At 72.4% G+C, this 114,291-nt stretch carries 98 protein-coding genes, 2 tRNA genes and 3 pseudogenes (1 of these 103 only partly in view); 35 read left to right on the plus strand and 68 right to left on the minus strand.

Annotation, left to right across the window (positions count from 1 at the left end; all coding sequences use genetic code 11):
• Window positions 1–759 precede the first annotated feature (759 nt).
• Complete coding sequence (locus RM590_RS09795) at window positions 760–2,214, plus strand: helix-turn-helix domain-containing protein (RefSeq protein WP_311704038.1); 1,455 nt, start codon at window positions 760–762, stop codon at window positions 2,212–2,214.
• 45 nt (window positions 2,215–2,259) lie between these two features.
• On the opposite strand, the gene RM590_RS09800 is transcribed toward RM590_RS09795, so the two are convergent.
• Window positions 2,260–2,631, minus strand: coding sequence for a hypothetical protein (locus RM590_RS09800; RefSeq protein ID WP_311704039.1), 372 nt, complete (start codon window positions 2,629–2,631; stop codon window positions 2,260–2,262).
• Window positions 2,632–3,105: 474 nt separating this feature from the next.
• Between RM590_RS09800 and RM590_RS09805 the strand changes: the two genes are divergently transcribed.
• The gene (locus tag RM590_RS09805) at window positions 3,106–3,765 is read left to right on the plus strand and encodes a hypothetical protein (RefSeq protein ID WP_311704040.1); all 660 of its coding nucleotides are present in this window, start codon (window positions 3,106–3,108) and stop codon (window positions 3,763–3,765) included.
• Window positions 3,766–3,832: 67 nt separating this feature from the next.
• Here RM590_RS09805 and RM590_RS36000 read toward each other — a convergent pair.
• Window positions 3,833–3,937 (minus strand): annotated as a pseudogene (locus tag RM590_RS36000) (IS5/IS1182 family transposase); the annotation flags it as partial.
• Between the two features lie 115 nt (window positions 3,938–4,052).
• On the opposite strand from RM590_RS36000, the gene RM590_RS09810 reads away from it, so the two are divergent.
• A complete protein-coding gene (locus RM590_RS09810) occupies window positions 4,053–4,706 on the plus strand; it encodes a YwqG family protein (RefSeq protein WP_311704041.1) in 654 nt (217 codons plus the stop codon).
• Between the two features lie 73 nt (window positions 4,707–4,779).
• Here the strand turns inward: RM590_RS09810 and RM590_RS09815 are convergent, their stop codons facing one another.
• Complete coding sequence (locus tag RM590_RS09815; RefSeq protein ID WP_311704042.1) at window positions 4,780–9,342, minus strand: FtsK/SpoIIIE domain-containing protein; 4,563 nt, start codon at window positions 9,340–9,342, stop codon at window positions 4,780–4,782.
• A gap of 316 nt (window positions 9,343–9,658) precedes the next feature.
• Between RM590_RS09815 and RM590_RS09820 the strand changes: the two genes are divergently transcribed.
• Window positions 9,659–9,955 (plus strand): WXG100 family type VII secretion target, encoded by a 297-nt coding sequence (locus RM590_RS09820; protein ID WP_311704043.1) that lies wholly within the window; start codon window positions 9,659–9,661, stop codon window positions 9,953–9,955.
• Window positions 9,956–10,125: 170 nt separating this feature from the next.
• Here the strand turns inward: RM590_RS09820 and RM590_RS09825 are convergent, their stop codons facing one another.
• From RM590_RS09825 to RM590_RS09835, 3 genes are all read right to left on the minus strand, one after another.
• Window positions 10,126–14,988 carry a DNA repair ATPase gene (locus tag RM590_RS09825; RefSeq protein WP_394813835.1) on the minus strand — a complete coding sequence of 1,621 codons (4,863 nt, stop codon included), beginning with the start codon at window positions 14,986–14,988 and terminating at the stop codon, window positions 10,126–10,128.
• Between the two features lie 46 nt (window positions 14,989–15,034).
• Complete coding sequence (locus RM590_RS09830) at window positions 15,035–17,074, minus strand: SPFH domain-containing protein (RefSeq protein ID WP_311704044.1); 2,040 nt, start codon at window positions 17,072–17,074, stop codon at window positions 15,035–15,037.
• 67 nt (window positions 17,075–17,141) lie between these two features.
• A complete protein-coding gene (locus RM590_RS09835) occupies window positions 17,142–17,774 on the minus strand; it encodes a hypothetical protein (RefSeq protein WP_311704045.1) in 633 nt (210 codons plus the stop codon).
• 173 nt (window positions 17,775–17,947) lie between these two features.
• On the opposite strand from RM590_RS09835, the gene RM590_RS09840 reads away from it, so the two are divergent.
• The 3 genes from RM590_RS09840 (at window position 17,948) to nhaA (ending at window position 21,476) form a co-directional block, all read left to right on the plus strand.
• Window positions 17,948–19,321 (plus strand): TrkH family potassium uptake protein, encoded by a 1,374-nt coding sequence (locus tag RM590_RS09840; protein ID WP_311704046.1) that lies wholly within the window; start codon window positions 17,948–17,950, stop codon window positions 19,319–19,321.
• A 2-nt stretch (window positions 19,322–19,323) separates the two neighbouring features.
• On the plus strand, window positions 19,324–20,049 hold the full coding sequence (locus RM590_RS09845) for a potassium channel family protein (protein ID WP_311704047.1): 726 nt from the start codon (window positions 19,324–19,326) through the stop codon (window positions 20,047–20,049).
• A 158-nt stretch (window positions 20,050–20,207) separates the two neighbouring features.
• Window positions 20,208–21,476: a Na+/H+ antiporter NhaA gene (nhaA, locus tag RM590_RS09850; protein ID WP_311704048.1), complete on the plus strand. Its 1,269-nt coding sequence runs from the start codon at window positions 20,208–20,210 to the stop codon at window positions 21,474–21,476.
• Here nhaA and RM590_RS09855 read toward each other — a convergent pair.
• The 6 genes from RM590_RS09855 to RM590_RS09880 all read right to left on the minus strand — a co-directional run bounded on the left by RM590_RS09855 (window position 21,449) and on the right by RM590_RS09880 (window position 26,812).
• Entirely contained in the window at window positions 21,449–22,516 is a 1,068-nt protein-coding gene (locus RM590_RS09855) for an ABC transporter ATP-binding protein (RefSeq protein WP_311704049.1), read from the minus strand. The genes nhaA and RM590_RS09855 overlap by 28 nt on opposite strands.
• On the minus strand, window positions 22,516–23,349 hold the full coding sequence (locus RM590_RS09860; RefSeq protein ID WP_311704050.1) for a carbohydrate ABC transporter permease: 834 nt from the start codon (window positions 23,347–23,349) through the stop codon (window positions 22,516–22,518). The genes RM590_RS09855 and RM590_RS09860 overlap by 1 nt, the downstream gene beginning before the upstream one ends.
• A complete protein-coding gene (locus tag RM590_RS09865; protein WP_311704051.1) occupies window positions 23,346–24,242 on the minus strand; it encodes a carbohydrate ABC transporter permease in 897 nt (298 codons plus the stop codon). The genes RM590_RS09860 and RM590_RS09865 overlap by 4 nt, the downstream gene beginning before the upstream one ends.
• Window positions 24,232–25,593, minus strand: a complete 1,362-nt coding sequence (locus RM590_RS09870; protein WP_311704052.1) for an extracellular solute-binding protein — start codon at window positions 25,591–25,593, stop codon at window positions 24,232–24,234. The genes RM590_RS09865 and RM590_RS09870 overlap by 11 nt, the downstream gene beginning before the upstream one ends.
• Before the next feature lie 121 nt (window positions 25,594–25,714).
• On the minus strand, window positions 25,715–26,212 hold the full coding sequence (locus RM590_RS09875; RefSeq protein WP_311704053.1) for a MarR family winged helix-turn-helix transcriptional regulator: 498 nt from the start codon (window positions 26,210–26,212) through the stop codon (window positions 25,715–25,717).
• A gap of 78 nt (window positions 26,213–26,290) precedes the next feature.
• The gene (locus RM590_RS09880) at window positions 26,291–26,812 is read right to left on the minus strand and encodes a MarR family winged helix-turn-helix transcriptional regulator (protein ID WP_311704054.1); all 522 of its coding nucleotides are present in this window, start codon (window positions 26,810–26,812) and stop codon (window positions 26,291–26,293) included.
• Window positions 26,813–26,939: 127 nt separating this feature from the next.
• Here RM590_RS09880 and RM590_RS09885 point away from each other — a divergent pair, with 127 nt between their 5' ends.
• Both RM590_RS09885 and RM590_RS09890 read left to right on the plus strand, forming a co-directional pair.
• Window positions 26,940–27,977, plus strand: a complete 1,038-nt coding sequence (locus tag RM590_RS09885) for an EamA family transporter (protein WP_311704055.1) — start codon at window positions 26,940–26,942, stop codon at window positions 27,975–27,977.
• 164 nt (window positions 27,978–28,141) lie between these two features.
• Window positions 28,142–29,362 (plus strand): RNA-guided endonuclease InsQ/TnpB family protein, encoded by a 1,221-nt coding sequence (locus RM590_RS09890; RefSeq protein WP_311704056.1) that lies wholly within the window; start codon window positions 28,142–28,144, stop codon window positions 29,360–29,362.
• 302 nt (window positions 29,363–29,664) lie between these two features.
• On the opposite strand, the gene RM590_RS09895 is transcribed toward RM590_RS09890, so the two are convergent.
• From RM590_RS09895 to RM590_RS09930, 8 genes are all read right to left on the minus strand, one after another.
• Complete coding sequence (locus RM590_RS09895) at window positions 29,665–30,159, minus strand: hypothetical protein (RefSeq protein ID WP_311704057.1); 495 nt, start codon at window positions 30,157–30,159, stop codon at window positions 29,665–29,667.
• Between the two features lie 294 nt (window positions 30,160–30,453).
• Window positions 30,454–30,525, minus strand: a tRNA-Cys gene (locus RM590_RS09900).
• Window positions 30,526–30,625: 100 nt separating this feature from the next.
• A complete protein-coding gene (locus RM590_RS09905; RefSeq protein ID WP_311704058.1) occupies window positions 30,626–31,363 on the minus strand; it encodes a GntR family transcriptional regulator in 738 nt (245 codons plus the stop codon).
• Between the two features lie 9 nt (window positions 31,364–31,372).
• Window positions 31,373–32,395: a Gfo/Idh/MocA family protein gene (locus tag RM590_RS09910; protein ID WP_311704059.1), complete on the minus strand. Its 1,023-nt coding sequence runs from the start codon at window positions 32,393–32,395 to the stop codon at window positions 31,373–31,375.
• Between the two features lie 46 nt (window positions 32,396–32,441).
• Entirely contained in the window at window positions 32,442–33,329 is an 888-nt protein-coding gene (locus tag RM590_RS09915; protein WP_311704060.1) for a sugar phosphate isomerase/epimerase family protein, read from the minus strand.
• Window positions 33,326–34,168 (minus strand): ATP-binding cassette domain-containing protein, encoded by an 843-nt coding sequence (locus RM590_RS09920; protein WP_394813836.1) that lies wholly within the window; start codon window positions 34,166–34,168, stop codon window positions 33,326–33,328. The genes RM590_RS09915 and RM590_RS09920 overlap by 4 nt, the downstream gene beginning before the upstream one ends.
• Window positions 34,165–35,211 (minus strand): ABC transporter permease, encoded by a 1,047-nt coding sequence (locus RM590_RS09925; RefSeq protein ID WP_311704062.1) that lies wholly within the window; start codon window positions 35,209–35,211, stop codon window positions 34,165–34,167. Before RM590_RS09925 ends, RM590_RS09920 begins: the two co-directional genes overlap by 4 nt.
• A complete protein-coding gene (locus tag RM590_RS09930) occupies window positions 35,208–36,209 on the minus strand; it encodes a substrate-binding domain-containing protein (protein ID WP_311704063.1) in 1,002 nt (333 codons plus the stop codon). The genes RM590_RS09925 and RM590_RS09930 overlap by 4 nt, the downstream gene beginning before the upstream one ends.
• Before the next feature lie 147 nt (window positions 36,210–36,356).
• Here RM590_RS09930 and iolC point away from each other — a divergent pair, with 147 nt between their 5' ends.
• From iolC to RM590_RS09955, 5 genes are all read left to right on the plus strand, one after another.
• Window positions 36,357–37,334, plus strand: a complete 978-nt coding sequence (gene iolC, locus RM590_RS09935) for a 5-dehydro-2-deoxygluconokinase (protein WP_311704064.1) — start codon at window positions 36,357–36,359, stop codon at window positions 37,332–37,334.
• Window positions 37,331–38,209 carry a Cgl0159 family (beta/alpha)8-fold protein gene (locus RM590_RS09940; protein ID WP_311704065.1) on the plus strand — a complete coding sequence of 293 codons (879 nt, stop codon included), beginning with the start codon at window positions 37,331–37,333 and terminating at the stop codon, window positions 38,207–38,209. The genes iolC and RM590_RS09940 overlap by 4 nt, the downstream gene beginning before the upstream one ends.
• Window positions 38,210–38,222: 13 nt before the next feature.
• Window positions 38,223–39,152, plus strand: coding sequence for a 5-deoxy-glucuronate isomerase (gene iolB, locus RM590_RS09945; RefSeq protein WP_311704066.1), 930 nt, complete (start codon window positions 38,223–38,225; stop codon window positions 39,150–39,152).
• Window positions 39,153–39,179: 27 nt separating this feature from the next.
• Window positions 39,180–41,060, plus strand: coding sequence for a 3D-(3,5/4)-trihydroxycyclohexane-1,2-dione acylhydrolase (decyclizing) (iolD, locus tag RM590_RS09950; RefSeq protein ID WP_311704067.1), 1,881 nt, complete (start codon window positions 39,180–39,182; stop codon window positions 41,058–41,060).
• Between the two features lie 73 nt (window positions 41,061–41,133).
• Window positions 41,134–42,630, plus strand: coding sequence for a CoA-acylating methylmalonate-semialdehyde dehydrogenase (locus RM590_RS09955; RefSeq protein WP_311704068.1), 1,497 nt, complete (start codon window positions 41,134–41,136; stop codon window positions 42,628–42,630).
• A 33-nt stretch (window positions 42,631–42,663) separates the two neighbouring features.
• On the opposite strand, the gene RM590_RS09960 is transcribed toward RM590_RS09955, so the two are convergent.
• Window positions 42,664–43,275 carry a DedA family protein gene (locus RM590_RS09960; RefSeq protein WP_311704069.1) on the minus strand — a complete coding sequence of 204 codons (612 nt, stop codon included), beginning with the start codon at window positions 43,273–43,275 and terminating at the stop codon, window positions 42,664–42,666.
• Window positions 43,276–43,456: 181 nt separating this feature from the next.
• On the opposite strand from RM590_RS09960, the gene RM590_RS09965 reads away from it, so the two are divergent.
• Entirely contained in the window at window positions 43,457–43,717 is a 261-nt protein-coding gene (locus tag RM590_RS09965) for a heavy-metal-associated domain-containing protein (RefSeq protein ID WP_311704070.1), read from the plus strand.
• Window positions 43,718–43,975: 258 nt separating this feature from the next.
• On the opposite strand, the gene RM590_RS09970 is transcribed toward RM590_RS09965, so the two are convergent.
• Complete coding sequence (locus tag RM590_RS09970; protein WP_394813837.1) at window positions 43,976–45,301, minus strand: citrate synthase; 1,326 nt, start codon at window positions 45,299–45,301, stop codon at window positions 43,976–43,978.
• Between the two features lie 126 nt (window positions 45,302–45,427).
• Entirely contained in the window at window positions 45,428–47,647 is a 2,220-nt protein-coding gene (gene recD2 / locus RM590_RS09975) for an SF1B family DNA helicase RecD2 (RefSeq protein ID WP_311704072.1), read from the minus strand.
• Window positions 47,648–47,979: 332 nt separating this feature from the next.
• Between recD2 and RM590_RS09980 the strand changes: the two genes are divergently transcribed.
• From RM590_RS09980 to RM590_RS10010, 7 genes are all read left to right on the plus strand, one after another.
• Window positions 47,980–49,998: a PEP/pyruvate-binding domain-containing protein gene (locus RM590_RS09980; RefSeq protein WP_311704073.1), complete on the plus strand. Its 2,019-nt coding sequence runs from the start codon at window positions 47,980–47,982 to the stop codon at window positions 49,996–49,998.
• On the plus strand, window positions 49,995–50,930 hold the full coding sequence (locus RM590_RS09985; RefSeq protein ID WP_311704074.1) for a hypothetical protein: 936 nt from the start codon (window positions 49,995–49,997) through the stop codon (window positions 50,928–50,930). The genes RM590_RS09980 and RM590_RS09985 overlap by 4 nt, the downstream gene beginning before the upstream one ends.
• A 72-nt stretch (window positions 50,931–51,002) precedes the next feature.
• Window positions 51,003–51,908 carry an ectoine/hydroxyectoine ABC transporter substrate-binding protein EhuB gene (ehuB, locus tag RM590_RS09990; RefSeq protein ID WP_311704075.1) on the plus strand — a complete coding sequence of 302 codons (906 nt, stop codon included), beginning with the start codon at window positions 51,003–51,005 and terminating at the stop codon, window positions 51,906–51,908.
• The gene (gene ehuC / locus RM590_RS09995) at window positions 51,908–52,654 is read left to right on the plus strand and encodes an ectoine/hydroxyectoine ABC transporter permease subunit EhuC (RefSeq protein ID WP_311704076.1); all 747 of its coding nucleotides are present in this window, start codon (window positions 51,908–51,910) and stop codon (window positions 52,652–52,654) included. The genes ehuB and ehuC overlap by 1 nt, the downstream gene beginning before the upstream one ends.
• Entirely contained in the window at window positions 52,651–53,304 is a 654-nt protein-coding gene (gene ehuD, locus RM590_RS10000; RefSeq protein WP_311704077.1) for an ectoine/hydroxyectoine ABC transporter permease subunit EhuD, read from the plus strand. Before ehuC ends, ehuD begins: the two co-directional genes overlap by 4 nt.
• Entirely contained in the window at window positions 53,288–54,103 is an 816-nt protein-coding gene (gene ehuA / locus RM590_RS10005) for an ectoine/hydroxyectoine ABC transporter ATP-binding protein EhuA (RefSeq protein ID WP_311704078.1), read from the plus strand. Before ehuD ends, ehuA begins: the two co-directional genes overlap by 17 nt.
• 172 nt (window positions 54,104–54,275) lie before the next feature.
• A complete protein-coding gene (locus RM590_RS10010) occupies window positions 54,276–55,034 on the plus strand; it encodes an IclR family transcriptional regulator (protein WP_311704079.1) in 759 nt (252 codons plus the stop codon).
• Between the two features lie 59 nt (window positions 55,035–55,093).
• Here the strand turns inward: RM590_RS10010 and RM590_RS10015 are convergent, their stop codons facing one another.
• The 5 genes and pseudogenes from RM590_RS10015 to RM590_RS10035 all read right to left on the minus strand — a co-directional run bounded on the left by RM590_RS10015 (window position 55,094) and on the right by RM590_RS10035 (window position 61,155).
• Window positions 55,094–55,408, minus strand: a complete 315-nt coding sequence (locus RM590_RS10015; RefSeq protein WP_311704080.1) for an antibiotic biosynthesis monooxygenase family protein — start codon at window positions 55,406–55,408, stop codon at window positions 55,094–55,096.
• Window positions 55,409–55,644: 236 nt separating this feature from the next.
• A complete protein-coding gene (locus tag RM590_RS10020; RefSeq protein ID WP_311704185.1) occupies window positions 55,645–56,121 on the minus strand; it encodes an NAD-dependent epimerase/dehydratase family protein in 477 nt (158 codons plus the stop codon).
• A gap of 61 nt (window positions 56,122–56,182) precedes the next feature.
• Window positions 56,183–57,019, minus strand: a pseudogene (locus tag RM590_RS10025) (DUF4185 domain-containing protein); the annotation flags it as partial.
• 100 nt (window positions 57,020–57,119) lie between these two features.
• Window positions 57,120–57,548 (minus strand): OsmC family protein, encoded by a 429-nt coding sequence (locus RM590_RS10030; RefSeq protein WP_311704081.1) that lies wholly within the window; start codon window positions 57,546–57,548, stop codon window positions 57,120–57,122.
• Window positions 57,549–58,038: 490 nt separating this feature from the next.
• On the minus strand, window positions 58,039–61,155 hold the full coding sequence (locus RM590_RS10035) for an AfsR/SARP family transcriptional regulator (protein ID WP_311704082.1): 3,117 nt from the start codon (window positions 61,153–61,155) through the stop codon (window positions 58,039–58,041).
• 310 nt (window positions 61,156–61,465) lie between these two features.
• Here RM590_RS10035 and RM590_RS10040 point away from each other — a divergent pair, with 310 nt between their 5' ends.
• Window positions 61,466–62,722, plus strand: coding sequence for a hypothetical protein (locus RM590_RS10040; RefSeq protein WP_311704083.1), 1,257 nt, complete (start codon window positions 61,466–61,468; stop codon window positions 62,720–62,722).
• Window positions 62,719–63,261, plus strand: coding sequence for a hypothetical protein (locus tag RM590_RS10045; RefSeq protein ID WP_311704084.1), 543 nt, complete (start codon window positions 62,719–62,721; stop codon window positions 63,259–63,261). Before RM590_RS10040 ends, RM590_RS10045 begins: the two co-directional genes overlap by 4 nt.
• Here RM590_RS10045 and RM590_RS10050 read toward each other — a convergent pair.
• The 3 genes from RM590_RS10050 to RM590_RS10060 all read right to left on the minus strand — a co-directional run bounded on the left by RM590_RS10050 (window position 63,258) and on the right by RM590_RS10060 (window position 66,999).
• Window positions 63,258–65,405, minus strand: coding sequence for an ATP-binding protein (locus tag RM590_RS10050; protein WP_311704085.1), 2,148 nt, complete (start codon window positions 65,403–65,405; stop codon window positions 63,258–63,260). The two genes, RM590_RS10045 and RM590_RS10050, sit on opposite strands and share 4 nt — an antisense overlap.
• Before the next feature lie 183 nt (window positions 65,406–65,588).
• Window positions 65,589–65,673, minus strand: a tRNA-Leu gene (locus RM590_RS10055).
• 33 nt (window positions 65,674–65,706) lie between these two features.
• Complete coding sequence (locus RM590_RS10060; protein WP_394813838.1) at window positions 65,707–66,999, minus strand: DUF445 domain-containing protein; 1,293 nt, start codon at window positions 66,997–66,999, stop codon at window positions 65,707–65,709.
• 77 nt (window positions 67,000–67,076) lie between these two features.
• Here RM590_RS10060 and RM590_RS10065 point away from each other — a divergent pair, with 77 nt between their 5' ends.
• Window positions 67,077–68,384, plus strand: coding sequence for an SGNH/GDSL hydrolase family protein (locus RM590_RS10065; RefSeq protein WP_311704186.1), 1,308 nt, complete (start codon window positions 67,077–67,079; stop codon window positions 68,382–68,384).
• Between the two features lie 139 nt (window positions 68,385–68,523).
• Window positions 68,524–70,887 (plus strand): transglycosylase domain-containing protein, encoded by a 2,364-nt coding sequence (locus tag RM590_RS10070; protein ID WP_394813839.1) that lies wholly within the window; start codon window positions 68,524–68,526, stop codon window positions 70,885–70,887.
• Here RM590_RS10070 and RM590_RS10075 read toward each other — a convergent pair.
• Together RM590_RS10075 and RM590_RS10080 are read right to left on the minus strand one after the other, a co-directional pair.
• Complete coding sequence (locus RM590_RS10075) at window positions 70,884–71,186, minus strand: GroES family chaperonin (RefSeq protein ID WP_311704188.1); 303 nt, start codon at window positions 71,184–71,186, stop codon at window positions 70,884–70,886. The genes RM590_RS10070 and RM590_RS10075 overlap by 4 nt on opposite strands.
• Before the next feature lie 97 nt (window positions 71,187–71,283).
• Complete coding sequence (locus tag RM590_RS10080) at window positions 71,284–71,607, minus strand: DUF3618 domain-containing protein (protein WP_311704087.1); 324 nt, start codon at window positions 71,605–71,607, stop codon at window positions 71,284–71,286.
• A 121-nt stretch (window positions 71,608–71,728) separates the two neighbouring features.
• Here RM590_RS10080 and bcp point away from each other — a divergent pair, with 121 nt between their 5' ends.
• The 4 genes from bcp to RM590_RS10100 all read left to right on the plus strand — a co-directional run bounded on the left by bcp (window position 71,729) and on the right by RM590_RS10100 (window position 74,511).
• Window positions 71,729–72,196, plus strand: coding sequence for a thioredoxin-dependent thiol peroxidase (gene bcp, locus RM590_RS10085; RefSeq protein WP_311704088.1), 468 nt, complete (start codon window positions 71,729–71,731; stop codon window positions 72,194–72,196).
• Between the two features lie 14 nt (window positions 72,197–72,210).
• A complete protein-coding gene (locus RM590_RS10090; RefSeq protein ID WP_311704089.1) occupies window positions 72,211–72,990 on the plus strand; it encodes an HAD-IIA family hydrolase in 780 nt (259 codons plus the stop codon).
• A 118-nt stretch (window positions 72,991–73,108) separates the two neighbouring features.
• Entirely contained in the window at window positions 73,109–73,837 is a 729-nt protein-coding gene (locus tag RM590_RS10095; protein ID WP_311704090.1) for a hypothetical protein, read from the plus strand.
• Window positions 73,837–74,511 carry a class F sortase gene (locus tag RM590_RS10100; protein WP_311704189.1) on the plus strand — a complete coding sequence of 225 codons (675 nt, stop codon included), beginning with the start codon at window positions 73,837–73,839 and terminating at the stop codon, window positions 74,509–74,511. Before RM590_RS10095 ends, RM590_RS10100 begins: the two co-directional genes overlap by 1 nt.
• Here RM590_RS10100 and rdgB read toward each other — a convergent pair.
• The 17 genes from rdgB to clpS all read right to left on the minus strand — a co-directional run bounded on the left by rdgB (window position 74,495) and on the right by clpS (window position 89,482).
• On the minus strand, window positions 74,495–75,109 hold the full coding sequence (gene rdgB, locus RM590_RS10105) for an RdgB/HAM1 family non-canonical purine NTP pyrophosphatase (RefSeq protein WP_311704091.1): 615 nt from the start codon (window positions 75,107–75,109) through the stop codon (window positions 74,495–74,497). The two genes, RM590_RS10100 and rdgB, sit on opposite strands and share 17 nt — an antisense overlap.
• A 55-nt stretch (window positions 75,110–75,164) precedes the next feature.
• Window positions 75,165–77,288, minus strand: coding sequence for a beta-galactosidase (locus RM590_RS10110; RefSeq protein ID WP_311704092.1), 2,124 nt, complete (start codon window positions 77,286–77,288; stop codon window positions 75,165–75,167).
• A gap of 17 nt (window positions 77,289–77,305) precedes the next feature.
• The gene (locus RM590_RS10115) at window positions 77,306–78,169 is read right to left on the minus strand and encodes a carbohydrate ABC transporter permease (protein WP_311704093.1); all 864 of its coding nucleotides are present in this window, start codon (window positions 78,167–78,169) and stop codon (window positions 77,306–77,308) included.
• Entirely contained in the window at window positions 78,166–79,062 is an 897-nt protein-coding gene (locus RM590_RS10120) for a carbohydrate ABC transporter permease (protein ID WP_311704094.1), read from the minus strand. Before RM590_RS10120 ends, RM590_RS10115 begins: the two co-directional genes overlap by 4 nt.
• 10 nt (window positions 79,063–79,072) lie before the next feature.
• Window positions 79,073–80,437, minus strand: coding sequence for an ABC transporter substrate-binding protein (locus RM590_RS10125; protein ID WP_311704095.1), 1,365 nt, complete (start codon window positions 80,435–80,437; stop codon window positions 79,073–79,075).
• The gene (locus RM590_RS10130) at window positions 80,434–81,507 is read right to left on the minus strand and encodes a LacI family DNA-binding transcriptional regulator (protein WP_311704096.1); all 1,074 of its coding nucleotides are present in this window, start codon (window positions 81,505–81,507) and stop codon (window positions 80,434–80,436) included. Before RM590_RS10130 ends, RM590_RS10125 begins: the two co-directional genes overlap by 4 nt.
• A gap of 142 nt (window positions 81,508–81,649) precedes the next feature.
• Complete coding sequence (locus RM590_RS10135) at window positions 81,650–82,021, minus strand: hypothetical protein (RefSeq protein ID WP_311704097.1); 372 nt, start codon at window positions 82,019–82,021, stop codon at window positions 81,650–81,652.
• Between the two features lie 28 nt (window positions 82,022–82,049).
• Window positions 82,050–82,778: a ribonuclease PH gene (gene rph, locus RM590_RS10140; RefSeq protein ID WP_311704098.1), complete on the minus strand. Its 729-nt coding sequence runs from the start codon at window positions 82,776–82,778 to the stop codon at window positions 82,050–82,052.
• 32 nt (window positions 82,779–82,810) lie between these two features.
• Window positions 82,811–83,566, minus strand: coding sequence for an MBL fold metallo-hydrolase (locus RM590_RS10145; protein WP_311704099.1), 756 nt, complete (start codon window positions 83,564–83,566; stop codon window positions 82,811–82,813).
• Window positions 83,567–83,735: 169 nt separating this feature from the next.
• Window positions 83,736–84,932, minus strand: a complete 1,197-nt coding sequence (gene rodA, locus RM590_RS10150) for a rod shape-determining protein RodA (protein ID WP_311704100.1) — start codon at window positions 84,930–84,932, stop codon at window positions 83,736–83,738.
• Between the two features lie 89 nt (window positions 84,933–85,021).
• Entirely contained in the window at window positions 85,022–85,972 is a 951-nt protein-coding gene (locus RM590_RS10155) for a PLP-dependent cysteine synthase family protein (protein ID WP_311704101.1), read from the minus strand.
• Window positions 85,972–86,250: a MoaD/ThiS family protein gene (locus tag RM590_RS10160; RefSeq protein WP_311704102.1), complete on the minus strand. Its 279-nt coding sequence runs from the start codon at window positions 86,248–86,250 to the stop codon at window positions 85,972–85,974. The genes RM590_RS10155 and RM590_RS10160 overlap by 1 nt, the downstream gene beginning before the upstream one ends.
• 55 nt (window positions 86,251–86,305) lie before the next feature.
• Window positions 86,306–86,416, minus strand: coding sequence for a putative leader peptide (locus tag RM590_RS10165; protein ID WP_311704103.1), 111 nt, complete (start codon window positions 86,414–86,416; stop codon window positions 86,306–86,308).
• 65 nt (window positions 86,417–86,481) lie between these two features.
• A complete protein-coding gene (locus RM590_RS10170) occupies window positions 86,482–86,904 on the minus strand; it encodes a M67 family metallopeptidase (protein ID WP_311704104.1) in 423 nt (140 codons plus the stop codon).
• A 28-nt stretch (window positions 86,905–86,932) separates the two neighbouring features.
• The gene (locus RM590_RS10175) at window positions 86,933–88,507 is read right to left on the minus strand and encodes an alanine/glycine:cation symporter family protein (protein ID WP_311704105.1); all 1,575 of its coding nucleotides are present in this window, start codon (window positions 88,505–88,507) and stop codon (window positions 86,933–86,935) included.
• Window positions 88,508–88,562: 55 nt separating this feature from the next.
• Entirely contained in the window at window positions 88,563–89,171 is a 609-nt protein-coding gene (locus RM590_RS10180) for a DUF2017 domain-containing protein (RefSeq protein ID WP_311704106.1), read from the minus strand.
• A complete protein-coding gene (gene clpS / locus RM590_RS10185) occupies window positions 89,171–89,482 on the minus strand; it encodes an ATP-dependent Clp protease adapter ClpS (protein ID WP_311704108.1) in 312 nt (103 codons plus the stop codon). The genes RM590_RS10180 and clpS overlap by 1 nt, the downstream gene beginning before the upstream one ends.
• A gap of 116 nt (window positions 89,483–89,598) precedes the next feature.
• Between clpS and RM590_RS10190 the strand changes: the two genes are divergently transcribed.
• Window positions 89,599–90,939, plus strand: a complete 1,341-nt coding sequence (locus tag RM590_RS10190) for a nicotinate phosphoribosyltransferase (RefSeq protein ID WP_311704190.1) — start codon at window positions 89,599–89,601, stop codon at window positions 90,937–90,939.
• Window positions 90,940–90,990: 51 nt separating this feature from the next.
• Entirely contained in the window at window positions 90,991–91,581 is a 591-nt protein-coding gene (locus RM590_RS10195; protein ID WP_311704110.1) for an isochorismatase family protein, read from the plus strand.
• A gap of 17 nt (window positions 91,582–91,598) precedes the next feature.
• On the opposite strand, the gene RM590_RS10200 is transcribed toward RM590_RS10195, so the two are convergent.
• Together RM590_RS10200 and RM590_RS10205 are read right to left on the minus strand one after the other, a co-directional pair.
• Window positions 91,599–91,913, minus strand: coding sequence for a hypothetical protein (locus RM590_RS10200; RefSeq protein ID WP_311704111.1), 315 nt, complete (start codon window positions 91,911–91,913; stop codon window positions 91,599–91,601).
• A 173-nt stretch (window positions 91,914–92,086) separates the two neighbouring features.
• Window positions 92,087–94,429, minus strand: a complete 2,343-nt coding sequence (locus tag RM590_RS10205) for an immune inhibitor A domain-containing protein (protein WP_311704112.1) — start codon at window positions 94,427–94,429, stop codon at window positions 92,087–92,089.
• Window positions 94,430–94,744: 315 nt separating this feature from the next.
• Here RM590_RS10205 and RM590_RS10210 point away from each other — a divergent pair, with 315 nt between their 5' ends.
• Window positions 94,745–94,990 (plus strand): hypothetical protein, encoded by a 246-nt coding sequence (locus tag RM590_RS10210; protein WP_311704113.1) that lies wholly within the window; start codon window positions 94,745–94,747, stop codon window positions 94,988–94,990.
• Window positions 94,991–95,012: 22 nt separating this feature from the next.
• Here the strand turns inward: RM590_RS10210 and RM590_RS10215 are convergent, their stop codons facing one another.
• The 3 genes from RM590_RS10215 to RM590_RS10225 all read right to left on the minus strand — a co-directional run bounded on the left by RM590_RS10215 (window position 95,013) and on the right by RM590_RS10225 (window position 97,925).
• A complete protein-coding gene (locus tag RM590_RS10215; RefSeq protein WP_311704114.1) occupies window positions 95,013–95,612 on the minus strand; it encodes an RDD family protein in 600 nt (199 codons plus the stop codon).
• 76 nt (window positions 95,613–95,688) lie between these two features.
• Window positions 95,689–97,272: an RDD family protein gene (locus RM590_RS10220; RefSeq protein WP_311704115.1), complete on the minus strand. Its 1,584-nt coding sequence runs from the start codon at window positions 97,270–97,272 to the stop codon at window positions 95,689–95,691.
• 101 nt (window positions 97,273–97,373) lie between these two features.
• Window positions 97,374–97,925: a GNAT family N-acetyltransferase gene (locus RM590_RS10225; RefSeq protein ID WP_311704116.1), complete on the minus strand. Its 552-nt coding sequence runs from the start codon at window positions 97,923–97,925 to the stop codon at window positions 97,374–97,376.
• A gap of 136 nt (window positions 97,926–98,061) precedes the next feature.
• Between RM590_RS10225 and RM590_RS10230 the strand changes: the two genes are divergently transcribed.
• Window positions 98,062–98,499 carry an SsgA family sporulation/cell division regulator gene (locus tag RM590_RS10230; RefSeq protein WP_311704117.1) on the plus strand — a complete coding sequence of 146 codons (438 nt, stop codon included), beginning with the start codon at window positions 98,062–98,064 and terminating at the stop codon, window positions 98,497–98,499.
• On the opposite strand, the gene RM590_RS10235 is transcribed toward RM590_RS10230, so the two are convergent.
• The 10 genes and pseudogenes from RM590_RS10235 to RM590_RS10280 form a co-directional block, all read right to left on the minus strand.
• Window positions 98,449–98,964, minus strand: coding sequence for an Lrp/AsnC family transcriptional regulator (locus RM590_RS10235; protein ID WP_311704118.1), 516 nt, complete (start codon window positions 98,962–98,964; stop codon window positions 98,449–98,451). The genes RM590_RS10230 and RM590_RS10235 overlap by 51 nt on opposite strands.
• A 304-nt stretch (window positions 98,965–99,268) precedes the next feature.
• A complete protein-coding gene (locus tag RM590_RS10240) occupies window positions 99,269–100,105 on the minus strand; it encodes a S16 family serine protease (protein WP_311704119.1) in 837 nt (278 codons plus the stop codon).
• A 9-nt stretch (window positions 100,106–100,114) separates the two neighbouring features.
• Entirely contained in the window at window positions 100,115–100,759 is a 645-nt protein-coding gene (locus RM590_RS10245; protein WP_311704120.1) for an IclR family transcriptional regulator, read from the minus strand.
• Window positions 100,760–101,052: 293 nt separating this feature from the next.
• The gene (locus RM590_RS10250) at window positions 101,053–102,852 is read right to left on the minus strand and encodes a DEAD/DEAH box helicase (RefSeq protein WP_311704121.1); all 1,800 of its coding nucleotides are present in this window, start codon (window positions 102,850–102,852) and stop codon (window positions 101,053–101,055) included.
• A gap of 73 nt (window positions 102,853–102,925) precedes the next feature.
• Window positions 102,926–104,428, minus strand: a complete 1,503-nt coding sequence (locus RM590_RS10255) for an MFS transporter (protein ID WP_311704122.1) — start codon at window positions 104,426–104,428, stop codon at window positions 102,926–102,928.
• 87 nt (window positions 104,429–104,515) lie between these two features.
• Window positions 104,516–106,834: a xanthine dehydrogenase family protein molybdopterin-binding subunit gene (locus RM590_RS10260; protein ID WP_311704123.1), complete on the minus strand. Its 2,319-nt coding sequence runs from the start codon at window positions 106,832–106,834 to the stop codon at window positions 104,516–104,518.
• Window positions 106,834–107,871 (minus strand): annotated as a pseudogene (locus RM590_RS10265) (2Fe-2S iron-sulfur cluster-binding protein); the annotation flags it as partial. The gene RM590_RS10260 and the pseudogene RM590_RS10265, both read right to left, overlap by 1 nt.
• Window positions 107,872–108,047: 176 nt before the next feature.
• Complete coding sequence (locus RM590_RS10270; protein ID WP_311704125.1) at window positions 108,048–108,950, minus strand: FAD binding domain-containing protein; 903 nt, start codon at window positions 108,948–108,950, stop codon at window positions 108,048–108,050.
• Window positions 108,951–109,186: 236 nt separating this feature from the next.
• Window positions 109,187–109,474 carry a DUF3039 domain-containing protein gene (locus RM590_RS10275; protein WP_311704126.1) on the minus strand — a complete coding sequence of 96 codons (288 nt, stop codon included), beginning with the start codon at window positions 109,472–109,474 and terminating at the stop codon, window positions 109,187–109,189.
• Between the two features lie 11 nt (window positions 109,475–109,485).
• Complete coding sequence (locus tag RM590_RS10280) at window positions 109,486–110,043, minus strand: YqgE/AlgH family protein (RefSeq protein ID WP_311704127.1); 558 nt, start codon at window positions 110,041–110,043, stop codon at window positions 109,486–109,488.
• A gap of 130 nt (window positions 110,044–110,173) precedes the next feature.
• On the opposite strand from RM590_RS10280, the gene murA reads away from it, so the two are divergent.
• Complete coding sequence (murA, locus tag RM590_RS10285; protein WP_311704128.1) at window positions 110,174–111,493, plus strand: UDP-N-acetylglucosamine 1-carboxyvinyltransferase; 1,320 nt, start codon at window positions 110,174–110,176, stop codon at window positions 111,491–111,493.
• Between the two features lie 317 nt (window positions 111,494–111,810).
• Here the strand turns inward: murA and RM590_RS10290 are convergent, their stop codons facing one another.
• The 3 genes from RM590_RS10290 to RM590_RS10300 all read right to left on the minus strand — a co-directional run.
• Window positions 111,811–112,092, minus strand: coding sequence for an HU family DNA-binding protein (locus tag RM590_RS10290; protein ID WP_311704129.1), 282 nt, complete (start codon window positions 112,090–112,092; stop codon window positions 111,811–111,813).
• 267 nt (window positions 112,093–112,359) lie between these two features.
• On the minus strand, window positions 112,360–113,796 hold the full coding sequence (locus tag RM590_RS10295; RefSeq protein WP_311704130.1) for an NAD-dependent malic enzyme: 1,437 nt from the start codon (window positions 113,794–113,796) through the stop codon (window positions 112,360–112,362).
• 276 nt (window positions 113,797–114,072) lie between these two features.
• Window positions 114,073–114,291: the final stretch of a HelD family protein gene (locus RM590_RS10300; protein ID WP_311704191.1), read on the minus strand. Its footprint extends 2,070 nt past the window's final position; the window shows 219 of its 2,289 coding nt (coding positions 2,071–2,289); its start codon lies off the right edge, out of view — the gene reads right to left on this strand; it ends in the stop codon at window positions 114,073–114,075.

The raw sequence follows: 114,291 nt of genomic DNA on the forward strand, positions 1-114,291 counted from the left end.
GCAGGACCCACAGGTGATGGCCGGCCCGTGCGGGCGACGGCGGGGGGGTGAGGGAAGTCGGCGATGTCCGGCCCGGTCGGTGGCACTCCGCGTCGCTGGCAATACCGGAGCGCCACCGGTTCCCGCGCGGCCGAAAAGCACGGGGACTCATCCCTGGCCAAGCGGGCGGGGCCACGCGTCCACCTCGTCGCCTGCCCTGTCCCGCCCGGACGTGGCCGTCTTCCCCGTAGACGCCGTCAATGACGCCCCGGCCTGCGACGCGGGCTCGGGCGGGCGTGTGGCCTCTTCGCACGCCAGGCTCAACACACGCCCTATGTCACACGGTTCGTCGCGGGTGCACGTCCCGCACTCCTCCAAGTGGTATCGATGCGCGGCCTGTAGCTGTTCAACGTCCGCCTGGCGGGGGTAGGCGGACACCTCCCGCTGAAGATCCTCGGGAAGTGCCTGCCACTCCTTGCCCCCGCCGACCGGGCGGAGCATGGCGAACGGCCCGCCCTGGCCCATGTAGATGCCGACGCGATCTTTGGCCGTATCTCTTATGAGCATGCCCACGTTCGGGTGACCATGACTCGCCTTGCTCACGGCTGCCTGCCCCTCTCAGCTATCAAGTGGTCGGACCGCTCGTATCGGTCGCGGGGGTTCTGTCGTTCCTCTGGGGGAACTATCGAATCTCGTCAGCACCGCACGGGCAGGAGCCCGACGAGGGGCCTGACGGGAAGCCAGAACGGTCTCCTCCGGGGGGCGGAGAGGGGGCCAGCGATGAACGAGCGGCAGGAGTTCGGGCTATACCTCGCCCGGCTGCGCCGGGCAGCAGGCATGAGTCAGCGCGACCTCGCCGAGCGGCTGTGCCAGCTCTCCCATACGGACAGCGTCACTCGGAACGAGATCAGCCGGTGGGAGACCGGCAAACGCTTCCCGGAGGTGTGGCTGCCGGTCATCGCCGTGGCGTTAGACGTGCCCCTGCCCGACCTGAAACGCGCTGCCGCCGCCGCACGGTGGCCCGCGCCATGCCCTTCCTCCGTTCCAGGCAGCCTCGGTGCGCAGCCGGACGGCTCCCATGCTGGACGGCCCTCTACGGCGCGTGTCTTCGACGATGTCTCCGGTTACCGTGGTTCCACGCCCCAACAAGTCACCGGTTCGCTGACCCCGGGTACGGACCCGGATCCACAGCGCCTCTGGGAGACGCCCCCTGGCCCAACGGAGCACGACAATGGAGACGATCCGATGAAGCGCCGTTCGCTCCTGCACGGCGCTCTTGCCGCCGGTATGACCGGTCCAGCCATCGCAGCCCTAACCGCCGCGCGCAATGATCTCGACTTGGCTCTCTGCGATAAGGCATCGGCAGGTCTGGCATTTTGGGAGTCCACAGCCGAGCGTCACGGGCACGGATACAACGGGAACCCACCCGCGCATGTCTTGTCAGATTTGGTCGCGGACCTAACGGAACTCAGGCCGCTGCTAGCTACTTCCCAGACCATCGCCGCCCGAACTCAACTATGCCGGATCATCTCCCGCATGGCGGGCATGGCAGCCATCGTTCTGCACGATCTCGGCGAGCACCGAGAAAGCACCCGCTGGTTCCACAGCGCAGAGCGGGCAGCCGAAGAAAGCGCCGACGACGATGTGCGCTCCTGGGTGCTGGCCAGGGAAGCAATGGTTCCGTTGAACTTCGGAGCCCCGGCATTCGCAGCCGCTCTCGCCGAACGCTCCCGTGCCCTGTCACACGGTCGGCCGTCTGCAGCGGGAGCACTGGCCTGTGCCGTGGCAGCCCGTGCCTACGCGGCCAGCGGCAACCGGGACCAGGCCTTGACCGCCGTTGGCGAAGCCGAACAGATAGTGATGCGGCTCTCCCCCGACCAGCGTGCCCACACATGGTTCGGATACCCCGAGCAGAAGCATCATGTTCACCTCTCACAGGCACTTACTCTCCTGGGAGAAACACGACGTGCATACGAACAACAGGAGCGCGCCCTCGCTCTCTCCAAGAGCCCAAGTGTGATGACACGCGCCTTGGTCGCCATTGACCGCGCCTCCTGCCTCGCCACCGACGGAGAATGGGACGAGGCCGCTCGTGTCGCAGCAGAGGCATTCGGCCAGTTGCCCCCCTCCTACCGCAAGGGCTTGACGCATGCCCGTGCGCAGACCGTATACCAATCCGTTCGAATGGTCCCGGCAGGCGAGCAACTTCGAGAAGTCCTTCAAACTGCCGTATAACGAGCTCGTGCACGAACTCGTAAAGGTCGTCGCGAATGCCTCGATCTATGGTTTGCCCGCTGCGTGAAGTCCCCGGGTCAGGCGCGCGAGGCGTTCGGGGATCCCGCGTACGGTCAGGCTCTTCCGCAGGAGTTCGAGGTCCGCACCGTGCGTGCGGAGGTGGTCCAGCAGGTGGTGGTACCGGTCGGGGCGGTCGCGGAGGAACTCCGTGGTCAGCCGCAGCTCCAGGCTCACGCAGTCGATGCGGTGACCGTCGCAGTCGACGGTGACGTAGTGCTGCCAGGGGCCGGGGCCCTTGCTCTCCCATCCGTCCTCGTCGCAGTCCTGTTCCAGTGTGCTGAAGCTGAACCCGACGCCGTCGAGGCTGTAACAGGCGTAGTACAGCCGGGACACCTCGATCCATCGCGGCGCGGCCACGCACGGCAGATACGCCAGCGCCGGGCGAAGAGCAGGTCCACATGGCCCACCGGGAGGTCGACGCCGTGCAAGCACGCCGCTGCGGTACCGACAAGCCGGTACCGCAGCCGAGGAACAACCGGCCCGATCAGGTCGAAGCCCTTGCCCAGCACCGCTGCAATTCATACCGGTCGCGCAGCGGCCGGGTCTCGATCACATCCATGGGCGACAGAATGCCCGCCAGGTCCGACAATGCCCGCTGCCGACAAGGCGCACACTCGCCCAAGCCTACGGGGAATTTGGCCAAGAGCCGCGCAGGTAATTCGGTGATCGATCCCTGATCTCCTTTACGACGGACCCGGAGGTCGCCCGCAACTTCGCCAATGGCGGGCAGATTTACCAGGCACAGGTGTCGCCAGGCGACGTCGTCTCCCAGAACATCGACGGAGCAGGGGAAGCCGAGGTTCTTGTGCGCAACATGATCGAGGTGACCCCATGGAATGGCTGAACCTGCCCCTGGCCGACTGGTCCGTCCGCTATTACCCCCGCGGAGCACGCGTCTCAGGGGCTGAGTCCGTCGCACGTCTCGTGCCCGAAGAGGATGAACTACTGGCCGATCACGAAAGGCTGCGACGCATCGTCGTCCGGTTCTTTCCCGGGCGCCCGGCTCAGATGCTCTATCTCCACTGGTCGAACGGAGCGGATCTGAACGCGCTCGATCAGAGCGTGGCCGCCGGAGCCGCCGGCAAGGAGGAATTCTCCGGAGCACTGCCGGCCCAGGCGACCAGCATCCGGTGTCAGGCGTGCGGTGCCTCGTCCCGCGTGGTGATGGCCACGCCCGGAACGCCGTTCTTCGACGACGAGACGGAGCGGCTGCGGACGCACCGGTACATCGAGAAGTGCCCGAACTGCGATGTGCGATGGACAGTCAATGTCCTGGAGATCGTGCCCACCGGCGGAACACGAATCAGGCGTGAGCAGGCGACGGGCGGGCTGAGATCCCCCTCCTGCGCCATGAGGACGACGGTGACCACAAGCACCGTCCCACACAACGACGGAGCGGGCGCCCCCAACCGGGGGAGCCCGCTCCGTCGTTCAGTCGTCTCCGTCAGGGAGCCGGTGTCGTCACCGCGAAGGGGGTGCCGTCGCCAGTAACAGCGCCCGCGATGGCTGGTCGATAGTTCCACAGCGCGCTGCCACCTGCCTCCGCCGGCGGCTCTCCGCCAAAGCCCGCCCGGACACACCGGTCGCCGGCAAGGGCGAGAAGAGCCTGACGAGCGGCGGTCAGACGCCGCCACCGGGTCCCACTCTCCCTCGCCGCGCGGCGAGAAGTCCGGTCGGGCACCCCCGGGTGCCACTGGACAAGGGGCGGGCCCGGCTGTCGGTGGCGGGCGATAACTTGTGCGGCAGCACAGCAGGTCAGACGACAACGGGGGATCCCTATGCGGTACCGCTTCACGTCCTACCACCCGGCGAGTGACGCCGAGGCAGCCGTCACGGACGGCACCAGGCTGGGCGGCCAGCCGCACTGGCTGGCGGAGCCGCAGTGGCCGGTCAACCCGTATGAGAACGAGCTCGCCTCGTTCATGGGGCAGTTCCGGGTGGCGGCGGCGGACGGGGACCGGATGGTGTACCTGTTCGACATCGGGTTCTCGGGTGAACACGCCACCGTCGTCCAGCCGGGCGGGCGGGTCACTGAGTCCTTCGAGACACGGGCGGCGGCCACCGGGCCGACCGACCTGGACCGGGTCCACCTGCTCCGGGTGGCGGAGGAGGTCGACTTCTCCGATGTCGAGCGGGAGTTGGAGCCGGCCGAGGACGAGGACGAGGACGACCGGGAGGAGCGGCTGGAGGAGCTGCTACGAGAGCGCCAGAAAGACGCCGCGGGCAGCATCCGGATGAACCAGCTCGGCGGCCCCGATGTGCTGCCGGTCTGGTTGCAGGGCGACGACCTGCCGGGCGAGGGCTGGCAGCTCGTCGCCCAGCTCGACTCCTGCCAACTGCCGTTCGAGGTCAACTTCGGTGACACCGGGGTCGGTTACCTGTTCCTCTCGCCGGACGGCAAGAACGCCGAGTTCTTCTTCCAGAGCTGCTGAGGGCATTCGGCGCCGAACGCGACGGGCGCCCCGCCGGAGCGGGGCGCCCGTTCTGCCGTGGGCCGGTGAGACCTCAGGGAGCCGGCGTCGTCACCGTGAAGGGGGTGCCGTCGCCCAGGTGGAGGATCGCCCGGCCGGGGGTCGGCTGTTCGCTGGCCGCGCTGCGCGGCAGCTTCGCGCCGATCAGTTCGCCGTGGCGGTGGGTGGAGGGCGACAGCAGCACGCCGCGGCGTGCCTTCTTCGCGTCCACCTGCCAGCCGGAGAAGCCGCCGCAGATGTCGCCCTCGTCGCCGCCCAGGATCAGGTAGCGGCCGAGTTCGGTGCCCTTCGTGATGATGTTCTTCAGCTCGTCACCGCCGTCGCAGCGCCGCAGGTCCTCGCCGTCGTCGATCAGGAAGACGATCGGGTTCTCCGGCGACGAGGTGCCCATCGCCTCGCGGACCTCCGCCTCGGTGATGTCGTCGCCGGTGAAGACCTGGACCACGCCCGGCTGGCCGGCCAGTTCGCGCAGCGGCGAGGGGCGGGGGGCCGCGATGACCACCCGGACGCCCTGGGCCAGGTAGGACCGGGCCAGCATCGTCAGCACCGTGGAACGGCCGGACTTGGCCGGGCCCGCGACGATGAACGCCGGGGTGCCCTGGCCCAGGTCGGGGCCGTAGCCCATCAGTTCGTCGCCGCCGACGCCGATGAGGCCCCACAGGCGGGACTCCGACGCCTCCGGGTCGCGCATCTCCCAGGCGTCGGCGAACGTGAGCCGGCTGGGCAGGACGTCGACGCGGAACGGCCGCTTGGCGCGCGGGACCGCCTGGTCGCGCTGGGTGGCCCAGTCGCCGATGGCGGTCAGCGCCGCCGCCTGCGCCTGGCCCGACAGCTCCTCGGCGAGCACCGCGACCTGGATCTCGGTGAGCACCTGGTTGCGGAACATGCGGCCGTCGGCGATCTCCTCCGGCACCTTGCGGGCCGGCATGCCGATGTTGGAGTAGTCGCTGCGGTCCGACAGGCGCAGCGTGTAGCGCTCCTCGGTCAGCGCGGAGATCCGGCCGGAGAGCACCGAGCGGTCGCCGGTGATGACGAGGTGGATGCCGACGCTGGCGCCCTCGCGGAGGATGACGTACAGCTCGTCGGTCAGCGCGCCGTGGTCGATCTCGCCCAGGGTGCTGACCCAGCCCTCCCAGCGGTCGAGCAGCACGACGATGTGCGGCAGCCGGTCATCGGGGGCGGCAGCGGCCCGCTGCTCGCCGATGTCGGCCAGCGCGCTCTCGCCCAGCACCTCCTGGCGCCGGTCCAGCTCCTGGCGCAGCCGGCGGATGAGGCGCCGCACGCGCTCGGTCTGGTTGCGGTTGACGATCGCGCCGCAGTTGGGCAGCTTGGCCAGCGCGTTGAGCGCGCCGTTGCCGCAGTCGATGCCGTAGATGTGCACATCGGCCGTGGAGTGGATCCAGGACAGCGAGCCGGCCATGGTGCGCAGCAACTGGGAGCGGCCGCTGCGGGCCGCGCCGCCGACGATCATGTGGCCGAAGGTCTTGAAGTCGATCGAGACCGACCGCCGCGCCTGCTGCTCCGGCAGGTCCTCGACGCCCCAGGGGGCGGCGGGCAGTTGACCGAGCGGAACGGGGTGCTCCAGGTCGCGCAGCAGCACCTGCTCCGGCAGCGCGGGCAGCCAGGGGCTGTGCTGCTTGGCGAAGCCGAGCTGCCGGTCGGCCTCGATGATGGAGTCGACCAGGACCTTGAGGTCGGTGATCTCCTCCTCCTCGGACTTGGCCCCCTTCGGGCGCTTGAGCTGGGCGCGGCCCAGGTCGTTCCAGTCGATGCGGGCGGTCCAGGGCCGGGCGACGGTCGGGTCGACGGCGCCGGGCCGCCGGCCGCCGACGCGGCCGGACTGGAACGGCACCAGGGAGGAGGCGCCGAGCCGGACGAACGCGCGGCCGGGCGTGGACTTGGCGATGAGGCCGGCGTCGGGCGCGTTGATGACGTCGGACGACTCGCTGGCGTCGGTCACGCGCAGCGCGATGCGGAGGTTGGTGTTGGCGCGGATCTCCGGGGAGACCACGCCGCTGGGGCGCTGGGTGGCCAGCAGCAGGTGGATGCCGAGGGACCGGCCTCGCTGGGCGATGTTGACCAGGCCCTTAACGAAGTCGGGCAGTTCGCGGACCATCGAGGCGAACTCGTCGATGACGATCAGCAGTCGGGGCATCGACTGGAGCCGTCCCGGCTGGCGGCGCATCAGGTCCTGGTAGTCCTCGATGTCCTTGGCGCCGACCTCGGCCAGGATGTGCTCGCGGCGCGTGAGCTCGGCGCCGAGGGAGGCGAGGGCGCGTTCCACGAGGTGGTTGTCGAGGTCGGTGACCATGCCGACGGTGTGCGGGAGTTGCACACAGTCCTTGAACGCCGAGCCGCCCTTGTAGTCGACGAGGACAAACGTCATGTTCTCGGGGGTGTTGGCCACCGCGAGCGAGGCGACGATCGTCTGGAGCAGCTCCGACTTACCGGAACCGGTGGTACCGGCGATCAGGCCGTGCGGGCCGTCGCGGCGCATGTCGATGGCGAACGCGCCGTCGTAGGACTCGCCGATCACGGCCTCGGTGGACTGGCCGCCGAGCCGCCAGCGGGCGGCGATCGCGCCCGGGGACGGCGGCTCCATCTCGATGACGTCGAGCAGGCGGCTGGACGACGGCAGCGCCGCGTCCTCGGACTCACCGCTGATGTCGCGGATCGGGGAGAGCGAACGGGACAGCAGCTCCGCCCACTCGGGCCGGACCCAGTCGGGGCGGACGCCCCGGATGCGCCAGGCGCCGGTCTGCTCGACGCGCAGCCGGTCGGCGATGACGGTCTGGGCGCCGCCGGCGGCCATCTGGCCCGCGCCGGGGACGGCGAGGAAGGTGTGGAAGCCGGTGGCGTAGCCGGGGTTGCGGGCGGCGCCGCCGTGTGCGCCGGCGCGCTCCGGGTTGGGCTCGGCGATGACGACGGCCTGGCACTCGCCGGGCAGGAAGCGCTCCTCGTCGTCGAGGCAGAGGGCGTAGATGGAGGAGGCCGGTCCCTCGCGGAGCAGGCGGATCACGCCGGGCAGCGAGCGGATGCGGCGGGAGCCGTCGAAGACGACGACGATGTCGGGGTCCTTGAACGTCGCCTTCTGCGCGCGGGCCTCCTTGGCGGCCTTCTGGCGGGCGTCGAGGAGCTGGGTGAGCTCGGCGATGCGGGCGCCGATGGTCTCGGCGTCGTTGCCCACGAGGGCGTTGATCTCGTGCTCGGCGGAGGGCCGGGAGTGCGGCAGCCAGCGCATCCAGTCCCAACTGTACTGGCCGGAGCCGTCGGTGAGCAGGAAGAACTGGACGTCGACCGGGCTCTCCAGCACGGCGATCTGGGCCACGGCCCAGCGGGCGAGGGCCCGGGCGGTGTCGCCCTGGCCGGCGAAGCCGATGACACCGAGGTTGCCTAGCGGCAGGGTGACGGGAGCGTCGGCGATCTTCCAGAACACCTGCCGCTTGTGCTCGTCCTGCTCGGGGTCGGTCAGCACGACCTCGGAGTCGAGCTCCGCGGTGCCGACGCGGATGAGCAGGTGGTCGTCGTCGGTGCGGCGGCGCTCCCACAGCCGGGTGCGCGGGCCGGTGGCCTGAGTGAGAACGGTGGCCGGGTCGGGCGCGGCGTGGCGGCGGGCGAACCGTTCGGCGATGAGCGCGTCCCGGGCGTCCTTCTCGATCCGGGTCTTGCGCTCGTGGTACTCCTCGACCTTCTTGGCGTGGGATATGCGGCCCCGCTTCTTGTCCATGAAGTAGTTGGACAACATCATGACGGGGCTCATGAAGGCCATCGCCAGGAACAGATAGCGGCCGGTGATGGTCACCATGACCACGGCGCCGACGAGGGGCAGGAGCGCCATCAGCCAGGGCAGCGGGCGCCGTTCGCGCTCGCCGGGCGGCTTGGGCAGGATGAACGCGGTCTGCCGCTCGGGCGGCAGCAGGCGGGGCGGCCGGTTGAAGTCGAGGCCGCCGCCGTCCTCGGAGACCTTCAGCGCCGCGTCCGGCGGGAAGTACGGAGTCAGTTCGAAGAGGGAGTCGCCGACGGCGAGCTGCTTGCCGAGCTTCCAGTCGGCGCGGTCGCCCTCGGTGTGGGTGAACGGCTCACCGTCGAGATACGGCTGCATCTCGCTGTAGACGGTGACCTTGCAGGTGCCGTCGGCGGCGACGCGGAGCGTCAGCGCGCGCTCGGGCAGCGAGCCGTCGTCGATGCGGATGTGGTTCTGCTGGCCGGTGCCGATCTCGACGCGGCCGACGCCCAGCCGGTGCACGGCGCCGGCGCCCGGGCCGCCCACGACGCGGAACTCGACGATGCCGCTGGGCTCGCCGGGCCAGCAGCCGCTGGGGTTGTGCAGGCTGACCACGCTGCCCTCGCGCAGCGGGGACTGGGCCAGGGTGAGACTGGGGTCCACGTACTCGCCGGTCACGAAGAGGTGCGGGGAGACCGGCGCCTCTCCGCCGTAGCCCTGGCCGGCCATGGCGGCCTGCTGGCTGTACTGGCTGCCGACGAGGCCGGCGAACTCGTGGGCGAGGTCGCCGATTTGTGTCTCGGGGGCGGCGTCGATCACCGTGTCGGCACTGTGACCCCCGACCGGGTCGACGATTGTCAGGGTCAGGCGCACGCTCATCCTCCCGTTGGCACACCGCAATGTTCTTCGCTGGACATGACCATAATCGCATCTTGCGTGAGTGTGACAACGGGTGCTGGGCAGCGGCTCGGACGTTCCCGGAAAGTCGTTGCAACCACCCGGTGGGAACTGGCGTCCTTGGTGTCACCGAGGTTCACGGGACGCCCACTTGACCGGGGGTATCGTCTTGTGTTCAGCGGACGTAGTCTGAGTGGTCGTGGCCCCCAGCCGGAGCACCCAGGCCACGCACCACCATCCGGAATGAAAGCGGGGGGACCGGCCCTCCGCCCCACCGAGGAGGGGATCCGTCATGGCCGACATCCAAGTGACATATGACCAGATGCGAGAGGCCGGCGACCGGCTCATCTCCGAGTACGAGACCATGGACGCGAAGCTGGAGGAGCTTCAGTCCTACATCGATGGTCTGGTGTCGGACGGGTACGTGACCTCCAGGTCCTCGCGTGCCTTCGACGAGTCGTACCGGGAGTTCACCCAGGGTGCCAAGAAGGTCCTCGAGGGCCTCCAGGGCATGGGCCAGTTCCTGAAGACGGCCGCCGACGCCATGGAGGAGACGGACACCGGCCTGGAGTCCGCCATCCGGGGCTGACCCCTCGCATTCGCCGAAGGGCGGTGCCGGCGCGCGCGAACCATCGCGCGCCCGGCGCCGCCCTTCCGGCGTTTCATGGCAATCCGGGCGCCGGAGCGCCGGGAAAGCCCCGGATTCTCCACGTAAGGATATGGCGAAGATTTGGTGCGGGGCCGGCCGCCGGGGCCGCCTCACCGGCGGCGGCCGGCGAGCCAGGCGCGTTTGATCTCGGCCCAGCGCGCGGCCTGCTCGGTCGTGAGCCGGCCGCGCAACTCGGCGAGTTTCAGGAGATTCGCCTCGGCGGCGGTCGTCAGGGTCTGGGCCTCGGCCAGGTAGTGGTCGTCGATGACGGCTTCGAGTTCGGCATCGTTCATCACCGGGGAGACGCGTTCGGCGAGCTTGTTGGTGTCGCGGTAGGAGCCCTGGAGGCGGAACGGCGGCTCGGTGCGGGTGACATCGTCCTGGCCGGCGGAGGCGATGTAGGCGGCGTTGACGGCGAGGGTGGTGCGCCGGACGCGCAGCAGCTTTCCGAGGACGGCCAGGATCTGGTCGAGTTCGGCGGGGGCGTAGGGGTGGCGCAGCCGGTCGGCGGTGGCGGTGGGGTCGCCCTCGGCGAGGCGGACCAGCAGGTCGGTGTCGGCGGGGTCGCGGGCGGCGAGCGAAGCGAGGACGGGGTGCGAGGTGAGGGCGTTCTCGATGTGGCTGAGGGCGAACAGGTCCTCGCGGCCGGTGAGGACGTCGCCGAGGTTCCAGACGTCGGCGCGGTTGGCGAGCATGTCGGGCAGGGCGAAGCGGGTGCCGGACTCGGTGAACGGGTTGCCCGCCATGGAGACGGCGAAGCGCTTGCCGCGCAGGTCGTGGGTGACGGGCTCGCCGTTCCCGGTGCGGACGCCGTCGACGCGGCGCTGGGCGTCGCACAGCGGGATGAAGCGCTGGAGCAGTTCGGGCGAGGTGTGCTGGATGTCGTCGAGGTGGAGTAGGACGTTGTTGCCCATCTCCAGCGCGAAGTTGATCTTCTCGACCTCGCGGCGGGCGGCGGCGTCGGGCGCGGCGGCCGGGTCCAGCGAGGTGGTGCCGTGGCCGAGCGCGGGGCCGTCGACCTTGACGAAGACAAGGCCGAGCCGGGCGGCGACGTATTCCATCAGCGTGGTCTTCCCGTAGCCGGGCGGGGACAGCAGGAGTAGCAGGCCCTGGCTGTCGGTGCGGCGGGTGGTGCCGGCGGCGCCGAGCTGTTTGGCGAAGTTGTCGCCGACGAGCGGCAGATAGACCTCGTCGAGGAGGCGGTTGCGGACGAAGGCGGGCATGACGCGGGGGCGGAACGCGGCCAGCCGCAGGCGTTCGCGTTCGGCGTCCAGGAGGGCGTTGCGGCGCCGGGTGTACGCGCGGTGGGCGGGCACGCGAACTGCGCGGAACTCGGTGGTGCGGGTGAGGAACTCGTCGAGCCGGATGGTCAGTTCGCCGTCGGTGAGCCGGGGGTGGGTGCCCAGCAGGCCGGTGGCGGTGGCGGTCAGGGGTGCGTCGAGGGGCCGGTGGTCCAGGACGCCGGCGCACAGGTCGAGGGCGACGGCCTCGGGCAGGTCGGTGGTGTCGCGGCCGGTGGCCTCGGCGAACGCGCCGAGCCAGGCGTGCAGGAGCTCGTGGCGGGCGGCGAGGTCGCCGCCGAGGGCGGCCGTCTCCTGGGCCAGCTCCTTGACGCCGGTGGGTCCGAGGGCGGCCCGGAAGTCGTCGAGCAGGGCGCGGGCGGCGGCGCCGGCGGCGAATACCGGGCCTCCGTGGGCCAGTTCCTCGACGAGGTAGTCGCCGACGGCGGGGGTGACCGGCCGGGGCAGCGTGCCGCCGCCACCGGCCTCGGCGGCGGTGGTGAGGAACTCGTCGGCGGCCTCGGTGAGTTCGGCCGCGAGGGCGGCGGTGGCACCGGGGTCGGCGTGGTCGCCGCCGAACGTGGCGCGGGCGCGGGCGAGTGAGACGGCCCGGGTGGTCCAGGCGGCGCGCCGGGCGGGGCCGGTGCCGTGCGCCCACAGGAGCTGGGCGGCAGCACGGGCCGCGGGCGGGAAGCGGAGCGGGCCGGCGCCGCGCGCCAGGCGCAGCAGCGCGGTGAGTATGGCGGTGGCGTCGGCGTCGTGGACGCCGCGGTCGTAGCCCTCGTCGTGGGCGGACTCGGCGGCGCGGCGGACGAGTTCGGCGATCCGGGCCGGGTCGGCGGGGGCGGCGGGGTCGTCGCCGGCGAGCGCGGTGGGCAGCACGGTGGCGGCGAGGTGTTCGGCGCGGTAGACGTCGGGCGACTCGGACGGCAGCGGCTGGTCGCGGAAGGCGCGGGCGGCGGCGAGTTCGGGGTCGTGGACGGGGGCGCGGTAGTCGGTGCCGGTGATGGCGAACGCGAGTCCGGCGCCGTCGGGGATCAGCGTGAGGTCGAGTGGCTGCCGAGTCACGGAGAAGTGGTGGCGGCCCAGCCGGACGGTGCCGTCCGGGGCGAACATCTCGGCGCGGTCGCGCAGCGCGCGGCCGGCCTCCTGGCGGGCGGCGGCCAGCCGGCCGTCGAGCTCGTCGGCGGGTACGGTCTCGCCGATGCGGCGCAGTTCGGCGGCGGTGGCGCGGACGCGGGCGACCAGGGGGTCGGCGGCGAAGTAGGCGTTGACGGCGTCCTGGGTGTCGAGGTCGGCCAGGGAGGTGGCGCGGCGGGTGACGGTGGCCAGCAGCCGGTCGGCGGAGGCGGCCAGCCGCCGGGCGTGGTGGGCGCGTTCGTCGAGCCCGGCCTGCTTGCGGGCGGCGAAGGTCTCGTGGATCTCCTCGCGCCGCCGGGTGAGTTGGTCGAGGAAGTCGTCGGTGGTGCCGAAGCGCGCGGTGAGGCTCTCCAGGTGGAGGAGGAGCCGGCCGAGGTGTTCGTCGCACTCCTCGGGGGTGGAGGCGGCGGCGAGGGAGGCGACGACGGCCTGGCCGAGGAGCGCCAGTTCGGCGACGAACTCGGCGCGGCCCTCGCTCTCGCCCAGCTCGCGGCGGCGGCCGTCGAGGATCGCGCGGGCGCGGTTGACGGCGCCCATGACCTCGCCGATGCGGGTGAGGAGGGCGGTGCGGACGGTGGCGTCGGCGATGTCGAGGCCGCCGATGACGTCGGTGACGGTGCGCAGGGCCTCGGCCTGTCCGTCGATCTCGGCGGCCAGCGGCTCGGCGTGCGCCACGCTGTCCACGGCGGCGGCGCGTTCGGCCAGGCGCGCGACGGCGGCGTGGGTGTCGTCGAACGCCTCGGGGCGGGAGAGGAACGCGACGGCGCGGCGGCCGGTGGCGGTCAGGGCCTCGGCCAGCCGGCCGGCGATGGCGTCGATGGCGTCCGTGTCGGCGTGCCGCAGGCCGCGCAGCGTCTCGGCGTGGCCCTGGGCACGGCGCAGTTCGGTGAGGAGCGCGACCCAGTCGTCGGCGGTCCGGTGGGCCTCGCCGCGGGCGCGGCGCAGCAGGGCGGTGACGTCGGCGTCGGCCTGGGCGACGGCGTCCGCGGCCTGCCGGCGCAGCCCGCGGACGCGTTCGTACTCGTCGATGACCTGGGTGGCGGTGGCGCGCAGGGTGGCGACGGGTTCGTGCAGGGCGGCGGCGCCGGCCATGCGCAGCCAGGGGTGCTGGTCGGTGAGCCGGTCGCAGGCGGCGACGACGGCCTCGAAGACGGCGGTGTCGGGTTCGAGGTCGGTGGCGAGCCGGGCGACGGTGAACGCGTCGGAGATGCCGCGCACCAGCTCGGCGTTGCCGATGCGGGCCAGCGGCCCGGCGGCTGGCGGCTGGGCGGCGGCGTGCGCCTCGGAGACGAACGGGGTGCGCCAGAGCTGCACGGGGTGGACGCGGGCGGGCTCGCTGGTCTCGGCGCGGCCCAGGGCGAGGGTGCCGTCGTCGAAGAGGGCGAAGCCGTACGCGGTGAGCGGGGCGGCGACCTCCTTTCGGATGAGGTTGTAGGGGAGCAGCAGGGCCCGGCCGCCGGCCGGGTCGCGGAAGACGTACAGCAGGTCCTCGCCGTTGGGCGAGCGGATGACGCCGTCCCGGGCCAGGCCCCGGGTGTCGGTGTCGAAGGTGCGGGCGGCCGAGCCGGCGGGGGCGGCGGCCAGGTAGTAGCCGCCGGGGAAGATGAGGCCCTGGTCGTCGGGGAGGGCGTGGCACGCCTGCCCGATGGCGTCGATGCGGACGACTTCCCCGGTGCGGGTGTTGTGGACGAGGTGGCGGGGCGCGGCCTCGTTGTAGGGGAGGACGCGCAGCAGGATCAGAGGGCCGACGCGGGCGTGCGCGACCTGCGCGTCGGCGAGCGACTGGAGGGGCTCCTCGACCGGCTCGCGGTGGATGCCGTCGGGGGTGGTGGTGTCGTTCTCGGTCTTGATGGCGAGGAAGCCGCCGACGGTGCTGACGTAGAGCGTGTCCTGGACGGCGATATGGGGGTGGGTGCCGGTGACGTGGTGCTCGCGGCCGGCGGGCACCCAGGTGATGTCCTCGGGCGCGGGCCGCAGATGGTCGCGTTCGCCCTTGGCGTCGAGGTATTCGGGGCGGCCGTCGGGGTGCAGGCGCCAGCGCAGGACGCGGATGTCGGTGGCCGCCTCGCCGGTGGCGAACACGGCCAGCAGCAGCCCGCCGGTGACACGCAGCCGGCGCAGCCGGGCCTGCCGGAAGTAGCGGTAGAGGTCGACCAGGTCGCGGGTGAACGCGGGGTCGTCCAGCAGCCCCGGCACCGCGTCGGGCGGTGCCGGGGTCAGGGTGTCGCCGGTTCTGTGGTGGAGGGTGAGCGTGTCCGGGCCGGTGAGCGGGTGGTGGCCGGCGAGCAGGGCGCCGCCGACCTGCACCAGGTCGGCGGGTGTGGCCGGCTCCTCGGTGCGCAGCCGGTCGGTGGCGACGAGTTCGAGGTCGCTGCCGCCGAACGTCTCGACGCGGCGGGCGTTGAGCGCCCGGGCGCGGTCGGCGAGGTCGCGCGCGGCGGCCGTCATCCGGTCGCGCAAGACCTCGTAACTGCCGCTGTCAAGGCTTGTCCCGGCCAGATCCGCCGGGTCACCGGCCCTCGTCGCGCCGGTCGATTCAGTGGTGTCGGTCACGTCGCTCGTTCCCCCCAGCCCGGTATCCGCTCGTTGTGAAACGCCGCTACTTGTGCAGCGAGACGGAATTGGTGCCGCTGCCCGCGCCGCTCAGCTCGGTCAGCCGCAGGTCGCCCAGCCCCTGCGCGGTGACCGTCTCCAGCAGGCTGCCGAGCTGGCCGCCCCGGTCGCCGCCGCGGGCGATCAGCGAGGTGAGCAGCCCGGCGACGGTGAGGTCGCGCAGGCCGCCCGTGCCCAGCCCGCCGAGCAGCGCGGCGAGGTCCTTGGTGAAGGTGGAGCCGTTCTTGTCCAGCCAGGGCCCGGCCATGGTCCGGACGTGCTCGGAGCGTTCGACGAAGGCGTCCACGCCCTTGCCCGCGGAGATCGCGCCGACCAGCCGGTCGAAGAAGACGGAGTCGCCGCCGACGATGTCGATGCGGGCGTTCTCCAGGCCCGCGCCGACGACCGCGGCCTGTGCCTCGGCGATCTGCCGCTGGACGTCGATGCCGGCGATCCGGATCTCCTTCTCGGCCTCCAGGCGCAGCCGGTACTCCTCGTGGTCGCGGCTCGCGGCGTCCAGGGCGGCCATGGCGCCGGCCTTCTCCTGGATACCGGTGGCCTCGGCCGTCATCTTCTCCCGCAGCGCCTCGGCCTCGGCCAGGCCCATCTCCTTGGTGGCCTCGGCCTCGGCGTGCCGGGTGCGGGCGATGGCGTCGGCCATCCGCTCCTGGACCTCGGCCTCGGCCAGGCCCTCGGCGGCGACGTCGGCGCGCTTGCCCTCGGCGAGGCGGATGGCGGCCTGCGCGTCGAGGTCGGCGGCCTTGCGGCGGGCCTCGGCCAGGGTCAGGGCCTCGCGGGCCTTGTGCTCGGCGGCGGCCTCCGCGGCCTCGGCGGCCTTGATGTCCTTGACCAGCCGCTCCTGGGCCTCGGCCTCGGCGGCGATGATCACGGCCTGCCGGCCGCGCTCGGCCTCCTCGACGGTGCGCAGCTTCTTGATCTCCTCCTCCTGCTGCGCGACGGTCTTCTCCACCGCGATGCGCTCCCGGACGACGTCGGCTATCTCGCGCTTCTCGCCCTCGACCTCCTTGTCCTTGGCGATACTGCGCAGCTCGGTCTCGCGGTCGCGCGCGATGACTTCGAGCAGCCGGTCCTTCTCGATGCGCTCCTTCTCGACGGCGACGACGCGGTCGCGGTTGAGGCGGGCGACGACGATCTCGCGTTCGCGGTTCTCGTTCTGGACGCCGAGCTGTTCCTCGGTCTTGATGTGGGCGGTCTGGGAACGCAGCCGCTCCTCGGCCTGGATGCGGGCGGTCTCGGCCTCCTCGCGGGCGCGGGTGGTCTCGATCTCGCGCTGCTGCTTGATCTCGGCGTCGGCCTGGCGGCGTTCGAGTTCGAGCACGGCCTCCCGGGCGTCGACGTTCTGCCGGGTGATCTCCTTCTCCTCGCTGCGCCGGAACTCGTTGGTGCGGACGTTCTGCGCGGCGGTCAGCTCGGTGATCTTGCGGATGCCCTGGGCGTCGAGGATGTTGTTCTTGTCGAGGTGCGAAAGCGGAGTCTGCTCCAGGTAGTCGATGGCCGCGTCCTCCAGGCTGTAGCCGTTGAGGTCGGTGCCGATGACGGCGATGATCCGGTCGCGGAACTCCTCGCGCTTGGTGTAGAGGTCGGCGAAGTCGAGCTGCTTGCCGACGGTCTTGAGCGCCTCGGAGAACTTCGCGTTGAACAGCTCCTGGAGCGTGGCCCGGTCGCTGGCGCGCTGCGTTCCGATGGCCTGGGCGACCTTGATGACGTCGGAGACGGTCTTGTTGACCCGGACGAAGAACGAGATGCGGATGTCGGCCCGGATGTTGTCGCGGCAGATCAGGCCCTCCTTGCCGGTGCGGCCGATCTCGATGGCCTTGACCGAGATGTCCATCGTCTCGGCCTTGTGGAGCACGGGCAGCACCACGGCACCGGTGAAGGTCACGTCGACCTTGCGGACCTTGGAGATGATGAGCGCCTTGCCCTGCTCCACCTTGCGGAAGAGCCGGCTGAGGATGAACAGGACGGCGATGAGGATGATCAGCAGCGCGGCGATGAGCACGCCGAGGCTGGCGCCTATGGTGTCCATGACGGAATGAGGCCCCCCTCGTGAAGGTCACGGTCGTGTGGCGTGGACGGCAGGTGAAAGGACGCTGTCAGGTGAGCGCCCGGTTCTCCCCGGGGCCCAAGTCCCCGGAATCGTAGGGCGCCACCCAGAAGTACGCGCCGTCGGACTCGTAGCCGAAGATCAGCGCGCGCCGCCCGGCGGTGAGCTCGGCGGCCTCCGGGCCCTCGGCCCGGACCTGGATGATCGAGGTGCCGCCGTCGTCGGCGGTGATCTCTGCCTGGCCGAAGTCGTGGGCCACCCGGCCGGTGCGGATGACGCACACCCGGCCCACGAAGTCCTGGTGGTAGACGCCCTGCTCGGCGGGGAACGCGCGCCGCAGCGGCAGCACCACGAGCCGGGCGCCGCACCAGCCGCCCAGCAGGGCGGCCGGCAGTGCGGCGGCGCGCTGCCAGCCGGCGTCGAGCAGTTCGGTGCCGGTCATCGCGACGAACCACCCGACCGCGATCACCAGCGACACCGGGATTGCGGCGGGCACGCCGCCGAGGCCGGCCAGGGCCAGCGCGCCCGCGACGCCGCCGGGCTCCCCCGGCTCGGCGGTGTCGGCGACGGAGGCGCCCACCCCGAAGAGGATGGAGAAGATCCAATAGAGCAGGACGACGGCGAGCGGAAGGGTGAAGACCACCGCGGGAAACTGCGCAGCGGTCGTGAAGAACTCTCTCATGCCCCACCCCTGGTGAACACGCCGGCCGTCGTAGTACCTCACGCGCCGCCGGGCCCGTTGGTTCCGGCGCACCGACATGACGTGCCAGGACCGCGTTAAGAAACCCCTGCTCGGCACCATGACCGCGTTAGGGTGACCCGGTTGTCGGCCCCCCGCACGGAACGGCGAACGACGTGGCGCACCTCCCCGCACCGCTGCGCCGGATGGTGTTCCACACCCACCCGGCGCGCATGGTGGCCATTGCCTTCGGCATCACCGTGGTCATCGGCACCACCCTGCTGGCGCTGCCCGTCGCCACGACGGACGGCACGTCGGCTCCGTTGCTGACCGCTCTGTTCACCGCCACCTCGGCGGTGTGCGTGACGGGCCTGGTCGTGGTGGACACCGGCACGTACTGGTCCGGGTTCGGCGAGGGCGTGATCCTGGCCCTGATCCAGGTCGGCGGTTTCGGGATCATGGCGCTGGCGTCGCTGCTCGCGCTGCTGATGGCGGGCAAGCTGCGGCTGCGGATGACGCTGAGCCTCCAGGCCGAGACGAAGAGCAGCGGCATCGGCGACGTGCGGTCCGTGCTGCGCCGGGTTGCGCTGATCACCCTGACGGTGGAGGCGGTCACCGCCACAATCCTGACCCTGCGGCTGTTCCTCGGGCGCGGCGAGCCGTTCGACCGGTCGCTGTACTACGGGGTCTTCCACGCGGTGTCGGCGTTCAACAACGCGGGGTTCGGCCTGTACGCGGACAGTCTCGTCGGCTACGCCGAGGACCCGTGGGTGATGCTGCCGGTCGCCGGAGCGGTGATCCTGGGCGGCATCGGCTTCCCGGTGATCATCGAGCTGCTGCGGCACCGCTCGCGGCGCCGGACCACCGGGCGGGTGGGCTGGTCGCTGCATCTGAAGCTCACCCTCCTCACCACGGCCGTGCTGCTGGTCGCGGGCACCGCGATGACCCTGCTGCTGGAGTGGTCCAACCGGGGCACACTCGGCCCGCTGGGCGTGGGCGGGAAGGCGCTCGGCGCGTTCTTCCACTCCGCGATGAGCCGCACCGCCGGGTTCAACGCCACCGACATCGCCGCGATGGAGCCCGCGACGCTGCTGGGCACCTGTGCGCTGATGTTCATCGGCGGCGGCAGCGGGGGCACCGCGGGCGGCATCAAGGTCACCACGTTCGCGGTGCTGGGCGTGGCGATTCTGGCGGAGGTGCGCGGAGAGCCCTCCTCCGGCATCTTCGGGCGCAAGCTCGCCCCGCATGTGCTGCGGCAGGCCCTCACGGTGGCGCTGCTGGGCGTCGGCCTGGTGATGGCCTCCAGCATCGCGCTGCTGGCGATGGTCGACGCGCGCGCCGACCTCGTGCTGTTCGAGACGGTGTCGGCCTTCGGCACGGTGGGCCTGTCGGCGGGCCTCACCTATGACCTCCCGGCGGCGGCCGAGCTGATCCTGATCATGCTGATGTTCATCGGCAGGGTCGGGCCGATCACCCTGGTCTCCGCGCTCGCGCTGCGCGAGAGGCGGCGCCGTTACCAGCTTCCCGAAGAACGACCCATCATTGGATAGCGATGAATACCTACCTGCACTCGCTGCGCCGGCGGCGCGGCAAACGGCTGGCGCACACCTACGCCCAGCAGCACACCGGGGACCAGCGGGTCGCCGTCATCGGCCTGGGCCGCTTCGGGAGCTCGCTGGCCGGGGAGCTGATGCGGCGCGGCTGGGAGGTGCTCGGCGTGGACGAGGACGAGCGCCTGGTGCAGCGGCACAGCGAGACGCTCACCCATGTCGCGGTGGCCGACTGCACCGACATCGAGGTGCTGCGGCAGCTCGGCGTGCACGAGTTCCCCAGCGTGGTCGTGGCCATCGGCACGGACATCGAGGCCAGCATCCTGGTGACCTCCAACCTCCTGGACGACTCGGTCCCCAACATCTGGGCCAAGGCGATCAGCCGCCAGCACGGCAAGATCCTGGAGCGGCTGGGCGCCCACCACGTGGTGCTGCCCGAGCACGAGATGGGTGAGCGGGTGGCCCACCTGGTGACCGGGCGGATGCTGGACTTCATCGAGTTCGACGACGACTACGCGCTGGTCAAGACGGTCGCCCCGGAGGTGGCCACCGGCGTTCCGCTGGGCGTGAGCGCGGTGCGCACCAAGCACGGCGTGACGGTCGTCGGCATCAAGCGGCCGGGCCAGGACTTCACACACGCGACCGCCGAGACCGTGGTGGCGCCGGGCGACGTGATCATCGTGACCGGGCGGACCGAGGCGGTGGAGGCGTTCACCGAGCTGAGCTGATGCGCGCGAGGGGCCCGGGGAAGGCGGTCTGAACAAACGACCGGTTTGCGGGTACGGTGTTAAGAGGGCGTAAGCGTGTACCCGCGCGATGCCCCTGGTGCGCCGGGAAGTCTGGTCGGCAACGTACGTCTATGTCTGTTTCCGACCGAAAGGCCGCCATGACGCAGCCCCCCGCCCTGCCGCCGTTCCGCGCCGCCCGGGACTCCCACGCCGAAGAGGAGCGCGACCGCCGGTCGCTCGCGGAGTTCCTGCGGCTGGAGGTCTCCGGCGGGCTGATGCTGCTGATCGCGGCGGCCCTCGCCCTCGGGCTGGCCAACTCCCCGCTCGCCGAGGACTACTTCTCGCTGCGCGACCACCACCTCGACATCCCCGCCCTGGGCCTGGAGCTGTCGGTCGGCCACTGGGCGTCCGACGGGCTGCTGGCGATCTTCTTCTTCATCGCCGGCATCGAGCTGAAACGTGAGCTGGTGGTCGGCGAGCTGCGCCGCCCGGCCGCCGCCGTCCTGCCGGTCGTAGCCGCCGTCGGCGGCATGGTCGTGCCCGCGCTGATCTATGTGGCCGTCGCGGTGGCCGGCGACGGGGACACCGGTGGCTGGGCGGTGCCGATGGCCACGGACATCGCGTTCGCGCTGGGTGTGCTGGCCGTTGTCGGCCGCCATCTGCCCAGCGCGCTGCGCACGTTCCTGCTCACCCTGGCGATCGTGGACGACCTGATCGCGATCATCGTCATCGCGATCTTCTTCACCTCCGACCTGAATCTGCTCGCGCTGCTCGGCGCGCTGGCGGGCCTGGCCCTCTTCTACGTGCTGCACCGCCGCGGCGTCACCGGCTGGTACATCTATGTGCCGCTCGCCCTGCTGATCTGGGGCCTGATGTACAACAGCGGCGTGCACGCCACCATCGCGGGCGTGGCGATCGGCATGCTGCTGCGCACCACCGCCGGGCCGCTGGAGAAGCAGTCGCCGGCCGAGCGTGTCGAGCACCTGGTCCACCCGTACTCCGCGGGGCTCGCGGTGCCGCTGTTCGCGCTGTTCGCCGCCGGGGTGGAGGTGTCCCCGGACACCTTCGGCGACATGGTGACCGAGCCGGAGGCGCTGGGCGTGGTGCTCGGCCTGTTCGCCGGGAAGGTCATCGGCGTCTTCGGCGCGACGTTCCTGGCGGCCCGTTTCACCAAGGCGCGGCTGAACCCGGCGCTGACCTGGCCGGACATGTTCGGCGCGGCGATGCTCGCGGGCATCGGCTTCACCGTGTCGCTGCTGATCGCCGAGCTGGCCTTCACCGGCGTGCCGCACCTGGAGGAGCACGTGAAGGTCGCCGTGCTGATCGGCTCGCTGCTGTCCGCGGTGTGCGCGGGTGTGCTGCTGACGCTGCGCGGCCGGGTGCACCGGGCCGCCGCCGTTCAGGACACCAGCTCGCCGTCCCGGTAGAGCAGCACGCGGTCCGGCCGGGGCGTGGCGAAGCCCGTGGTGCCCAGCGGCACCTCGGTGTCCTCGTCGACGACGACCTGCACGGGCCCGGCCGGGCCGTCCAGGGTGACCAGTTGGGCGCTGCCCAGGTTCTCCACGACGGTGACGCGGCCGGTCAGCGCGCCGTCGGCCGCCTTGGTGCCCCAGCCCAGGTACTCCGGCCGCACGCCGTAGACCACCTTCTCGCCCTCGGTGACGCCGCCGGTGCCCGGGCCGCCGGGCACCGGCACGCCGCCCACGGCGACCCGGCCGTCGCCGCGCACGACGCCGTCCAGCAGGTTCATGGGGGTGGAGCCGATGAACGAGGCGACGAACGTGTTGGCGGGGCGGGTGAACACCTCGGCCGGCGTGCCGACCTGGCGCACCCGCCCGTCCTCCAGGACGGCGATCCGGTCGGCCAGCGCCAGCGCCTCCGCCTGGTCGTGGGTGACGAAGACGCAGGTGACCTTCAGCTCCCGCTGGAGCCGCTTGAGGAACGTCCGCGCCTCCAGCCGCATGCGCGCGTCCAGGTTGGACAGCGGCTCGTCCAGCAGGAACGCGCGGGGGTGGCAGGCCATCGCCCGGGCCAGCGCGACCCGTTGCTGCTGCCCGCCGGAGAGCTGGCCGGGGCGGCGCGCCAGGAAGCCGTCCAGCCCCAGCGCGGCGGCGGTCTCGGCCGCCTTCGCGCGCCGCTCGCCGCCGGGCACCTTCTTGATGCGCAACGGGTAGGCGATGTTGTCGGAGACGGACATGTGCGGGAAGAGCGCATAGTCCTGGAAGACCATCGCGATGTCCCGCCGCCCCGGCGGCAGCTCCGTGACGTCCGCCCCGCCGATGCGCACCGCGCCGCCGGTGGCCTCCTCCAGCCCGGCGATGGTGCGCAGCAGGGTGGTCTTGCCGCAGCCGGAGGGGCCGAGCAGGGCGAAGAACTCCCCGTCGGCGATGGCCAGATCCACGGCGTCCAGCGCCTTGACGCCGCCCGGGTAGAGCTTGGAGAGCCGGGTCAGTTCGATCGCTGCCATCAGTGCTTGATCCCTCCGTGGAACCGGAAGCCGTACCGGGAGGAGACGAACAGGAACATCACCACGACCGGCAGGGAGTACAGCAGGGAGAAGGTGGAGATCAGCGCGAGGTCGGGCTGTCCGCCCTCGGTGTAGAACGTGTACATCACGACCGCCGCCGGGGACTTCTCCGGCGAGCGCAGCAGCAGGAACGGGATCAGGAAGTTCCCCCAGACCTGCGCCACCGACCACACGCCGACGGTGGCCAGGCCGGGCCGGATCAGCGGGATCACCAGGTGCCGCACGATCTGGAACGGTGAGGCGCCGAAGACGCGGGCGGACTCCTCGTAGGAGCGCGGGGTGGTGTCGGTGAAGTCCTTCAGGATGAAGATGGCGCTGGGCAGCAGCCCGCCGGACAGGACGAGGATGACGCCCAGTTGGGAGTCGATGAGCTTCAGCTCGTACGCCAGGTTGAACAGCGGGACCATCGCGGCGGTGCCGGTGACGATGGAGGACAGCAGCAGCAGCGCGTACAGCAGCCCGTCGCGCCCGGGCAGCCGCACCCGGCTGAGCGCGTACGCGGCGAACGCGGCCAGCGCCACGACGATGCCGCCGGTGCCGGCCGCCAGCAGCACCGAATTCCGCAGCGAACGCAGGGCGTTGTCGTTGTCCAGCAGCTCCCGGAAGTTGTCCAGGGTGAACTGGGGCAGCGCGGCGGCGGTGGCGGGCTCCCGGTCGAACGGCGCGAACGCCAGCCACAGCAGCGGCAGCGCGAAGAAGCCCAGCAGCAGACAGACGAAGGTGTAGCGGACGATGACGCGAACGGCGGCCCCCACGCCGGTCGTTGGGGTCATGGCAGCGTCACCTCCGGCCGCTCCCGGCGCGCGCGCAGCAGCCGCACGTACACCAGGGCGATCACCAGATTGACCAGCAGCATGAGCACCGACAGGGCGGCGCCGTAACCGAGTTCGCCGCCGAAGAGCGCCGTCTTGTAGATGAAGACGGGCATGATCTCCGTCTCGTCGCCGGGGCCGCCGTTGGTCAGCAGGAACGGGGTGAAGTCATTGAACGTCCACAGGCTGATCAGCAGCAGATTGGTGAGGACGTGCCCGCGGATCGCGGGGAACACCACGTCCCGCAACTGCTGCCAGCCGGAGGCCCCGGCCAGCCGGGCGGTCTCCAGTTGCGTCGGCGACACGGTGCCCAGCGCGGCGGCGTAGAGCATCATCGAGAACGCGGTGCCGCGCCAGATGTTGAAGACGATGATCGAGGCCATCGGGTGCTCCACCAGCCAGGCGGTGCCCCCGGTGCCCAGCAGCGCGTTGAGCGTGCCGTCGTCCCGGTCCAGCAGGGCGATCCACAGGAACGCCACCACCGAGCCGGGCAGGATCCAGGCCAGCAGCACCAGCGCCTCGACGAGGCGGCGCAGCAGGCCGGTGCGCTCGCGCAGCAGCCAGGCGATGGCGAAGCCGAGGACGGCCTGCCCGAGGACGGCGGACCCGACGACGAACTGGAGCGTCAGCCCCAGCGAGTGGGTGAAACTCTCCTCGTCCAGGGCCCGTTCGACGTTGTCCAGGCCGACGAACTGCGGGTCGGCCGCGGCCAGCCCGGTCAGCCGGTAGTCGGTCATGCCGAGGTAGAGGGTCCACAGGGCGGGGAAGACCAGGAAGCCTGCGATCAGCAGCAGCGCCGGCGCGACGAACGCCGCGGCCCGCCCCCGCCCGAGCCCCGCGGCGTCAGCCGGCACCGCCCGCGACCTCCCCGAGTCCCTCCGCGTAGTCGGCCGCGGCCTCCTCCGGGCTGCTGTCGCCGGCGGCGACGGCGGCCGTGGCCTCCTGCAACAGCACGGACACCTGCGGGTATTCGGCCAGCGGCGGCCGGAAGGTGGTCAGCGGCAGCACCTCCTCGGCGATGAATGACAGCAGCGGATCGCCCGCCAGCACCTGGTCGTTGACATCGGTGCGCGCGGTGATCCGGGCGTCGCCCTCCACGGCGGCGGTGATGGCCTCGGCGGAGTTCATGAACGTCAGCAGCTCGTACGCCACATCGGCGTGGTCGCTCGCCGGGTTCACCACGCGGACGCTGCCGCCCGACATGCTGACGAAGTCCTGGCCGCCGACGCCCGCCCCGGGCTCGGCGGCCGGGATCAGCGCCCAGCCGACGGCCTCGTCGCGGTTGTCCATGGGGGCGGTGCCGCCGTCGGGGTTGATGACGCTGCGCCAGAAGTAGTCGCCCTCCACCAGGATGCCGATCTCCCCGGCGGCGAACCGCTCGAACGACTTGTCCCGGCCCTGCGCCTCCTCCTGGAGCACCGGATCGCCCAGCCCGCCGCCGTAGATCTCCTCGTAGAACGCGAGGGCTTCGGTGAGGCCGGCGCTCGCGCCCGTCCACTCCTCGCCGTCGTGGATCTCCTCGCCGGCGCCCGCCAGCAGCGGCAACAGCCCCTGCATGGTGGTGGCTTCGCCCATCGCGGTGCCCGCGTTGAGCTGGATGGGCGTCACGCCGTCGAGTCCGGCGAGCGCCTCGGCGGCCTCGGTGATCTCCGCCCAGCTCGTCGGCTGCCAGTCGGCGGGCAGCCCGGCCTCGGCGAACAACTCCTTGTTGTAGAAGAGCACGCGCCCGTCGGTGCCCCACGGGATCCCGTACAACTGGTCCTCGAACGCGGCCAGTTGCTGCACGGCCTCGGGGATCTGCGACCAGCCGTCCCAGTCGGTGTCCGGCAGCGGCTCGATGTACCCGGCCTGGGCGAACTCCCCCACCCAGATGCCGTCCAGCGTCAGGATGTCCGGTCCGGCGCCGGCCTGGAGGTCGAGCGCCAGCCGGGTCTTGAACTGCTCGTCGTCGACGCCGCTGGGCTCGAAGGAGACGTCGACCTCAACGCCCCGGTCACGCTGCTCCGCCTCGAAGGCGGGGATGACCCACTCCTCGATCCACTCGGCCTCCTCGGTGTTCTTTCCGCCGGTCGCCGCGTTGGCGGAGATCGTCAGCTCGATCGCGCCGCCGTCCCCGTCGGAACCGGACCCCCCGCACGCCGCGAGGACGAGTCCCGTTCCCACGGCTCCGGCCAGCGCCGTGGCACGCCTGGTGAGCTCCCGCATCAGCCATCTCCTCGTTGAGACGATGCAGGACAGTTACCCGAGGAGCGGACAGTCGTAAAGCCCTGCGACCGGATCGGCGCCGGAACGGGCTTCGGCCCAACTCCCCGGTGCGGCCGGGGAGTCAGCAGCGGCGGAGGGTGGCGCCGACCGCGCGCAGCGCCTCGGTGGCCCGCGCCACCAGCTCCGGCGGCAGGCCGGCGAACAGCTTCTCCTGGGCCGCGGCCTCGGCCAGCACGGCCCGCTCGGCGAGCGCCCGGCCGCCGTCCGTCAGCTCGATCAGCGCGCCGCGCCCGTCGCCCGGGGCCTCCAGGCGGCGCACCAGGCAGCGGGCGCCCAGCCGGTTGATGATGTTGCTCGTGCCGCCGCTGGACAGCAGCACGGCGCCGCTGAGCTCGTTGGGCCGCAGGCGGTAGGGCGGGCCGATGCGGCGCAGCGTCACCAGCACGTCGAACTCGGCCGGGGTGAGGTCGAACGCCGGCAGCTCGCGCCGGGTGACCGCCGCCATCTCGGCCGCGAGCGACATGACGCGCTTGACCAACTCCGTTGCCGGGCCGAGCGCCTCGGGGAGCTCGGCCTTCCATGACGCGATCAGCTCATCCACCTGGTCACTGTCACCCACGCGCTTAGCGTAAGAGCGGCTCCGGAAGAGCCGAAAGCCCCCCGCTTTGCAAATCTTTGACGATTGATCGGAATCGGGTCAGCGGCCCCCCAGGTGCGTGTCGCCCAGCGCGATGAGCAGGCGGCGCAGCGCCGTGTCCAGGGCCCGCCGGTCCCCCTCACCGAGGGCGGCCAGCATGCGCTCCTCGTTGGCGATGTGCACGACGACGACGCGGTCGATCAGCTCCAGGCCGGCCGGGGTGAGCCGGACCCGCACGGCGCGGCGGTCGCCGAGGTCCGGGCGGCGCTCGATGAGGCCCTTGCGCTCCAGCTTGTCCAGCCGGTTGGTGATGGCGCCGGAGGTGACCATCGCGGACTTCAGCAGCCCGCCGGGGGTCAGCTCGTACGGGGCGCCGGACCGGCGCAGGGTGGCGAGCACGTCGAACTCCGGCTGCTCCAGGTCGAATTGGGCGAACACGGACTTCATTCCCCTGGCCAGCAGATGGGACGCGCGGTTGATCCGGCCGACCAGGGCCATGGCGTCCAGGCCCCCCAGATCGGGGCGCTCGCGCGCCCACTGCCCGCGCAGCTCGTCGACGGCGTCGGTCTCGCCCGTGCCCATGCGCACCCCTCCGGCCATTCGCCTCGAGATTCGTCTCAACATTCAGATACTTGACGTTCTCGGGATTCTACCCGCACACTTGTCTCAACATTGAGAAGACCAGCACTGAGATAGCGAGGGCTGAGAGATGTCCGAGTCCAGCGTGTTCGCGCGCCCCTGGGCGACCGCCGCGCTCGCCGCCGTCGGCCCGGCCACCTGGGGCACGACGTATGTGACGACCACCGAGCTGCTGCCGCCCGACCGCCCGTTGCTGGCCGCCGCGCTGCGCGCCCTGCCCGCCGGGCTGCTGCTGATGGCCGTCACCCGGCGGCTGCCCCGGGGCGCGTGGTGGTGGCGCGCCGCCGTCCTCGGCCTGCTCAACTTCGGGGCGTTCTTCCCGCTGCTCTTCTACGGCGCCTACCACCTGCCGGGCGGCGTCGCCGCCACGATCGGCGCGGTGAGCCCGCTGCTGGTGGCGGCGTTCGGCATCGGCGTGCTCAAGGTGCGGCCGTCGGCGGCCACGCTGCTGGCCGGGCTGGTGGGCCTGGCCGGGGTTGCGCTGCTGGTGCTGCGGGGCGGCGCGTCGATGGATCCCGGCGGGGTGGCGGCGATGCTGCTGGCCACCGCGCTGATGGCGTTCGCCGTGGTCCTGGCCAAGCGCTGGGGGCGGCCGGCGGGCGTCTCGCTGCTGACGCTCACCGGCTGGCAGTTGACGGCCGGCGGGCTGGTGCTCGCCCCGCTGGCGCTCGCCGCCGAGGGCCCGCCGCCCGCGCTCGGCCCGGGCCACCTCGTGGGCTACGCGTATCTCGGACTGGTGGGCACCGCCCTGGCCTACGCGCTGTGGTTCCGCGGCATAGAGCGGCTGCCGGCCTCGTCGGTGGCGTTCCTCGGCCTGACCAACCCGATCGTGGCCACGCTGGCCGGGCTGCTGGTGCTGGGCCAGACACTGGGCGGCTGGCAGGTGGCCGGGCTGGTGCTGGTGCTGGCCGGTGTCCTCGGCGGCCAGGTCGCCGGCCTCCGGCAGCGCCCGGCCACTGCCGCGGCACTCCCCCGCCCCCGCCCCCGGGACCGGCGACCGGTGGCGGGCGGCCCGGGCGGGATTCCGGTCCGCAACGGGCAGCGGGAGATAGCCTGTTCGACCGATGGCGACCATGGCCGTGACCGGCCACCAGCGTCTTGTCAGTGAGTACCGGCCTCCTGTCAGACCGGCGGAAAATGGGTTCTTAAGACTGCTCCCACAGTGATGATTCTTCGTGGTGACGCTGCGGATGGGGCTGACCCGCTCTGACAGTGTCTGCCCGCGCGGACATCCATACCCTCAGCCATAACCAACGTACGTAGGGTGTTCGCATGCAGCTTCGTTACCAGTACCGCGTCACTCTGACGCCCGGCCAGCGCATCAGCGCGGCCAGGGTGTTCGGGTGCCGACGCGTGGTCTGGAACGATGCCCTGGCCCGGCAGAAGTCGGTGAAGGCATCGAACAAGCTGCTGGGTAACCCCAAGAACCGGCTCGCCCAAGGCCCATACCAGTACGTGCCGAAGAATGCGGACTTGTCCAGGACGCTGATCACGCAGGCGAAGAGGACCGCTGAGCGGGCGTTCTTGACCCACTGCCCGGTCGGTGTGATGCAGCAAACCCTGCGGGACCTGGACGCCGCGTGGAGGGCGCACGAGGACTCCAAGACGGGCAAGCGCAAGGGCCCCAGGGTCGGGCCTCCGCGCTTCAAGTCTAAGCGGGACAGCCGACAGTCGGCCCGCTACACCCGATCCGACCGGTTCGCGATCCTCGACAACGGGCGCCTGCGCCTACCGAAGATCGGGGATGCGCGGGTGAAGTGGACCAGGGATCTTCCCTCCGGCCCGACATCGGCGACGCTGATCAAGGATCGGTCCGGCCGGTACTTCGTCAGCTTCGTCGTGGAGACCGACCCCGCCAATGACGCACTTCCGCCCGTGGACGGTGACCAGGGCATCGACCTGGGCCTGACCCGCTTCGCGGTCCTCGCCGATGGGTCACACATCGCCAGTCCGAAGTACCTGCGCCGGGCGGAGACGAAGCTGAAGAAGCGGCAGCGGGAGCTGTCACGCAAGCAGAAGGGATCGAACAACCGGGAGAAGGCCCGCCTCCGGGTCGCCCGCGCGCATGCCAGGGTCGCCGACAGCCGTCGCAACTTCCATCACCAGTGGTCCCACAAGCTGACGAGCGAGAACCAAGCCGTCTTCACCGAGACCCTGAACGTCCGTGGACTGGCGCGAACCCGGCTGGCCAAGAGCGTGCACGATGCGGGATGGGCACAGTTCCTGATGTTCTGTGAGTACAAGGCGATCCGGCGCGGCCGATCCTTCGCAAAGGTCGCCCGCAATTTCCCGAGTTCCCAGACATGTTCCGCCTGCGGCTTCCGCGACGGCCCCAAGCCGCTGCACGTGCGCACCTGGACCTGCCCGGACTGCGCAACACGGCATGACCGGGACTGGAACGCTGGACGGAACGTCCGCCTCGAAGGCCGCCGCATCCTCACAGCCGAAACGACAGAACCACCCACCTCCGGACGGGAGGCCCGACGCCGGTAACGGCGGCGGTAAACGCCTGCGGAGCGCGCATAAGACCAGGCAGCAGCCCGGCAGCACGCACAACCCCCACCCCGCGTGGGGAGGAAACAGGAACCCACCCGGAGCCGGTAGCCCTGATACAACGGGACCACCAGCAGACGGAGAATCCCCGGTGCTTCAACGCGGGGAGGGGGACGTCAAATGAATCTGACGGACGCGACGACGGCGCCGCCGAGGCCGTCGTCCGGGCCCGGACGACGGGCCTACTGTCCACGTGATCCGGCCGCCGGGAGTAGCCCGGCGCGCCGCCCGACCCGTCCTCGTCAGCAGGCGTCGAAGACCCAGGTGTCGCCCTGGAGGCGCCAGGGCTGCCCCGCCAGCCGTTCGTCGAACTCCGGCACTCCCACGGTGTAGGTGACGCGGGCGAGTTCGCCCTCCATCTGCTCCACCACGAAGCTCTCGACGGCGAGCCCGCCATGGTCCGCGGCGGCCTGGTCGAGCTGTTCGGCGTAGGCCTCCAGCTCGATCGCGCCCTGGCAGCGTTCGGAGATGAGGCCATAGGCGGTCTCCGCGTCCGGGGCGAAGAACGCCTCGGTGTAGGCGCGTACGGACTCCTCCAGCGCGGCGGCGGCCTCCGGGTCGATGTCGGCGGCGGGCGGCTGGTCCCGCGTGGACTGCTCGGGCGGAGCGGACTCCTCGGATTCCTCCCCGTCGTCCCCGGAGTCGTCGGAGCAGCCGGCGGCCATGAGGGCGAGCAGGGCCGCGGCCGTGAGGGCCGTCAGGGCGCGCGGAAGGCGCGGGCGGATGCGCTGTGACATGAGCACAGCGTGACACGGAAGGGGCGTGTGGGGGCAGGGGCGCGGGCGCCCGGCCCGGGGCCGTCCCGACCGTGCACCGTGCACGCTTCGGTCCCGGAATTGGGCGCCGTGCACTTTGGCCGGTCCCCGTCGCGCGCCTTACCTTCTCCGTCTGGGGACGAGGCTGAAGCAGTACGGAAGGAAGGAATGGGCAATGCGCATGCCGCAATCGACCACCGAACGGCTCGTTTCCCGGCCCGGGCCGGCCGCGTTCTCCGACATCAACGTGACCAGGTCGCGGTGAGCGGTGACTTGAGGCCGTGACCGGAATCGAACCGGCGTAACTCGCTTTGCAGGCAAGCCCCTCAACCACTCGGGCACACGGCCGCTGCGCCACCGACTCTGCCGCCCGCCCGGGGACCGGTCAACGGATCCGGGCCATCCGCAACACGACTGCCGACCGGCGTTCATGCCCGTTCATGTGGGTTCATGAACGGATCAAAAGCTGGAGTTCGAAGGTGTAGCGGGAGGCCCGGTAAAGGTGGGTGCCGTACTCGACCGGGCGGCCCGAGTCGTCGAACGCGGTGCGATGCATGCTCAGCAGCGGGGCGCCCGGCGACTCGTCCAGGAGCTCGGCCTCCCCGGGGGTGGCGGCCCGGGCGCCGATGGACTGCCGGGCGCTGTGCAGGGTCGTGCCGGCCGCGCGCATCAGCCGGTACAGGCCGGTGGCCTCCAGGTCGGCCCGGGCCGGCGGCCGGCGGCCGGCCGGCAGGTAGTTGCGCAGATAGGCCAGCGGGGCGCCATGGGTGAGCCGGAGCCGTTCGATCCGGTGGACCTCGGTGCCCTCCGCGACCCCGAGGGCACCGGCGACCTCGGCCGGGGCCGGCACCGCCGTGATGTCCAGGACGCGGGTCGCCGGGCGCTGCCCGGCGGCCGCCAAGTCGTCGTAGAGACTGCTCAGTTCCAGGGGCCGCCGGACCTGGCTGTGCACCACCTGGGTGCCGACGCCGCGCCGGCGCACCAGCAGGCCCTTGTCCACCAGCGCCTGGATGGCCTGCCGCACCGTGGGCCGGGACAGCCCGAGGCGGCCGGCCAGGTCTATCTCGTTGACCAGGAGGGTGCCGGGCAGCAACTCGCCGTGCTCGATGGCCGCTTCGAGCTGCTGGGAGAGCTGGAAGTACAGCGGCACCGGGCTGGTGCGGTCGATGCTGAACTTCACGTCCATCGGTTCAACCTATCGTTCCGGGTACTTGGGCCGTTCGATCATCTCCACGGCCACCCGGCGGCCGGTCCGCTGGGCCTCGATGCCCGCCTCGCAGGCGGCCACTGCGGCGTAACCGTCCCAGACGCCGGGCCCGGTGACCTCGCCGCGGCGCGCGGCGTCGGCCCACTCCTGCACCTCGCGGTCGTAGGCGGCGGCGAAACGCTCGATGTAGTCGGGCGCGATCCGGCCGCCCCACCGGCCGTCCGCGCTGGTCACCAGGGCGTGTTCGTCCCCGATGCGGGCGGTGCCGCGCTCGCAGACGGCCTCGGCCTGCACCTGGTAGCCGAAGCCGGTGTTGAGGAAGATCTCGACGTCCACCAGGACGCCGCCCTCGGTCTCGAAGATGACCAGTTGCGGGTCGCTCAGCCCCTCGCGGGCCAGGGAGCTGGGCGCCGGGCGCAGCACGCGGACGGCCGCGATCTCCTCGCCCAGCAGCCAGCGGGCCGCGTCGAACTCGTGGGAGACCGAGTCGCTGATCATCATCTCGTTGGTGAAGTACGGGTGGACCGAGAGGTTGCGGTGCCGGCAGTGCAGGAGCAGCGGGCGGCCCAGTTCGCGGTCCCGCAGCAGCCGGGCGAGCTGGCGGTACTCGGCGTCGTAGCGGCGCATGAAGCCGACTTGAACGCGGCGGTGGCCGAGCTTCCGTTCGGCTTCCAGCACGCGCAGGGCGCCGGCGGTGTCCGGCGTCAGCGGCTTCTCGCACAGCACCGGCAGGTCCCGGTCGAGGGCGGCGAGCAGCGTCTCCTCGTGGGCGGGGCCCGGGGAGGCGATGAGAACGGCGTCCACGCCGGGCGCGCCCATGGCCGCGTCCGGGTCGGTGTGCGCGGTGCAGCCGGCGATTCCGGCGGCGGCGCTCTCGGCGCGTTCGCGGTCGGTGTCGGCGACGGCGGCGACGCGGGCGCCGCTGATCACCCGGTCGATCCGCCGGACATGATCTGCGCCCATCTTCCCGATGCCGATGACGGCCACGCCGAGTTGGGCCTGCGTGGTCATGGTGCCTTCTTTCTCGTTGGCGCGGTTCCTTGCGGGCCGCTCGCTGTCAGGCTCCGCAGGACGCCAGGAAACGGCGGGTGCGGCTCGCGATGGGCAGCGGCTGGTCGGGGGGACAGGGGTACATGTCCTGTTCGACGATGGCGAACAGCTCGACGCCCAGGCCCCGGGCGGCGTCCAGGACGGGCGGCAGTTCGGGCACGCCGTTCGGCGGTTCGCACATGACGCCGCGCCGGACGGCCGGGCCGAACGGGATCCGCTGGGCGACCACGTCGGCCAGGATCCGGGGGTCGACCTGCTTGAGGTGCAGATAGCCGATGCGTTCGCCGTAGGTCTCGATCAGCCGGACGCTGTCGCCGCCGCAGTACGCGTAGTGCCCGGTGTCCAGGCAGAGGCTGACGATGTCGCCGTCGGTGGCGTTCAGGAAGCGGGTGACGCTCTCCTCGTCGTGCAGGTGGGTGTCGGCGTGCGGGTGGACGACCATGCGCAGCCCGAACTCCTCGCGCAGCCGGTGGCCGAGCCGTTCCATGCCGCTGACCAGGTTCGCGAACTGCTGGGGCCCCAGCCGCCCCGGCTCCAGCTCCTCGCCGCTGACCGGGTCGCGCCAGAACTCGGGGATGACGACGAGGTGTCCGGCGCCCATGGCGCGGGTGAGGGCGGCGACGTCGGCGACCTGCGCCCAGGTGGCGTCCCAGACGGCCGGCCCCCGGTGCAGCGCGGTGAACACGGTGCCCGCGGACACCCGGAGCTCGCGGCGGGCCAGTTCGTCGCCCAGCCGCGCGGGGTCGGTGGGCAGATAGCCGTAGGGGCCCAGCTCGATCCAGGAGTAGCCGGCCTCGGCGACCTCGTCGAGGAACCGGTGCCAGGGGGTCTGGCGCGGGTCGTCGGGGAACCACACGCCCCAGGAATCGGGGGCCGAGCCAACGCGGATGGTCATCGTTCCGTACCGTCCTCTCCGGGGAGCGCCTTGGTGTCCACGCCCGCGGTGCGGGCCAGTTCGTGCTTGAGCGCGGTGAGTTCGGCGCCGCCGGCCATGTGCAGCGTCAGGTCTTCCAGGGTCACGTCGGCGCGGGCCGCGCTCAGCTCGACGGTGCCGAGCCGCAGCACGGTGAAGTGGTCGCCGACCAGGTAGGCGTGGTGCGGGTTGTGGGTGATGAAGACGACGCCGAGGCCGCGTTCCCGGGCGGCGGCGATGTACTTGAGGACGACGCCGGACTGTTTGACGCCCAGCGCCGCGGTGGGCTCGTCCAGGATCAGCACCCGGGCGCCGAAGTGGACGGCGCGGGCGATGGCCACGGACTGCCGCTGGCCGCCGGAGAGCGAGCCGACGGGCTGGTCGAGATCGTCCAGCTCGATGCCCATCGCGCGCAGTTCGGCGTCGGCGACGGCCTTCATCCGGGCGATGTCCAGGCGCTGGAACGGCCCGCGTCCACGGGTGAGTTCGGAGCCGAGGAAGAAGTTCCGCCAGACGGGCATCAGGGTGACGGTGGCCAGGTCCTGGTAGACGGCGGCTATGCCGCGGCCCAGTGCCTCGCGGGGCGACGACAGCCGCACGGGCTCGCCGTCGATGCGCAGTTCGCCCTCGGTGTGCCGGTGCACCCCCGAAATGATCTTGATGAGGGTGGACTTGCCGGCGCCGTTGTCGCCGAGGACGCAACTGACCTCGGCTGGGCGGACGTCGAGGTCGACGCCGTGCAGGGCGCGGATGTTGCCGTAGGTCTTGCCGACGCCGGTGAGCCGGACAAGGGGGGTCGCGGTCGCGGGCACGCTCGTCACCTCCGGGTGGCCTGCTTGCGGACGTACAGGTTCAGCAGCGTGGCGAGCAGCAGCATCGCGCCGAGGAAGAACATGAACCAGTCCGGGTCCCAGTCGGCGTAGACGATGCCCTGCTGGACCATGCCGAACAGGAACGCGCCGATGAAGGGCCCGGCGATCGAGCCGTAGCCGCCGGTGAGCAGGCAGCCGCCGATCACCGCGGCGGCGATGTAGAGCAGCTCGCGGCCGACTCCCTCGCCGGACTGGACCGTGTTGAACGCGAAGAGCTGGTGCATGCCGACGAACCAGGCCGCGAAGCCGACCAGCGTGAACAGGCTGATCTTGACGAACGCCACCGGCACCCCGACCGCCCGCGCGCTCTCCGGCCCGCCGCCCGCCGCGAAGATCCAGTTGCCGTACTTGGTGCGCAGCAGCACCCAGGTGGCCAGGACGGCGAAGCCCGCCCACCACAGCACGGTGACGCGGATGGTGGTGTCGCCGACGCTGATCGTGGAGGCGAAGACGTCCCGCGCCTGCTCGAAACCGTCCATGTCGCGGATCGAGTCGGTCGCGACATTGCCCGTAATGGCCTTGGTGAGCGCCAGATTGAGACCTTGAAGCATCAGGAACGTGCCCAGCGTGACCAGGAAGCTGGGCAGTCTGGTCACCACGAGCAGGATGCCGTTGAACGCGCCGATGGCCAGCGACAGCACGAGCGCGACGAGCACGCCGGACCACACGTTCAGCGTGAACTGGAACGCGACCATGCTGGCGGTCAGCGCCGAGGAGGTCACGGCGACGCCGGCCGACAGGTCGAACTCGCCGCCGATCATCAGCAGCGCCACCGCCAGCCCGACGATGCCCAGCGTGGAGGACTGGTAGAGCACGGTGGACAGCGAGTCCAACTGCCGGAAGGTGGGCGCGACGGCGTAGAAGAGCACGTAGACGGCGAGCGCGCCGATCAGCGTCCCCGTCTCGGGCCGGGCCAGGACGCGGCGCGACAGCGAACGGCGCGGGCTCGCCGGGCGGGGCGGCGCCCCGGCGGTGTCGGTGGCGGCGCTCATCGGGTGCCGTTCCGGGCGAACTCGGCGACGGTATCGATGTTCTCCTGGTCGACGAACGCCGGTCCGGTCAGGACCGGTTCGGCGCCGCCGCCGCTGAAGTTCCCGTTGTTGTGGTAGAGCCAGAGCGCGTCAATGGCCAAGTACCCCTGGAGATATGGCTGTTGGTCCACCGCGAACTGCACCTGCCCCTCCTCGATGGCCGGCACGATCTCGGTGTTGAGGTCGAACGTGGCGATCGCGGCGTCGCTGCCCGCGTCGGCCACGGAGTCCACCGCGGTCAGGGCGAACGGGGCGCCGAGCGCCACCACGTAGTCGATGGAGTCGTCCTGCCGCAGCTTGGCCTCGATGGTGGAGCGCACCGAGGGCATGTCGGCGCCCTCGACGTACAGGATCTCGGTCTCGCCCTCGAACGTGGCGGCCACGCCCGCGCAGCGCGCCTCGTGGCCGACGTTGCCCTGCTCGTGGATGACGCAGATGTTGTGCCGCGCGCCGAGTTCGTTGAGCCGTTCGCCGAACGCCTCACCCGCGACCGTCTCGTCCTGGCCGAAGAACGACAGCAGGTCCATGTCCTGCCAGGCGTCCATCCCGGAGTTGATGCCGACGACCGGGATGCCCGCCTCCCGGGCCTGCCGGACGGCGCCGGAGAGCCCCTCGGGACTGGCCATCGAGATGGCTATGCCGTCCACGTCCTGATCGATGGCGTTCTGGATCAGATTGGCCTGCCCGGCGACGCTGGGGTCGCTGGAGTAGATCAGTTCCGCGTTGCTCTTGTCCGCCCCGGCCTCCGCGCCCTTGCGGACGGTGTCCCAGAACGTGTCGCCGGGCGCCCCGTGCGTGATGAGCGCGACCTCCATCCGGGGAGTGTCGGCCCGGCCCGCGGCGGCCTCCTCGGCTTCCTCCTGGGCCCGCTTGCCGCCCGAGTCGCTGGAACAGCCGGCCATGAGCAGGACCCCCGTGGCGCAAAAGGCCGCGAGAGCGGAGCGGTTGAGGCGGTTCATCCTCCGGTACCTCACTTCGGTGTGAGAGCGGTGTGAGAGCTGGGCCCGATCCTGTCCCGCAGCAAACTCCCGGTCGGCTGAGCATGTCAATAGTTTGTCAGGACAATATATTGACAGGTGCTCCCGCCCGGCCTACACCTGGGTGGTATGGCCGGACCGTTGGACCTCATCACCATGGGACGTATCGGCGTTGACATCTACCCGCTCCAGACCGGCGTACCACTGCCCCGCGTCGAGACGTTCGGCAAGTTCCTCGGCGGCTCCCCCACCAACGTGGCCGTCGCCGCGGCCCGGCTCGGCCGCGCCACGGCCGTCATCACCCGCACCGGGCGCGACCCGTTCGGCGAGTACTGCCATCAGGCGCTGCGCGAGTTCGGCGTGGACGACCGGTGGGTCACGGACGTCGACGCGTACCCCACGCCCGTGACGTTCTGCGAGATCTTCCCGCCGGACGACTTCCCGCTGTACTTCTACCGGCTGCCCAAGGCGCCCGATCTGGTCATCCACCCGCACGAGTTGGACCTGCCGGCCATCACCGCCGCACGGGTGTTCTGGATGACCGGCACCGGGCTGTGCGCCGAGCCCAGCCGCACCGCGACGCTCACCGCGCTGGCCGCGCGCGCCGCCGGCGGCCGGGACGGACAGGTGGCCACCGTCTTCGACCTGGACTGGCGGCCGATGTTCTGGCCCGGCGGCGACCCGGCCGCCGCCCGCCCGTTCTACCGCGCCGCCCTCGCCCACGCCACCGTCGCGGTGGGGAACGTGGCCGAGTGCGGGGTCGCCACCGGCGAGCGGGAGCCGCGCGCCTGCGCCGAGGCGCTGCTCGCCGCCGGGGTGGAGCTGGCCGTGGTCAAGCGGGGCCCGGCGGGCGTGCTGGCGATGCGCCGGGACGGCACCACCACCGAGGTCGAGCCGCACGACGTGGAGGTGGTCAACGGCCTGGGCGCGGGCGACGCGTTCGGCGGCGCGCTGTGCCACGGGCTGCTGGCCGGCTGGCCGCCGGAGCGGCTGACGCGCTTCGCGAACGCGGCCGGCGCGCTGGTCGCGGGCCGGCTCGCCTGCTCCGCCGCGATGCCGTACGCCGCCGAGGTGGACGCGCTGCTGGCCGCCGAGGCGACAGAGTGAACATCCGCGCGGTCGAACTCGCCGCGGTGCGCGCCCGGCACCCCGAGGCGATCGCCGAGGCCGCGGCCCGGCGCGCCCGCCGTCCGCTGCTGGGCGACCGCGGGCGGCTGCTGATCGTCGCCGCCGACCACCCGGCGCGCGGCGCGCTCGCCGTCGGCGGCCACCGGCTCGCCATGGCCGACCGCCTGGACCTGCTGGAACGGCTCACCCTCGCGCTGTCCCGGCCCGGCGTGGACGGGGTGCTGGCCACCGCGGACATCCTGGACGACCTGCTGCTGCTGGGCGCCCTGGAGGAGAAGGTCGTCGTCGGCTCGATGAACCGGGGCGGGCTGGCGGGCGCCGCGTTCGAGCTCGACGACCGGTTCACCGGCCACCGCCCCGAGGACATCGAACGGCTCCGCTTCGACGCCGGCAAGCTGCTGCTGCGCATCGACTACGCCGACACCGGCTCGCTGTCCACCCTGCACGCCACCGCCCGCGCCATCGACGAGATGGCCCGCCGTCAACTGCCCGTCTTCGTCGAGCCGTTCATCTGCCGGAGGGTGGACGGGAAAGTGACCAGCGACCTGAGCGCCGAGGCGGTGGCCACCTCGCTGGCCATAGCGTCCGGGCTCGGCGGCACCTCCGCCTACACCTGGCTGAAGGTGCCGGTCACCGCGGACCCGGCCGCCATGGCCCGGGTGATGGCGGCCTCGACGCTGCCGGCCGTGCTGCTCGGCGGCGAGGTGCGCGGCGACCAGGAGGCCACCTTCGCCAAGTGGCGCGCGGCGCTGCGCCTGCCGACCGTGCAGGGGCTCGTCGTGGGCCGCTCGCTGCTCTACCCCCCGGACGGCGACGTGGCCCGGGCCGTGGACACCGCCGTAGGACTGCTTTAGAGGATGTGACCCGTTGACCAGCCGAACCACGCGCCCCGCCCGAGCGGCGCGCCGTCATCTGCCCGCCGGGTCGGCCGCCGCCGGCCCGTACACCCTGGACATCTCGCCCGCGTCCGCCGGCTGGGGGTTCTCCTCGCTGCGGGTGCTGCCGCTGGCCCCCGGCGGCGAGCACACGTTCGCCACCGGGGACAGCGAGTGGATCGTGCTGCCCCTGGCCGGCTCCTGCGCCGTGGCCGCGGAGGGCGAGACGTTCACCCTGCGCGGCCGGCCGTCCGTCTTCGCCGGGATCAGCGACTTCGCCTACGTGCCGCGCGACGCCGAGGTGACCGTCGCCTCCCGCGGCGGCGGCCGGTTCGCCCTGGCCGGCGCCCGCTGCGGGGACCGCCTGCCCGCCCGGTACGGGCCCGCCGAGCAGGTGCGGGTCGAACTGCGCGGCGCGGGCGCCTGCTCCCGGCAGGTCAACAACTTCGCCGCCGCCGACGCCTTCGAGGCCGGCCGGCTGATCGCGGTCGAGGTCCTCACCCCCGGCGGCAACTGGTCCTCCTACCCGCCGCACAAGCACGACGAGGACCTGCCGGGCGAGGAGTCGCTGCTGGAGGAGATCTACTACTACGAGATCGCCGGCGCCCCGGCCCACCCGGCGGCCGAGGGCGTCGGGTACCAGCGCGTCACGCCGTCCGGGCACGGCACCGGCACCGACGTGCTGGCCGAGGTCCGCACCGGCGACGCGGTGCTCATCCCGGACGGCTGGCACGGCCCGTCCATCGCCGCGCCGGGGCACGACATGTACTACCTCAACGTGATGGCCGGCCCCGGCGCCGACCGCGCCTGGCTGATCAGCGACCACCCCGACCACGCCTGGATCAGAGGCAGTTGGGCGGACCAGCCGACCGACCCCCGGCTGCCGCTGTACGGCGCCCCGCCGGTCGGCCCCCGGCCCTGACAACACTCCATGTCCCAGGAGGGGTTCGTGCACACCACCCACCATCTGACCGTGGCGCAGGCCCTGGTGCGCTTCCTGGCCCGGCAGTACACCGAACGCGACGGGCGGAAGCAGCGCCTCATCGACTCCTGCTGGGGGATCTTCGGGCACGGCAACGTCGCCGGGATCGGCCAGGCGCTGGTCGAGCACGGCACCGGCCCCGACGCCGAACTCCCCTTCCACCAGGGCCGGAACGAGCAGGCCATGGTGCACGCGGCGGTCGGCTTCGCCCGGCAGCGCAACCGGCTCGCCGCCCAGGCCGTCACCACCTCCATCGGCCCGGGCGCCACCAACCTGGTCACCGGCGCCGCGCTCGCCACCATCAACCGGCTGCCGGTGCTGCTGCTGCCGGGCGACACGTTCGCCACCCGGCCCGCCGACCCCGTTCTCCAGCAGCTCGAACACCCGGGCGCGGGCGACATCTCCGTGAACGACACGCTGCGGCCGGTCAGCCGGTGGTTCGACCGGATCACCCGGCCGGAGGCGCTGGTGCCCGCCGCGCTGGGCGCCATGCGGGTGCTCGCCGACCCGGTGGAGACCGGCGCGGTCACCCTCGCGCTGCCGCAGGACGTGCAGGCGGAGGCGTACGACTGGCCGGCCGCGTTCTTCGCGCCGCGCGTGTGGCGCGTGCCGCGGCCCGCGCCGGACGCCGCCGCGCTCGCCGCCGTCGCCGAGGCGGTGCGGGCCGCCGCGCGCCCGCTGCTGATCGCGGGCGGCGGGGTGCACCACAGCGAGGCGGACGACGCGCTGCGCGCGCTGGCCGACGCCACCGGCATCCCGGTGGCCACCACACAGGCGGGCAAGGGCGCGCTGCGCCACGACCACCCCTGCGAGGTCGGCGGGATCGGCCACACCGGCACGGCCGTCGCGAACGAACTGGCCCGCCGCGCCGACCTGGTGATCGGCGTGGGCACCCGCTGGACGGACTTCACCACCGCCTCCGGCACGCTGTTCGCCGAGCCGGGCGTGCGATTCGTCGGCCTCACCATCGCCCCCGCCGACGCGCACAAGATGGGCGCGCTGCCGCTGGTGGCCGACGCCCGCGCCGGTCTGGAGGCGCTGACGGCGGCCCTGGCGGGCCACCGGGTGGACCCGGCGTACGCCGCCGAGTACGCGGCGGGCCGGGAGCGTTGGGCCAAGGTGACCGCCGCCGCGTTCACCCCGCGCGACGACGGTGACCGGCCCACCCAGACCCAGGTGATCGGCGCGCTGGACGCGGTCGTCGGCGACGAGGACATCGTCATCAACGCGGCGGGCTCGCTCCCCGGCGACCTGCACAAGCTGTGGCGGGCCCGGTCGCCGCGCCAGTACCACCTTGAATATGGCTATTCCTGTATGGGGTACGAGATCCCCGCGGCCATCGGCGTCCACTTGGCCGAGCCCGGCCGCCCGGTGTGGGCGCTGGTCGGGGACGGCACCTATCTGATGATGCCGACCGAGCTGGTCACCGCGGTGCAGGAGGGTGCCCCGATCAAGCTGGTACTCGTCCAGAACCACGGCTACGCCTCGATCGGCGGGCTGTCGGAGGCCACCGGCGCCGAACGGTTCGGCACCGCCTACCGGTTCCGGGCGCCGGACGGGTCCTACACCGGCGACCCGCTGCCCGTGGACCTGGCCGCCAACGCCGCCTCGCTGGGCGTCACGGTGCTGCGCGCGGAGACCTGCGGCGAGCTGCGCGCCGCGCTGGCCACCGCGCGCGCGGAAACCGGGCCGGTCTGCGTCTATGTCGAGACCGATCCGGCGACCACCGCTCCGCCCGCCGAGGCGTGGTGGGACGTGCCGGTGGCGGCGACCGCCGCCCGCCCGGCGGCTGCGCGTGCCCGCGCGGATTACGAGCGGCACTCCGCCGCCCGCCGCCGGCACCTGTGAGAGAAGGGGCACCCATGGCAGTGACATCGGCGGCAGCGGCATCAGCGCGGCGGCGGCAGGGGAAGGGACCGGCATGAGGACCATCGGGCACTTCATCGACAACAAGCCCGTGGCGGGCGCCTCCGGCCGGTTCGGCCCGGTGTGGGACCCGGCCACCGGCGAACAGGCCGGCCGCGTCGCGCTGGCCTCGCCGGAGGAGGTGGACCGGGCGGTCGCCGCGGCGGCCGGGGCGGCGCCGGCCTGGCGGACGGCGTCCCTGGCGCGGCGCGCGGCGCTGCTGTTCCGCTACCGCGAACTGCTGGTGGCGCACCGGGCCGAGCTGGCCGGGCTGATCACCGCCGAGCACGGGAAGGTGCACGCGGACGCGCTGGGCGAGGTGGCTCGCGGCCTGGAGATCGTCGAACTGGCCTGCGCCATCCCGGAGAAGCTGAAGGGCGAGCTGTCCACCGAGGTCTCCACCGGGGTGGATGTGGCCTCAATCCGGCAGCCGCTGGGCGTGGTCGCCGGAATCACCCCGTTCAACTTCCCGGCGATGGTGCCGCTGTGGATGTTCCCGGTGGCGGTGGCCTGCGGGAACACGTTTGTGCTCAAGCCCAGCGAGAAGGACCCCTCGGCCGCGCTGAAGCTGGCCGAACTGGCCGCCGAGGCCGGCTTCCCGGACGGCGTGCTGAACGTCGTCAACGGCGACAAGCCGACCGTGGACCGGCTGTTGGCACACCCCGAGGTCACGGCGGTCAGCTTCGTCGGCTCCACGCCGGTGGCCCGCGCGATCCAGCGGGGTGCCGTCGAGCACGGCAAGCGCGTCCAGGCGCTGGGCGGCGCCAAGAACCACATGCTGGTGCTGCCCGACGCCGATCTCGACCTGGCGGCGGACAGCGCGATCAGCGCCGCCTACGGCTCGGCCGGCGAGCGCTGCATGGCCGTCTCGGTGGTCGTGACGGTGGGCGAGGCGACGGGCGACGCGCTGGTGGCGCGGCTGGCCGAGCGCGCGGCCGGGGTGCGGGTGGGCCCGGGCGGCGATCCGGCCTCGGAGATGGGCCCGTTGATCACCGGGGAGCACCGGAACCGGGTCGCGGGCTATGTGCGCGGCGCGGCCGGGCAGGGCGCGGAGGTGGTGGTGGACGGCACCGGGTACACGGTGCCGGGCCATGAGGGGGGCTTCTTCCTGGGCGTCTCGCTGCTGGACCGGGTCACGCCGGAGATGGACGCCTACCGCGACGAGATCTTCGGCCCGGTGCTCTGCGTGGTGCGGGCGGAGACCTACGAGGAGGCGGTGACGCTCATCAACGCCTCGCGCTGGGGCAACGGTTCGGCGGTCTTCACCCGGGACGGCGGCGCGGCGCGGCGTTTCCAACTGGAGGTGGAGGCCGGGATGGTGGGCGTGAACGTGCCGATTCCGGTGCCGGTGGGCTACCACTCCTTCGGCGGCTGGAAGGAGTCGCTGTTCGGCGATCACCACATCTACGGCAACGACGGGGTGCGGTTCTACACGCGCGGGAAGGTGATCACCACGCGCTGGCCGGACCCGGCGGACGGCGGGGTCAACCTCGGGTTCCCGCAGCACCGCTGACGTTCAAGCGGACGTTTCCATCGGAGAGTTCAGTCAAGCCGCCGTCTCGCCGTCCGCGGGTCTTTCGGGGCCGGCGGGCGGCAGCGCGACGGCGGGCGACGGGCGGCGTCCGAGGCGGCTGAGCGCCTGCGCCAGGGCGGCGACCACCAGCGAGACGCCGGAGCCAATGAATATCGAGGACCAGGTGTTGTCCAGCGCGGAGCCGCCCCAGTAGCCGAGGCCGACGCTGTAGGAGGCCCAGACCACCTCGGCTATGCCCGCGCCCAGCAGGTAACGCCGGGCGCCGTAGCGGGCGATGGCGGCGGTGAGTCCGCCGATGAGCCGGCCGCTGGGGATGAACCGCACCCCGATGACGAACGGCAGGCCGTGCGCGTGCATCCGGTCCGCCGTCCAGGTCAGCGCGGCCTTGCGGCGGGTGGTGCGGGACAGCCAGCGCGTGGCCCGGCCCTCGGCCAGCCGGCCGATGCCGTAGACCGCCGCGTCGCCCGCGACGGCGCTGCCGGCGACGACCAACAGGACGAGCACCAGGCTGAGTTCACCGGCCTCGGCGAGCGCCCCGGCGGAGGCGATCAGGGCCGCGTTGGGGACCAGGGGCGGTGCGGTGGTCAGCGCGAGCAAGGCGTACATCCACAGTCCGCCGTCCATGCCGGTATCCATTCGTCTCCGCGGGTCTCCCCGGTGCCCAACCCAACCTGTAAGTCAAAGCTGACACGTTGACGACTCAACCCGAAAGGCCGCCCGAAGCATTCCCGGGAAGGCACCGGGTCTCCCCTAAGGGCCTGCGTTTCGGACCCCCGAGAGACCGGGCTCCATACCCCCAAGGGGTATGATGACGGGAGAGAGCAACCGGCACCACAGAAACGAGGCATGCCCCATGAGCACCACCACGTACAAGGTCTCCGGGATGACCTGCGGCCACTGCGAGGGCGCGGTCCGCGCCGAGATCGGCGCGCTGCCCGGGGTGACCGAGGTGACGGCCGCGGCCGGCACCGGGCTGGTCACGGTCACCGCCGAGGCGCCGCCGGACGACGACGCCGTGCGCGCGGCGGTGGACGAGGCGGGCTACGAACTCATCGGCCGCGCCTGAGCGTTCCGGACACCAAGCAACGGCAGCAAGCCCGGGCAATGACCGCAAGTCCGGGCAGCGGAAAAGCGCCCCGGCGACGGGTCCCCCCACAGGGCCCGGCGCGGGGCGCTTCCTGCCGTCCGCCCAGAGCGTCCCCCCACGGGACCCCGGCCGACGGCCGTCGGCGTGGATCCAGCCGAATCCGCGCCAACGTCGACCGGTTAGACCCGCGACTCCGGCAAAAGTTGCACGCTCTTTGATGTGACCTGCGTCACACTCTCAGCGCTGCTCCACGGGCAGGTAATCACGCTCGACCACGCCGGTGTAGATCTGCCGCGGACGGCCGATGCGCGTGCTCGGGTCGGTGATCATCTCGTGCCACTGGGCGATCCAGCCGGGCAGCCGGCCGAGCGCGAACAGCACGGTGAACATGCTGGTCGGGAAGCCCATGGCCCGGTAGATCAGGCCGGTGTAGAAGTCGACGTTCGGGTAGAGGTTGCGCGAGACGAAGTAGTCGTCGCTCAGGGCGTGTTCCTCCAGACGCAGGGCGATGTCCAGCAGCTCGTCGGACTTGCCCAGCGCGGAGAGGACGTCGTGCGCCGCCGCCTTGATGATCTTCGCCCGGGGGTCGAAGCTCTTGTAGACGCGGTGTCCGAAGCCCATGAGCCGGACGCCCTGCTCCTTGTTCTTCACCTTGCGGATGAAGGCGTCCACGTCGCCGCCCGACGCCTGGATGCCCTCCAGCATCTCCAGCACGGCCGCGTTGGCGCCGCCGTGCAGCGGCCCCCACAGAGCGTTGATACCGGCCGAGATGGAGACGAAGAGGTTGGCCTGGGAGGAGCCGACGATCCGCACGGTGGACGCGGAACAGTTCTGCTCGTGGTCCGCGTGCAGGATGAGCAGCTTGTCCAGCGCGCCGGCGACCACCGGGTCGACGTCGTACTCCGCGGCGGGGACCGAGAAGGTCATCCGCAGGAAGTTCTCCACGTAGCCCAGGTCGTTGCGCGGATAGACGATCGGGTGGCCGATCGCCTTCTTGTAGGCGTAGGCCGCGATGGTCGGGAGCTTGGCCAGCAGCCGGATCGTGGAGATGTGCCGCTGCCGCTCGTCGAACGGGTTGTGGCTGTCCTGGTAGAACGTCGACAGCGCGCTGACCACCGACGTCAGCATCGCCATCGGATGGGCGTCCGTCGGGAAGCCGTCGAAGAAGCGCTTGACGTCCTCGTGCAGGAGCGTGTGCTGGGTGATCTCGTCGCGGAAGCCCGCGAGCTCGTCCACGGTCGGCAGCTCACCGTTGATGAGCAGGTACGCCGTCTCCAGGAACGTGCCGCGCTCCGCGAGCTGTTCGATGGGGTAACCCCGGTAGCGGAGGATGCCCTTCTCGCCGTCGAGGTAGGTAATGGCCGATTTGCACGCGGCGGTGTTGCCGTAACCGGAATCCAGGGTCACCAGACCGGTCTGGGCCCGCAGCTTGCCGATGTCGAAGCCGCGGTCGCCGACCGTGCTCTCCACCAGCCCGTAGCGGTACTCCTCGTCGCCGTACCGCACTACTACTGCATTGTCTGCATTGTCGCCGTAGCGGTTTTCGCTCACGTCATCCCTCACCGACGTTGTGCCTCTTCTTCGAGGTGCCCTGACTCCCTCCACTGTCCCCCATCCGGCGCCAAGATGTGCACTCGGGGTCGACTATTGACCCAAAATCTGGCACGCGGTGCCGCCGAATTCCGTACATCACGGAACTATCGCCCCGGCCAGCCGGGCGTCCAGCGCCGTGCACCGCCGGCCCGCCGAGGCGCTGCGGACCGCCTGACCCAGCGCGCGACGCGAACCGACGAGCACCACAAGGCGCTTGGCACGTGTCACGGCCGTGTACAACAGGTTGCGCTGGAGCATCATCCAGGCACTCATCGTCACGGGAACGACCACGCAGGGATACTCGCTGCCCTGCGAGCGGTGGATGGTGACGGCGTAGGCGTGGGCCAGCTCGTCCAGCTCCGCGAAGTCGTAGGGAACCTCCTCGTCCTCGTCGGTCAGCACGGTCAGCCGCTGATCGTCCAGGTCCAGGCCGGTAACGACGCCGACCGTTCCGTTAAAGACGCCATTGGCGCCCTTCTCATAATTGTTACGGATCTGAGTGACTTTGTCGCCAACACGGAAAACGCGACCGCCGAAGCGCTTCTCCGGCAGCCCGGGCCTGGCCGGGGTGACGGCCTGCTGGAGCAGGCCGTTCAGCACGCCGGCGCCCGCCGGCCCGCGGTGCATCGGAGTGAGCACCTGAATGTCCCGGCGCGGATCGAGACCGAACTTGGCCGGAATACGCCGGGCCGCGACATCGACCGTGAGCTTTCCGGCCTCCTCCGTGTCGTCCTCCACGAAGAGGAAGAAGTCCGACAGACCCGAGGTGAGCGGCGGCGTGCCCGCGTTGATCCGGTGCGCGTTGGTCACCACGCCCGACTGCTGCGCCTGCCGGAAGATCTTGGTCAGCCGCACCGCGGGCACCGGCCCGCCGGGGGCCAGCAGGTCCCGCAGCACCTCGCCCGCGCCCACCGACGGCAACTGGTCCACGTCCCCCACCAGCAGCAGGTGCGCCCCCGGCGGCACGGCCTTGACCAGCTTGTTCGCCAGGAGGAGGTCCAGCATCGACGCCTCGTCCACCACGACCAGATCCGCGTCCAGCGGCCGGTCCCGGTCATAGGCGGCGTCCCCGCCCGGCTTGAGCTCCAGCAGGCGGTGCACGGTGGACGCCTCGGCCCCGGTCAGCTCCGCCAGCCGCTTGGCCGCCCGGCCCGTCGGCGCGGCCAGCAGCACCTTGGCACGCTTGGCCCGCGCCAGCTCCACCACCGACCGCACGGTGAACGACTTCCCGCAGCCCGGCCCGCCGGTCAGCACCGCCACCTTCTCCGTCAGCGCCAGCCGGACCGCCGCCTCCTGCTCCGGAGCGAGCGACGCGCCGGTCCGCCCGGCCAGCCAGGTCAGCGCCTTGTCCCAGTCCACCTCGGTGAACGCCGCCAGCCGGTCCTCCGCGCTGCCCAGCAGCCGGCGCACCTGCCCGGTCAGCGACAGCTCGGCCCGGTGGAACGGCACCAGGTAGACCGCCGTCACCTTCTCCGGTCCGCCCTCCGGGTCGGGCACCGGCTCGCGCACCACGCCCTCCGGCTCCTCGGCCAGCTCGCCCAGGCACTCGATGACCAGCCCGGTGTCCACCTGGAGCAGCTTGACCGCGTCGGAGATCAGCCGCTCCTCGGGCAGATAGCAGTGCCCCTGGTCGGTGGCCTGGGACAGCGCGTACCGCAGCCCGGCCTTGACCCGGTCCGGGCTGTCCTCCGGGATGCCGACCGCGCGCGCGATCCGGTCCGCCGTCAGGAACCCGATGCCCCACACGTCGGCGGCCAGCCGGTAGGGCTGGTTCTTCACGACGGAGATCGAGGCGTCGCCGTACTTCTTGTAGATCCGGACCGCGATGGAGGTGGACACCTCCACCCCCTGGAGGAAGACCATGACCTCCTTGATGGCCTTCTGCTCCTCCCAGGCCGCCGCGATCAGCGCCGTCCGCTTGGGCCCGAGCCCGGGCACGGCGATCAGCTTCTTCGGGTCGTCCTCGATGACGTCCAGCGTCTCGGTCCCGAAGTGGTCCACGATGCGCTCGGCCGTCTTCGGGCCGATGCCCTTGATCAGCCCTGACCCCAGATAGCGGCGGATGCCCTGCACGGTGGCCGGCAGGACGGTGGTGTAGTTCTCCACGGTGAACTGGCGGCCGTAGCTGGGGTGCGAGCCCCAACGGCCCGTCATCCGCAGCGACTCCCCCACCTGCGCGCCGAGCAGCGCGCCGACGACCGTCAGCAACTCCCCGCCGCCGCGCCCGGTGTCCACGCGGGCGACGGTGTAGCCGTTCTCCTCGTTGGCGTAGGTGATGCGTTCGAGGACGCCCTCGACCACCGCGCTCTGTGACATGCCCCGACGGTAGCGCCGGCCACCGACAGCACCGAACGGGCCCGCCCCCGCGGCGACCGGCGCCGGAGAAGTCCGAAGGGCCTGACCCCCCGTCAGGCCCTTCGCTCCCCTCCACCGAGTACGACCCGCGACACAGCGGATTGGTTGCACGACGGTGTGCGTTCAGTCACATGCATATGCATAAGGCCGGTGACGGGCGGCAACCGCCGGGCCGGTCCTGGCCGTAACCCGCCGGTGGATTTTGCGACACATCCCGTTTTGCTGTCAGGTACCCGCGGTTTCCCGGCGTCCTTCTCCAGGGCCGCGGGATCGCGGTATCGCAGGAGGCGACGATGACCATCACCGACATCGAAGTCAACGACGACGGTCCGCACAGCACATTCGCGGGCGTCGCCCTCGCGCTGAACGACCCGCGCGCCGCGCGCGCGGAGCTGACCGGCGGCAAGGCCGCCGCCCTCGCCCGGGCCGCCGCGGCCGGACTGCCCGTGCTGCCCGGCTTCGTGGTGCTGCCGCCGGGCTCCGGCCGGCCCGGCGGCGATCTGCGGGCCGCCTGGCGGGAGTTGAGCGGCGACGGCGCCACGCCGCTGGCCGTCCGCTCGTCCTCGGCCGCCGAGGACACCGCGGAGTCCTCCATGGCCGGCCGGTTCACCACCGTGCTCGACGTGCGCGGCTGGGCCGCGTTCACCGAGGCGCTGCACACCGTGCGGGCCTCCGGCGACGAGTCGATGGCCGTGCTGGTCCAGCCCATGGTCAACTCCCGGGCGGGCGGCGTGCTGTTCGGCGCGGACCCGGTCGCCGGGCGCACCGACCGGATGCTGCTGAGCGCCGTGCCCGGCGGGCCGGACGGCCTCGTCGGCGGCGTCCGGCAGGGCACGGACCTGCGCCTCACCCGGCACGGCCGGCCCGACGGCCGCATACCCGCCGGCCCCGAGCCGCCGTTGCTGTCGCCGGCCGAGCTGCGCCGGCTGGCCGCGCTGGCGCGCCGGGCCCGGCGGGTGTTCGGCGCGCCGCAGGACATCGAGTTCGGCTTCGCCGAACACACCGGCCGGCTCTGGCTGTTCCAGTCCCGGCCCATCACCGCGATGGCGCCCCGCCCACCGCGCGGCGCCCGGCTGCTCGGCCCCGGCCCGGTGGCCGAGACGCTGCCCGGGGTGCTGTGGCCGCTGGAGGAGGACCTGTGGGTGGTGCCCATGGCGCACGGCCTGGCCACCGCCCTCGACCTGGGCGGCGCCGCGTCCCGCCGGACGCTGCGCGCCGTGCCCGTGGTGACCACCGTCGGTGGGCGGGCCGTCGCCGATCTGGCGCTGCTGGGCGCGGGGCCGCCCCGGCGCCGCGTGGCCGCCCTGCTCAACCCGGTGCCGCCGCTGCGTCAACTGGCCGCGGCCTGGCGCGTCGGCCGGCTGCGCGTCGCCCTGCCCGGGCTCGCCACCGCGCTGGCCGCCGAGGTGGACCGGCGGCTCACCGAGGCGCCGCCGCCCGCCGGGCTGACCGGGGCCGAGCTGGTCGCCGCGCTGCGCTGGAGCCGCGCCACGCTGGTCGCGTTGCACGCCCAAGAGGCGCTGGCCGGCGCCCTGTTGCCGCCGGAGAGCCGGTCGGGCGCGGCGGTCGCGCTGGCGGCGCTGCACCACGGCCGGGCCGAGGGGCTGACCGACGACGAGGTGGTGGCCGCCCGGCCCGAGGTGCTGGCACTGGTGCCGCCGAGCCTGACCGGCCCCCGGCGGCTGCCGGCCGACGCCGCACCCGGCACGGGTGCGGGCCCCGGCGCGCTGGGCCCGCGCGAGGCGCTGCGGCTGCGGGTGCGCTGGGTGCAGGAGTTCCAGGTGGCACTGGTCGCCGAGGTGGCCGCGCGGCGCGGCGGCCCGGAGCGGGTGGCGCTGCTGCGCTGGCCGGAGCTGATCGCCGTCGCGGAGGGCGGGCCGCTGCCGGCCGACCTGGGGCGGCGGCGGCCGCCCGCCGAGGGGCCCCCGCTGCCGGACGCGTTCCGGCTGGCCGAGGGCGGCGTGGTCGTCGCCCGGGGCGGCCACGCGGCGGGCGCCGCGCAGGGCGTCTCCGGCGGCCAGGTGTCCGGCACCGCCTGGGACGGCACCGGGGAGCCGCCCGCCGACGCCGTGCTCGTCGTCCGCCATCTCGACCCGGCGCTCGCCCCGCTGCTGCCCGCGCTGACCGGGCTGGTCGCCCAGACCGGCAGCCCGCTGTCCCATCTCGCCGTGCTGGCCCGGGAGGCGCGGCTCGCGGTGGTGACCGGCGCCGCGGACGCCTGCGACCGTTTCCCGCCGGGCACGCCGCTGCTGGTCGACGGCGCCACCGGCGAGGTCGCCGTCCGCGCGGAGGCCGGGGAGGTGCGGCCATGAGGTCCGCACGGCTGGCCGCGTACCTCTTCGGCGGCGCCGCCGCGCTGGGCGCCGCGGCCTATCTGGTCATCTACCTGTACCGCTGGCAGTGGCAGCGGACGATCATGAGCGGCGTGCTGCTCCTGATCGTCGAGGTGCTGCTGCTCGGCCTGGCCGTGCTGGACCGCGTCGGGCGGCTGGAGCGCCGCCTGGCCGAGGGCGACCGGCGCCAGGAGGAGATCCTGGAGCAGCTTCGCGCGGCCGAGCGCGACCAGCGCCCGGGGCCAGGCGGCCCGCGTTTCGCCTGGCTGACCCGGGACCTGGACCGCGACCGGGGCCGCACGTTCGTCTTCGTCCCGGTCCTGATGGTCGCGGGCGTGGCGCTGTCCGGGCTGGCCTGGGTGGTGGAACGCATCGCCCGCGTCACGGTCACCCCGGCCGGCCGCCGCCGGCTCGCCGGCCGGCTGGCGCCGCTCGCCGCCCCGCCGGGCGGCCCCTCGGCCGCCGTGCCCGACCTGCCGGCGCGGCCGGCGGTGGGCGGCGGGCCGCGCGGCGGCCGGGCGGCGCGCGCCGGCGCACTGGTGGTGGCCGCGGCGCTGTGCGCCGGGCTGTTCGCCGGGCTGTCCGCGCTGACCGAGACGGAGCCGCCACGGCGCGGCGACGAGACCGCGACCTCGCTCCTGTTCACGGTCGACGGCAACGGGATCGGCGCCACCCGCGCCGCGCTGGCCGCCGAGCAGGTGTGGGAGCGCTGCCGGGACGCCACGTCCCTGGCGCTGCTCCAGGCCGGGCTGACGCCGCTGGACGACGGCCTGTACGCGGCGGTCATCCATCCGTCACTGAGCGATCACGACGAGCTGCGGCTGCGCGGCTGTCTGGAGGACGCCGGCATCGACCGTGTCCAATTGCACATCCTCGGCACCGGCTCCATCAACGCGGCTGATTCGCGTTAGGTGGCGCCGGCCCGCCGGCGGATGCCGTGAAGGACCCGCATACATCGGATGAGTCTGGGTAGCCGCGCGCCCATGGCTCCACCAGAGAGAGAAAATTCGACATACACACGAAGAGCGGGAGGGATCAGCCGCCGGTCGCTCCTGGCCGGGGCTGCGGCTCTTGGCGCGCTCGGCGCGGCCGGATGCAGCAGGGTCGCGGCCGAGGGCAAGGTGGAAGGCGGCGATCTGCTGGAGCGGCTGCGGGACAGCGGCAGCGTGAAGATCGGCATCGCGAACGAGCCCCCCTTCGGCTTCATCAACGACGACGGCGAGCCCACGGGCGAGGCGCCCGAAATCGCCAAGGTGATCTTCAAGCGGCTGGGTGTGGATGATGTCACTCCGGTTCCGGTCGATTTCAGCGCGCTGATTCCGGGGCTCAAGGCCCGGCAGTTCGACGTGGTGTCCGCCGGAATGTTCATCAACCCCACCCGGTGCGCCCAGGTGCTGTTCGCCGACCCCGACTACCTGATGCAGGACGCGTTCATCGTGCCCAAGGGCAACCCGAACAACATCCAGAACTACGAGGACGTGGCCGCGCAGGGCCTGCGGCTGGCCACCGGCCAGGCGTACGCGGAGATCGAGTACGCCGAGGCCGCGGGCATCGACAACCTGCTGATCCTCCCCGACCAGGTGGCCGGCCTCGAAGCCGTCGCACAGGGCCGGGCGGACGCGTTCGCCGGGACGAATGTCACGGTCAAGGGCGCCGTCGAGGGCAGCGGCCGCGTCGAGGCCACCGAGCCGTTCCAGCCGATGCTGGACGGCGAACCGGCCTATGGCGCGGGCGGCTTCGCGTTCCGGCTCACGGAGCGGAACCTGCGGGACGCGTTCAACGAGGAACTGCACCGCCTCAAGGACAGCGGGGAACTCCTGGACATCGTCGCTCCCTTCGGTTTCACCGAAGCGGAGATGACGGACCTGACGGCCGAGGAGCTTTGCTGATGATGACCGAGGGAATGTTCAGCAATTACTTCCTGCCGGGCATCTGGATCACCATTCAGGTCACCGTGTTCAGCGCGCTGCTCGGCGTGGTCGTGGCGTTCGTCATCGGAACGCTGCGCACCTCGCGGCTGTGGATCGTCCGCTTTCTCTCGGGCGTCTACTTCGAGCTCTTCCGGGGCATGTCGTCGCTGGTCCTGATGTTCTGGCTGGTGTTCTCGGTGCCGCTCATCCTGCAATGGCAGTTCGTGCCGATGTACGCGGGTGTGCTGGCGCTGGGCCTCACCTATGGCGCCTATGGTTCGGAGGTCGTGCGCGGCGCGCTGGCCGCGGTGCCGCCCGCCCAGCGCGAGGCGGGGATCGCACTGGGCTTCACCCGCTTCCAGCGACTGCGGCGGATCGAGATCCCACAGGCGTGGCCCGAGATGGTGCCGCCGTTCAACAACCTGCTGATCGAGCTGCTCAAGGGCACCGCGCTGGTGTCCACCATCACCGTCGCGGACATGACCTACGCCGGCAACCTCGTCCGCATCGGCAGCAACGAGAGCGCCCCGATCTACACGCTGCTGCTGGTCCTGTACTTCGTCTTCGCGTTCATCCTCACCCGCGGCATGCGCGTGCTGGAACGGCACGCCAAGGCGGGCGTCGGCCAGGCGCCGCCGCGCAAGGGGCTGTGGTCGCGGCTGTCGCTGCGCGAGAGCGCCGGTGAGGGCTCGGGGGCGCTGACCGCGGGAGGTGCGGCCCGGTGAACTGGGACTGGAACGTCGTCGACGACTTCATGCCGCGCTTCTGGGACGGGGTGGTCGTCACCCTCCAGGCACTGGCGCTCGGCAGCCTGATCGCCTTCACCCTGGGCCTGGTCTGGGCCATCGCGCAGCGCTCCCGCTACGCGGTGATCCGCTGGCCGGTGAACGCGATCACCGAGTTCATCCGCAACACCCCGTTGCTGGTGCAGCTCTTCTTCCTCTACTACGTGGTGCCCGAGTGGGGTCCGTCGATGTCGTCGCTGACGACCGGCATCATCGGGCTCGGCCTGCACTACTCGACGTACACCGCCGAGGTGTACCGGGCCGGAATCGGCGGCGTGCCGGCCGGCCAGTGGGAGGCGGCCACCGCGCTGAGCCTGCCCCGCACCCGGACCTGGACCGCGGTGATCCTGCCGCAGGCCGTCCGCCGGGTGGTCCCCGCCCTGGGGAACTACGTCATCGCGATGCTGAAGGACTCCCCGATGATCGCCATCATCGGGGCACTGGAGATGTTCGGAGAGGCCGAGGGCTTCAGCAACGAGACGTTCACCACCGAGGCGTACACGATCGTCGGCCTCGCCTTCATCGTCATCGCCTACCCGGCCTCACTGCTGATTCGCCTTCTGGAGCGTCGTCTTGCCCTCACCAGCTGATACCCCGAGAGACACCCCCGCGACCCGGGCCAACGGCTCGGAACTGGTCCGCTTCGACAAGGTCACCAAGCGCTTCGGCGGCGTGACCGTCCTGGACCAGCTCGACTTCTCCGTCTCCACGGGGAAGCACGTCACCCTGATCGGCCCGTCCGGATCGGGCAAGACCACGATCCTGCGGCTGCTGATGACCCTGGTGCGGCCCGACGAGGGCACCATCAAGGTGGACGGCGACTACCTCACGCACGAGGAGCGCGGCGGCAAGCTGGTCAAGGCCGGCGAGAAGCACGTCCGCGAGGTCCGCAAGAAGATCGGCATGGTCTTCCAGCAGTTCAACCTCTTCCCCAACATGAAGGTGCTGCGCAACGTCACCGAGGCGCCCGTGCACGTGCTGGGGATGCCGAAGGACGAGGCGGAGCAGCGGGCCCGGGAGCTGATCGAACTCGTGGGGCTGTCCGAGCACTTGGACAAGTACCCCAGCCAGCTCTCCGGCGGCCAGCAGCAACGGGTCGCCATCGCCCGCGCGTTGGCCATGCGCCCGCAGGTGCTGCTGCTGGACGAGGTGACCTCCGCGCTGGACCCGGAGCTGGTCGCCGGGGTGCTGGACGTGCTGCGCGACATCGCGCACACCACGGACATCACCATGCTGGTGGTCACCCACGAGATGTCCTTCGCGCGCGACATCTCCGATGCCGTGCTGATGTTCGACCAGGGAAAGATCGTGGAATCCGGGACGCCGGACAAGATGTTCAGCGAGCCCGAGCACGATCGCACCCGCGAGTTCCTGAGCACGGTGCTCTGAGCCGGTGCCCCTCTTCGGGGACGCCGGGGCAGCCGGGGCCGCGCGCCGCTTCCGGCGCGCGGCCCCGGCGCGTTCCGCGTCGATTCACACCAACCGCTACGCCCGGACGGCCGTTCGTCGCTAGGCTGATGACCATCCGCTCCCGCGAGGACGCGAGCAGGAGGAGGACCAAGTGGCGACCACGTCCGGACGGACCGCCCCGTTCCAGTCCGCACGCCAGGCCCTGCGGCTGCTGGAGGCGATCGCCGGCCATCCCGACGGGCTGACCGAGGAGGAGCTGGCGCGCCGCGCGGGCCTGCCGCCCGTGCTGCTGCCGCCCCTGCTGAAGATGCTGTGCCGCGACGGCTACCTCAGGCGGCTGTCCGACGGCGGCTACGCGGCCGGCGAGACGCTGATCCTGCTCGGCGCGGGCGGCGACCGGCGCGCGATCCGGCAGGAGAAGCTCCAGCAGGCGCTCGACGCGCTGCGCGATTCCCTGGGCGCCGCCGTCTATCTGGCCCGGTACACCGACGGCGAGCTGGAGGTGGCGCTCACCTCCGACACCCCGCAGACGCCGCAGGTCAACGAGTGGGTGGACTTCCGTTCCGCCGCGCATGCCACCGCGATCGGCAAGTGCCTGCTCAGCCAGCTCGACCACGAGGGGCGGCAGGACCACCTCTCCCGGCACAAGGCCGCCCGGCTCACCTCCCGCACCATCACCGACCAGCGGGCGCTGCTCAGCGCGCTGGACCGGCAGCCGCCCACCATGCCGGTGCTGGATCTCCAGGAGTACGCGGTCGGCACGCTGTGCGCGGCGGTCCCGCTGACGGCCGGCGCGTCCGTCGGCTGCCTGGCGCTGTCGCTCCCGGTCGGCCAGGCGCACCGGCTGCGCCGCGCGGCCGAGGCGCTGAACCGCCAGGCCGCGCCGACGCTGCTGTCCCTGTCGCTGTGAAGTGCCGTCGTTGTAAGTGTCGTCGTTGTGCAGTGTCGTCGTTGTGAGGGGCCCCCGGCTCAGCCGGCCTTGGGGCCGGCCTGCTGGACCACCTCGAACGACCACAGCGTGGCCCCGGACGCCGCGGGCCGCCCGCCGCCGCCCTGATGTGCCTCGCGCATGGGCCCGTTCAGCCAGTTCTGGAAGTCCTCCTCGCTGCGCCAGCGCGTGTACACGAGATAGGTGTCGGTGCCCTCGACCGGCCGCAGCAGCTCGAACCACTCGAAGCCGTCCTGGCTCTCCACCACCCCGGCCCGCGCGCTGAAGCGCTTCTCCAGGGTCTCCCGCTGCTCCTCGGGAACGGTCAGCACGTTGATCTTCACGACGCTCGCCATGCGGCCCATCGTAGGTCCCCGGCCGGGCGGGCCGGGGGCGCTGGGTCACTCACCGCCGAAGCCCGTCGCCCAGGTCGGCCGCCCGGGGCGCCAACCCCGTTCCCGGGCCAGCGCGTTGACCGCCCCGCGCGCCCAGGCCGGGCCGCCCGCGCCGGGCGCGGGGGCGGGCACCCCCAGCGCCTTCGCCAGGACCGGCAGCCAGTCGCGGGCCCGCGCGGGCTCGTCGTCCACGATGTTCACCGGGCCGGACGGCCAGTCCAGGGCGGCGACGGCGGCGCTCGCCGCGTCGTCGACGTGGAGGAACGAGCTGACCGCGTCGTTCGCCTCGACGCTCCCCAGGAAACGCGCCGCCGGATCGCCGGCCAGCGCAGCAGCACCGCCGTGCCGAGCTCGGCCGCGGTCTCCTCCAGCGCCCGCACCCCGTCGACCACTCGGGACCGGGGATGCGCCGCGCCGGTGTCGAGCGGCACAGTCTCGTCGGCCGGGCCGTCCCCGGGGGCGTAGGCCCAACTGATGGACGCCGCCACGATCCGGGCCACGCCCGCCGCCCGCGCCGCGTCCACCAGGTGGCGGGTGCCCTCGTGGCGCAGCCGGTTGTTGGCGGCGCCGTCCGCGTGCCCGAGGTCGGTGAGCTGGTGGATGACCGCGTCCGGCGCCGTCTCGGCCATGGCCCGGCGCAGCCCGGCCGCGTCGCACGCGTCGACCCGGATCAGGGTGGCGCGGTGGGCGGTAGAGGTTGGAGGTGGGAGTGTCCATGACGATGCCGTCGATGCGGTAGTCGCCCTCGTTGAACCAGGTCAGGATCCACTTGCCGCCCAGCGGCCGCAGGCACAGCTCGCCGAAGCGGCCCTCCAGGATCGGGGTGGGCGGGTTGCCCCAGGCCCAGACCCCCTCTCGCCAGCCCCAGGGCTCGTACGCGGCGAGGTCGGTGATGCGGTCGGAGCGGACGCGGTGCAGGATGATCGGCTTGTCCCGCTGGAAGCCGGTCGAACAGACGTACACGAAGCCGTCGTTGCCCTCGCCCCAGGTCAGCAACTGGAACATCCCGCCGTGCAGGTCGGAGGGGAACTTCGCGCCGGTGTGCTGCCAGGTCGCGCCCGAGTCGGTGGACCGCCAGATCTCGGTCCAGACGACGTTCCCCAGGCCCTTGTTGACCATGACGTGCAGATAGATGGTGTTGCCGATGGTGATCACGTCGGACGGCAGCACCGTGGAGAAGACCGGGTTGTCGTGCTCGTAGTACCAGAACTGCTCGGCGGCGGCGCCGCCCACCGCCCCGGACCACGTCACGCCCGCGTTCAGATCGGTCGTGGTCGAGTACAGCCCCACCGGCGAACGCCACCGGCCCGGCCCGACGGCAGCGCCCTCGAAGGTGTCGCCGAACACGAACAGCAGCCGGCCGTCCGGCGTCCGGACGGGAATGCCGAGGTCCGTGGCCTCCATGCGGAAACGCGTGGTCAGCCCAGGACCGGTGAGGTCACGGATCTTGTTCACCTGAAGCGCGGCGGCCGACGCGTCCCGGCCGGTGCCGAGCGCCAGTCCGCCGCCGAGGGCGGCCCCGGCCGTCCCCCTGAGAAACGCCGAGCGAGTCATCGCCTTGCCTGTGCCCATGCGCACCAGCACAGTGGAGCCGCGCCCGGAGGGTCAACAACTTTCGGCCACCGGTTGAACGTCCCGGCCCCGCCGCCGGACGGGGCCGGAACGCGCGCCGTCAGGCGAGGAGCTCGGCCTCGAGGGTGATCGGGGCACCGGCCAGCGCCTTGCTCACCGGGCAGTTCTCCTTGGCGTTCTGCGCCGCCGTCTGGAAGTCCTCGGCGGACAGCCCCGGCACCCGCGCCTTGACGCTGAGCACGATGCCGGTGATGCCCTGCCCCGGCTGGAAGGTGACGCTGGCCTGGGTCTGCACCGTCTCCGGCGGCGTGCCGGCACCGGCGAGCCCGTGCGAGAGGGCCATCGAGAAGCAGGAGGAGTGCGCGGCGGCGATGAGCTCCTCCGGGCTGGTCCGCCCGTTCGGCTCCTCGGCCCGGGAGGGCCAGCTCACGTCGAACTTCCCAACCCCGGACGAGTCCAGGGAAACGGTGCCGGCGCCCTCCATCAGGGAGCCTTCCCAGTTCGTCGTCGCGATGCGTGTGGTTGCCATGGTCGATCCTCCTGGAGGAACCGGAGAAGCAGGTCACGAATGGGTGGTACGGGTACACGCTATCGCTGCCGCCCCCCGCCCGGGGCACCACCCGCCCCCGGCCCTCGGGGCATTGACGTGCCGCAACCGTTTCTTCAGGGGGACTTCAGCGCGCCGTTGGCCGGCGTCGCCCAGCGGCGGGCACAGACTGGCGGCATATGCCAAAGCCCCATGCACGGCAGGACATATGTGCCATAACCCCGAACTGGGGGCGCGAGGCGTCCCCCGCGCGCCCCAGTGGCACACCGGGGCCCCAAGATCCAACTACACTCGCCACTCCGTTACACCAGGCAATTTGTAGTAACAGGAGACGCCGTGCTCACGCACCACCGCATCACCACCCCGGTCCCCCACTTCTCCCGCTCGAACGCCGGCCAGCACGTGGCGGCGCAGGACAGCCAGCGGATCTGGATGTGGATAATCGGGCGGTGATGAACCGCCGGCCCGGCTCTCAGGACACGTCCACCGCCGGGCCGGCGAGCCGTCGTTCCACGGCCGCCGCCTCCTCGGTGGCGCCCAGCCGCCGGTAGAGGTCCAAGGCGCGCAGTCCGTGGTCCCGGGCCGCGTCCGCGCCGCGGATGCGCAGCAGCACTTGGTGCACCCCGTCCAGGGCGCGTGCCCGCCCGTCCGTCACGTTGATCCGCTCGGCGATCTCCAGCGCCTCCTGATACGCGTCGAGAGCGGCGCCGTAACGCCCCGCGGCCTGCTGCCACGCGGCGATGCCGAGGAGCGCCCGCTGGGTCTCGAACCCGTTCCCGATGCGCCGGGCGATGTCCAGGGCCGTGGTGAAGTGCGTCAGCGCCTCGGCGGCCTGCCCGGACTCCTGCAGCGCCCGCCCTATGTTGATGTGGGCATCGGCCGTGCTGAGCGCCTCCTGCCGGTCCGAGCTGTAACCCTCCAGCGCACGGCGGTAGTAGGTGAACGCCTCGGCCGTCCGGCCGGTCGCCCGGTAGACGTTCGCCATGTTGTTGTGGACGTTCGCCACCTCACGGCGCGACCCCACCCGCTCGGCCAGCACCCGGGCCTCGACCAGGTACCCCAGGGCCTCGTCGTAGCGCTTGGCCAGGTAGCACGCCTCGGAGAGGTTGTTCAGGGCCCGCATCTCGCCGTGCGCGTTTCCGATCCGGCGCTGGAGCGCCAGCACTTCGCGGCACTGCCGGAAGGCGCCGTCCAGGTCCCCGGCGTAACCGAGCGACACCGCCCGGAGGTTCAGCACCTCGGCCTCGCCATGGCGGTCGCCGACCAGCCGGTACAGCGGCAGCGCGCGGTTCAGGTACTCGTGCGTCCGGTCGTGCCGGCCCGCCGCCAACTGAGCCCGGGCCAGTTGCACATGGGCGTCCGCCTCGGTGTGCCGGTCGCCGTTGCGGATGGCGATGGGGACCGCCCGCCACGCCGAACGGGCCGCCTCGGAGTGGTTCTCCTCGCACAGGATCGTGGCGCGTTCCACCAGGTTGCGGGCCACCGCGGAGGAGTCGCCGCGCGCGGTCAGCACCGCGATGGCGGCGCTGAAGAGTTCGGCGCCGATGTGCCGGGCGCCCCAGGTGAGGAAGGCGCGGGCGAGGAAGTGCGGGAAGAGCGCGGCGTGGTCCGGCGAGACCTCGACGGCCAGCCTCGCGACGGCCAGCAGGTTGGACTTCTCCCGGTCCAGCCAGTCCGCGGCGTCGTCCGCGCCTCGGAAGCCGCCCGAGTCGCCGTACCGGCACTCGGGGCCCACTTCCAGGCGTCGCCGCGCCGGGTGGCGGATCCGGTCCGCCTCCTCGGCACGGGTGAGGTAGTGGCTCAGCAGCCGCCGGGTGGCCGTCGCCCGCGTGGCGGCGGTGTCCTCCTCCCGGCCGAGCCGCTGGGCGAAGCCGCGGACGAGGTCGTGGAAGCTGTACCGGCCCCGGAGTCGCTCGGTGAGCAGATGCCAGTCGAGCAGTTCCTCGATCGCCGCGGAGATCCCACGCTCCTCGGCCATGAGCGCACCGACCGCCAGCCGGTCGAGATCGGGGCCGGGATGCAGGGCCAGGCGCCGGAAGAGCCGCCGCGCGGGTTCGCCGAGTTCCCGGTAGGACAGTGAGAAAACGCCGGCGTTGGCGCCGTCCTCGCCCAACGGTTCGCCGCTGTCGGCCAGTTGGTCCGCCAGATCGGTCAGCGTCCAGGCGTCCCGGTGGCGGAACCGGGAGGCGGTCAGCCGCAGCATCATCGGCTGGCGGTGGCACAGGCCGACCACGCGGCTCAGGTCGCCCGGGTCCAGGGGCCGCTCGTCGCCCGCGATCCGCGCGAACAGGCCGGCGGCTTCCGACTCGGACAGCGCGCCCAGGGAGACGAAGCGCGCGCCCTCCAGCCGCGCCAGCCTGCGTCTGCTGGTGACGATGGCCCCGGACGCCGGCGAAGCCGGGATCAGCGGGCGTACCTGCTCGGCGTCGCGCGCGTCGTCGAGGACGAGCAGCAGGCTGCGGTCGGCGGTCCAGCTCCGCCACACCGACATCCAGTCCGAGAGGTCTCTCGGCACTTGGGTCAGCGGGATCCCGGCGTCCATCGCGAGTGTCGCCAGCAGGTCCATGGGGCTGCGCGGCTGCTGGTCGTGGGCGCGGAGCTGCACGAAGTACACGCCGTGCGGAAAGCGGTCGCGCAGCGCGTGGGCGGCGCGGACCGCCAGCGCCGTCTTGCCCATGCCGCCCAGGCCGTGCACGACCGTGACCGGGGACACCGGCTGCGCGCCGTCGCCCAGGGTGAGCAGCTCGCGCAACTCGGCCTCGCGCCCCGTGAAGTCGGGGGTGTCGCGGGGCAGGGTGCACGGGGCACCGACCGGTCGCCCGGGGTCCGCCGGCAGCAGGAGCGAGGGGTCCTCGGCCAACATCCGCTGGTGCAGTCTCTCCAGGGCGGCGCCCGGCGGCTGGCCGGTCTCCTCGGCGAGCCGCTGCCGCAGCGCGCGGTACGCGGCGAGCGCCGCGCTGGCCCGGCCGCTGCGGTGGAGCGCGAGCATCAGCAGCTCCACGAAGTTCTCGGCAAGGAGGTCGGTGGCCACCAGTTCCCGCAGCTCGCCGGTCAGGTCGGCGTGCCGGCCCAGGTCGAGCTCCAGCCGGATCCGTTCCACGCGCATCCCGCGCAGTTCCTCGGTGAGCCGCTCGCGCTGCGCGCAGGCCCAGTCGGCGGTGAAGCCCGCCAGCGGCTCGCCCCGGAACAACGCCTCCGCCTCCCGGAACAGTTCGACGGCGCGTTTCTCCTGGCCGTCGGCCACCGCCGCCCGGGCCCGGCCCCGCAGGTGGCGGAAGCGCAGGAAGTCGACCGCCTCGGGGGCGTCGACGCGCAGGTGGTACTGGCCGGGTCCGGGGCGCTCGATGTCCGCCCACCCGCCCACCACCCCGCGCAGCCGCTTGCGCAGTCGCGAGACGTGGCTGCGCAGGGAGTTCACCGCCTCCGGTGGCGGGGTGCCGTTCCAGACCTTGTCGACCAGTTCCTCGACCGACACCGGCCGGCCCTCGGCGCACAGCAGCACGGCCAGTACCGCTCGCTGCCTGGCCGAGGTGAGTTCACAGCGTTGCCCCTCGTGTGACACGTCCAGGGGCCCCAGTACACGGAACACCAGCATCCCCCCGCTGGTTCGCGCTCGTCGGCTGACGATTGCCCGTTCACCGTCAAGTCTCGACAGCGCCGGACGCCGTCCGCAGCGGCTCGTGGGCGGCCTCGGGTGGGACGCAGGGGCGCACGGTGGCATGAAACGGGCGCACGGGGCCGCTGCAAGGTCCCTGCAACGTGGCCGCAAGGCAGCCGTCCAAGTGCGCCGGGCACCACGCCCGTGTGACCGCGAACCGCGCGGTCCGTCAAGGGGGACGTCCCGGGCGCCGGCCAACCGGCGGGCGCCCGGGGCGCAGTGAGGAACTGGGGAAAATGCGATGAATGTGATCCCGGATGCGGGGGGCGGCCGTGCCGTGCCCCTGCGCCTGGACTCCGAACGCTGGGCCACCCGGCGCACCGAGCGGCGCGTCCTGGTCGTGGTCCACACGCTGGTCGGCGGTCAGCGGCTGCTGGACGTGGTGCGGCTGCTGGAGAACGACCTGCGGATCGAGGTGACCTTCACCGTCGCGCCGGACGTGTTCAACCACGGGGTCGCCGAGGACCTCCACCGGCGGGGCGTGGTCGCCCTGCCGTGGCGGCAGGCGGTCGACACGCGGTTCGACCTGGCGCTGGCGGCGTCCTACGACCACGTGGACGAACTCCACGCGCCGGTCATGCTGTTCTCGCACGGCGCGGGCTTCAACAAGTTCGCGAGCAGCCGGCCGGGGGCACGGGGCGCCGGACCGCGGGACGCCTACGGACTGGACCGGCAGCGGCTGGTCAAGGACGGTGTCCTGGTGGCCGACACGCTGGTGCTCGCCCACGAGGAGGAACGGGAGCGCCTCGCGCGGCAGTGCCCCGAGGCGCTGCCCACGGCGGTGGTCGTCGGGGACCCGGTGTACGACCGGGTACTCGCCAGCCGGCCCGCCCGCGCCCTGTACCGGGCGGCGCTGGGCGCGCGTCCCGAGCAGAAGCTGGTGCTGTTCACCTCCACCTGGGGGCCGCGCTCGATGTTCGGGCAGACGCCGGAACTGCTGGCTCGGGCAGTCGCCGAACTGCCGTCGGACACCTACCGCGTCGCCATGCTGCTCCATCCCAACTCCTGGGCGGCGCACGGGGAATGGCAGATCCAGACGTGGCTGGCCGGGCTGTGCCGGGCCGGGCTGGCGCTGATCAGCCAGCACGCCGACTTCTGCGGCGCGGTGGTCGCCGCCGATGTGGTCGTGGGCGACCATGGCTCGTTGGCGCTGTACGGCGCCGTCGGGGGCGCGCCGGTGCTGCTGAGCGCCTTTCCCGAGAGCGGTGTCGACCCGGCGGCGCCCATGAGCGGTCTCGCCTCCTTCGCGCCCCGGGTGGACGGCTCCCGGCCGCTGCCGAGGCAGTTGGAACGCGGCGCCGCCCGCTTGGGCCCGGAACGCTACCGGCGGATCGCGGAGCGGCTGTCGTCCGAGCCCGGCCGCTTCGCGCCCCACATGCGCCGGCTGCTGTACCGGAAGCTGCGGCTGCGGCCCCGGGGCACGTGTCCGCGCACCACGGCGGCGCCGCCGCCGTTCACGGTCGCCACAGGACCCGAGCGGTGGAGCGCGGCGTCATGACCCCGATGGTCATGGCGCTGGCCGAACGCCTGGGCGCCGGGCGGACGATGGCGATGGTGGTGCCGGACGGCCGGGACTGCCCCGCCGCGCTGGCGCTGCTCACGGATCCGGCGCCGGGCCGGGGCGGCGGCCTCGCGACCGCCGTGCTGGTGCGCACCGGCTCCGGCCCGGGCGCGCCCGTGGTGGATCAGCACCTGCGGGTGGACGCCGGGGCGCGCGGGCCCCGGCCCGATCTCGCGGACGTGGTGATCGGGTCCCGCCGGATCCGGGAGCTGGCGCGGCGGCATCCGGCGGCGCCGGTGGTGGCCTCGCCCGTGGCGGGCGAGTGCTGGCTGCGGCCCGGCCCGGGGGCGGTCACCCGGCTGCGGGTGATCTCCACGGAGCCGTTCTGGCCGGTGTGGGGCTCGTTGCTGCACGGCTGGCTGGCGGCCGGGCTGCCGCCCGGCGGGCTCGCCTCGGCCACCGGCTACGCGATCCGGCACCGGCCGGGCGGCGTCGCCGCCGAGCAGAGCGTGCTGTTCCGCCGGGCCTGCCGCTAACCGGCCGGTCCGGCCAGCCGGTCGAGCCGGTCCAGCCGGGCCCGCAGCTCGTCGGCGGCCGCTGCCGGGAGCCGCAACGCCGCACAGACGGCGAGCGCCTCCCGGCAGCGGTCCCGGGCGAGGCCGAACCGCCGCTGCCGCTCGGCCAGTTCGGCCAGCGCCGCCAGCGCGCGGGCCACCTCCCAGTCGGCCGTCATGCCGCGCAGCGACGCGAGCGCGCTGTCCAGCGCGGTCTCCGCCTCGGCCAGCCGGCCGTCGGCGAGGCGGGCGCGGCCGAGGAGCATGGTGGCGCGCGCGGCGTTGTACGGGTCGCGCTGCGCGGTCAGCGTGTCCAGCGCGGCGGTGGCGTGCGCCGCCGCCTCCCCGGCCCGGCCGGCGGCGAGGGCGACCTCACCCTGGTTGTGCCGGGCCAGTCCGCCGGCCCGTTCGTCGCCGTGCCGGGGGCACTCCACGGCCGCCCGGGCGAACAGGGCGGCCGCGTCCGCCAGCCGGCCCAGCCGGTGGCAGGCCAGGCCGCGGTAGTTGAACGTGCGGGCGAGGCCCAGCTCGTCGCCGGACTCGGCGCACAGCCGCGCCGCCTGATCGAACATCTCCAGGGCCACCTCGGGCGCGTCCGTGTCCAGTTCGCCCAGGCCGCCGGAGACCAGCATCCGGAACTCCGCCTCCACCGCCCCGCACGCGCGCGCCGCCGCCAGCCCCTCCCGGTACGCCGCGCGCCGCGCGTCGTGGTGCTTGCGGCGCAGGAAGAACGGCCGCAGGGCGTCGGCCAGTTGCCAGGCGAGCGACGGCTCGCCGGCGCTCCCGGCGGCCCGCAGCACCGCCAGCAGGTTCTGGAGCTCGGTCTCCAGCCAGGCCAGCACGACGGGCTCCGCGCCGCCGAAGTCCTCGGCCACCACCGGGCCCGCGCCATAGCCGCGGACGAGCGTCCGGTGGTGCGGGTCGAGGATCTCCTCGGCGCGCGTGGCCGTGGCGAGGTAGGTGTCCCAGATCCGGCGCCGGGCGGCCCGCCGCGCTTCGTCGTCCTCGGAACCGGCCCGTTCGACGGCGTGCAGCCGCACCAGGTCGTGGAAGCGGTACCGCCCGTCGGATACCTCGGTCAGCAGGTGGGCGTCGTGCAGCATGTCGATCGCGTCCTCGGCGTCGGCGGGATCCGGCGCGCCCAGCGCCGCCGCGGCCGCCGCGCGCCCGAACTCGGGCCCGGGGTGCAGGCCGAGCAGCCGGTAGAGCCGGGCCGCCCGTTCCGGCAGCGCGCGGTAGGACATGTCGAGCGCGGCGCGCACGTCGTGGTCCCCGTGCAGCCCGAGCCCGGCGAGCCGGTCGCGTTCCTCCGCCAGGTCCCGGACCATGACCGCGATGGAACGGCGCGGCCGGGCGGCCAGCCGGGCGCCGGCCACGCGCACCGCGAGCGGAAGCCGCGCGCACAGCCTCACCAGCCGCCGCGCCTCGGCCCATTCCGCTTCCACGCGGCCGTCGACCAGCGTGGTCGCCAGCAACTCCACGGCCGCGTCGGTGTCCAGCGCCTCCAGGTCCAGCAAGTGGCCGCCGTCCAGGGACAGTCCGGACAGCCGCCAGCGGCTGGTCACCGCGACGACGCTCCGCCCGGCCGGCAGCAGTGGCCGTACCTGGGCCGCCGAGACGGCGTCGTCCAGCAGCAGCGCCAGACGCCGCTCGGCGGTCAGCGTGCGATAGAGCGCCACCCGTTCCGCCGCGGTGGCCGGAACGCGCTCCGGCGGGATCCCGAGGCCGTTCAGGAACCAGCCGAGGACCTCGCTCGTGGCGGGGGCGCCCGCCGGGGACCGCGCGCCCAGGTCCGCGTACAACTGCCCGTCGGGACACGCCGAGCGCAGCGTGTGCAGCCAGGCCGTGGCCAGCACCGTCTTGCCGACGCCGCCGAGTCCGGTGATCACGCCGAGCGCGGGCCGCCCCTCCCGGGCCGCGCGCTTCCGCAGGCGCTCCAACCGCGCCAGTTCGCTGTCACGGCCGACGAGGCCGCCGACGGGCGGCAGTTGCCACGGCCGCTCGGCCGGCCGCGCCCCGGGGCCGGCGAGATGGATGCCGCCGTAGACCGTGCCGACCTGGACCGCCTGCCCGGTCAGCTCCCCGCTGAGCTCGTTGCGCACCGTGCGCTGTTCGGATCCCTCCATGCACCGCCCCCCCCGTGAACACCCGCGATGAATCGATCACTTGTGCTCGCTTGCACAAGGGTCATACCCACTCAACACGGGTCGTGCCCTCCGATTCGCCACCCGGCCGCCGGCAGCGCGAAGAGGCATGCGCACGGCATGCGGAGGGGGACGCGGCAAGGCGCGCGGAGAGGGGTGGAGAAGTGCGGCCGGAGGGATTCGAACCCTCACGCGCGCGAGGCGCACTGGGACCTAAACCCAGCATGACTGCCAGTTCCATCACGGCCGCTCGGCGGCCGATTCTACCGGCCGTGGCGGTGGCTCAGCCTCCCGCGGCCCTGGTGATCGCGTGGATCGCCAGGCCGGCCAGGGAGCCGATGATCGTGCCGTTGAGGCGGATGAACTGGAGGTCGCGGCCGATGTGGAGCTCGATCTTGCGGGAGGTCGTGCGCGCGTCCCAGGAGGCGACCGTGTCGGTGATCAGCGAGGTGATCTCCGTGCGGTAGCCGGAGACCACGTGGATGGTCGCGTCCGCGACCCAGCCGTCGAGCTTCGCGCGGAGGCGTTCGTCGGCGGACAGGCGCTCGCCGAGAGTGAGGACCGCGGCGCGGGCGCGCAGGCGCAGGGCGCTGCGGTCGTCCTCGGCGGCGGTGAGGATCATCGCGCGGACGCTCGCCCAGGCCGAGGCGATCAGCTCCTGCACCTCGGGGCGGGTGAGGAAATCCGACTTCAGCCGCTCCACGCGGGCGCGGGTCTCCGGGTCGTGCTGGAGCTTGGCCGCGAAGTCGGCGAGGAAACGGTCCAGGGCGCCGCGCGCGGGGTGGTCGGGGGCGTCGCGCGTCTCGCTGACGAAGCGCAGCAGTTCGCGGTAGACGCGGTCGCCGACCCGGCGGTCCACGAAGCGCGGGGTCCAGCCGGGGGCGCCGCCCTCGACCGCGGCCAGCACCGTGTCGCGGTGCTTGACCAGCCAGTCGTGCGCCTGGGCGAGCATCAGGTCCACGAAACGGCGGTGGCCGTCGTCGGCGATTGTCTTCTCCAGCAGGCGGCCGAGTCCCGGCGAGATCTCCTGGGTGTCGGCCCGCCGCGTGATGGCCTCCGCCAGCACGGCCTGTACGTCCGCGTCGCGCAGCACGCGCAGGCCGCCGCGCACCGCGGTGGCCAGCTCGGCAGTCACCCGGTCGGCGTTCTCCGGGCGGGCGAGCCAGGCGCCCAGCCGCCGCGCGAGGGCGACCGAGCGCAGCTTGTCCCGGACGACGCTCTCGGCCAGGAAGTTCTCGCCGACGAAGTCGCCCAGGGACTGGCCGAGTTGGTCCTTCTTGGTGGGGATGATCGCGGTGTGCGGGATGGGCAGCCCGAGGGGGTGGCGGAAGAGCGCGGTGACCGCGAACCAGTCCGCGAGCGCGCCCACCATGCCGGCCTCGGCGGCGGCGGCCACATAGCCGGCCCAGGCGCCGGCGCCGCGGTGCTCGGCCCAGGTCGCCAGGGCGTAGACGACGGCGACGGCCACGAGCAGCGCGGTCGCCACCGACTTCATCCGGCGCAGCCCGCGCAGCTTGACGGCGTCGGCCTCGGTGAGGACGTCGGCGGCCGGCGTTCGTTCTGCCATGCGTTCCATTGTCGCGGTTCCGGTGGCCGGCCCCGGGCGCGGCGGCCCCGGTAATCCGACCGTGGGATCATGTGCTGGTGGGAGTGGTGAGTGTGCGGCGGGTCTTCGCCCTGCTGACGGGGTTGACGGCCGTGCTGCTTGGGGTGGTCCTCGCCATGGGAACGGGCCGCGACGCGCGGCCCCAGGCGGCGGCGCCGGTGCCCGCGCCGGCCGAGGAGGTCGTTCCGGCGGCCGGCGCCGAATGGGTGGGCACCTGGTCGGCCGCGCCGACCGGCGGCGAGCCGGGCACCCGCGACGGCCTGGCCAACCGTTCCGTGCGCAACGTGGTGCGCGCCTCCGTCGGCGGCACCGGCGCCCGCGTCGAGCTGTCCAACCGGTACGGCACCGCACCGGTGACGTTCACCCATGTCACGCTGGCGCGCGCCGCCGGCGGCGGCCCGGCCGCCGTGCCCGGCAGCCTGCGGCGGGTGACGTTCGGCGACATGACGTCGGTGACCGTTCCGGCGGGCGGCTCGGTGCTCAGCGACGCGGTGACGCTGGAGGTGGCGCCCGGCGGCGACCTGCTGGTCACCGTGTACGCGCCGGGGCCCTCCGGCCCGGTCACCTACCACCGCATGGCGCAGCAGACCGGCTATCTGGCGACCGGCGACCACGCCGACGAGCCGACCGGGGCACCGTTCACCGAGGCCGGCGAATTCTGGCGCTATCTGACGGCCGTGCAGGTGCTCAGCCCGGCCGCCCCCGGCGCCGTCGTGGTGCTGGGCGACTCGCTCACCGACGGCATCACCTCGACGCCCGACGCCAACCGCCGCTGGACCGACCTGCTGGCCGCCCGGCTCCGCGAGGAGACCGGCGCCCCGGCGCCCGCCGTGCTCAACCAGGGCATCAGCGGCAACCGGCTGCTGCGGGACGGCGCCCCCGACCGGCAGTTCAACGGGACCAGCGGGCTGCGCCGGCTGGGCACCGACGTGCTGCCGCAGGCCGGGGCGCACACACTGGTGGTGCAGCTCGGCATCAACGACATCATCCTGGAGCCGCGCCAGACCGACCCCGCGGTGATCCTCGCCGGGCTGCGGCGGCTCGCGGAGGAGGCCCGGGCGGAGGGCCTGCGCGTGGTGGGCGCGACGCTCGCGCCGTTCGGCGGCCACGACGGCTACGCGGCCGAACTGGACCGGGTGCGGCTGCTGGTGAACGCGGGGATCCGGGCCGGCGACATCTTCGACGCGGTGGTCGACTTCGACCGGGCGCTGCGGGACCCGGTCGACCCGCACCGGCTGGCCCCGGCGTTCGACTCGGGCGACGGCCTGCACCCCAACGACGCCGGCTACCGGGCCATGGCCGAAGCCGTCGATCTGGCCGCCCTGCGCGGCGACATCACCGAGCGCGCGCTGTAACGACCGGACCGGCAGCCGGGTGAGCGCCGACCGCCGTCCGGGGGACAGCCCGGGGGCGGCCGGTGTGGCCGCGGCGCGGGGTTCGTTACGCACGGTGCGACAGTGTCTCCAACCGGACAGATGGGACAGACACCGCACCGTGAGCGACCAGAGCGAGCCCGCACACAGCGCCGGCCGGTGGCCCGGGTGGCCGTCCAGAGGAGCGCTGCCGCCGCGCCCGCCGCGGCGTCGCCGCACCGGCTGGCGGCGGCTGGTCCCGACCTGGCGGATGGTGCTGGGGGCGACGCTGACGGGGTTCGTGGTGCTGTTCGGGGCGCTGATCGCCGGCTATCTGCTGGTGGAGATCCCGGAGCCGAAGTCCGCGGCGGCGGCCCAGGGCAACGTCTATCTCTACGCGGACGGCTCACAGCTCGCCCGGGTGGGCGAGGTCAACCGGGAGAACGTGCCGCTGTCCCAGGTCCCCAGGGCCGTGCGGCACGCGGTGCTGGCCGCCGAGGACCGCGGCTTCTACTCCGATCCGGCGGTGGACGTCACGGCCATGGCCCGCGCCGCGTGGAACATGCTGCGCGGCGGCGGCCGGCAGTCCGGCTCGACGATCACCCAGCAATATGTGAAGAACTACTACCTGGACCAGCGGCAGACGGTGACCCGGAAGGTCAAGGAGCTGTTCATCTCGGTCAAGCTGGGCCGCGAGGTGAGCAAGGACGAGATCCTGGAGGGCTACCTCAACACCAGCTACTTCGGCCGCAACGCCTATGGCATCCAGTCGGCGGCGCAGGCGTACTACGGCAAGAACGCCGACGAACTGACCACCGCCGAGGGCGCCTACCTCGCGGCCCTGCTCAACGCGCCCAACTCCTACGACGTGCGCGCCAATCCGCAGAACACCGACGAGGCCGTCGCCCGCTGGGAGTACGTGCTCTCCGGCATGGTCTCCGAGGGCTGGCTGAGCGAGCGGGAACGGAAGCGGATGTCCTTCCCGCGCCCGGACCCCCTCGCCACCGACTCCGGACTGGCGGGCGAGCGCGGCTACTTGGTGGAGGCGGTCAACGCCTACCTCACGGAGAACGGCATCGCCGACGAACAGCAGCTCGCGCAGGGCGGCTACCGCATCACCACGACCATCGAACCGGACCGCCAGCGCGCCATCACCGACGCGGTGCGCGACCAGTTGGAGGCCGCGCTGAGCGGGGACCGCGAACAGGACACCTGGGTACGGGCGGGCGCCACCTCGGCGGATCCGGAGACCGGCCGGGTGGTGGCGATGTACGGCGGCCGGGACTACACGCTCCAGTTCGTGAACAACGCCACCCGCCGCGACTACCAGGCGGCGTCCACGTTCAAGCCGATCGTCTACGCCGCCGCGCTGGAGCACCGCTCCGAGACGCATGACGGGGAACGGATCGGCCCGGACACCGAGTACGACGGCGACAGCGGCCGGGAGGTCCTGGACCGGGACGGCGACGGCACCGGCTGGTCGCCGGAGAACGAGGGCGACGAGGACTACGGCGACATCTCCGTGACCGAGGCGATGGACAAGTCCGTCAACTCGGTCTTCGCGCAGATGGGCGCGGACGTCGGCCCCTCCCGGGTCCGGGAAACGGCGGTGGCCCTGGGCATTCCGGAGTCCACGCCGGACCTGGACTCGGCCCAGGGGTCGATCTCGCTGGGCACGGCCACGCCGAGCACGCTGGATCTGGCGCAGGCGTACGCGACGCTGGCCGCGCACGGCGAGCACCGGCCGCTGACGCTGGTGGACGAGGTGGTGCGCCAGGGCAGGAAGCTGCCGCTGCCGCCCTCGCGCACCAAGCGCGTGATCTCCCGGGAGGCGGCGGACGGCACCACGGCGGTGCTGCGCAGCGTGGTCGATCAGGGCACCGGCACCGCCGCGCGCGCGGCCGACCGCCCGGCGGCCGGGAAGACGGGCACGGCGGAGCAGGACCGGGCGGCCTGGTTCGCCGGGTACACCCCGGAACTGGTCACCGTGGTCGGGGTGTTCGGCCAGGACTCGGTCAGCGGCGAGCAGCGGGAGCTGTACGGGGCGGCCGGGCTGGAACGGATCAGCGGCGGCGGCTTCCCGGCGCAGATCTGGGGGCAGTACACGAAGGACGCGCTGCGCGGCGAGCCGGTGCGGGACTTCGACCTGGACGCGGACGAGCCGGTGCCCGATGTGACGCCGAGCGAGGAGCCGGGCGCGGACACCGGAACGGAACCGGAGCCCGACGAGCCCCAGGAAGACGAGGACGAGAACGAGGTTCCGGAGGAGACGGCCGAGCCGCCCGCCGACCGGGGCGAGGAGACGCCGGTGCCGACCGGGGAGCCCACGGCCCCCACCGAACCCGCCGCGCCGGGCCCGTCGCCCACGCCACCCGGAGAACCGGGGGAGCCGGGGGAGCCGGGTCCGGCCGAGTCGCCCGGGCCGCCGCAGGACACGGGGGCCGCCACGGCGCAGGCCGCCGCACTGCCGCAGACAGCACCGCCGAACACCGCGGAACCTGACTAGAGGTAGAGCCCCGTGGAGTCCTCGCTGCCCTGGAGGCGCTCGGCGGCCACGGCGTGCAGGTCGCGTTCCCGCATGAGGATGTACGACACGCCGCGGACCTCGACCTCGGCGCGGTCCTCGGGGTCGTAGAGCACGCGGTCGCCCGCCTCGACCGTGCGGACGTTCTGTCCGACGGCGACCACCTCGGCCCAGTCAAGACGGCGGCCGACCTGGGCCGTTGCCGGAATGACGATGCCGCCGGAGGAGCGGCGTTCGCCCTCGGCGGTGTCGGCCCGGACCAGCACCCGGTCGTGCAGCATCCGGATAGGCAGCTTGTCGTGGGTGGGGTGGGAACTCACGTGATGACCGTATCTCAGGAATGCGGGAACGGGTGCCGCGGGACCGGGCCGGAACGACTCAGCGCCGGCGGCGGCGGGAGGACAGAACGAGCAGGCCGGCGACGGCGACCGTCAACACGGCGGCGGGGATCACCCGGTCCAGCCGGGGGGTGCCCTCCGGCGAGACGAGCTGGGCGCGGACGCCGCTGACGGCGCGGTTCACCGCGACGAACGCCCGGCCCGCGGTGTGGTCGACGGTGGCAGCCACGCGAGCCCGGGCGTCGCCCACGACGGTGCTGGGGTGGACACGGACACCGATCTCCTCCAGCGTCGTCTTCAGGTCCTGCCGCCGCCGGGCGATCCGGGCCTGGATCTCCGCGGGGGTCTCGGCTGCTTCCGGCACGCTCGCGCCTCCGTCCTCGTCGGTTTACCGCACAGTGTGTCAGCTCACTCGGCGGGTCGCCCGCCGGATCCCCCGTTTAGGCTGGGCGGCGCGAGTGGAGACCGAACGACGAGGAGCCGCCATGAGCGTGCGTTTGCAGCCGGGTGATCCGGCGCCCGCCTTCACCCTGCCGGACGCCGACGGGAAGCCGGTGTCGCTGGGCGACCACGCGGGGCGCAAGGTCATCGTGTACTTCTACCCGGCCGCGCTCACCCCTGGCTGCACCAAGCAGGCGTGCGACTTCACGGACAACCTCCAGCTCCTCACGACCGCCGGTTACGACGTCATCGGCGTCTCCCCGGACGCCCCGGAGAAGCTGGCGAAGTTCCGCGCCAAGGAAGGGCTGACGGTCACCCTGGTCAGCGATCCGGAGAAGAAGGTCCTCCAGGCGTACGGCGCCTTCGGGGAGAAGACGATGTACGGGAAAAAGGTGACGGGCGTGATCCGTTCGACCTTCGTCGTCGACGAGGACGGCACGGTGGCCCAGGCGCTGTACAACGTCAGGGCCACCGGGCACGTGGCGAAGCTGATCAGAGATCTGGACCTGTAGAGGAGCCCATCGACGTGGCAGAGCGCAAGCCGATCGAGTCCTGGCTGACCGACATGGACGGCGTCCTCATTCATGAGGGGGTGCCGGTTCCCGGCGCGGACCGCTTCCTGAAGCGGCTCCAGGAGTCGGGGAAGCCGTTCCTCGTGCTGACGAACAACTCGATCTACACCCGGCGCGATCTCCAGGCCCGGCTGCACCGGATGGGTCTGGAGGTGCCGGTGGAGAGCATCTGGACCTCGGCGCTGGCGACCGCGCAGTTCCTGGACATCCAGCGGCCGGGCGGCACCGCCTATGTGATCGGCGAGGCGGGGCTCACCACCGCGCTGCACGACGTCGGCTATGTGCTCAGCGATGTGGCGCCGGACTACGTGGTGCTGGGCGAGACGCGGACGTACAGCTTCGAGGCGCTGACCAAGGCGATCCGGCTGATCAACGGGGGCGCGCGGTTCATCGCGACGAACCCGGACCACACCGGGCCCTCGGCGGAGGGGGCGCTGCCCGCGACCGGTTCGGTGGCGGCGCTGATCACCAAGGCCACCGGCCGCGACCCGTACTTCGTGGGCAAGCCCAACCCGCTGATGATGCGCACCGGGCTCAACATGATCGGGGCGCACTCGGAGACCAGCGCCATGGTCGGGGACCGGATGGACACCGATGTGCTGGCGGGTCTGGAGGCGGGGATGGAGACGTTCCTGGTGCTGACCGGGCTGACCGCGCCGGGAGATGTGGACCGTTTCCCGTTCCGGCCGTCCGCCGTGGTGGACTCGATCGCGGATCTCGTCGACAAGATCTGACAGGGGCTGAGACCGACCGGGCGGTGCGCCGCCCCGTCCGGGCTAAGCGGGGCGCGCTGCGGATGCGGCCCCCGGTGAGCCGGGAGACCTTCGACGGGTAACGACCCGGAGGTTCACCATGGGCATCGCCTGCGCCAACAAGCTCTCCCCACTGAGGATGTCGCTGTGCGCGACGGCCGTCGCGTTCGCCGCCGTGGGTGCCGCGCCGGCCGTCGCCGTCGCCGAGGACGGCGGGGGCCGGGTCGGTGTGCACGTCACGCCGGTCAACCCCCGGCCCGGGGACGAGGTCGAACTGAGCGTGCTGGGCTGCGCGGGCGACTCCGGAACGGCGCGCTCGGGGGCGCTCACCGGCGAGGTGCGGCTGGCGCCGGGCACGGGCGGCACGCTGGCCGGCGACGCCCTGGTGCGGTCCACGGCCGAGCCCGGCGCGCACCCGGTCGAGGTGGCGTGCGACGCGCGGGGCGGCGAGGTCACCGGGCGGCTCCTCGTCACCGCGCGGCACGGCGACGGGCACCCCGGGCACCAACCGTCGGAGCGGCTGGGCGAGTCCGAGCGCCCCGAGCCGCCGGGGCACACCGAACGCCCGGGCGGTCCGAGCCAGCCGGGGCACACCGAACGCCCGGGCGGTCCGAGCCAGCCGGGGCACACCGAGCACCCGGGCGGCCCGGACCAGCCGGCCCGCCCCGAACACCCCACCGGCCCGGTGCGCGCGGGCGGTGGCGGCACGGCCGGCGAGGCCGCGGACGCGCACGGCACGGCGGGCACGGCCGGGCTCACGCTGCTGTCGGGCGCGCTGGCCGGCGGCGCGCTGCTGGCGGTCTGGCGGCTGCACGCGCGGGAGAGATGATGCCGGCCGGCGAGCCGCGCGCCTCGGGCGGCGGTCGCCTGGCCCCGGCAGTGACGTGGGGGCTGCTGCTGCTCGGCCTGTGGCTGTGGGGCCGGGATCTGACGGAAGGGGGGCTGGGGCCGACGGCGCTGCCCGGCGGTGGAACGGCGACGGCCGGGGCCCGGGCCGGCGTGGGGAACGCGCTGCCGCCGCCCGCCGCGCCGCTGGCCGGGGCCCCGGCGCCGAGCCTGGTGGAGATCGACGCGATCGGCGTGCGCGCCGAGGTGCTGCCGCGCGGGGTGGACGACGCGGGCGGGGTGGAGCCGCCGCCGTTCGACAGCCCCGGGCTGGTCGGCTGGTACGCGGGCGGGCCGACGCCGGGCGCCGTGGGCGCGGCTGTGCTGGTGGGGCACGTGGACACCGAGACGGAGCCCGCGGTGTTCTACGCGCTCAGCACGGTGGAACCGGGCAGCGCGGTGCGGGTGACGCGGGAGGACGGCAGCGTCGCCGCGTTCACGGTCAGCGAGGTGGAGGTCGTGGAACGCGGCGAGTTCGACGCGGCGCGGGTCTACGGGCCGCGCCGGGCGGGGGCGGCCGAGCTGCGGCTGATCACCTGCGGCGGCACGTTCGACCCGCGCGAGCGCGCCTATTCGGCGAACGTCGTGGTGTCCGCGTATCTCACCGGGGCGCGCTGAGCAGTTCGCGCACCAGCGGGGCGAGGGCGCGGAAGGCCAGCCCGCGGTGGCTGATGGCGTTCTTCTCCTCGGGCGTCAGCTCGGCGCAGGTGCGGGTGTCGCCGTCGGGCTGGAGGATCGGGTCGTAGCCGAAGCCGCCGCTGCCGGCCGGGGCGTACCGGAGCGTGCCGCGCAGTTGGCCCTCGGTGACGCGCTCGGTGCCGTCGGGCAGCGCGAGGGCGGCGGCGCAGGCGAAGTGCGCGCCGCGGTGCGCGTCGGGCACGTCGGCGAGCTGGGCGAGGAGCAGCTCCAGGTTGGCCCGGTCGTCGCCGTGCCGGCCGGCCCAGCGGGCGGAGAAGATGCCGGGCGCGCCGCCGAGGACGTCCACGCACAGGCCGGAGTCGTCGGCGACGGCCGGCAGCCCGGTCGCCCGGGCGAGGGCGTGCGCCTTGAGCAGCGCGTTCTCCCCGAAGGTGACGCCGGTCTCCTTGACGTCGGGGACGTCGGGAAAGGCGTCGGCGCCGACGAGTTCGACGTCGAGGCCGGCCTCGGCGGCCAGGATGGCGCGCAGCTCGGCGACCTTGTGGGCGTTGCGGGTGGCGAGGACGAGACGTTGCATGCGGCGATTATGGGCGATGCCCGCCGCATGCGACGCCTCAGCCCTCGCCCGCCCGTCAGGCCCGCTCCGCCAGGACGCGGACGTCCCAGGGGCCGAGGGTCAGCCGCTCGCCGGCCGCCAGCTCCTCGCCGGAGAGCACGTCGGTGACCGCGGCGGGCAGCGGGAAGGTGCTGGGCAGCCAGGCCCAGTTGTGGACGAAGCGCAGCCGCGTGCCGTCCTGCGCGGTGGCGCCGGTGACGGTCTGGCTGTCGGCCGCCGGGCGCCAACCCTCTCCCCCGGACTCCGTCTGGGAGGTACCCCCATCACCGGCCGGGGCGCACCAGCGCAGCACCGCGGCGGCCAGCGCCGGGTCGGGCACCGTGCCGACGTAGGTGACACGCCCGGCGTGGTGGCGGCGGGTGGTGACGGCCGGCCACCGGCTGAAGTGCGGGTGCTCGTAGACCGCGAGGGTCTCCGCGTCGGCGGGTTTGAGGCCGTCGATCCACCGCGTGGCGCGGGTGTCCTCGGGGAGTTCCAGCGGGGATCCGGCCGGGGCCAGCACGGGCAGCGGCGCCTCGATCGTGGAGAACTCGTCGTAGGACAGCCCGGCGGCCTCGGTGAGGAACGCGGGCTTGGTCTCCAGCCGGGCGCGGACCTCCTCGTCGCCGTAGCCGGTGTGGATGCCGAGCACCAGGTGGCCGCCGGCCGCCGCGTACGCCTCCAGCCACCGCAACTGGTCGTCGTCGGCCACCAGCAGCCCGGCCGCGACCAGCAGCGGCTGCCGGGCGGCGAACTCGGCGGGGTCGCCGGCGAAGAGCTGCCCGGGGTGCAGGATGCGGGACTGGAGCCCCGCGTCGAAGGCGCCGCGGCAGAAGGCGTCGAACACCGCCCGGTAGGAGCCGCGGTCGGGGCTGCCGTCGGGGTGGTGGAGCATGGGCGCGCCCTCCAGCGCCCACTTGGTGTCATGGGAGTGGACGAGCGCCACGTCGGCGTCCGGCGTCAGCCCGGCGACGAGCTCCCCGGCGCGCGCGAACTCCCCGCCCAGTTCGGCTATTTGCTCGTAGACGCGGCCGGGCTCCAGGCTGTGCGGGAGGATGCCGCCCCAGTACGTCTCGGTGCCGTAGTGCAGGGTGTGCCAGTGCCAGTACTCGATCATGGTGGCGCCGCGGGAGACCATGGCCCAGGCGACCTGCCGCCACTGGCCGTCGTAGGCGGGCTCGTTGACCCAGGGGCCGCCGATCGCCTGGGCGTTGGTCTCGGTGACGAGGTACGGCTCCTGGCGGGAGGCGTACATCCGGTCGGCGGTGGCGTAGAGGGACCAGGTGCCGTGGGTGGTCCAGCTCTGCTCGGCGGTGTTGGTGTCGGGCAGAGCGAGGGAGTCCTGCATCCGGTAGTAGGGGTTGCCGGCGGTGATGTCGAGGCGGCGGGTGAGGTCGTCGTCCTTGACGGTGGGGCGTTCGTAGGAGATGCAGGTCGTGACGAACTGGTCGGGGCGGGCGTACTCGCGCACGATGTCGGCCTGCCAGCCGATGAAGTCGGTGGTGAGCCCGGCCTGGAAGCGGCGCCAGGCCAGGTCGTACTGGGGCTGGCCGTTGGCGTCGGGGGTCCACAGGTCGGCCCAGGTGGACAGGCGGTGCGACCAGTAGGTGAGCCCCCAGCGCTCGTTGATCTCCTCGACCGAGCCGTAGGTGCGGCGCAGGTGGTCGACGAAGCGCTGGAAGACGCCGTGGTTGAAGAAGATCTCGTTGCCCGGCTCGTTGTCGACCTGGTAGCCGATGACGGCCGGGTGGTCGGCGTAGTGGGCGACGATCTTGCGGATGACGCGTTCGGCGTGGAAGAGGAACGCGGGGTTGGTGTAGTCGATCTCCTGCCGGATGCCCCAGCCCATGGGCTGGCCGGTGCGGCGCTCGGCGTTGATCTCGGGGTGGGCGCGGGCCAGCCAGGGCGGCACGGCGTAGGTGGGGGTGCCCAGGATCACGGAGATGCCGCGCTCGTGGGCGCCGTCCAGGACCGGGCGCAGCCAGTCGAGGTCGAAGACGCCGTCCTCGGGCTCCCAGGTGGACCAGACGGATTCACCGACCCGGATCACGCTGAAGTGGGCCTCGCGCATGAGGTCGAGGTCCTTCTCCAGCCGCGGGACGGGCTGGTACTCGTGGTAGTAGGCCGCGCCGAAGAGGACCTGGCGGGGGAGGTAGCGCATGGGTGTCGGTTGTCCTTTCAGCCCTTGACGGCGCCGGTGGAGAGACCTTCCAGGAGCTGCTTGCGCAGCAGCAGGAAGACGAGGATGGTCGGCACGGAGGCGAGCACCGCGCCGGGCAGCACCAGGTCGAACGAGCGGTTCTCGGCCTTGAAGAGGATGTTGAGGCCGAGCGGAACGGTGTAGTTGTCGGTCTCGGAGATGAGCACCAGCGGCCACAGGAAGTGGTTGTAGCTCTGGAGGAACTGCCAGACGGCGAGCGCCCCGAGCGGCGGTCGCAGCAGCGGCAGCACGACGCGCAGGAAGATGCCGAATTCGGTGGCGCCGTCGATGCGGGCCGCCTCCAGGATTTCGTCCGGGATCGACTGGATGATGTATTGCTGCATCATGAAGATGCCGAACGCGGGCGCCACCCAGGGCACGATCAGGGCGAACCAGGGATTGGACAGCCCGGATTTCACGATCAGCACGAACAGCGGGACGAGGATCACCGCGAACGGCACCGACAGCGAGCTGAACATCACCGAGAACAGCAGGCGTTTCCCGGCGAACCGGTATTTGGCGAAGGCGAATCCGGCCAGGGCGCAGACGAAGACGGCGATGGCGGTGGCGATCAGCGCGGTGGTCACGCTGATGAAGAACCAGTTCCAGAACGGCTCGCCGTCCAGCAGATTGCGGAAGTTGTCGAGGGTGGCGGGGGACGGAATGAGCTTCGGCGGGTATTCGAAGATGTCGCCGCGCAGCTTGAACGAGCCGCTGACGGCCCAGATCATCGGCGCGATGAAGACGAGCAGCAGCACGGACAGGGTGGCGTAGAGCGCTATCCGGCCCGGTATCGAGCCCTGCCGCCGGGGGCGGTTCGCGGGCGGGGTCGCCGCGGTCATGAGGTCCTCCCGATGGACAGCAGCCGGTTCAGGACCTGGCTGATCCCGAAGACGATGACGAACAGGACGAGTCCGGCTGCGGCGGCGTAGCCGAACTGCTGGCGGTCGAAGGCCGCGCGGTAGACGAACATGGCCACCGACAGCGTTTCCTCGCCCGGCCCGCCGCCGGTGATGAGGAACGGCTCGTCGAAGATCTGGGCGGCGCCGATGAACGAGGTGACGACGATGAACGCGGTCACCGGCCGGATGCCGGGCAGCGTCACCGCGGTGAACGTGCGCCACATGCCGGCGCCGTCGAGCTGGGCGGCCTCGTAGCGCTCCTTGGGCACGGCCTGGAGACCGGCCAGGAAGAAGATGGTGAGGTAGCCGACCCAGCGCCAGAGCATCACGAAGCCGACGGAGACCTTGGCCAGGGTGGGGTCGCCCAGCCAGTTGGTGTTCCCGGCGCCGAAGAGGGCGCGCAGCACCGAGTTGAGCAGGCCGTAGTCGCGGTCCAGCAGCAGGCTGTAGACCAGGGCGATCACGATGGGCGAGAGCACCATGGGGATGAAGAAGGTGACCCGGAACAGGTCGCGGGCGCGCAGTCCCTTGGTGTTGAGCGCCTGGGCGATGAGCAGCGCGGCGGGCACCACGACGAAGATGCTGATGAGGACGTAGATCAGCGAGTTGCCGAGGGCCTTGTGGAAGCTGGTGTCCCGGGCGAGGTCGGCGAAGTTGTCCAGGCCGACGAACTCGGGTGTGCCGAGGCCGACCCAGTCGGTCATGGACAGGTAGATGCCGGCCCCGATCGGGACGATCATGAACAGGGCGTACAGGATGTAGAAGGGGGCGATGAACGCGTAGGGCGCGAGTTGCCGGCGCTTGCCGTCCGGACGGGCCGAGAGGGAGGTCATCGGGGGTCCTTTACGAGCGGGACGAGCGGGTCTGGCCGCGGAAGTCCTCGGCGGCGCGGGCCAGCGCCTCGCGCGGCGAGAGGTCTCCGTTGTAGGCCCGGAGCAGGTAGCCGCTGAGCACCGTGTCGAGGATCGGCTTGTCGGCGCTGAGGTAGAAGACGGGGGCCTCGTCGATGACGTCCCGGTAGACCTCGAACATCCGCTGGCCGCCGCAGTACTGGTCCTCGATGCCGAGGAGCTGGGGGTCCTCGAAGACGGACCGCAGGGTCGGCAGATAGCCCAGGTCGAGGTAGCGGCGCACCTGTTCCTCGGGGGTGAGGTAGGCGGCCTTGATCAGCTCGACGCCGGCGAGGGTGTTCTCCTTGCCGCGCAGCGCGGCGAACCCGGTGCCGCCGGTGAACGAGGTGCGGCCCCCGCCGCCGGGGAACGCGGGCAGCGGCCGGATCCGCCACTCCCCCTCGTGCTCGGGGACGTTGGGCACCAGGCCGTAGATCTTGTACCAGGTCGCCATCCACTGGCCGATGAGCTGGCCGGACTTGAGCGCTGCCTGCATCGAGGGCCCGAAGTAGTCGGAGACGGTGGCGACATAGCCCTCCTGCACACCGCGGACCAGGAACGCCAGCGTCTCCTCCGCCTCGGGGGACTCGATGGCGATGGTGCCGTCCTCGTTGAACAGCCGTCCGCCGCGCTGCATCAGCAGCATGTCGAACCCCTGGACGACCTGGCCGAGTTCGCTGCCGACGGTGACCGCGCCGAGGCACACGTCGTGCTGCCGGCGGACGGCGGCGGCGGCCTCGGCCAGCTCGTCCCAGGTGCCGAGGTCGGTGGGCAGGCCGACCCGGTCGAACTCGGTCTCGCGGTAGTAGTAGACGACCAGCGGCGAGTCGGAGTCCAGCGCGTAGAGGTTGTCGTCCTTGGTGAACGGGGCGGTGCGCGAGGGGAGCAGGTCGTCCCGCACATCGGCGACGGCGTCGTTCAGTGGCTGGAGCAGCTCGGCGGCGAGGTCGCCGCGCAGCAGCCGGGGGAACGCGCCGATCTCCAGGCCGGCCACGTCGGGGGTGCCGCGGCCGGCGATGGCCTGGGCGATGGTCTTGGTCACGATGTCGGTGGCGCCGGTGCGAGTGTCGTTCAGGGTCCAGCGGAACGGGCCGGTGCCCGCGGCCATCGCGTTGTCGGCGGCGACCTGGAAGAAGTCGACATACGCCTGGTCGTGGGTCCAGAAGGCCAGATCGACGCTCCCGGAGGTCAGCGGCTCGGCGTCCGCGGTCCGGGCGCAGCCGCTCAGCGCGCCGCCGAGCAGGCCGGCCGCGCCCAGGCCGCCGCCCATGCGGAGCAGTTGGCGGCGGGATATGTCGGGTGGTTGTCGTCGGATCATCGTCGTTCCTCGCTTGCTCGGCTTGCTTGCGTCGTCCGACCGGGTGGGGCGGCGGTGCTGGCGCGCACCACCAGTTCCGTGGGGATCCGCGCCCCGGGGGTGGGGCCCGGGGAGCCGTCGATGGCCGAGATGAGCCGTCGCATGCCCTGCCGGGCCATCTCGGCGAAGTCCTGTCTGAGGGTGGAGAGCGGAACGGAGAGGTAGGCGGCCTCCGGGATGTCGTCGAAACCGATGACGCTGATGTCGTCGGGCACGCGCCGGCCGGCGCGTTCGATGGCGTGGAGCACGCCGATGGCCATCTGGTCGTTCGCGACGAACAGCGCGGTCGGCGGCCGTTCGCCCGTCTCGTCGAGCAGCTCGCGGGCGGCCCGGAAGCCGGAGGCGGCGCTCCAGTCGCCGTGCCGGACGGGCGTCTCGGCGACGCCGGCGGCTCGCAGGGCGTCCCGCCAGCCCCGGATCCGCTGCGCGGTGACGGGCCAGCCGGGGGGTCCGGCGATGTGGTGCACGGTCCGGTGGCCGAGGCCCAGCAGGTACGCGGTGGCCTGGCGCGCGCCGCCGACGTCGTCGTTGCCCACCACGACCACGCGGTCCCCGGCGGGGGTGCTGGGGAACGGGTCCTCGGGGTAGCGCATGAGGAGCAGGGGAAGGCCGGCGGGCACCAGGGTGGCCGGGTCGACCAGGCCGACCGGGGAGGAGACGGCGATGCCGTCGACGCCCTGCCGCAGCAGGTGGCGGACCGAGTGCTCGGCCTCGGCCTCGTCGTCCGCGTCGGCGTGGACGATGCTCACGAAGTACCCGGCGGCGCGGGCGGCGTGCTCCAGGTCGCGCAGCAGGGAGGCCGGCCCGAAGTAGGAGATGCGGGTGGTGACGATGCCGATGCGCCGGGACCGGCGGGTGACCAGGGCGCGGGCGGTCTCGTCGGGCTGGAAGCCGAGCCGTTCTATCTCGCGCAGAACGCGCTCCCGCAGGGCCGGGCTGACATGCGGTTCGCCGTTGACGACGCGGGAGACGGTCTTCTGCGAGACCCCCGCGCTGCGGGCGACATCCGCCATCGAGACCCGTCCCGTCACCACCAGCTCCCTTGCCAGTCACAGCCGGTTGACAACGCAGTCAACCGAAGTGCGGACACGCTAAGGAGGCGTTTGGCGGCGCGTCAAGGGTTTGGTTCGAAATTCTGGGAGCCGTCCGTGATTACGAACGACCGGCCCGAGGTCAGGGAGAGCAGACGTCGGTCAGCGAGGCGGCCGCGTCGCCCAGCGGTGTGAGATCGACCTCGGTGCCGTCCACGACGCCGCCGCGGATGCTCTCCACCGCCTCCTCCACGGAGTTCGCCGCGTCCCGGACGTCCTCGTCGTCAACGCTGTCCCGCAACTCGCTCAGGTCGTCGACCACCGCGTCCGCGGCGTCCACGATGGCGGTCGGGTCGTCGCTCCCCGCTGCCTGCTCCAGGTGCTCGACGCTGCTCGCCACCTCCAGCGCGAGGCGGGCGCAGTCCACCGCCTGCTGAAGGTCGCAGCCCGTCGTGACCCCCGCGGACACCATGGTGAGCACCGCCGCCGACGCGGCGAACTTCGCTGACTTCACCGTTTCCTCCCCTGTTCTCCCCTCATGCCTACCCGCCCGCGAGGGCGGCACGCTGCGCCTCGTCGAGCCGCGCGCAGCCGGCCACCGCGAGGTCGAGCAGCGCGTCGAGCTCGGCCCGGGCGAACGGCTTGCCCTCCGCGGTGCCCTGAACCTCGACGAAGTTGCCGTCGCCGGTGCAGACGACGTTCATGTCGGTCTCGGCGCGCACGTCCTCCTCGTAGGCCAGGTCGAGCATGGGCACGCCGTCGATGATGCCGACGCTGACGGCGGAGACGGCGCCGGTCAGCGGCTGTGCCCGGGGCCGGATGAGCTTCTGCCGCTGCCCCCAGGCGACGGCGTCGGCGAGCGCGACGAACGCGCCGGTGATGGCGGCGGTCCGGGTGCCGCCGTCGGCCTGGAGCACGTCGCAGTCGAGCACCACGGTGTTCTCGCCCAGCGCCTTGAAGTCGATGACGGCGCGCAGCGAACGGCCGATGAGCCGGGAGATCTCGTGCGTCCGGCCGCCGATCTTGCCACGCACGGACTCGCGGTCGCCCCGGGTGTTGGTGGCGCGCGGCAGCATCGCGTACTCGCTCGTCACCCACCCCTCGCCCCCGCCGCGCCGCCAGCGCGGCACGCCCTCGGTCACACTCGCGGTGCACAGCACCCGGGTGTCCCCGAACGAGACGAGGACGGAGCCTTCGGCGTGCTTGCTCCAGCCGCGTTCGATGGTGACAGGACGGAGCTGGTCGGCCGCGCGGCCGTCGATACGAGACATGCCAGCGAGCCTAGCCCGTCGGCGGAGGGGGTTTATATGTCGTAGACCGCACCCGGGCGGGCCAGTTCGACCGCGCCGCCGAAGACCGCCTTCGCGTCGCACAGGTTCACCTGGGCGTCCGTCCACGGCGGGATGTGGGTGAGCACGAGCCGCTCCGCCTCCGCCGCGCGGGCGCACTCCCCGGCCTGCCGGCCGTTGAGATGCACCTCGGGCAGGTCCTCCTTGCCATGGGTGAACGACGCCTCGCACAGGAACAGGTCCGCGTTCCGGGCCAGCGAGGCCAGGCTGTCGCACCGCCCGCTGTCGCCGGAGTAGCAGAACGCCCGCCCCTCGTGCTCCACGCGGAAGCCGAACGTCTCCACCGGGTGCGTGACCCGCCGGGTCGTCACCCGCAGCGGGCCGAGTTCGAGAACGCCCCCGTCACTCAGCGTGCGGAAGTCGAACACCTCGCTCATCGACTTCTCCGAGGGGGTGTCGGCGTAGGCCGTCGTCAGCCGCCGCTCGGTCCCCTCGGGCCCGTACACGGGGACCTGGTCGCACCGGCCGCCCTCGTGGCGGTAGTAGCGGGCCACGAAGTAGCCGCACATGTCGATGCAGTGGTCGGGGTGCAGGTGGCTGATCGCGATGGCGTCGATGTCGTACAGCCCGCAGTACTTTTGCAGCTCGCCGAGGGCGCCATTGCCCATGTCAAGGAGCAGCCGGTAGCCCTCGGCCTCGATGAGGTAGCTGGAGCAGGCCGAGTCCGCGGACGGGAAGGATCCCGAGCAGCCGACGACGGTGAGCTTCATGAAAGGGGGAACCTCCGTAGTGGGGTTCGAACGACTGTAAGACGCAACTGCCCGGCCTGCTCCTTGTGCGGCCCGGGTTGTGGGCGGAATCACCAGCGCGGGCGACGGCCCCCGGCCGGGTCCGGGCACCCGCCCGACCGGCACGGGATCGCGCCCGATCGCCGTCCGGTCACATCCTGCTGCGAGACCGAATGCGGATGGCCAGCAGAAGACCAACGGCGATCCACATGGCGAACATCGACGAACCGCCGTACGACAGGAACGGCAGCGGAAGCCCGGTGACCGGCATGATCCCCAGCGCCATCCCCATGTTCTGGAAGCTCTGGAACGCGACCCACGTCACAATCCCGACGGCCACGATCGTTCCGTACACATCCGGCGCGTGGGCCGCGATCCGGCAGCCGCGCCACAGCACCACGCCGATCAGCAGGACCACCAGGCCCGCGCCGAGGAAGCCCAGCTCCTCGCCGACGACCGTGAAGATGAAGTCGGTGTGCTGCTCGGGCACGAACTGACCGGTCGTCTGGCTGCCGTGGAACAGCCCCTGTCCGGTCAGGCCGCCCGAACCGATCGCGATCCGGGCCTGGTTGGTGTTGTAGCCGACACCGGCCGGGTCCAGCGCCGGGTTCGCGAACGCGGCGAACCGGTTGATCTGGTACTCGTCCAGCAGCCCGATCTGCCACACCGTCAGCGCCCCCACCAGGCCGAGCGCCATCAGCCCCAGGATCCAGCGGCGGCCGGTGCCGGACGCGAGCAGCGCGCCCAGCGCGATCGCCGCGATCACCATCGTCTGCCCGACGTCCGGCATCAGCATGATCAGCACGGTGGGAATGGCGGCCAGCAGCAGCGCCTGGACCACCGAGCGGCCGTCCGGACGCTGGCGCCCGTCGCTCTCCAGCGGCGCGGCGAGCAGCGTGGCCATGGCCAGCAGGACGCCGACCTTCACCAGTTCGGAGGGCTGGAACGCGAAGCCGCCGCCGAGCTGGATCCAGCTTCGGGAGCCGTTGACCGTGGAGCCCAGCGGGCTGAGGACCAGCAGGCACAGCAGCACGGACAGCGCGTACAGCACGGGCACGGCGGTGCGCAGCCGGATGTGGCCGAGCCAGACGGTCAGCGCGGCGAGCCCCGCCCCGATGGCCACGTTGAAGAAGTGGCGCACCAGGAAGTACTCCGGCTCACCTTGGTTGAGATCGGTGCGCCCCCGGGTCGCGGAGTACACCAGCAGGGTGCCCATCAGCGACAGGGTCACGGCGGAGGTGAGGAGCGGCCAGTCCAGCCGCCGGGCCAGGGAGTCCCGGGCGGTGATCCTGGTCCAGACGGTCTGCTCGGCACCCGACGGGAAACGGGAGTAGCTGCGCACGGTCACGCGACCGCACTTTACGTGCCCGCGCGGCGACGGTGCGTGAGGCCGACCGGCCCCGGAACGGGTCGGGGCCGGGTCGGCTCAAGCGGAGGTCAGGCCCAGAGCTGACCGTGCAGGCGGGCGACCGCCTCCTCCGTGGAGGCGGCGGTGTAGATGCCGGTGGACAGGTACTTCCAGCCGCCGTCGGCGACGACGAACACGATGTCCGCGCTCTCGCCCGCCGCGAGCGCCTTGCGGCCCACGCCGATGGCGGCGTGCAGCGCGGCCCCGGTGGAGACGCCCGCGAAGATGCCCTCCTGCGCGAGGAGTTCACGGGTACGGGCGACGGCGTCGGCGGAGCCGACCGAGTAGCGGGTGGTGAGCACGGACTCGTCGTAGAGTTCGGGGACGAAGCCCTCGTCCAGGTTCCGCAGGCCGTAGACCAGGTCGTCGTAACGCGGCTCGGCGGCGACGATCCGCACCTCGGGGCGGTGCTCGCGCAGATAGCGCCCGACGCCCATCAGCGTGCCGGTGGTGCCCAGGCCCGCCACGAAGTGCGTGACCGACGGCAGGTCGTTCAGGATCTCCGGCCCGGTGGTGGCGTAGTGGGCGCCGGCGTTGTCCGGGTTCCCGTACTGGTACAGCATCACCCAGTCGGGGTGCTCGGCGGACAGCTCCTTGGCCACCCGCACCGCTGTGTTCGAACCGCCGGCGGCGGGCGAGGAGATGATCTCCGCGCCCCACATGGCCAGCAGCTCGCGCCGCTCGGAGGAGGTGTTCTCGGGCATCACGCAGACGATGCGGTAGCCCTTGAGCCGGGCGGCCATCGCCAGCGAGATCCCGGTGTTGCCCGAGGTGGGCTCCAGGATCGTGCAGCCGGGGGTGAGGCGGCCGTCCTTCTCCGCCTGCTCGATCATGAACAGCGCGGGGCGGTCCTTGACCGAGCCGGTCGGATTGCGGTCCTCCAGCTTGGCCCAGATCCGCACGGACTCGGCCGGGGACAGGCGCGGCAGCCGCACCAGCGGAGTGTTGCCGACGGCCGCCAGCGGGGAGTCGAAGCGCATCAGCGCATGCCCCCGGCGACGGCCGGGAGGATGGTGACGCTGTCACCATCCGAGAGCCTGGTCGCGATGCCGTCCAGGAACCGGACGTCCTCGTCGTTCAGGTAGACGTTGACGAAGCGGCGCAGCTCCTCGCCCTCCACCAGGCGGTCCTTGATGCCCGGGTGGTGGGCGTCCAGGTCCGCGAACAGCGCGGCGATCGTGTCCCCGCTGCCCTGCACGGCCTTCTGGCCGTCGGTGTAGCTGCGGAGGATGGTCGGGATGCGGACCTCGATGGCCATCGGGACTCCAGGATGAGGACAGGCGGATGGTGCGTAACGGACTGCGGCGAGGCGATCAGCGAGCCGCTGGACACGCGGCGCTGGCGAGGCGGCACAGATCGACGTGCAGGCGCGCCACGAGCAGGGGTCCGCTCGGTCGTTCGTCGCTCACGTCGTGGAGAACCATGGATTCATCGTATCGATTCCCGGCCGCCGCGCCCGGGGGTCGTTCATCATCCGGACGTTCCCGTCTCAGACGACGGTGACGTCCTCCTCCGTGATCTTGTCATCGGCGATCAGGAACGACCGGAAGGAGACCGGTCCTTCGCCGTTTCCGCACTCGGCGGTGGAGACCAGCACCCAGTGGATGCGCGGGTCGTTCGCGTTGCCGTAGGAGACGTCGGTACGCGAGGGGTACGCCTCGGTGGCGGTGTGCGAGTGGTAGATGACCACGATCTCCTCGTCGTCGTCGTCCAGCCGCCGGTAGAGGTCCCGCAGTTCGTAGGAGTCGAAGCGGAAGAACGTGGGCGACCTGGCCTCGTTCAGCATCGGGACGAAGCGCTCGGGCCGGCCGCTGCCCACCGGCCCGGTGATCACCCCGCAGGCCTCGTCGGGGTGATCGGCCCGGGCGTGGGCGACGATCTTGTCGTGCAGCTCCTGGGAGATGGTCAGCATGCAGCCAGCGTAAATCCGGCGCCTCGCGTTACTTCGCCAGGGTGATGGACTCCGCGGCCTCGGCGGCGGCCTCGTCGGCGTCGATCTGCTCCTCGGAGTCGCCGGCGTCCCGGCGGCGGACGTAGGCCAGCACCTTCCGCAGCTCCTTCTTCACCACGGGGGCGAGCAGGTAGAGGCCGATGATGTTGCACACGGCGGCCATGAACAGGAACGCGTCGGCCAGGTCCACCAGGGTGCCCAGGGTCAGCAGCGTGCCGGCGACGATCATCAGGCAGAACAGCGCCTTGTAGATCGTGTCGGTGACGCGGCCGGTGCCGAAGAGGTGGTGCCACGCCTTCTGGCCGTAGTAGCCCCAGGTGATGATCGTGGAGAACGCGAACAGGAAGACCGCGAAGGTCAGCACCCCGGGGAACCAGGGCAGCGCCGTCTCGAAGGCGTCCGAGGTGATGGAGATGCCCACGGTGGTGCCGCTGACGTCCCCGCCCGCGGCGGCGGTGTCCCGGGCTTCCTCGTAGGCCGGGCCGGCCGCGACGACGATGGTCAGCGCGGTCATGGTGCAGATGAGGACGGTGTCCAGGAACGGCTCGATGAGCGCGACCAGGCCCTCGGTGGCGGGGCGCTTGGTCTTGACGGCCGAGTGGGCGATCGGCGCCGAGCCGACCCCGGCCTCGTTGGAGAACGCGGCCCGCTGGAAGCCGATGATCAACGCGCCGATCAGGCCGCCGGTGACGCCCTCGGGCCGGAACGCCTCGCCGACGATCGTGCCGATCGCGTCGGGCACGTCGCCGGCGTTGAACAGGATCACCATCAGGCACGCGGTCACGTAGAGGATCGCCATGGCGGGCACCAGCCGGCTGGTGACCTGGCCGATGGCCCGGATGCCGCCGATCAGGACCGCGGCGGCCAGCACGGCGACCAGACCGCCGAACAGCAGGGCGCCGCCGGAGGAGTCGAAGAAGCCGGTGTGGTCCTCGGTGACGGTGGCGAGCTGCTCCAGGCTCTGGTTGACCTGGAAGAGGTTGCCGCCGAAGAAGGCGAAGAAGAGGATCATGACCGCGGACAGCAGCGACAGGACCTTGCCCAGGCCCGGCAGGCCGCGCTCGGCGAGGCCCTTGCGCAGGTAGTACATGGGGCCGCCGGAGACCCGGCCGTTCTCGTCGATCTCCCGGTACTTCACGCCCAGCGTGCACTCGACGAACTTGGTCGCCATGCCGAGCAGGCCGCACAGGATCATCCAGAACGTGGCGCCCGGCCCGCCGATGGAGACGGCGATGGCCACGCCCGCGATGTTGCCGAGTCCCACGGTGCCGGAGACGGCCGAGGTCAGGGCCTGGAAGTGGGTCACCTCGCCCGGCGCGTCCGGCTGCTCGTACCGGCCGCGCACCAGCCGCAGCGCGACGCGCAGGTACCGGAACTGGATGAAGCCGAAGTAGCCCGTGAATATGAGGCCGGCCAGCACCAGCCAGCCCACAATGAGCGGGAAATCGCTGTCGAAGACCCGGACGTCGTAGAAGACGATGTCCGTCAGGAAATCACGGACGGGCTCGAATACGTCATTGACCGCCTCATCGACCTCATCGGTCCAGGACTCGCCGTTCGCCATGACGTGACCTCATGCTGTGGGGGACAGGAATGACCAGTCTTCCTATCACATGAGATCACGGGAGCAGCGTTTCTACTAGAGATTCCTGGAGGCCACCGAGCCAGAAATAGGCCATGACCATTGGTTTGTTCGGGTCATCATCGGGTAGGTCGAACAGCTTCTCGGTGCCGTCGTCGTCCGTGATGTCCAGCCTGGTGGCGATGGCCAGCCGGAGATCGTTCAGCGCGCCGAGCCACCGCCGGGACTCCTCGGGCTTGAGCGTCAGCACCGCGCCGCCGGCGCCCGCCGCGCCGGCCTCGGCGTGGATGGAGTCCAGGCCGGTGACGAGGGCGAGCAGGTCCTCGCGCTTGCGCGCCCGCAGATCCCCCTCGGTGAACCGGCGGAACTCGGCCGACAACCGCCGGGTCTCCTCGTCGACCGGCTTACCGGGCTCGCCGTAGGCGTCGGGGAACAGCCGCGCCAGCGCGGGGTCGTCCGGCGGCTCACTGGGGCCCTCGGCGAACAGCGCGTCCAGCGGATCCTCACCCTCGGCGACGCCGCCGTCCGGGCCGATCAGTTCGAGCAATTGGGTGGCGAGACTGCGCAGAATCGAGATCTCCACCTCGTCCAGCGCGATCGCCGCGCCACCGTCGGGCCCGCCGGCCGGCTCGAAGTACCCGGCCATCAGCGGTCCTGCTGAAGCGTCGCCCAGAGCCCGTATCCGTGCATGGCCTGCACGTCCCGTTCCATTTCTTCACGACTACCCTGCGAAACAATCGCACGGCCCTTGTGGTGGACGTCCAGCATGAGCTTCTTGGCCTTGTCCTTCGGATAGCCGAAATACGTCTGGAACACATAGGTCACATAACTCATGAGATTCACCGGATCGTTGTGCACGACCGTGACCCATGGGACGTCCGGCGCCGCCTCCCGGGCCGGTGCCTGCTCCGACTCCGTGCGTTCGATCTCCATGGGGATGGCACTCACGTCTCCCATGCTGCCACCAACCCCGCCCCGGGGCCCAAACGGCCCGGCCGAAGGCCGTGCGCACCGCGCCGCGCCAGATATCGTCAAACTGACGAGATACGGGGTAGGGTGACGGCATGGACGTCATGGACGAAGCGCGGTCGGGCCTGCCCGTGATGGTGCCCTCCACCGCGCTCTTCACCGACCAGTACGAGCTGACCATGCTCCGGGCCGCCCTGCGGGCGGGCACGGCCCACCGCCGTTCGGCCTTCGAGGTCTTCACCCGCCGCCTCCCCGAGGGCCGCCGCTACGGCGTGGTGGCCGGCACCGGGCGGGTCCTGGACGCGGTGGAGAACTTCCGCTTCGAACCGGAGATCCTCGACTTCCTGGACGAGCGCGGCATCATCGACGGGCCGACGCGCGACTGGCTGGCGGACTACCGCTTCACCGGCGACATCCACGGCTATCCCGAGGGCGAGGTGTACTTCCCCGGCTCGCCGATCATGACCGTCGAGGGCACCTTCGGCGAGTGCGTGCTGCTGGAGACGGTGATCCTGTCGATCCTCAACCACGACTCGGCGGTGGCCGCCGCCGCCTCCCGGATGGCCGTCGCGGCCCAGGACCGCCCGCTGATCGAGATGGGCGCCCGGCGCACCCACGAGCTGAGCGCCGTCGCCGCCGCGCGGGCCGCGTACATCGGGGGCTTCTCGTCCACCTCGGACCTGGCCGCCGGGTTCCGCTACGGCATTCCGACCGTGGGCACCAGCGCCCACGCGTTCACGCTGCTGCACGACTCGGAGCGGAAGGCGTTCACCGCCCAGGTGGAGTCGCTGGGCGCGGGCACCACGCTGCTGGTGGACACGTACGACGTCACCGAGGCCGTTCGCACGGCGGTGGAGGTGGCCGGCCCCGACCTGGGCGCGGTCCGCATCGACTCCGGCGACCTGCTGGTCGTCGCGCACCGGGTGCGCCAGCAGCTCGACGAGCTCGGCGCCCGGGACGCCCGCATCGTCGTCACCAGCGACCTGGACGAGTACGCCATCGCCTCGCTCGCCGCGGCGCCCGTGGACGCCTATGGCGTGGGCACCCGGCTGGTCACCGGCAGCGGGCACCCGACGTGCTCGATGGTCTACAAGCTGGTCGCCCGCGCCTCGGACGAGGGGCCGGACACGCCCATGGTCCCCGTCGCCAAGAAGTCGCTGGGCGGCAAGCTGTCGGTCGCCGGCGTCAAGTGGGCCGCCCGCCGGCCGGACCGGTACGGGGTGGCCGAGGCCGAGGTGGTCGGCACCGGCCCGGTGCCCGAGGAGCTGGCCGACCGGCAGATCGCCGTGCCCCTCATGCGCGGCGGCCGGACCCTCGCCCGGGAACGGCTCGACGTCGCCCGCGACCGGCACGTCCGCGCCCGCGCGGGGCTCCCGCTGTCGGCCACCCAGCTCTCTCGCGGCGAGCCGGTTCTGCCAACGCGCTACACGGGCACGGCGGCGTAACTAAGCTCGGCCACAGCCCACCCACCGACCGTTCCGAAAGGGTGTCCGCTCATGCATCGCGCACTGATCGTCGTCGATGTGCAGAACGACTTCTGCGAGGGAGGCAGCCTCGCGGTCCCCGGAGGCGCGGACGTGGCCGCCGCCATCACCGACCTGATCGGCGCGGCGACCCCGGCGTACCGGCACGTGGTGGCCACGCGCGACCACCACATCGCCCCGGGTGACCACTTCTCGGAGAACCCGGACTTCGCCCACTCCTGGCCGGCGCACTGTGTGGCGGGCACGGAGGGCGTCGGCTTCCACCCGAACTTCGCCCCGGCCGTCTCCTCCGGCGCCGTGGACGCCTGCTTCGACAAGGGCGCCTACGCCGCGGCCTACAGCGGCTTCGAGGGCAGCGACGAGGCGGGCACCAGCCTGGCCGACTGGCTGCGGGCCCGCGATGTGAGCGCCGTGGACGTGGTCGGCATCGCCACCGACCACTGCGTGAAGGCCACCGCGCTGGACGCCGTGGCCACCGGCCTGACGACCCGGGTGCTGCTGAGCCTGACCGCCGGCGTGGCCCAGGACTCGGTGGACGCCGCCCTGCGCGACATGGCGGCGGCCGGGGTGGAGCTCACCGGGGAGCCGGTGATCGCGGCTTAGCAGGGCACCCAGGGGGCTCAGGCCACCCTCGGGCGGCACAGCAGGCGCCGCATGGGGTGCCAGCTCTCGGTGGCGATCTCCGGCGTCGAGCGCCAGACGACGCCGTCCGGGTGGTGCAGCACGGCCGAGATCTCGTCCGGGGTGGGCGGCGCGGCGTTCCCCCGCAGGTAGACCGAGCGCAGCCCCAGGTTCCGCAGCCGGGTCAGGGCGCGCGGCCGGTTCGCCGCGTGGACCAGCACGCGGACGGCGCTCCCGGGTGCGCCGGGGTGGGGCAGGGCGAGCGCGACGACGACACTGCCGTCGGGCAGCCGGACGAAGCCTCCTTCGGCCATGAGTCACCTTCCATCGACTCCGGACTTCTCGGAAACGGACTCCGCCATCCTTACGCCATCGGCCGCCGCCCGTCGAGGGGCGGCGGCCGAGACGTACGCTGACCTGCGGTTTTTTTTAAAGGATCACGGCACACTCCGTCAGATATCGACGGAGTGTGACCGTATCGACACCGTCACCGTGCGCTCGGGCCGACCTGAACCGTCATCGGCCGGGTCGGGTTCCCCGGCTGGTGCACGATCGAGATCCGGGTGTTGGTGTCGGGCACCATGACGCTGTTCCCGGGGTTGGACTCGTCCCAGTAGGAACCGCGGTGGTCGTCGAAGGCCCGCTGACCGCGCTGGGCGGGCAGTTCGGTGGGCACGCCCTCCTTGTGCAGGGTCAGTTCGGCCGTGGGCGCCCCGCTGAACGTCGCGTCCCGGGTCTGGATGCGGTTGCGCATCAGTGTCCCGTCCGCCCAGTGTTCGGCCTCCGCGTGGGCGTCCACCGGCAGGATGAGCCCCTCACCCGGGTGCTGGCTGACGTCGTTGTCCGACTGCGAGGTGTCCCACAGCCACACGAGCATGCCGTTCTGGTAGGAGAAGTGCTCGACCCAGTCCGGGCGTTCGGTGGCCCAGCCGAAGTTGTACGGGCCGGTGCGCAGCGTCCGGTCGAAGCCCACGTACTGCCGGTTCTCGATGACGTAGTACTGCGGGTAGTCGTCGGTGATGGAGCCGCCGACGACGCTGAAGCCGTCCACCTCCCAATCGCCCTCGCCGCTCTCGGCGTTGTCCGAGAAGACGACCTCGCCGTCTGCGGTGATGGTGAGGGCGTCGGCGGTGAAGCCGGTCAACGCCAGTGAGCCGTCCGTCTGGTAACGGAACCGCAGCTCAACCTGCTGGCCCGCGTAGGCGTCCAGCGGGAACGACAGCGCCGCGTCGCCGTCCGACTCACCGGTCAGCGCCGGGCGGTCGGCCGAGTCGCGGGGCAGCGCATCGCCGTTGGCGGTGCCGTCCAGCGCGGTCCAGGTGGCGCCGCCGTCCGAGGACGCCTCGACGTAGAGGTAGTCGAAGTCCTCCTCGATGCTCCACCAGCCGGTCAGGTCGAGCGAGGCGGTGGTCGCCGAGGTGAGATCCACGCTCCGGGTCAGGGTGTTGCTCAGGTCGTCGCCCGAGCCGCTCCACCACTGGGCCGCGCCCTCGGCGGGCTGGTGGATCTCGGTGGTGACCGTCTTCTCCGGCAGCTCGACGATCAGGCCCTGGGCCGCCCGGTTGCGCTCGCCCTCGGGGTAGGTGAGGGCGGACGGGCCGAGTTCGTGGGTCGACCGCGTGGCGGCCTGCGCCACCTCGTAGTCCAGCCAGCCCAGTTGGAGCTTCTCCCAGGGGCCCATGTCGTTGGGCAGGGCGCCGATGGTGCCGTCGCCGGGGCCGAGCCAGGAACCGGAGGACATCGCCGACCAGAAGCCGGTGCCGTTCTCGCCGCCCTGGGTGTCGTACAGGTCCGGCAGCCCGAGGTCATGGGCGAACTCGTGGGCGAAGACGCCGACTCCGCCGTTCTCCGGCTGGATGGTGTAGTCGCCCACCCACAGCCCGGTGTCCGCGATCTGTGTGCCGCCGACCGGGTTGTACTCCGGCCCGGACTGGCCGATCCGGTCGGCGAACGCGTACCAGCGGTGGGCCCAGATGGCGTCCTCGCCCTGCGCGCCGCCGCCGGCCGACTCGTCCTCGCCCGCGTGCACGATCTGGAAGTGGTCCAGATAGCCGTCGGGCTCGTTGAAGTCGCCGTCGCCGTCGTAGTCGTAGCGGTCCTGGATGTCGTACTCGGCCAGCGTGGCGGCCAGTTCCTCCGGCGTCGCGCCGGCCGCGAGCTGGTCGTCGTACCAGGCGTTCACGCCGTCGGTGACCACGTCCCAGACCGAGCGGCAGACGTTGGAACCGCAGGCGTTGTTGCCGTAGCGGGCCTCGTTGTAGTCCACCCGGACCCAGTCGCTGACATAACCGTCCACGGAGTAGCGGCCCGAGGACTGGCTCTCGAAGTACTGCTTGACCGAGGGGACGTCCGGGTCCTCCGAGTAGTAGACGTCCTCGTAGTACTGGCGGTCGAAATCCTCCTGCCAGATGGTGGTGTTGTCCCGCGAACGGTCCGGCTCGGGAATTTGGTTCACCAGCGGGCCGGGATCCCCGCCGAACTCCGGGTCTATCGTGTCGCCGAATTCCACCAGCACGGTGAAGATCTGGTCCGTGCCCGTGGTGGCGACCTCGACGAACTCCCCGTCGCTCAGCTCCACCACCTCCGAGCCGCCGACGGCGCGCGTGCTCGCCCGGCCCGAGATCAGCTCCTGCTGGGCCTGCTGCGTCTGCGCCTCCCGCTTCTCGGCGAGCGGGTTCTCCAGATGCGGCGAGGCGCCGAACGCCCGGACGTCCCGCGGCGCTTCGGCCGGGTCCGCCGGGGGCTGCGCCGCAGCCGCGCCGGCCGGGGCCAGTACCGCCGCGCCGATGGCGGCGATGACCGTCGCGACAGCGGCAGTTGTCGATCTCATGGATCGTTTTCCTGTATTCACGTGTTGCCTGTCCTCCCCTGCGCACGCAGTGATGTGACGGGACGCATTTGACATGAGTGAGACAGAAAAAGACAGCCCTTGCTTCGCCGGACCGGGCTCAACTACGGTCGTTCACTGGTCTGCCGGGGCATGAACCCGTGCGCCCCCCGTGCTTCCACCGCGCAGGTAAGGTCAGGCTTACCAGCCCCTCCGCACGGGCATCGAGGGCCGTAGAACCGTTCGAGAGGGGCACCCTCGTGCCTTCCCCATCTCGCGGACGGCGCAAGCACCTTGAACAAGGACGGAAGCACCGACATGCCGCACCTGACCCCCGTGCAGATCGCCTGCGGTTCGGCCACGGTCATCCCCATCACCTTCGTACTGCTCCTCCTGGCACCGACCGGATCGGCCCTCGCCGTGACGGTCATCGCCGTCGTCGCGCTGCTGCTCGGCGCGGCCGTCGCGGTGACGGCCCAGGCCCGGCGCGCCGCCCGGCGCCGCCCGGCCGAGCCGGTGCCGCACCCCCGTACCGCGCCCGAACGGCAAGGGGTGCAGGTCTGAACGCCCTTCGGGGCAGGGGACATCAGGCGGCGGAGACCACCACGGTCTTCGCCGCCTTGTCGTGCAGGCACTGGCGGTAGGGCTTGTCCCAGGTGCAGAACAGCGCGTTGACCACCCAGAAGAGAAAGCCCACACAGGGCACGAGCTGCGGCAGCGAGTAGACCGCGGCGCGCATCCAGGCGGGGGCGCCGCGCGGCACGGCGCCGTTGTCCAGCATCCCGACCCGCACGCGCATCAGCATCTTGCCCAGGGTCTGGCCCCGGGCGCTGAGCATCAGGCCCTCATAGACGAAATAGACCAGCAGCACGATCGTCTGCTGGCCATAACCGCCGTTCCCGCCGTTCCCGTCGTAGTTCCAGTCGCCCATCAGGGGCCACAGGAGGAGCGTCACCGGGATGCCGACGATCAGCGCGTCGACGATGCGGGCGACCAGGCGGCGGCCGAGCGGGGCGAGCGGCGGCATCCCGGCCAGCGGATCGACGGCGCCGCGCGCGTCGCCGTACGGATTGGCGCCGTAGGTATCGCCGGGCGGCGGCGCCTTCGGCAGCCCGGGCTCGTCGGCGGGGAAGGGGCCCTTTTCCGGCCCGTCGCCGGGGCCGGGGGGTGGCTGCTCGGTGCTCATGACCGCCAGTCAAACCCGATCCCGGGCACCCCGCATCCCGGCGAGGACGAACGGGCCCCTCCCTGCGCCGACCGGGTCAGGACGGCGGCGCGGGCGCCTTGCTGGTGGCGACGAACGTACCGGCCGCCTTGTCGTGCCAGCACTGCCGCCAGGGCCGGTCGCGCAGGCACCACAGCACATTGACGATGCCGACGACGACCACCGCCAGGAAGTTGTACACCAGCCAGCGCAGCATCGCGGCGCCGAACGACGGCTTCTCCTGGTTCGCCACGTCCTCCACGCGCAGGCCGAACAGCGCCTTGCCCAGCGTGCGGCCCCACAGCGCGACCGGCAGCGCCTCGAACAGCAGGGCGACCCCGAGGAACACCCCGATGACCGTGGCGAGATACCCGCCGGTGGTGCCGTCGATGAGCCAGATCGTCTCGGTGACACCGGCCCGTTCGGCCGCCTCCACCTGCTCGTCGATGTGGTCCTGCGCGTCGCCGAGCAGCGGCGCGCCGACCACGGCCGCCGCGCCGACGGAGAACAGCGAGTCCACGATGCGCGCCATCAGCCGCCGCCCGAGGCTGGCCGGGTACGACTGCGTCGGCTCGAACCGACGGACCATCGTGAGCGCTTCGCCCTGGTGCGACTGGAGGAACGGCGAAGCCTGCGGGGCCTGCTGTCCGGGCTGGCCCGGCTGCTGCGGATAGCCGTACCCGCCCTGCGCGGGCGGCACGGCCCCCGGCTGGGGCTGATGCGGCACCGGCTGCTGAGGCTGCTGCTGGTGCGGATAGCCGTAGCCGGGCGGCGGGCTCTGCTGCGGCGCGGCCTGTGGCGGAACGCCCTGCGGGGGCCCGGCCTGGGGAGGTCCGGCCTGGGGAGGTCCGCCCTGCGGCGGCAGGGACGGCGGCAGCGACTGGCCGGGCCCGCCCTGGGGCTGCCCCGGGCGCGGCTGACCGGCCGGCGGCTGCTGCTGTGCCTGCGGCGGCTGCTGCTGACCCTGCGGCGACTGCCGCGCGATGTCGCGCACCTGCCGCTCCCAGGACCCGCCCGCCGCGGCGCCCGCGCCGGCCGCCGCGATGTCGGAACGCCGCAGCGTGGTCGTCTGCTCCTTGGGGTCCGGCTCCTGCTGCCGCGGCGGCTCGGGCCGGCCCGGCGGCGTCGGGGAACCCTCGGCCGGCGTGACCCGGAACTGCCCGCGCGGATCGACCCGGCCGGCCGCGGCCACCGGGGAGGTGCTGACGTCCTCGTCCGAGGCCCAGGTGACCCGCTGGTCACCGCTCACCCCGGCCTGCCCACCGGAATCCGGGCGCCAGGCGTCGCCGGTGGGGGCGACCTCGCCCCGGCGGCGCACCTCGGGCAGCGCGTCACCGCCGCCGGACTGCCCGCCCGAACCCGAGGACCCCGGACTCGATTCGTCCTCGTCGAAGAAGAACGGCTGCGTCTCGCCCTGGCGAGCCGCCGGCACGGCCGGTCCGGGGGCCGGGGGCGACGCCACCGCGCCGGACGGTGGCGTGGGCACCGGCTCGCCCTCCCGCGGCTCCGGGCGACTGCTGCCGGGCACCCAGGAGGTGCCGTTCCAGTACCGGATGTAGCCGGGAATGGACGGGTCCGGATACCAGTTGGGCCCCGGCCCGCCGCTACCTGAGGGCGGGGAGCCTGCGGGTGGGGAGCTCATATGGGTCCGAATCTCCTCGTCCGTGCAGTGCTGCGTCTCTTCGAGGTAAGCATGTTACGTCGCCGGGGGACCGGCGTTACCCCATCTCTTAGACAGCGACCTTAGCCAACTCCCCCGGGAACGCGAGAGCCGAGGCCAGCGAACTCCACGAGATCGAGACGCCAGTCGTTGCACCGCATCGGACGGCCCGGCGGATACTCGAAGTCGCACGGGCCGAGGAGAGTGAAGCCGGCGCCCGCGCAGACGGCGTTCGACCCGGGGTTTTCCACCGAGGGGAACGCGTGCAGGAAGCGGTGCCCGCCCTCCTCGGCGGCGGCGCGCGCCACTTCACGCGCGGCGGCCGTCGCCAGCCCCCGCCCCTGGTACTCGGGCAGCACGCTCCAACCGGCCTCGTACACCGTCTCGTCGCGCCACTCCCGCTCCCAGAAACCGACGGTGCCCACCCGCTCGCCGGTCGGCTCCGCCCGCACGCTGAACATCTGTCCGCGCCCGGTGTCGTCGAGCCCCAGATAGCGCCGGTGCCGGTCGCGCAGCTTCTCCTCGCTCTCCGGTCCGCCCAGGTGAGCCATCATCTCCGGCGCGTTCGCCCGCCGGAGCAGCTCGAAGTCGTCCTCGCCCCAGGGCGCGATGCGCACACCCGCTGACTCGCTCATGCGCCCGAGGCTACAAGCCGTCACCGACAGCGGCGCGCGGGAAAAACTTTGGCGCCATCCGCGTAATGACCTGCCGTCCGGCCCCTCTCTTCTCCCGCAAGCCCGGCGGACCACAGGAGAGAAGAGGTCGCATCGCATGCACACCATCATCGAGCGGGAGCTCGACCTCCGTCTGGTGCTCTCAACGGAGCGCAGCGTGCCCGTCCCCGCACGGCTCCTCTACCGGTCGGACGATCCCTACGCCGTCCACATCGTCTTCCATATCGGCTCCGACGTGCCGGTGCACTGGACGTTCGCCCGCGAGCTGCTGATCGAGGGCGTCTTCCGGCCCGCCGGCCAGGGCGACGTGCGGGTCTGGCCGGCCAAGGACCGGGGGCGGAACGTTCTGTGCCTGGCCCTTCAGTCGCCGGAGGGCGAGGCGCTGCTGCACGCGCCGGCCGCCGCGGTGTCGGCCTGGCTGGAGCGGACGCTGCGCCTGGTGCGGCCCGGCACGGAGGGCGAGCAGGTGGATGTGGCGGACGGCCTATGCGCCCTGCTCACGGCGGCCGACGAGCCGGGAGAGGCGGCCGGTTGAGCCCTCGGCCGCGTACCGGACCAGGGGGATGACCCGCAACGGCACGGGGTTCTCCATGACGATGGCGGTGGACGACCGCACGATGCCCTCGAAGCCGACCACCCGGTCGATCACCCGCTGGAGGTCACCGGTGGAGCGGGCCACCAGCCGGCAGAGCATGTCGCCCTGTCCGGTGATGGTGTGCAGTTCCAGCACCTCGGGCACGCCGCTCAGGTGGCGGCGGACCTCCTCGCCCTGGCCCTGCTTGATCTCCAGCGTGGCGAAGGCGGTGACGGGGAAGCCGAGGGCAGCCGGGTCGACCTCGGGGCCGAACCCGCGGATCACGCCGTTCGCCAGCAGCTTCTCCAGCCGCGCCTGGGCCGTGCCACGCGCGACGCCGAGGCGCCGGGACGCCTCCAGCACGCCGATGCGCGGCTCGCGCGCGAGCAGTTCGAGCAGCCGGGCGTCGAGTTCGTCGATGGCCATGGGTGACCTCCTGGCACCGCCGGTACGGACGGAACGACTGTACGGACGGCCGGGCGCCGCGTGTACGCGCGCGCGGCCCGCGTCTTCACCGGGGCGGCACAGGATCGGCCCACACCCTCCCCCGGTCCGGGCAAAAGGTTGGAGTCGACGGGGTTCGGCAGGATTCGGCGAAGGGAACTTCAAGGGCTCTCTTCGGCCCGAAAGAGCGTGAACACGCGATGCGCGGGAATCTGTAAGAACACCACCCCCCACAGCCGCCCCCGCGACCTGCACTCGCGGGGGCGGTTCGCTGTCGGCGTCGGGGTCAGCAGGACGGCACGGACTCCCCCGCGGCCAGCGCCCGCAGGCTGTCGACCGCGCCCTCCAGCGTGGTGACCGGGATCAGCCGCAGGCCGTCGGGCAGGTCCGCCGTGGCGTCCGAGCACTCGTCGCGCGGCACCAGGAAGACGGTCGCGCCGTCCCGCCGGGCCGCCTGTGTCTTCAGCGGAACGCCGCCCACCGCGCCCACGGTGCCGTCGGCGTCGATGGTGCCGGTGCCGGCGATGGTCAGGCCGCCGGTGAGGTCCCCGCCCTCGCCGTCGCCGGCCAGCAGGTCCACGATGCCCAGGGACAGCAGCAGCCCGGCGCTCGGGCCGCCCACGTCGCCGAGGTCCACCTCCACCTCGATCCCGTCCCCGGCCATGCCGAGGTAGGACAGGGCGGCGGTCACCGCGGTGTTCTGCGACTCGCGCATCTGCGCCGTGTTGTGCTCCTGGATCTCCTCGGTGGTGTCCCCCACCGGGTAGACCGACTCGCGCGGCATCACCGCGCGGTCCCCGGCGAAGTAGCCGCTGATGACGTCGGACAGCCGCACGGTCGCGTCCGGCCCGGTCGCGGTGATCGTCGTCATCCGCAACTCGCCCTCGGGGTCGCGGACCTGCGCGCCGGTGATGGTGATCACCTGCTCGCCGGCGTGCTCCCCGAGCACGTCGGCGGTCAGCCCGGGATGGGTCACCGAGTAGGGCAGCGGCGCCAGGGCCGCGACGGCCAGCAGCGCCGCGACCAGCGCGCCGCAGGCGGCGAGCACCAGCGGGCGGCGGCCGGTCGGCGGGGACGGGGCGGCGGGGTCCGGTTCCGTCGGCGCGGTCGGGGCGGCGGGCATGGGGGGAATCTAACGCAGGACCGCGGCGACCTCCTGAGCGGCCCTCACCACGCGGGGGCCGACCTCCGGGGGCACCACCTCGTTGAGCATCACCACGCCGACGCTGCCCTCGATGCCGCAGTCGTCGGGCAGCGGCGCGGCGGCTCCGCTGGCGCCCGCCTCCAACTCCCCGTGGGTCAGCACGTATCCGTCCTCGTCGTGGATGTCCTTGCAGCGGCCGGTGAGGATGGCCCGGCCGGCCGCGCCCCGGTCCAGCGGGTGCCGGAAGCCGGTGCGGTAGGCGACGTGATAGTCGGTCCAGCTCGGCTCGACCACGGCGACGGCGAGCGCGTCATGGCCGTCCACGACCGTGAGATGGGCCGTGGCGCCCACGTCCTCGGCCAGCGAACGGAGCGCGGGCAGCGCGGCCTCGCGCACCAGGGGGTGCACCTGCCGGCCGAGGCCGAGCACTCCGACTCCGACCCGGGCGCGGCCGCCGGCGTCGCGGCGCACCAGGGAGTGCTGTTCGAGCGTGGCGAGCAGGCGGTACACCACGGTGCGGTTGACGCCGAGCTGTTTGGACAGCTCGGTGACGGTGAGCCCGTGGTCGGTCTCGGCGAGCAGTTTGAGGACACGCAGTCCCCGGTCGAGCGTCTGAGAGGTCTCCGCGGTCACGACGCCTCCCCTTCACGGATGAGATCCGGTGAGCTGACGGCCGTCGCGGAAGTGCCGTGCCGCCGGTCCCATCGGCGGCACGCGCGGGAGGCCGTCGGTGGCGATAGCTGATCACAGCCGGCTGCGCACCGGGGCGGCACTGCCACCGGGCGTACGCGTGACCGGAAACTTATCCATCGTCACCGCTCAGCGGAAGAGGCTGTCCAGAATCCGAGCAACGGGTGGTCGTTATCGGACGTTATGCGACGAAACTCCGCTTCCGTGGCCGGTCCTCGGCCGGTCCTCGGACCGCCTCACCGCATCCGGGTGGCCCACTCCCGGACCTTGACCACCCGCTGCTTGAGCTGCCCGGCGGTGGCCTGCGCGGTGGGCGGGCCGCCGCAGGCGCGGCGCAGCTCGGTGTGGATCACGCCGTGCGGCTTGCCGGACTGGTGGGCGTAGGCGCCGACGAGCGAGTTCAGCTCGCGGCGCAGCTCCATCAGCTCCTGGTGGCTGACCACCGGCCGCCGGTCGGCCGGCAGTTCCAGCAGATCGGCCTCCTCGTCCGGCTTCCGCCGGCTGTGCGCGATCTGCCGCTCCTGCCGCTTGTGCAGCAGCAGCCGCACCTGGTCCGGCTCCAGCAGTCCGGGGATGCCGAGGTAGTCCTGCTCCTCCTCGCTGCCCGGGTGGGCCTGCATGCCGAACTCGGCGCCGTCGTACATCACCCGGTCGAAGACGGCCTCCGACTCCAGTGCCTCGAACGGCAGTTGGTCCTGCTCGCCGTCCGGCTCGTCCTGCTGCCGCTCGGCCTCCTTCAGCAGGTCGGCCTCGGGCCCGTAGGGGTCCTCCTCGCCGTCCCGCTTCGGCTTGTCGAGCACGTGGTCGCGTTCCAGCTCCAGCTCGTGCGCGAAACCCAGCAGCGAGGGGATGGTCGGGAGGAACACGGACGCGGTCTCGCCGCGCCGCCGGGAGCGCACGAAACGGCCCACGGCCTGGGCGAAGAACAGCGGCGTGGCGATCGTCGTGGCATAGACCCCGACCGCCAGCCGGGGCACGTCCACCCCCTCCGACACCATGCGGACGGCGACCATCCAGCGGTCCCGCGACTGGCGGAACTCCTCGATGCGCCCCGAGGCGCCGGAGTCGTCGGAGAGCACCAGGGTCGCCGCGTCGCCGGTGATCTCCCGGATCAGCTTGGCGTACGCCCGGGCCGACTCCTGGTCGCTGGCGATGACCAGCCCGCCCGCGTCCGGCACGGCCCGGCGCACCTCGGTCAGCCGCCGGTCGGCGGCGCCCAGCACCGCCGGCATCCACTCGCCCCGCGGGTCGAGCGCGGTGCGCCACGCCTGCGAGGTGGCGTCCTTGGTCATCGGCTCGCCGAGCCGGGCGGCCACCTCGTCGCCCGCCTTGGTGCGCCAGCGCATGCTGCCGCTGTAGGAGAGGAAGATGACCGGCCGCACGACGCCGTCCGCCAGCGCGTTGCCATAGCCGTACGTGTAGTCCGCGACCGAGCGGCGGATGCCGTCGTTGCCCTCGGCGTAGGCGACGAACGGGATGGGGTTCGTGTCGGAACGGAACGGCGTACCGGTCAACGCCAGCCGCCGCGTTGCCGGTTCGAACGCCTCCAAACACGCCTCGCCCCAGGAACGGGAGTCCCCCGCGTGGTGGATCTCGTCCAGGATGACCAGCGTCTTGCGCTGCTCGCAGCGGTTGCGGTGGAGCATCGGCCGGACGCCGACGCCCGCGTAGGTGACCGCCACGCCGTGGTAGTCGCGGCCGAGCGGCCCGGCGCTGTACTCCGGGTCGAGGCGGATGCCTATGCGCGCGGCCGCGTCCGCCCACTGCGTCTTCAGGTGCTCGGTGGGGGCCACCACGGTGACCTGCTGCACGACGTGATGGTGCAGCAGCCATGAGGCCAGGGTGAGCGCGAAGGTCGTCTTGCCCGCGCCGGGGGTGGCGACGGCGAGGAAGTCCCGTGGCTGCGCCGCCAGATACGCGTCCATCGCGCCCTGCTGCCAGGCCCGCAGCTTGCTCGCGGTACCCCAAGGCGCGCGGCCGGGAAAGGCGGGGGAGAGATGGGAGGAGTGCGGGGAGGACGAGGCGGTGGTGGTCACGGTCTCCGGGTGGGGTGGGCGGTGCGGACCGCGTCAGCCTACCGCCGCCGCCCGGCCGGAACTGCGGCCAACCTCACACCCCGGCGCCCGCCCCCGCCGCGCTTCCGGGCGACCTCTCGCGCAGCCGCCCGCCGACCACGATTCCGAACAGAGCCGCGACGGTGGTGGCCACGTACACCGCGACGAACGCCCCCGGCCCGACGGTCACTTCGGCCGCCCGGGCCGCCTCGTGCGCGGCGGCCGACGCGTCGCCGCCCAGCGCGGCGAACAGCGTGCCCACGGTCGTCAGCATCACCACGTTGCCCAGACTGTCGCAGACCTGGAGGGAGGCCACATTGCCGCCCGCCTCCTCGGGCGGTGACAGGCGCAGCACCAGCACGCCGACCGAGGCGGTGACCAGCCCCATCCCGAAGCAGCCGACGGACAGCGTCAGCGCAGGCGTCCACACCGGAACGGCGTCCACCAGCACCAGCGGGGTGAGCGCCACCCCGGCCGCTATCAGCACCGTGCCCAGCCTCACCAGCGCCAGCCGGCGCGGCTCGGCCCAGGGCCGGGACTGCGTCCAGGAGCCCAGCGCCCACAGCCCGCCGGAGGCGGCGAGCGCCAGCCCGGCCTGGGTGTAGGACAGCCCCCGCTGGGTGACCAGCATCAGCGGCACAAAGCTCTGCGACGACAAGTAGGCCGACGAGATCAGGGCGCGCAGCGCGATCACGGACGGCAGCCCGCGGGCGGCGGTGAACGTGCCGCGCGGCAGCAGCAGCCGGGCCGAGGGCACCAGCAGCGCGATCCCGGCGGCCACCGGTATCAGCGACAGCCAGCGCAGCTCCTGCCCGCCGAACTGGAGCAGCCCGGCCCCCGCCGCCACCGCCACGGCCAGCCGCAGCCGGCGGCCGTCGAACCGCGCGCCGGGCGCCGTTTCCCCGCCCGCTCCGGCTCCCTCGCTCTCGCCGAGCCGGCGCAGCGGCGGCAGCATCACCATCAGCGGCAGAACGACCAGCACGGTGATGCCGAGGAACACCCAGCGCCAGCCGAACTGTTCGGTCACCGTGCCGGCGATCACCGGCCCGATCATGGAGGGCACCACCCAGGCCGCCGAGAACGACGCCAGCGCGGCCGGCCGCAGCCGCTCCGGATAGGCGCGGCGCACCATCACGTACAGCGCCACGATGACCAGCCCGCCGCCGACGCCCTGCGCCGCCCGGCCCAGCACGAACGCCCACATCGCCTGGGCCGTGCCGGACACCAGCAGCCCGGCCGAGAACGCGGCGACGCCGGCCACCACCGGGCCGGTCGGCCCGCGCCGGTCGCACCACTGCCCGGAGACCACCATGCCCAGCAGGCTGGTGGTGAAGTACGCGGAGAACGCGAACGCGTAGAGCGAGACGCCGTCCAGCGCCTCGGCGGCGGCGGGCATCGCGGTGCCGATGGCCATCGCCTCGAACGCGATCAGCAGGATCGTGCTGACGCAGCCGAGCGTGAGCGCCCGGTAGGGACGGCTGAGGACGCCGCCCGTTTCCTCGATGGCCGGTTCGGTGGTCGGTGGGGATGCGGCCGCGGCGGCTCCGGTCTCGGTCATGGACACACCGTAAGGACCGGACCGGCCCACCGCCTATGGACCGGCGCGGGGAAGCATCTCGTTCGCTCGACCTAGGACGAGCCTGCCCTAGGCCACGCCGACCGCGGCCTGCGGCCGGATCGGCAGCCGGTTCACCGGGCGGCCGGTGGCGGCGCGGACCGCTCCGGCCACCGCCGCGGGCGCGACCACCACGGGCACCGCGCTGGCCGCCTTCGCGCCGAACGGCGCCACCACGTCCCGCTCCTCGACCAGCTTCACGATCCGCACGTCCGGCGCGTCCAGCGCGGTCGGCAGCGCGTAGCCCGCGAGATCGGCGCGCCGCACCACCCCGCGCGCCACCCGCAGATGCTCGGTGAGCGCGGCACCCACGCCCTGGGTGACCCCGGTCTCGATCCGGGCCCGCAACTGGCGCGGGTTGAGCACGCGGCCGACGTCCTGCGCGATGGCCATCTCGACCACGCGCACCGAGCCCAGCTCCACGTCCACGTCCACCACGGCCCGCACCGCGGCGAACGCCAGGCCCACGAACGCGTCGCCCTGCCCGGACTCGTTCAACGGCTCGGTGGGGTGCGGGCGGCACTGCGCGGTCGCCCACAGCTCCTTGCCCTCCAGGGCCTCGGCCACCGTGGTGCTCAACACCCCGTCATAGGACGTGATCTTGCCGTCGGCGATCGTCAGCAGCTCCGCGGACATGCCGAACTTCGCGGCCAGCGGCTGGAGAAGCTGGGTGCGCACCATCTTCGCGGCGCGCTCCACCGCCCCGCCCGACACCCAGGTGTGCCGACTGCGGCCCCCGGGCCCGGCGGTCGGCAGATCCGTGTCCACCGGCGCCACCTGCACCTCGTCCACGCCCAGCACGTCCTGGACGATCTGCCGCGCCAGCGTGGTGAAGCCCTGCCCGGTCTCCACCGCCGCGCACAGCACGGTGGCGACCGTTCCCTCGACCCTGACCGTGGCCGTGGCGACCTCGTCGGTGCCCTCCGCGCCCAGCATGTGCACCATGCCCAGCGCGTAGCCGACACCGCGCCGCACCGCGCCCGGGTCCGCGGCGCCGTCCGGACCGCCGGGCAGCAGCCAGTCCTCGACCGGGCCGTCCTTCGGCAGCGCGGGCAGCGGCGCCTCGCGGACGGCGGCCAGCAGCTCGGCGACCGGTGCCGGGCAGGTCACCGTCTGCCCGGTAGGCAGCGGGTCGCCGGTGGCCAGGACGTTCCGCGCGCGCAACTCGGCCGGGTCGATGCCGAGTTGAGAGGCCAGCTTGTCCATCTGCCCCTCGTACGCCGCGCACACCTGCATCGCGCCCTCGCCGCGCAGATAGCCGGAGGGCGGGTTGTTGGTGCGGACGACCCAGCCGTCGATCTGCGCGTTCGGCACGTTGTAGGGCCCGGCGGCGAACGACACCGCGGCGGCCAGCGCGTCCGCCGAGTCGTCCGCGTAGGCGCCGGCGTCCATCAGCACCTGCGCCTCGACCTTGACGAGCTTCCCGTCGCGGTTGGCGTGGTGCCAGTAGCGCAGGAAGGTGGGGTGCCGGTGGGCGTGGCCGAGGAACGACTCCTCGCGGGTGGCGGCCAGCTTGACCGGGCTGCCGGTGCGGATGGCCAGCAGCGACAGCGGCAACTGGAAGCCCAGGTCCTCCCGGTCGCCCAGCGCGCCGGGCACGCCCGTGACATAGATCTTGACCTGCTCCTGGGTGAGGCCCAGGCAGGCGGCCAGCCGGTCGCGGTCGCCGTGCGGGTCGGTGGTGGCGGTGTAGACCTCGACGCCGCCGTCCGGGCGCGGCACGGCCAGGCCCGACTCGGCGCCGATCGGCGCCGGGTCCTGGCGGCCGATGCGGTACAGGCCCTCGACGACGACCTCGCCGGTGACCGACGGATCGCCGTGGCGCAGCGGGATGTGCCGGATCAGATTGCCGTCCGGGTGCAGCGGCGGCGCCTCGAACGACTTCTCCGGGTCGGTCACCGCGTCGAGCACCTCGTACTCGACGACGATGGCGGCGGCGGCCAGCCGCGCGGTCTCCGGGTGGTCGGCGGCCACGGCGGCCACCGGCTCGCCGTGGTAGCGCACCAGCTCGGCGGCCAGCGCGGGCCGGTCGGCGACCCCCCGGCCCAGGCCCGCGTCCCCGCCGACGTCCTCGTGCGTGACCACGGCCCGCACCCCGGGCATGTCGGCCGCGTCGGCGGTGTCGATGCGCTTGATGCGCGCGTGCGGATGCGGCGAGCGCAGCACGGCCGCCCACAGCAGGCCCTCGGCCCACAGGTCCGCGGTGTAGGGATGGGTGCCCTGCACCTTGGCCTCGGCCTCGGTGGAGGCCAGGGAGGTGCCCAGCCCGTGCGCGTGCTGCCGGGCCGGTCCCGCCGCCTGGGCGGGGACCACGGTGACGGCGGCGGCGTCGCCGACCTGGTCTGTCATCACATGCCTCCTGCCGGCGGCCCGGGCTGATGCGGAATGCGGAGCGCCGCGTCCTGCTCGGCCGGCGCGGCCCCCGGCTCGGCGCGTTCGGCGTGCTCCTGGCGCGCGGCGAGCGCCGCGCGCTCCTCGACCACGGTCCGCACGGCGTCCAGGACGCCGCGGTAGCCGGTGCACCGGCACAGGTTCCCGCACAGGGCCTGGCGGGTCTCCAGCTCGGTCGGGGCGTGGTTGCCCTCCAGCAGGTCGTGCACGGTCATCGCCATGCCCGGCAGGCAGAAGCCGCACTGCACGGCGGAGGCGGCCAGCGCGCGCTGCACATCCGAGGGCGCGCCGTCGCCGCCCAGGCCCTCCACGGTGCGGATCTCGCTGCCCGCGGCGGTGGCCGCGGGGACCAGGCAGGCCGCCACCAGCCGGCCGTCCACCTGAACGGAACACGCGCCGCACTCGCCCTGCGCGCAGCCGTCCTTGGCACCCGCCAGGCCGAGCCGCTCGCGCAGCACGTACAGCAGGGACTCGCCGATCCAGGCGCCGGAGACGGGTCGGTCCACGCCGTTGACGCGCAGCACGTAGGACACCTCGGGGTGCTCGCTGCGGCTGCCGCCGGGCGCGGGGACGGCGTCCTCCGGAACAGGCGGCGCCGCCGGGGCCGGATCGCCCGCCCCGGACGCCGGTCCCGTCTCCACGGGCTCGGTCACCGTCGCTCCGCCCACCGCCGGCGCGGCCTCCGCCGGGTGCGGCTCGCCGTCCGGCTGCGCCGACCAGGGGGCGGGCGAACGCGGCGCGTCCACGCCCTCGGGCCCGGCCGTCCAGGGACTCGCGTCGTGCCCGGCCTGCTCCCCGTCCGCGCCCTCACCCGGCCGGCGCCGGCCGCCGGCCAGCGCGGCGGCGCCCTGCCCCATGGCGGCGGCGCGCGACGGACGCGACGGCGCGGCCGTGCCCTCGGGCGGCGGATCTCCCCAGGCGAACGGCATCGTCCACTGCCCGGTCTCCCCCGGGTCCGTGGTGGCTCCCGCGGTGGCGGGCGGGGTGCCGCCGGTCCGGCCGAGCTCCGGCGGCTGGAAGCCGTGGCCGGGCGCGGCGAGCGGCTCGCCGCCCGGCTCCTCCGCGTACCCGCCCGGTAGCTCTATGAACGCGGTGGCCTCCGCGTCGTACTCCCCGCCCCAACTGCCCGGCTGCGGGCCCTGGGCGTGTCGGTCCGGCTGCTGATCGTTGCTCATGCGAGAGCCCTTCCGAGTCCACGGCGGGCGAGTGTTGCCACGGTACGCCTCATGTGCAGCACGGCGGGCGGGAGTTGGCCAGGTTCCCCGCCTTCGCCGGGGGCCGGGTCGGGGATGCAGGCCATCCCCACGTACTCCCCGAAGGCGGCGAGCGCCTCGGGGTCGAGGCCGCGCTCGCCGTCCCAGTCCACCAGGGAGGCGACCCAGCGCTCGGCGTCGAGCGGGCGCAGCGGCATCGGGGCCACGGCGCCGACCGCGCAGCGGACCTCGCGGCGCACCGGGTCGAGGACCACGGCCACGGAGGCGAGCGCGCGCGAGGGCCCGGTGCGGCTGGTGGCCTTCAGGAACGTCTGCGGCGCGTGCAGCAGCGGCACCCGGACGTGCGCCAGCAGTTCCCCCGGGCGCAGCCGGTCGCGGCCGGCCAGCAGATGGCTGACGGGGACCTGCCGGCCGTCGCCGTCCGGCCCGGCGACCAGGAGCGTGGCCTCCAGGGCGGCCAGCACCGGCAGGGTGTCGCCCGAGGGGGCGGCGGAGATGATGTTCCCGCCCAGGGTCCCGGCGTTGCGCACCTGCGGCGGGCCGGCGGACCGGGCGGCCGAGGCGAGGGCGGGGATGAGGGCGGCGAAGTCGGGGCGGCTCATCCGGGCGTGGGTCAGACAGGCCCCGAGCAGCGCGTGACCGTCCTGGTACGCCCAGCCGCGCAGCTCGGCGAGGCGGCCCAGCCCGACCAGGGCGGCCGGGCGCAGCAGCCCGGCGTTGACGCCGGCCATCAGATCGGTACCGCCGGCGACGGGCACGGCCGCGGGCACCTCGGCCAGCGCGGCGACCGCCTCGTCGAGTGTGGCGGGAAGCGCGACGAGCCGAGCCGTCTGTGGCGCATGCGGTGCGTGCGTGCTCAATCAGTCGCCCCTTTCCGGTAGCCCGGCCGCCGAGCCGTACGGTACGCGCTCGCCGCCTGGACGTGGCAACTCTGGCATATTTTCCGGCTCCGCCGACGCGGGGGTGGCCCGGCCGTCCACCGGGCGTGGGAGCTCCCGGACGGACGCCCGAGGCAACTCACACGATCAGGGCATACGGGCGGGCCCCCGGCCGTGGCCGGGGACTGTCCCGGGGCGGGAGGGGGCGCCCGGCGGGGCTACTTCTTGCCGCCGTCCTTGCCGCCACCGCCGAACGAGCCCATGGACTCGTAGATCTCCTTGCAGGTCGGGCACACCGGGTACTTCTTCGGGTCCCGGCCGGGCACCCAGACCTTGCCGCAGAGCGCGACGACGGGGGTGCCGTCCAGCGCGCTCGCCATGATCTTGTCCTTCTGGACATAGTGGGCGAAGCGCTCATGGTCGCCGTCGCCGTGCGTCGTCTGCGGAGTGGGCTCGACGAGGGTGCCGGTACCCGCTCCGCGCTCGGGGTCGAGGGGAGTGCTCATGGGTCCCAAGCCTAATTGAGCGACGGGTCGTCCGGGTATGTTGCGAGCAGGGCGAGGCTGCCGCGCTGGCGGCGCAGAACGGCCCGCCACAGCCGTTCCGGCTCGGGCACGGAGACATCTCCCGGCTCGGAGTCCACGACGTACCAGGCCCCCTCGTCCAGCTCCCGTTCAAGCTGTTCGGGGCCCCAGCCCGCGTAGCCGGCGAAGATCCGCAGACTGCCGAGTTCGGCCGCCAGCACCTCCGGCGGTGCCTCCAGGTCCACCAGCCCGATCGAACCGTGCACACGCCGCCATCCGAGCGGTCCGCTGCCCGGGACGACGGCGAGCGCCAGCGCGGCGTCCAGGGCGACCGGGCCGCCCTGGAAGACGACCCCGGGCTCGCCGGCCAGCGCCGCCCACGGCTCCAGGACCTCGGACACGCCGACGGGCGTCGGGCGGTTCAGGACGACCCCGAGGGCCCCCTCGCGGTCGTGGTCGAGGAGCAGCACCACGGAGCGGTCGAAGTTGGGATCGGACAGTGCCGGGGTGGCCACCAGCAGCCGCCCGGTGAGCGAGGACGCCTCGGTCATGGGGACATGATTCCGCATCCCCGGGGGACTGGGGAGGGCTGTCCCGGGCCCGTCCCGGGGAAGGCTCCACCCAGGCCCATTACGATTCCGTCTGGCCCGGCGCATCCCTTCGTCTCAGATCGCGAGTTTTATGAACGACGACGTCCTGCTTGTTCACGGCGGCACCCCCGTGGAGGGTGAGATCCGGGTCCGGGGGGCCAAGAACCTGGTGCCCAAGGCGATGGTCGCGGCGCTGCTCGGCAGCGCGCCGAGCCGGCTGCGGAACGTGCCGGAGATCCGCGATGTGCGGGTCGTGCGCGGGCTGTTGCAGTTGCACGGGGTGACCGTTCGCAGCGGAGAGGAGCCAGGGGAGCTGGTGCTCGACCCGTCCCGGGTGGAGAGCGCGAACGTCGCGGACATCGACGCGCACGCCGGGTCCTCGCGCATCCCGATCCTGTTCTGCGGGCCGCTCCTGCACCGGCTGGGGCACGCGTTCATCCCTGGCCTGGGCGGCTGCGACATCGGCGGCCGGCCGGTCGACTTCCACTTCGACGTGCTGCGGCAGTTCGGCGCGGTCATCGAGAAGCGGGCGGACGGGCAGTACCTGGAGGCGCCGCGCGGGCTGCGCGGCTGCAAGATCCGGCTGCCCTACCCCTCGGTGGGGTCCACGGAGCAGGTGCTGCTGACGGCGGTGCTGGCGGAGGGCGTGACCGAGCTGGCGAACGCCGCGGTGGAGCCGGAGATCGAGGATCTGATCTGCGTGCTCCAGAAGATGGGCGCGATCATCTCGATGGACACCGACCGCACCATCCGCATCACCGGCGTGGACAAGCTGGGCGGCTACACGCACCGCGCGCTGCCGGACCGGCTGGAGGCCGCCTCGTGGGCGTGCGCGGCGCTGGCGACCAAGGGCAGCGTGTATGTGCACGGCGCCAGCCAGCGGGAGATGATGACGTTTCTGAACGTCTTCCGAAAGGTGGGCGGGGAGTTCGAGGTTGACGACGCGGGCATCCGCTTCTGGCACCCCGGCGGCCCGCTGAACGCCATCGCGCTGGAAACGGACGTGCACCCGGGCTTCCAGACGGACTGGCAGCAGCCGCTGGTGGTGGCGCTGACGCAGGCGTCGGGGCTGTCGATCGTGCACGAGACCGTGTACGAGTCGCGGCTGGGGTTCACCGAGGCGCTCAACCAGATGGGCGCGCGGATCCAGCTCTACCGCGAGTGCCTGGGCGGCACGCCCTGCCGCTTCGGCCAGCGGAACTTCCTGCATTCCGCGGTGGTCTCGGGGCCCACCACGCTCCAGGGCGGCGACCTGGTGATCCCGGACCTGCGCGGCGGCTTCTCGTACCTGATCGCGGCGCTGGCGGCCGAGGGCACCTCACGGGTGCACGGCATCGGGCTGATCAACCGCGGCTACGAGAACTTCATCGAGAAGCTTGAGGATCTCGGCGCCAAGGTCGAACGCCCTTAGGCCCTGTCCGGCCGACCTCGCCGGGCCCGCGACGCCAACTACGGCACCTCGCTACGTTGTCGCATCGCGCGAGTACGGCCAAGTACGAGCTGCGATACTCCGCCTTGCGATGCACCGCGTCATGGGGGTACCTCCGAGGGCCTGGGGGAGCCAAGGGCTGATCCGACAAGGCCGACCGGACAGGACCTACTCGCGCGCACGTTCCCATTCGGGAACGGTCCAACGCGCCCGCGCGGCACGGCAGATACGCACCCGGCGCATACAGAAGGGGTGGCCCTCACCGGTGAGGGCCACCCCTTGCCGCGTTCATGCGGGCGTCACTTGCCCTTGGCGGCTTCCTTGAGCTTGGAGCCCGCGGACACCTTGACGCTGTACCCGGCGGGGATCTGGATCGGCTCGCCGGTCTGCGGGTTACGGGCGGTGCGAGCGGCACGGTGGGTCCGCTCGAAGGTCAGGAAACCGGGAATGGTGACCTTCTCGTCCCCCTTGGCAACGACCTCCCCGATGGTCTCGGCGAGGGCCGCCAGCACAGCGTCGGCGTCCTTCCGAGTCACCTCGGCGCGCTCGGAAAGAGCGGCCACCAGCTCACTGCGGTTCATATTTCGTACTCCCGTGTTCATCTTGCCAATGAGGCGTGAGATCGAAGCCGATGCTGCCAGGGCCCACTGACAGTCCCCGGACCCGGGTCTGCCTTCGGTAAACCCCTCGCCCGGGACGCATCCTGCCCCCACCAGAGGCGGGAAGGCCAATCCGGCACCAACGGGGTCACACGAAGAGCGCTCGTCGTCTCGCCGGTGACTTCTCCCGAGGCTTTGCCTCCTGGTCACCCTAAGGGGCAGCCGCACCGCACCGGCAACCCGACTCGCCTACGAGGGGGCCCCGGAGCCGCCGCCCGACCGCGCCTGGGCCTGGGCTGCCTCCCGGACCGCGCCGGCCACCGCGCCGGAGACCTTCTCGTTGAAGACGCTGGGGACGATGTAGTTGGCGTTCAGCTCGTCCTCCCCGACGACATCGGCCAGCGCGCGGGCGGCGGCCAGCATCATCGAGTGGCTGACCGTGCGGGAGTGCGCGTCCAGCAGGCCGCGGAAGACGCCGGGGAACACCAGCACGTTGTTGATCTGGTTGGGGAAGTCCGAACGGCCGGTGGCCACGACGGCCGCGGTCTGCCGCGCGATCGCCGGGTCGATCTCGGGGTCCGGGTTCGCGAGCGCGAAGACGATGGCCTGGTCCGCCATCGCCGCCACGTCGGCCGCGTCCAGCACGTTGGGGGCGGAGACGCCGATGAACACGTCGGCACCGGCGACGGCGTCCTTGAGCGTGCCGGTGACGCCCTCGGGGTTGGTGTTGTCGGCGATCCAGCGCAGCGGCGAATCGACGTCCGCGCCCACGAGATCGGCGCGGCCCGCGTGCACCACGCCGTGGATGTCGGCGACCACCGCGTGCTTGACGCCCGCCTCGATCAGCAGCTTGAGGATGGCCGTACCGGCCGCGCCCGCGCCGGACATGACGACCCGCACGTCGGGCAGCCGCTTGCCGACCACCCGCAACGCGTTGTGCAGGGCGGCCAGCACGACGATCGCCGTGCCGTGCTGGTCGTCGTGGAAGACCGGGATGTCCAGGGCCTCGCGCAGCCGGGCCTCGATCTCGAAGCAGCGCGGCGCGGAGATGTCCTCCAGGTTGATGCCGGCGAAGCCGGGGGCGATGGCCTTGACGATCTCGACGATCGCGTCGGTGTCCTGGGTGTCCAGGCACAGCGGCCAGGCGTCGATGCCGGCGAACCGCTTGAACAGCGCGGCCTTGCCCTCCATCACCGGCAGCGCGGCGTGCGGCCCGATGTTGCCCAGGCCCAGCACGGCGGAGCCGTCGGTGACCACGGCGACACTGTTGCGCTTGATCGTCAACCGCCGCGCGTCCTCGGGGTGGGCGGCGATCTGCGTGCACACACGAGCCACACCGGGCGTGTAAATCATGGACAGATCATCGCGATTGCGAATGGGATGCTTGGATTTCATCTCGATCTTGCCACCGAGATGCATGAGGAACGTCCGGTCGGAGACCTTGCCGAGCGCGACGCCCTCGATCCCGCGCAGCTTCTGGACGATCTCGTCCGCGTGCGCGGTCGAACTCGCCGCGATGGTGACGTCGATGCGCAGCTTCTCGTGCCCCGAGGCGGTGACGTCGAGACCGGTGACCGAGCCACCGGAGGATTCCACGACCGTGGTGAGCTGACTCACCGCCGTGCCGCTGGCCGGGACTTCCAGCCGGACGGTCATCGAGTAGGAGACACTGGGCGCCGTTGCCATGAGTCGACTTCCTTCACTTTCCCGATATCGCCCCCCAAGTCCGTGTCACCTTACGAGAGGCATGGGTTGCGAAGAAAGCCAGGGCGGTCGACCGATATGACCGTAACAGGAGGAGCCGTGAAGGGCTGAGTGAGTAAGGGCGTCGACCCGCCAGCTCGCCTCGCGGCAAGGGGTCGCTCGAAGCGACAATGGTTGGGCCCGGGGGCATGGAACGGGCCGACGCCTTTTCCAGGCTACCTCACTCTGCCCCGAGGTCAACCGGCCACAAGCCGCAGGTCAGGACGTGGCCAGCAGCTCCGGAACGCCGTCCGGGCCGGGGTGGTCGGCCGGTCCGGAGAGCACCGTGAGGCGCTGGGTGGCGCGGGTCAGCGCCACGTACAGCACGCGCAGCCCGGCCGGGGACTCCTCGGCGATCTCGGCCGGCGAGACCACGAGCGTCGCGTCGTACTCCAGGCCCTTCGCCTCCAGGCTGCCCAGCACCACCAGCCGGTCGCC

The sequence above is a fragment of the Streptomyces litchfieldiae genome (assembly GCF_031845365.1).
Taxonomy (GTDB): Bacteria; Actinomycetota; Actinomycetes; order Streptomycetales; family Streptomycetaceae; genus Streptomyces; species Streptomyces litchfieldiae.

Excerpts from the sequence above, each read along its gene's own strand:
- RM590_RS09795 (WP_311704038.1), top strand. The coding sequence starts at position 760 with ATGAACGAGCGGCAGGAGTTCGGGCTATACCTCGCCCGGCTGCGCCGG.
- RM590_RS09805 (WP_311704040.1), top strand. The coding sequence starts at position 3,106 with ATGGAATGGCTGAACCTGCCCCTGGCCGACTGGTCCGTCCGCTATTAC.
- RM590_RS09810 (WP_311704041.1), top strand. The coding sequence starts at position 4,053 with ATGCGGTACCGCTTCACGTCCTACCACCCGGCGAGTGACGCCGAGGCA.
- RM590_RS09820 (WP_311704043.1), top strand. The coding sequence starts at position 9,659 with ATGGCCGACATCCAAGTGACATATGACCAGATGCGAGAGGCCGGCGAC.
- RM590_RS09830 (WP_311704044.1), bottom strand. The coding sequence starts at position 17,074 with ATGGACACCATAGGCGCCAGCCTCGGCGTGCTCATCGCCGCGCTGCTG.
- RM590_RS09835 (WP_311704045.1), bottom strand. The coding sequence starts at position 17,774 with ATGAGAGAGTTCTTCACGACCGCTGCGCAGTTTCCCGCGGTGGTCTTC.
- RM590_RS09845 (WP_311704047.1), top strand. The coding sequence starts at position 19,324 with ATGAATACCTACCTGCACTCGCTGCGCCGGCGGCGCGGCAAACGGCTG.
- nhaA (WP_311704048.1), top strand. The coding sequence starts at position 20,208 with ATGACGCAGCCCCCCGCCCTGCCGCCGTTCCGCGCCGCCCGGGACTCC.
- RM590_RS09855 (WP_311704049.1), bottom strand. The coding sequence starts at position 22,516 with ATGGCAGCGATCGAACTGACCCGGCTCTCCAAGCTCTACCCGGGCGGC.
- RM590_RS09860 (WP_311704050.1), bottom strand. The coding sequence starts at position 23,349 with ATGACCCCAACGACCGGCGTGGGGGCCGCCGTTCGCGTCATCGTCCGC.
- RM590_RS09870 (WP_311704052.1), bottom strand. The coding sequence starts at position 25,593 with ATGCGGGAGCTCACCAGGCGTGCCACGGCGCTGGCCGGAGCCGTGGGA.
- RM590_RS09880 (WP_311704054.1), bottom strand. The coding sequence starts at position 26,812 with ATGGGCACGGGCGAGACCGACGCCGTCGACGAGCTGCGCGGGCAGTGG.
- RM590_RS09885 (WP_311704055.1), top strand. The coding sequence starts at position 26,940 with ATGTCCGAGTCCAGCGTGTTCGCGCGCCCCTGGGCGACCGCCGCGCTC.
- RM590_RS09890 (WP_311704056.1), top strand. The coding sequence starts at position 28,142 with ATGCAGCTTCGTTACCAGTACCGCGTCACTCTGACGCCCGGCCAGCGC.
- RM590_RS09895 (WP_311704057.1), bottom strand. The coding sequence starts at position 30,159 with ATGTCACAGCGCATCCGCCCGCGCCTTCCGCGCGCCCTGACGGCCCTC.
- RM590_RS09905 (WP_311704058.1), bottom strand. The coding sequence starts at position 31,363 with ATGGACGTGAAGTTCAGCATCGACCGCACCAGCCCGGTGCCGCTGTAC.
- RM590_RS09910 (WP_311704059.1), bottom strand. The coding sequence starts at position 32,395 with ATGACCACGCAGGCCCAACTCGGCGTGGCCGTCATCGGCATCGGGAAG.
- RM590_RS09915 (WP_311704060.1), bottom strand. The coding sequence starts at position 33,329 with ATGACCATCCGCGTTGGCTCGGCCCCCGATTCCTGGGGCGTGTGGTTC.
- RM590_RS09925 (WP_311704062.1), bottom strand. The coding sequence starts at position 35,211 with ATGAGCGCCGCCACCGACACCGCCGGGGCGCCGCCCCGCCCGGCGAGC.
- RM590_RS09930 (WP_311704063.1), bottom strand. The coding sequence starts at position 36,209 with ATGAACCGCCTCAACCGCTCCGCTCTCGCGGCCTTTTGCGCCACGGGG.
- iolC (WP_311704064.1), top strand. The coding sequence starts at position 36,357 with ATGGCCGGACCGTTGGACCTCATCACCATGGGACGTATCGGCGTTGAC.
- RM590_RS09955 (WP_311704068.1), top strand. The coding sequence starts at position 41,134 with ATGAGGACCATCGGGCACTTCATCGACAACAAGCCCGTGGCGGGCGCC.
- RM590_RS09960 (WP_311704069.1), bottom strand. The coding sequence starts at position 43,275 with ATGGACGGCGGACTGTGGATGTACGCCTTGCTCGCGCTGACCACCGCA.
- RM590_RS09965 (WP_311704070.1), top strand. The coding sequence starts at position 43,457 with ATGATGACGGGAGAGAGCAACCGGCACCACAGAAACGAGGCATGCCCC.
- recD2 (WP_311704072.1), bottom strand. The coding sequence starts at position 47,647 with ATGTCACAGAGCGCGGTGGTCGAGGGCGTCCTCGAACGCATCACCTAC.
- RM590_RS09980 (WP_311704073.1), top strand. The coding sequence starts at position 47,980 with ATGACCATCACCGACATCGAAGTCAACGACGACGGTCCGCACAGCACA.
- RM590_RS09985 (WP_311704074.1), top strand. The coding sequence starts at position 49,995 with ATGAGGTCCGCACGGCTGGCCGCGTACCTCTTCGGCGGCGCCGCCGCG.
- ehuB (WP_311704075.1), top strand. The coding sequence starts at position 51,003 with ATGGCTCCACCAGAGAGAGAAAATTCGACATACACACGAAGAGCGGGA.
- ehuC (WP_311704076.1), top strand. The coding sequence starts at position 51,908 with ATGATGACCGAGGGAATGTTCAGCAATTACTTCCTGCCGGGCATCTGG.
- RM590_RS10015 (WP_311704080.1), bottom strand. The coding sequence starts at position 55,408 with ATGGCGAGCGTCGTGAAGATCAACGTGCTGACCGTTCCCGAGGAGCAG.
- RM590_RS10030 (WP_311704081.1), bottom strand. The coding sequence starts at position 57,548 with ATGGCAACCACACGCATCGCGACGACGAACTGGGAAGGCTCCCTGATG.
- RM590_RS10040 (WP_311704083.1), top strand. The coding sequence starts at position 61,466 with ATGAATGTGATCCCGGATGCGGGGGGCGGCCGTGCCGTGCCCCTGCGC.
- RM590_RS10045 (WP_311704084.1), top strand. The coding sequence starts at position 62,719 with ATGACCCCGATGGTCATGGCGCTGGCCGAACGCCTGGGCGCCGGGCGG.
- RM590_RS10050 (WP_311704085.1), bottom strand. The coding sequence starts at position 65,405 with ATGGAGGGATCCGAACAGCGCACGGTGCGCAACGAGCTCAGCGGGGAG.
- RM590_RS10060 (WP_394813838.1), bottom strand. The coding sequence starts at position 66,999 with ATGGAACGCATGGCAGAACGAACGCCGGCCGCCGACGTCCTCACCGAG.
- RM590_RS10075 (WP_311704188.1), bottom strand. The coding sequence starts at position 71,186 with ATGCTGCACGACCGGGTGCTGGTCCGGGCCGACACCGCCGAGGGCGAA.
- bcp (WP_311704088.1), top strand. The coding sequence starts at position 71,729 with ATGAGCGTGCGTTTGCAGCCGGGTGATCCGGCGCCCGCCTTCACCCTG.
- RM590_RS10095 (WP_311704090.1), top strand. The coding sequence starts at position 73,109 with ATGGGCATCGCCTGCGCCAACAAGCTCTCCCCACTGAGGATGTCGCTG.
- RM590_RS10100 (WP_311704189.1), top strand. The coding sequence starts at position 73,837 with ATGCCGGCCGGCGAGCCGCGCGCCTCGGGCGGCGGTCGCCTGGCCCCG.
- rdgB (WP_311704091.1), bottom strand. The coding sequence starts at position 75,109 with ATGCAACGTCTCGTCCTCGCCACCCGCAACGCCCACAAGGTCGCCGAG.
- RM590_RS10110 (WP_311704092.1), bottom strand. The coding sequence starts at position 77,288 with ATGCGCTACCTCCCCCGCCAGGTCCTCTTCGGCGCGGCCTACTACCAC.
- RM590_RS10115 (WP_311704093.1), bottom strand. The coding sequence starts at position 78,169 with ATGACCGCGGCGACCCCGCCCGCGAACCGCCCCCGGCGGCAGGGCTCG.
- RM590_RS10120 (WP_311704094.1), bottom strand. The coding sequence starts at position 79,062 with ATGACCTCCCTCTCGGCCCGTCCGGACGGCAAGCGCCGGCAACTCGCG.
- RM590_RS10125 (WP_311704095.1), bottom strand. The coding sequence starts at position 80,437 with ATGATCCGACGACAACCACCCGACATATCCCGCCGCCAACTGCTCCGC.
- rph (WP_311704098.1), bottom strand. The coding sequence starts at position 82,778 with ATGTCTCGTATCGACGGCCGCGCGGCCGACCAGCTCCGTCCTGTCACC.
- RM590_RS10145 (WP_311704099.1), bottom strand. The coding sequence starts at position 83,566 with ATGAAGCTCACCGTCGTCGGCTGCTCGGGATCCTTCCCGTCCGCGGAC.
- RM590_RS10155 (WP_311704101.1), bottom strand. The coding sequence starts at position 85,972 with ATGCGCTTCGACTCCCCGCTGGCGGCCGTCGGCAACACTCCGCTGGTG.
- RM590_RS10160 (WP_311704102.1), bottom strand. The coding sequence starts at position 86,250 with ATGGCCATCGAGGTCCGCATCCCGACCATCCTCCGCAGCTACACCGAC.
- RM590_RS10165 (WP_311704103.1), bottom strand. The coding sequence starts at position 86,416 with ATGGTTCTCCACGACGTGAGCGACGAACGACCGAGCGGACCCCTGCTC.
- RM590_RS10170 (WP_311704104.1), bottom strand. The coding sequence starts at position 86,904 with ATGCTGACCATCTCCCAGGAGCTGCACGACAAGATCGTCGCCCACGCC.
- RM590_RS10175 (WP_311704105.1), bottom strand. The coding sequence starts at position 88,507 with ATGGCGAACGGCGAGTCCTGGACCGATGAGGTCGATGAGGCGGTCAAT.
- RM590_RS10180 (WP_311704106.1), bottom strand. The coding sequence starts at position 89,171 with ATGGCCGGGTACTTCGAGCCGGCCGGCGGGCCCGACGGTGGCGCGGCG.
- clpS (WP_311704108.1), bottom strand. The coding sequence starts at position 89,482 with ATGGGAGACGTGAGTGCCATCCCCATGGAGATCGAACGCACGGAGTCG.
- RM590_RS10190 (WP_311704190.1), top strand. The coding sequence starts at position 89,599 with ATGGACGAAGCGCGGTCGGGCCTGCCCGTGATGGTGCCCTCCACCGCG.
- RM590_RS10195 (WP_311704110.1), top strand. The coding sequence starts at position 90,991 with ATGCATCGCGCACTGATCGTCGTCGATGTGCAGAACGACTTCTGCGAG.
- RM590_RS10200 (WP_311704111.1), bottom strand. The coding sequence starts at position 91,913 with ATGGCCGAAGGAGGCTTCGTCCGGCTGCCCGACGGCAGTGTCGTCGTC.
- RM590_RS10205 (WP_311704112.1), bottom strand. The coding sequence starts at position 94,429 with ATGAGATCGACAACTGCCGCTGTCGCGACGGTCATCGCCGCCATCGGC.
- RM590_RS10210 (WP_311704113.1), top strand. The coding sequence starts at position 94,745 with ATGCCGCACCTGACCCCCGTGCAGATCGCCTGCGGTTCGGCCACGGTC.
- RM590_RS10215 (WP_311704114.1), bottom strand. The coding sequence starts at position 95,612 with ATGAGCACCGAGCAGCCACCCCCCGGCCCCGGCGACGGGCCGGAAAAG.
- RM590_RS10220 (WP_311704115.1), bottom strand. The coding sequence starts at position 97,272 with ATGAGCTCCCCACCCGCAGGCTCCCCGCCCTCAGGTAGCGGCGGGCCG.
- RM590_RS10225 (WP_311704116.1), bottom strand. The coding sequence starts at position 97,925 with ATGAGCGAGTCAGCGGGTGTGCGCATCGCGCCCTGGGGCGAGGACGAC.
- RM590_RS10230 (WP_311704117.1), top strand. The coding sequence starts at position 98,062 with ATGCACACCATCATCGAGCGGGAGCTCGACCTCCGTCTGGTGCTCTCA.
- RM590_RS10235 (WP_311704118.1), bottom strand. The coding sequence starts at position 98,964 with ATGGCCATCGACGAACTCGACGCCCGGCTGCTCGAACTGCTCGCGCGC.
- RM590_RS10240 (WP_311704119.1), bottom strand. The coding sequence starts at position 100,105 with ATGCCCGCCGCCCCGACCGCGCCGACGGAACCGGACCCCGCCGCCCCG.
- RM590_RS10255 (WP_311704122.1), bottom strand. The coding sequence starts at position 104,428 with ATGACCGAGACCGGAGCCGCCGCGGCCGCATCCCCACCGACCACCGAA.
- RM590_RS10260 (WP_311704123.1), bottom strand. The coding sequence starts at position 106,834 with ATGACAGACCAGGTCGGCGACGCCGCCGCCGTCACCGTGGTCCCCGCC.
- RM590_RS10275 (WP_311704126.1), bottom strand. The coding sequence starts at position 109,474 with ATGAGCACTCCCCTCGACCCCGAGCGCGGAGCGGGTACCGGCACCCTC.
- RM590_RS10280 (WP_311704127.1), bottom strand. The coding sequence starts at position 110,043 with ATGACCGAGGCGTCCTCGCTCACCGGGCGGCTGCTGGTGGCCACCCCG.
- murA (WP_311704128.1), top strand. The coding sequence starts at position 110,174 with ATGAACGACGACGTCCTGCTTGTTCACGGCGGCACCCCCGTGGAGGGT.
- RM590_RS10290 (WP_311704129.1), bottom strand. The coding sequence starts at position 112,092 with ATGAACCGCAGTGAGCTGGTGGCCGCTCTTTCCGAGCGCGCCGAGGTG.
- RM590_RS10295 (WP_311704130.1), bottom strand. The coding sequence starts at position 113,796 with ATGGCAACGGCGCCCAGTGTCTCCTACTCGATGACCGTCCGGCTGGAA.